The sequence below is a fragment of the Ruegeria sp. CDSA241 genome (assembly GCF_059611265.1).
The window spans coordinates 110,983-224,356 of sequence record NZ_JBXWPF010000002.1; the positions used below are offsets into that span (position 1 = coordinate 110,983).

Consider the following 113,374-nt stretch of genomic DNA (forward strand, 5'->3'; position numbering starts at 1 on the left):
CTGACCGGTCAGATCTCGGGCGGATCGATGCTGGCCATCGCCGCAGGTATCGTTGCACTTTGGGCAACATTCGTTCCCTGCTTTCTGTGGATATTCCTCACAGCCCCCTATCTTGACCACATCGCTGCGCGGCCCCGGTTATCGGCGGCCCTGCAAGGTATTACCTCTGCTGTGGTTGGGGTGATTCTCAACCTATCCGTGTGGTTTGCACTGAATGTGCTGTTTTCAGAACTGCCAAACAAAACCTTTGGACCAATCAGCCTGCCCTGGCCTGAATTGACCTCATTGGATGTGAAAGCCGCTGTGCTGACTGTCTTCGCCGGAGCGTTGATTTTTAAACTTAAATTCGGCATGGCGCTTACGCTAATGGTTATGCTAGCTGCTGGCACCGGCCTGTTTTTTCTCTGAACAGTCAGCGTGTAACCGGCCTTTCGTTTCCAAAGGAATCCCTTATGCTTAGGGAAGCCACTTTTGAGGATGACACATGTCGCAAGACATCGACTATGGGAACCTGATGCACACCGCCATGCGCGGGCTGATCAAGACGGTTCTGACCAGCGTTTCAGAAACTGGCCTGCCGGGTGCGCACCACTTTTTCATTACGTTTGACACCAGGTGTGACGGCGTGGAAATTGCCGACTGGCTGCATGATCGTTATCCGGAAGAGATGACTGTTGTGATGCAGCATTGGTTCGAAAATCTTGAGGTCGGCGAAAGCGGATTTGCCATCACGCTCAACTTTGGCGACGCGCCGGAACCTTTGTACATCCCCTATGCCTCGATCAAAACATTCGTCGACCCCTCTGTGGAATTTGGCCTGCGTTTTGAAAGCCCGGATGAAGAGGATGACTTTGATCCGATGGACGATGAGATAATCGAGGTCGAAGAAGAACCGCAACAGCATGACGCTGATGTCGTGTCGCTGGACAGCTTCAGAAAATAGTATATGCGCTGGAAAGCCTCGCGGTTTGCGGGGCTTACTCTTTCGTCAGGAACGTCTCTACGGAACGTGATTTGGTACCGTTGCGGAAACGGGAAAATGACAGGTTCAGACCGCCTTCTGCCAGCGTTCTGTCATATTGCTGCAGCTCATAGCCGCCATTTTCTGCAATGAACAACGAAAACACGGTCAGAGTTTGACCCTCAATCCGGCCCCAGACGAACGGTTCCCCCTGCATCGGGTCAAGCGGAACTTCATGGCCGAATACATTGCGCTTCATGGCCGCGGAAAAGATGTCCGATCTGTCCGAGGTCTGAAAATCAATCGAGAATGCCTGTTCCTTGACGCGGCCATTCAGTTTGTAAGTTGTCGTCTTCCAACTAACATTGAACCCGTTCTTCAATTCCTGGATTGACACACTCATATCACGAGGTGTTTCGGTCCCGTTTGCATCGACAACATTGGCAGACCCAACGTAGCTGCCAACAAAGGGCTCAATATCTGCCGCATGAAGCGGATTTACCACCAAGGAGGCCCACAGAACGGTGGCAAAGGAATAGATAATGAATTTCAGGCAAGTGGTCGGGTGATTCAGACGCATTGCGGCCTCCGGCGTGCTCTGACTCTATAGTAGCTCACCCACCGGCGCGTACAATGGCGGTGATGGCGATTGCGACGAGAAAAATGACGCAGCTCTGCGCCTATACCTTTGTCAGGCATAAGTTTATGATGCGCGCAACTGGCCGATTGCACCGCGACGCTGCTGACTGTAATTGGCATGCAATGGTATACATGACGGAGTGACCGATGTCTCAAACCCGCACCGAATCCGACAGCTTTGGCCCGCTGGAGGTTCCCGCAGACAAATACTGGGGTGCGCAGACCCAGCGTTCGATTATGAACTTCCCCATTGGATGGGAAAAACAGCCTGTGGCCATCGTGCGGGCCTTAGGTGTGATCAAAAAAGCCTGCGCCATGCAGAACAAGTCGACCGGGAAACTGGACGCGCGAATTGCGGATGCGGTGATTCAGGCCGCGGGTGAGGTTTTTGAAGGTAAGTTCGATGACAACTTTCCGCTGGTCGTCTGGCAAACAGGATCCGGCACCCAGTCGAACATGAACTCGAACGAGGTTATTGCGAACCGGGCTATCGAAATCCTGGGTGGTACAATCGGCACAAAAGACCCGGTTCATCCAAACGATCATTGCAACATGGGCCAGTCCTCGAACGACACGTTCCCGACAGCCATGCATATCGCCACAGGTATGAGCGTTCGGGACGTTCTGCTGCCGGGTCTGGAAAAGCTGGCCTCGGGGCTGGAGCAGAAGGCCGAAGAATTCAAAGACATCATCAAGATCGGCCGGACCCATACGCAGGATGCCACGCCGCTGACACTGGGTCAGGAATTTGGCGGCTACGCCCATCAAATTCGTCAGGGTATCGCACGGGTCAACGCCGCGATGCCTGGAATTTACGAGCTTGCCCAGGGCGGAACTGCTGTTGGTACTGGCCTAAACACTCAATCCGGGTGGAGCGAAGCGGTCGCTGCGAATATGGCAGATATCACCGGCCTGCCCTTTGTTACCGCTCCGAATAAGTTCGAGGCGCTCGCCGCCCATGATGCGATGGTTTTCCTATCGGGTGCTTTGGCGACCATTGCTGGCAGCTGTTATAAAATTGCAAATGATATCAGACTTTTGGGATCTGGACCGCGTTCCGGTCTGGGCGAATTGATCCTGCCTGAGAATGAGCCCGGATCGTCCATCATGCCAGGCAAGGTAAACCCAACACAAGCCGAAGCACTGACACAGGTCGCAGCACACGTCATGGGCAACGATGCCGCCATAAAATTCGCCGGCAGCCAGGGGCATTTCGAACTGAACGTCTATAACCCTATGATGTCCTACAATCTTTTGCAGTCGATCCAGTTGCTTGGTGATGCCACAGACAGCTTTACCGAGCGGATGTTGCTAGGCATTCAGGCCAACGAACCACGCATCGAAAAACTGATGAAGGAATCGCTGATGCTGGTCACCGCGCTGGCGCCAACCATTGGGTACGACAACGCAACGACTGTTGCCAAGACCGCGCATAAAAACGGCACCACCCTTAAGGAAGAGGCCATCGCGCTTGGCTTTGTCGACGCCGAAACCTTTGACGCGGTTGTGCGCCCCGAACAAATGATTGGACCCAAGGACTGATGGCAAAGCCGGTCAATCTGAACCGGTACAGAAAAGACAAGGCGCGGGCCGAGAAAAAGGCCCGCGCGGACCAAAACGCCGTGTCATTCGGGCGCAACAAAGCCGAGAAAGACGCCAGCAAAAAGCATCTGGATAAGTCGCGGCGCGATCTGGACGGACATGAGATCGACAAATGAGCGGACGTCCCATCAAACGCTCATTGACGCTTAAGGGCCATCGAACCTCGGTATCTCTTGAGGACGAGTTTTGGAAAGCCTTTCGTGCCATTGCAGCTGATAAGGATATGGCAATCAATGCCTTAGCTGCGGAAATTGATTTTAACCGTGACCCTGAGGTCGGATTGGCTTCGGCAATACGCGTTTATATTCTGAACTGGTATCGCGGCTGACTTTCCGTTCTTGATTTGGCCTCTGGAAAATGCCTATGCTCATACCAGAACAAAAAGGGAACTTAGTGATGAGCGAAACAGTTACCGGCCCAGACGGTCAACCGCGTTGTGCATGGTGTCAGTCTGCGCCAGAGTTTTTCGACTATCACGACAATGAATGGGGCTATCCGGTCAGCGACGATCAGCGTTTGTTTGAGAAGCTGTGCCTTGAAAGCTTTCAGTCCGGCCTCAGCTGGCGCACCATTCTTTCCAAACGCGAGAACTTTCGAAAAGCATTTAAACATTTTGATTACAACGCAATAGCGAAGTTTGATGAGGCAGATGTCACCCGTCTTTTGCTGGATGCAGGCATTGTCAGGCACCGCGGAAAGATCGAAGCAGTCATCAACAACGCCCGGCACGCCCAGGAGCTGGTGGCAGCTGAGGGGTCGATTGCAGCTTATGTCTGGCGCTATGAGGCCAGTTCACCGCCAGCGCCACAAACAGCCTCAACTTCGGCTGAATCTATTGCCATGTCCAAAGACCTTAAAAAGCGGGGATGGAAATTTGTGGGCCCGACCACGGTTTTTGCATTCATGCAAGCCATGGGTCTTGTAAACGATCATGCGACCGAGTGCTCTATGCGGGAAAAAGCGGCGCAGATGCGCCGCGATTTCACTAAACCGGAATAGCGCAGCTTAGGCAGAGGCGCGAGAAATCTTATCGATATTGCTGCCGAGGGCCGTATTGAATTCGGCATCTGACTGCTTTTTCGACAGTCCTTCGGTCAGCGCACGAGAGAAAGACGCAATCATCTTGCTATTCTGCGCCAGCAGAGCACAGGCTTGTTCGGTCGAATATCCGCCGGACAGGGCTACGACCCGCAAAACTCTGGGGTGGTCAGCCAGATCGTCATACAGATTAGCCTGGCTGGGGATGGTAAGCTTAAGCATGACATCCTGACCATCATCCAACTGATCTAGGTTCTGCAAGATTTCCGATTTTAGAATTGCTTCGGCTTCGGCTTTGGTGGTCGAGTTGATGTTCACCTCGGGCTCGACAATCGGAACCAACCCGGCGGCAACGACTTCACGCGCTACATCGAACTGCTGCGCGACAACGTTTGCGATGCCTTTGGCGTTGGCCTCATGGATCACGGAACGTTCCTTAGTGCCGAAAACGCCTTCGGCTTTAGCCAAAGTGTCGGCAAGACCGGGGATCGGTTTCATGACCTGAACGCCATCGGCCTCATCCTCGAGGCCCTTGTCGATCTTCAGAAACGGAACAATGCCTTTTACGTTCCAAAGAAAATCTGCGACTTTACGGCCATCAATCTCTTCGCCGAGCGTGCGTTCGAACAGGATCGCGCCGATGACTTTGTCGTTTGTGAAGCCATCCGCCAGAATGATACGCGCGCGCATCTTCTGGATTTCGCCGAACATCTCTGCGTCCGAGCCGTATTCTGACGCGTCTACCCCATAAAGCGCCAGCGCCTTGGGGGTCGAGCCGCCACTTTGGTCCAGTGCTGCAATAAAACCGGCACCGTTGGACATCTGCTCGCGCTGTAGTGTTTTGGACATATGACTTTCCCGTTCGAAATGATTCCGCGTTTTTCAACCGCATACAGCATGGAGCATGCCGATGGTAGTTTGTTAGCGCTCAACCAGGCGCAACCAAATTCCATCTTTGGATCTGACGGTCAGATGAGCCACCGGAACCGGCTCTGGCGTGTCCGAGATTTCGAACCTGAACTTCCGCAGTAGTGACGACAGCAATAGCGGACCTTCGACCATTGCAAATCCGGCACCGATGCAAATGCGCGACCCGGCCGAGAATGGGATGAAAGCCTCTCTGGGACAGCTTTCCTCATTGCCTTTGGCCCAGCGAGAGGGGTCGAACCCGTCGGGGTCTGCCCACAGACGTTCGTGCCGATGCAGGTGCCACGGGCTGATAACTATCTGCGAGCCCGGTTTAATCGCCCGGCCCCTGAAGGTTTCGCGGCATGTGGCCTCTCGCACCATCATCGGGACCGGGGGGTACAATCGCAGCGTTTCGCGAAACACGTCGCGGCTGAGCTTCAACAGCGATACGGAGGTAAAATCGGACAGGTCCAGCCCTTGCGCCTCGGCCGCCAGCTTGTCCTGCCAATCCGGGTGGGTCGCCAAAAGGTACAACGCCCAAGCCAACGCAGAAGCGCTGGTCTCGTGGCCTGCCAGAAAGAAGATCGCCACCTGATCAACCATCTCCTGCGTGTCAAAACACTTGCCGGTCTTGGGATCAGCCGTTGTCATGATCTTTGTCGCCAGATCATGCGGCGCCTGCCCGGCCTCAATCATCCTCGCGCGTTGAGCGGTCATTTCGGTGATCAGCGTCCTGATTTCACGCGCGGTCTTGCGAGTTTTTCTGGAATGTAGCCGCGGCATCCATTTGGGCAGAGGCAGAAACGCCGCCAAATTCAACAGCGGTTGCTCTCTTTGATAGGTTCGGAATTTCTCAAAAACCTGAGACGCAACGCGGTCTTCAATCGGTACAGAAAAAAGCGTTCGAAAGATCACATCCGCGGCGACGTGACTGGTGACCTCTTCGCACTCGATGACAGAACCGGCCTGTCCGAGCAGACGCGCGACGCAGGCCTCTGCCGCCTGAACCATGGCCGGATAGGTATCTTTCAGGCGCCCGCCCTCAAACGCCGGGTCGATAACCCGGCGCTGGCGTTTCCAGTTTTCACCATTGGTCAGAAAGACCGAATTCCCCAGCAACGGCCGCAGACCCTCGCCAATACGGTCTGATTTCGGAAAATCATCGGGGCGTTTTTTCAGAACGGTTTCAACAAGTTCTGGTTGGTTCGTCAGATATGATCGAAAGAACGGCGTCTTAAACTCGGCCATCCATGCGCGGTACAATCGCTGCGGCTGTGCCGAGAGGATGTCCTTGCGAAACAACCTGAAATAGCGCCACAGCGAAACCCTGTCTGACCGCGATGTGGGCTTTGGCGGGGTCATGCTTGCACCGAAACATACTTGGATACAGATCGCACAATCCGGGATCCCGAAGGTTTGCGATCGGCGAACCGATGCCCAAGCGACAGAGGCCCGGCAGTCACGCGGAAATAATCGTACCTGTCCGGGTGATCAAAGGCGCAGAGATATTGGAAATGCAGTCTGAAAAACCGCCACCTCAGGGCGCGCCACCGTTCTGCTGACAGCGTTTGCGTAAACGCGGCAGATAACACCAAAGGCCAGCGCTGATCGGCATCCGCGACCCCGCTTACAGCGACAGGATCACACAGAGCGAATGCGCAGCCGTCCCCGGGTGCAGAAATGTCGACCCAAGCCAAGTCCTCGCGTTTCGAAAGAAACCTCAGGTCCGCGCGCAGATCGTATGCGTTGGGCAGGAACGAGACCATGGGAACCACCTGCCCCAATGTCAGAAAGGACAGCTCTGGCCCGTCTGTGCCCACCCGTCCGGATCGGATCAGATCGGCCAGAACCGTGACACCCAGATGAGCGCCGGAACTGTGGCCGACGATCAGAACCTCATCCGTCTCATCGGTAAGAGCTGCGGCAATCGCATTTGTGAACTCCGATAGGCGTCCAGCCAATTCAGGAGGTGTTTTACCACCTGAAGCCGCTGAATAGGCGTAATCGTGCATCAGATAATAGACGAACAGCTTGTTGTCGATCTTCCGGAACCACAGCATCAGCACATAGGCAACACCAATAGACAGAACCAACGCCACCAAAGACAGGACCGGCGCAATCAGAACTGTCAGCCCGATGACCACAGCCATTGCGACCAAAAGCTGTGCGATCAGCATCACGATCGGATAAATCGCGGCAATCACCGGACCTTTGCGCAATCGCATCAGGCGCCATAACACGCCGGTCGAGATATAGATCCATGCCGTACGCAGCATCTGCAGATAGGTGGCCGCAATCGAGTTCGACATGCTGGAGCGTACGATGTCGGACCAGACCAGCACCTCGACATCTGTGTGAACTTCAGCCCCGTCCTGAACCGAATGGACGTGCCATCCATACAAGCCCTCTCCGGTTTTGGGCGAGACCGAGATTTCATACCCTGAAATAGCCGCCTGTCTTGCGCTTTCACTGCGGTAAAGCTCGCGATAGCGCCGTGGGGGGATCGGGTCATATCCGGGAATATAGAATACCCTACGCCGTTTCACCCGAGGTTGATTTGTCTGACTGCTCATGGTCTTACCTTCTGCGACGCAGGTTAGCGCAGCATTACAGCCAAAGTAAGTCAGATAAGAGGGTTACCCAAAGTTTGCCAGCGCCGGGAAGGCTTCCAACAGCCACCAACTGAACTCAGTGAACAGGCCGGTGATCAGCATGATACCAACAAACAGCAACAGGCCACCCATGATCCTCTCGATCAGTGCCATATGGGGCTTTATTCGGTTCATCACCGACATGGATCGGTTCAGGAACATCGCGGCGAGCAGGAAAGGTATGCCAAGACCCGCTGCATAGACGCCCAGCAACAATGTCCCACGTGCGACGGATGCCTCGGAGGCAGCCAACGACAGGATCGCACCCAGTTGCGGGCCGATACAGGGCGTCCAGCCAAAGGCGAAGGCCAGACCCAGAATATAGGCCCCAAAGACAGACCCGCCGCTGTCGCCGGCTTCGATCCGGGCCTCACGGTCAAGGAATGGGATGCGGAAGACGTTCAGGAAATGCAGGCCAAAAATGATGACCACCGCGCCTGAGATCTTGGCGAACAGCACTTGGTTCTGCAGCACGAACGCCCCAAACGCAGAGGCTGTGAAGCCAAGCAACAGAAACACCGTGGACAGCCCCATGACAAAGAACAGCGCCGAAAGTGTCGCTTTTCTGCGCGCGCGGACCTCATCCTGCATCTCGTTGATCGTGACGCCGCTCATATAGGCGAGATAGGGCGGCACAATCGGCAGCACGCAGGGCGATAAAAAGCTGATCAACCCACCGAGCAATGCGATGAACATGGCGGGCAACAGCCCTGCGTCAATGATATCAATTCCGAACATGTTTCAGCACATATGTCATGAAGTCGCCCGCGTCACGGGGCCATTCGGTCACATCCTCGTGGTTGCACGCTGGACACCGTCTGAAAGTGGAAATATCTCAGGTACATGTCAAACCAAACCGAGACACTGGACGCGTTGGGGCTGCTGTGCCCTCTGCCCGTCCTGAAGGCCCGTAAACGGCTTAAGTCAATGCCCGCGGGAGCGGTCTTGAAAGTGCTGGCGGATGATCCCGCTGCAGTCATTGATGTTCCACATTTCTGCATGGAAAGTGGACATCGCTTGCTGTCACAGGAAGAATCTGACGGGCATCAGGTCTACACCATCCAGAAGTCCGTTTGAGACCCGTCAAATAAAAAGGCGGGCTCTGAGGCCCGCCTTTTCAAGTTACTGGCCCAACGACCACCAACCGCGCCGTTTTGGCTTGGCAGGCTCCGATGGCGTTTCCGGTTCATCCGCAACCACTTCCAGCACAGGCTCTGTGACTTCTACTGTTGGTTCCTCAGTGGCTTCAACCGCAACAACCTCTTGAACAGGCTCTGCCGCTTCCGGCGTTTCTTCTGTCGGCACGGCAGTTTCCGAAACCGTTTCCTGTTTCGGTGCTGCTTCGGCTTCGACAGTTTCGATTTCTGCCGGAGCTTCCGTTTCAGCTTCGACCTTGGCCTCTGGTTCAGCTTCGACGACCTGTTCGGTTATCGTCTCGGCATCTTCGGCGTCCTTCTTCTTGCGACGCGGAGCCCGGCGGCGTTTAGGCTTGGCAGGCGCTTCTTCCTGCGTCTCTTCCACCGCTACTACGGCATCTGTTGCAGGTTCTTTCACAGCTTCCTCGGACGCTTCAGCTGTATCTTCATCAGCCTCTTGCCCGTTAGAATCCTGCCCCTCGGCACCACCATTGCCCTTCTTGCGACGACGCCGACGGCGCTTGCGCTTGGGTTTGGTTTCATCTTCAGCCTGCGGCGTTTCTTCTTCGACGGTCTCTTCTTCAGAGGCGTCGACCATTTCCATCAGCGTGGCATCAACCGATACAACCGGCGCACTGGCTTCGGGAACAATCCGGCTGGCGGTCTTGAACTTCTCCATCGAGAAATCAGGGCTTACCAGATGCACATCCCCTTCGATGCGAACCGACAGACCATAGCGCGCTTCAATCTGTGCGATATGCTCGCGCTTTTGGTTCATCAGGAAGTTGGCGATGCTGACCGGGCAGCGCACCAGCACCTCGCGTGAGCGACGGCGCGTGCCTTCTTCCTCGATCTGGCGCAGAATGCTCAGCGCCATGTTGTCATCCGAACGGATCAGGCCGGTGCCATGGCAGGCCGGACAAGGCTGTGTCGTTGCCTCCAACATACCGGGACGCAGGCGCTGTCGGCTCATTTCCATCAGACCAAAACCAGATATGCGACCAACCTGGATGCGCGCACGGTCTGTTTTCAGTTTTTCTTTCAGGCGTTTTTCGACAGCGGCGTTGTTCTTCCGCTCGTCCATATCGATAAAATCGATGACGATCAGGCCGGCCAAATCACGCAGACGCAACTGGCGGGCTACCTCTTCGGCGGCCTCAAGGTTGGTCTTCAGGGCCGTTTCCTCGATCGAGCCTTCTTTGGTTGCCCGACCCGAGTTCACGTCGACCGCCACAAGCGCTTCGGTCACACCGATCACGATATAGCCACCCGATCTCAGCTGTACCGTCGGGTTGAACATCCCCGCCAGATAGCTTTCCACCTGATAGCGCGCGAACAATGGCAGCGCGTCTTCGTACCGCTGCACATTCTTGGCGTGCGACGGCATGATCATTTTCATGAAGTCCTTGGCGATGCGATATCCGCCTTCGCCTTCGACCAGAACCTCGTCGATGTCGCGATTATAGAGATCGCGGATCGACCGTTTGATCAGGTCGCCTTCTTCATAGATCTTCGCAGGCGCGATGGATTTCAACGTCAGCTCGCGGATCTGTTCCCACATACGTTGCAGATATTCGTAATCGCGCTTTATTTCGGATTTGGTGCGTTTCGCCCCGGCGGTCCGAATGATAAGACCCGCCCCTGTCGGGACGTCAATCTCAGCCGCAATTTCCTTAAGCTTTTTGCGATCAGGCGCGTTGGTAATCTTACGGCTGATGCCGCCGCCCCGCGCGGTGTTCGGCATCAAAACACAATATCGGCCAGCAAGTGACAAATAAGTGGTCAGAGCTGCACCTTTGTTGCCACGCTCTTCCTTGACGACCTGCACAAGCAGAACCTGGCGTACTTTGACGACTTCTTGAATCTTGTACCGGCGCGCGCGCGGTTTGCGCGGTGGACGGATGTCTTCGCTGTCATCTTCGTCGGCAACCGACTCAATGGTCTCGTCTTTTGCAGTGGCGTCCGTACGGGTGTTTTCTTCTTCGTCTTCGCCAGCCTCGTCAGGGGCGTCCTCGGCGTTGGCTTCAGCGCTTGTCGCGTCATCCGCGTCCGTCTCAGTCGCGGTGCTTTCCTGCGCCTCGGCTTCTTTGTCCGTGCCGTCCTGATCAGCGCTAGCATCTGATTGGTCGACTTCTTCCGCAGGCGCGTCTTCAGTTTCTGCGGTTGCTTCTTCCGCCTCCGGTTCGTCCGTCGGCTCTTCTACAGGAGTTTCTGCCACATGATCGGCCGGAGATGTTCCTTCTTCTACAGAAGGATCATTGGCCTCATCGCTCTCATCCAGGTCAATCGTTTCCATGCCTGTGGGTTCGGACGAGACTTCGACCGATTCCACTGCATCATCCGATTTGATATCGGCAGCCTTGGCGCGCGAGCGCGAACGGCGTCTTTTGGGCTTGGTTTCCTCAGCCTCATCACGCGCACGCATTGCCTCGGCATAGGCGCGCTCTTCTTCCATCAGAGCTTCGCGATCAGCGACGGGAATCTGATAATAGTCGGGATGAATTTCCGAGAACGCCAGGAATCCGTGGCGATTTCCGCCATAGTCAACAAAAGCTGCCTGCAGCGAGGGTTCGACCCGTGTAACTTTTGCTAGATATATGTTGCCAGCAAGCTGACGTTTGTTTTCGGATTCAAAATCGAATTCCTCGACCTTGTTTCCGTCAACCACCACGACGCGGGTTTCTTCCGCGTGGGTGGCATCGATAAGCATTTTCTTAGCCATGTTTCCTTAGTGCACCGCGCCAAACGCGTTGTCCTAACCCGTCCAGGAGGATGGGTGCTTTTGGGGTGGTGTCTTGTCAGGGCGATTTCAGACGGCGCGCTGCAGGGTCTGGCACTATGGCCCCCTGCCCGTACACTCAGTCGTTGCGCGCGCGTCATCGCGGTTCTTCTCCGACAGGCGCGAACAACCGCTGCCTGCCCATTTATTCCTTTCGCCCGCTTTTCTGCGGGCTCAGGCGTTCAATCACCCCGTTAAGGGGCACAATCGGTCTGCTTGGCCAGTGTGGGACCTGGTCTCCACCAGTGGCGTAGCAGCGAATCTCAAAGATCGGGACTTTTCGGCGCCAAATCCGCCCAGCCCGTCTGGTTACAATAAAAGCAGTCCTGTGGAAAAGACAATGGGCAAACTGCATTGAAGACCCCGACCACCGGTCGGGATCTGGTTATCCAGCTAAAAACATTACTTGGTATCACCCAAAGGGCCACAAAGGCATCGCCTCAAGCCCGTCACAGGTAATCGGAACGTTGCAGGCCATATTTGGCCATCTTCTCATTCAATGTCCGACGCGGCAGGCATAGTTCATCCATAACCGAGGCAATCGATCCCTTATGTCGCCGCATGGTATTGTCGATCAGCATCCGCTCGAATGCCTCGACATATTCCTTGAGCGGCTTGCCTTCGGTCGTCATCACGGGCTGCATTTCTTCGTGATCAGACATCAACAGAGACGCGATCGTCCCCGATCCGCGACGGGATTGCAGCACGGCACGTTCCGCGATGTTTATCAGCTGCCGTACGTTTCCGGGCCACGGCGCTTGCAAAAGCTGAGCTGCCTCTTGCGCACTGACCTGAGGTGCATCGCAGCCGTATTCTTCAGCGAATTGCTCGCTCAGCCGTGTGAACAGGGTCAGAATGTCTTCACCGCGCTGACGCAGCGGCGGCATTGTGATCCGCAATGCTGCAAGCCTGTAGAACAGATCAGGGCGCAGAACGTCCTCGCTGGTTTTCCCAGCTTCCTGCAGGTTAGAAATGGCGACGATGCGGGTTTCGGCAGGTGTGCCCTGATCGTTCATGACACTCAGCAGTTTCGCCTGAAGCGTATCGCTGAGCGCCTCGACATCCTCCAGAACCAGAGTTCCACCCCGGGCTTCCTCAATCGCGGGCAACTGGCTGTCTTCTGGCATCATCGGGCCGAACAGACGCTTTCCCAAGGCCTCTTCTTCGAGGGCAGCACACGAAACCAGAACAAATTTTTTGCCTGCGCGACTGCCAACAGCGTGCAACGCATGTGCAACCAGGGTTTTCCCGGTGCCGGTTTCTCCGTCGATTAGAACATGACCGTCAGCCTGCCCCAGATCCAGAATATCCTCGCGCAGGCGCTCCATCACGGGGCTGGCACCGATGAGCTTGTTCATGATCTGAGTGCCACCGGACAGCTCGCGGCGCAGGGCCCGATTGTCCAGCGTCAACCGGCGGGCATTGCTGGCACGTTTGGCCAGTTCGGACATCCGATCCGGGTTAAACGGCTTTTCGAGGAAATCAAACGCACCCACGCGCATGGCCTCGACCGCCATTGGCACGTCACCGTGGCCTGTGATCATGATCACCGGCAAGGTGCTGTCCGCGCCCATCAGCTTTTTCAACAGCTGGATCCCGTCCATACCAGGCATCTTGATGTCCGATATGACGATACCCGGATAATCCGGACCCAGAACTTTCAGTGCATCCTCGGCGCTGGAAAAGGTTTCAGTGTCATATCCCGACAGTGCCAGCCATTGGCTGATCGACTGGCGCATGTCCTGTTCGTCATCAACAATGGCGATTTTCATGGCCTGTGCCATATTCATTCCTCGTTATTCAGCGGCCTCAAGGCCATCGCTTCCAAGTATCGGCAGTTGCATCTCAAACACCGCGCCACCGTGCTGGCTGTTGCGCGCGGTCAGCCGTCCCCCATGGTCGTTCACGATACCGGATGAGATGGCAAGCCCCAGACCGACTCCATCGCCGGGTTGTTTGGTCGTATAGAACGGCTCAAACAGGTTTTCGATGTCTTCAATCCCATAGCCATTATCGCGTACAGTCAGCACCGCCTGGTCACCCGCGGCCAGTATGATTTCAACATCCGGTTCCGATACAGACTTGGTGGCGTCCAAGGCATTACGCAAGAGGTTCACCATCACCTGTTCGATCCGCATGCGGTCGCCCATGACTAGTACGCTTTCTTCCGGCAGTATCTGCGTAATCTTGACGTGCCTCTGTCGCAGTTGCGGCTCCATCATGGAGAGGGACGAAGCGAGCGCTTCGCCAAGGTTAACTGGTGAAAACGCATCCGCACCCTTGCGGGCATAGGACTTGAGCTGGCGTGTTATTGCGCCCATTCGTTCAATCAGACCGTCGATGCGGCCAAAGCTGGCCAGCGCCTCTTCGGGGCGGTTCCGTCGCAGCAGCAAACGCGCGCCGGCAAGATAGGTCTTCATTGCAGCCAAAGGTTGATTCAGCTCGTGGCTGACGGCCGCAGACATCTCGCCCAGGGCTGCGAGTTTCGAGCTTTGGGCCAGCGTCTGCTCGGCTACTTCCAGCGTCTTTTCAACCCGTTCCCTCTCAGCGATTTCCCGCTGTAACCTTGCGTTCAATGCGCGAAGCTCTGCCGACTCGCGCTGGAACAAGGCCATTCTGAACGTGGCCCTACGGCTGAGCGCATAGAAGGCAAGCGCCAACAGAATCGCAAAACCCATGATTTCCAATGCAAGAACGCTGTTTACCTTCTCACGGATCGAGGCGTAGGTCGTGAACGAGGTCATCGTCCAGCCGCGGAATGGAATGCGTGTCTCCATGCGGATCACCGCCTCGCCCTGCAAATAGGCGTCGGGGGGCAGAGCCGTCCAATCGGTCGTGGCCCTGATAGCGCGCTGGATGGCACTTTGCGGCGGCTGCCGCAGCATGGCAGCCCCCTCCTCTACTCCGCGCCATTGCGGTTCGGTTGACAGAATAATGGTGCCCGTACTGTCAGCGACCAGAACAGCATCGGAGATACCTGCCCAGGCGCGCTCAAATTTTTGCAGATCAACCTCGACGACTATGACCCCAAGGATGTCCGACGAGGCCTCCATCCGGCGCGAATAGATAAAGCTGTAACCACCGGATTCCTTTTCAATCACGGTGAAGATGGTCGAGTTTGACCGAATGGAATCTACAAAATACGGCGCGTTCCGGTGCGTCTCGCCCAAACGATTGCGATCGGTTGCGGCCACAGACCGGCCATCCCGATCCAACAGCATCAATGACGCGGCGCCTATCTCTTCGACAAAAGAAATAAGTCGCTGCGTGGACAGTGTAAAATCGCTGGATTGCAACGCCGAGATCAGCGTCGGATCCCGTGCCAGCAGCTGCGGCACAATCGCATTTCTGCGCAGCTCGCTCAGCAGGTTCCCGGAATACAGAGCAAGGCGCAGCTCGGCCCGGTTTCGCGTGGATTCAGTAAACCGATCCGTCAGCAGACTGTTGGTTATCCATATCGTCGCAACCGTTACCAACAAAAGCACCAGAACAGCCGCGCGCAAAGGCCAGCCAAGAGGCGCAGCGCGGAGCGGTTTGAACAGTGCAGACCAGGTAGAGCGTGTGTCGGAACTCATCCCCGAAAGTTACGCGGGCTAAGATGCAAGCTCAAGTCACGCAGGTGCGACGATGCCCGACAATGCGCGAAACAATGCCGTTCCATCGGTGCCACCATGCCCTTCGTCTGCCGCTCGTTCGGGATGCGGCATCATACCAAGAACACGGCGGTTTTCAGACAGAATGCCCGCAATGTCGCCAACCGAGCCGTTCGGATTCTCGGTATAGGTGAATGCGATCCGGTCGTGATCCCTGAGCGTGGACAATGTAGCCTCATCCGCGAAATAGTTTCCATCATGATGCGCAATCGGAATGCCGATCACTTCGCCAGCGCTATAGCCTTGGGTAAAGGCACTGTCGCTGGTTGCGACCTTCAGGCCTACGGTACGACAGATATATTTCAGGTTCGCATTGCGCAGCAGAGCTCCGGGCAGAATTCCGGTCTCGGTCAGGATCTGAAACCCGTTACAGATACCAACGGCGTATCCGCCACGCTCGGTGTGGTCGACCACGGCCTTGCAGATCGGGGATTGTGCGGCAATCGCTCCGCAACGCAGGTAGTCTCCATAAGAAAACCCGCCGGGGACACCAACAATGTCCACGCCCTTGGGCAGAGCAGCATCTTTATGCCAGACCATGTCTACCTGAAATCCGGCCTGTTCAAAGGCAACGGCAAGATCCCGATCACAGTTGGAACCGGGGAAAACGATGACAGCTGCGCGCATGGCTAGCCCTCCTGCAAGCGGTTCAGACCAGTTCGATCTCGTAGCGTTCGATGACCGTGTTAGCCAGCAGTTTTTCGCACATCTCGGTGACGTCCGATTCCGTCGCACCCTCGGCGAGTTCAAGATCAATCACCTTGCCCTGACGGACGCCTTCGACCTGATCAAAACCCATGGCACCCAATGCGTGGCGCACCGCTTCACCCTGAGGGTCAAGTACCCCGGTTTTCAGCATCACATGCACACGTGCTTTCATTTACTGCAACTCCAGCTGAGGGCCGGTATTTGAGGCCCGTTCCGTTGTGCGCGGGGATAGCGCGACTGTCGGCGTTCGACAACCCTTGTCAGCACCTACTCGGAACCCTTTAGCGCGGGATAATGCGTATCTATTGCGTTGAAGGTCCCTGTCAGAACCATTTCAACCGCTACGGCAACCAAAATGATGGCCATAACACGGGTGATCACATTGATCATTGTCGGCCCAAAGAACCTGGAAATAGGGTCAGCGAATAACAATCCCAGCCCGACAATAGCGCAGGCAATCAAAACGGCCGCCCCCAAAGTTACTACCTCGGCGCCGTCGGGCAAACTATGCGCGAACACAATGGTTGTCGCGATAGTGCCGGGCCCAATCGTTAACGGGATAGCCAGGGGAACAACCGCAATGTTCTTCTTCTGCGCGCCATCTTTAACGGCTTTCTGATCGCTTTCTGACCGGTCGGACGCGTTCAGCATCGACATACCAACCCCAAGAATGATCAACCCACCAGCGATGCGAAAAGACGGAATGTCGATACCGAAAAGCGCCAGAATTTCTTCGCCGATCAGTACCGAAATCAGTGATACAATCACAACCGTGGCTGTCACAACCATTGCAACGCGTTTACGTTCTCGCGGGCTATACCCCTCGGTCATGCTGAGGAAAATCGGGATGCCGTATAGCGGGTTGAAAATCGCCAGCAGCGCAGCGAGGAACTTTAAAAATACTGCCTGATCAAATAGCTCGGCCATTTTTATTCACCCGATTACGCTTGTTCAACAAACAATGCCGGACAAGCTGCGGCCCTGTCAAATACCCGATCTCAAATAAAAACGCCGCCCAATATCGGCGGCGTTTTTGCGTTGTTCTTCGGCTTTCGATCAGTTGATCAGGGTCGGTTTGGACACATTGCTTTTCGGCAGAACGCCTAGGCGACGCGCAACTTCCGAGTAGGCGTCGGTCAGGCTGCCCAGGTCGCGGCGGAATACGTCCTTGTCTAGCTTCTGGCCGGTTTCGATATCCCAAAGACGGCAGCTGTCTGGGCTGATTTCATCCGCTATGATCAGGCGCTGGAAGTCACCTTCATAGACGCGACCGATTTCAATTTTGAAATCGACCAGACGAATGCCAACCGCCAGCATCACACCGCTCATGAAATCATTCACCCGCAATGCGAGGCTAAGAATGTCTTCCATGTCCTGCTGGCTGGCCCAGCCAAAGGCGGCGATATGTTCTTCGGTGACAAGGGGATCACCCAACGCGTCGTCCTTGTAGCAGTATTCCACTATCGGGCGCGGCAGCTGTGTCCCCTCGGCAATGCCAAGGCGTTTGGACATCGTGCCAGCCGCGAAATTGCGAACAATAACTTCAAGCGGTACGATTTCGCAGTTGCGGACCAACTGTTCGCGCATGTTCAGGCGACGGATGAAATGGGTCGGCACACCGATTTGATTCAACCCGTTCATAAAGTATTCGCTCAGGCGGTTGTTCAGCACACCTTTCCCGTCGATCACGTCCTTCTTTTCAGCGTTGAAGGCAGTGGCGTCATCCTTGAAATACTGCACGATTGTACCCGGTTCAGGGCCTTCATACAAAATCTTGGCCTTACCTTCGTAAATTTTCTTGCGACGCGCCATAAGCGACCTTTCCAGACTGTCGCGAGGGAAAAAGTTCCTTCGCCTTGGCGCTCTCTTAGTCCAACCCCCACCTTCCCGCAAGTTCCGAGGACCGAGAGGCTTTGACGCAGCGCAAATACCTTGCACCCGGATCGTCGTATCGTCATATCATTAAGGAAAGAACTACCAACCCAAGGGGTCCAACTGATGACTACGTTTGACGAGCGCGAAAACGCATTCGAAGCTAAATTCGCCCATGATGAAGAAATGCAGTTCAAAGCACAGGCGCGTTGCAACAAACTGCTTGGCCTTTGGGCGGCCGAAAAACTGGGCAAAACCGGTAATGAAGCCGATGAATACGCAAAATCCGTTGTGATTTCAGACCTGGAAGAAACCGGGCACGAGGATGTCGTGCGCAAAGTTTCCGGCGATCTCGGGGATCTGTCTTCGGATGACGATATCCGTGCAAAAATGGCCGAGTTTCTGGTCGAGGCCAAAGCACAGGTTCTCAACGAAACCAACTAAGGTCTCCCCGCAATATTCATGATCTTCATGAGATTTATGAATTTGATTTGACGCCCCGGTCATGAGACACGGGGCGTCTCGCATTTTAGCGCGGCTCGCCAGTTTCGGAATATTCTTATGACAAATGCGCTCAGCAAACTTCTGGACTCCAACACGACTCTTTTGGCGGATGGAGCAACAGGTACAAACCTATTCAACATGGGCCTGCAGTCGGGCGACGCGCCCGAGCTTTGGAACGTCGATGCACCGGATAAAATCCGCGCGCTGTATCAGGGTTCGGTGGACGCAGGCAGCGACCTTTTCCTGACCAACACATTCGGCGGGACATCTGCGCGTCTCAAACTGCACGAGGCTCAGAACCGGGTCGCTGAACTGAACCGCGCAGGCGCAGAACTTGGCCGTGAGGTTGCTGACAAAGCCAACCGTCCGGTTATCGTCGCGGGATCGGTCGGACCAACCGGCGAGATCATGCAGCCTGTTGGCGCCCTGTCCCATGCCGATGCCGTGGAAATGTTCCACGAACAGGCGCAGGCATTGAAGGACGGCGGTGTCGATGTTCTTTGGGTCGAAACCATCAGCGCCCCAGAAGAGTTCAGGGCCGCGGCAGAAGCCTTTGCGCTGGTCGATATGCCTTGGTGTGGCACGATGAGCTTTGACACGGCTGGCCGCACAATGATGGGTGTCACATCCGCCGACTTTGCTCAGTTGGTTGAAACGCTCCCTAACCCGCCGGTTGCCTTTGGCGCAAATTGCGGGACTGGCGCGTCTGATATTCTGCGCACTGTCCTTGGATTTGTCGCACAAGGTACGGAACGGCCGCTGATATCAAAAGGCAATGCCGGTATTCCGAAATATGTGGATGGACATATTCATTATGACGGCACGCCGGAACTGATGGGCCATTATGCGACCATGGCGCGAGAGGCTGGCGCAAGCATTATCGGCGGATGTTGCGGCACAATGCCCGAGCATCTGCGGCACATGAGAGCTGCGCTTGACGGTGCCCCGTCCGGTATACGCCCAACCCTTGATCAGATCACAGACGCGCTGGGCCCGTTCTCATCCGCAACTGACGGGACTGGCGAGTCCGCCCTTCCGGAACGGCGCGTGCGTAAACGCCGCCGCGCCTGACAACCTCAACGCCCTTCGAATTTCGGGGGGCGTTTTTGCATGAAGGCAACGACGCCTTCGGAAAAGTCTCGGCTGCGGCCACATTCACCTTGCAGATGCGCCTCTGCCTCGAGCTGTTGCGGCAGAGTGTTTTCATAGGTGCCGCGAATAGCCTTTTTGATGGCGCCAAACCCTGAGGTTGGACCTTTGGCCAGATACATGGCCCGCTTGCGCCAATGCGCTTCGAACTCCGCGTCGGGAACGGCTTCCCAGATCAGGCCCCAGTCGTCGGCCTGTCGAGCACTGATCTTATCGGCAAAAAGAGCAGCGCCCATGGCTTTGGCGAACCCCATCTGGCGCGGCATAAACCAGGTGCCTCCAGCGTCGGGCAACAGGCCGATACGGGCAAAAGCCTGCAGGAAATAAGCACTCTCCGTCGCGATTACGATATCCGCGCATAGCGCCAGATTGGCCCCTGCCCCCGCAGCAGCGCCATTTACTGCGGCGATTGTTGGAACCGGGCAATTATAGATTGCTTCAAGCATGGGCTCGTATTCGTCGCGCAGCGTGCGCTCAAGATCAATCTTCCCGGTGCTTGAGGCATCACCTAAATCCTGACCCGAGCAAAAAGCGTTTCCCTTACCGGTCAAAACAATCGCGCGGGCATGGGTGGCAGCGTGTTTCATCGCGTGCGTGACTTCGGCCCGCAACTGAGCGGTCATTGCGTTCAACTTCTCTGGGCGGTTCAGAGTTACCACTGCCAGATCATCCGCAATGTCCAACAGGATCGCTTCGTATTCCATCCACCCCTCCAAGGTTCGCTGCGCCTGCGACCCTGCCTCAATTTCCAATGAAGGAAAAGGTGAACCGAAGGTCAATCTTTGAGGATTTCGCGTAATCGTTCTTTCTCGGCGTCGCTAAGGAGGCCGTCACCTTCCCTTCGGTCCTGTTCCGCCGATCTTTTGCGTAAAAAGCTGAAACCAGTCGCCACAGCGATCAAAAGCATGATCGGACCGGCCAGCCACAAAAGGATGTTCGATCCTGACGTTGTTGGCCTTAGCAAAACATATTCGCCGTAGCGATCAACGATAAAGTCAATCGCCTGTCCATCTGTATCGCCGGCCACCAGGCGTTCGCGCAATAACAGGCGCAAGTCACGGGCCAATCCTGCATTGCTTTCGTCTATGCTTTCGTTGCGGCAAACCAGACAGCGCAAGCCGGAACTCAGATCCCGCGCCCTCTGTTCCAGGATCGGATCATCAAGCACCTCGTCAGGTTGGACAGCCATGCTTGGCGTTGCCAATAAAAGCAGTATCAGTAGAAACCGTTTCATTCCGCCGGAACCCCCTGCGTCGGCGTCTTGCGCGCGCCTGCCGCAACGCGAAAACGCCTGTCGCACAGGCTAAGAACGCCACCGAGCGCCATCAGTAGGCACCCGCCCCAAATCCAATTCGCTAAAGGCTTGATATAAGTCCGCACGACCCAGCCACCATTTGTCTGCTGATCTCCAATGACGACGTAAAGATCCCTGAGAAACCGATAGTCAATCGCAGCTTCAGTTGTTGGCATCCTTGAAACTGGGTAGTCGCGTTTTTCCGGATGCAGTGTTGCGATTGTTCGACCGGCCTGTTCGACCTTAACATCGGCTGTGGTTGAGAAATAGTTGGGCCCCTCGACATTCCGAACCTGTTCAAGTGTCAGGGTGAACTGGCCAACCTCGAAAGGCTGCCCCGTCTGCGCAACGCGGATATCCTCGACCTCCCATGCGGTCAGCCCGGCGATGGCAAAGATCGTAACCCCCAGTCCGGTATGGGCTGCAGCCTTGCCCCAATCGGCACCGGGTAGTCTGAACAGACGCTGCAGGTTGTTTTTTCTTCCAGTACGGCTCCAAAGGTCCACAATAGCGCCAAATGTGATCCAGGCCCCCAGAAACAGCCCCACGGGTCCCAATGCGCTGCGACCGGTCTGCATGACCCAAACGAGCAAGCCAAGCGCAACCGCCAGAAGGAATGCGAACCGCAACGAATGCGCCGCCTTGCCAAGCTTTCCACGTTTCCACGGAAGCATTGCACCAAGCGGTAATACAATCCCCAGCGCAACCATGAACGGTGTGAACGCCGCATTAAAGAACGGCGCGCCGACCGAGAGTTTGCGATCAAATGCCATCTCGGCCACCATCGGCCACAAGGTTCCGAAGAACACAACGAAACAGCTGACCGCCAATAGAATGTTGTTCAGCACCAGGGCGCTTTCGCGGCTGACCATACCAAACACGCCCTTGGCCTCCATCGCTTGCGCGCGTGCCGCATAGAGTGTCAACGCACCGCCAATGAAGACCACAAGAATGATCAGGATAAACACGCCGCGTTCAGGATCATTGGCAAAGGCATGTACCGAAGTCAAAAGCCCCGATCGCACAATGAACGTCCCGATCAGCGAAAAGCCAAAGGCGATAATCGCCAGAAGGATGGTCCAGCTCTTCAGCGCTTCACGCTTTTCGACCACGATAGCAGAATGTAACAGGGCTGCCGCCAATAGCCACGGCATGAAAGAAGCGTTTTCGACCGGATCCCAGAACCAGAACCCGCCCCAGCCCAGCTCGTAATAGGCCCACCAGGATCCAAGCGCGATCCCAATAGTCAGAAAAATCCATGCGGCCAGCGTCCAGGGACGCACCCACCTCCCCCAAGAGGCATCCACGCGCCCTTCGATCAGCGCGGCCACTGCAAAGCTGAATGCCATGCTCAGGCCGACATAGCCCAGATACAGAAACGGCGGGTGGAATGCCAAACCTGGATCTTGCAATAATGGGTTGAGATCCCGCCCATCGAACGGGGCGATAATCAGACGGTCAAATGGGTTCGAGGTGAGCAGGATAAAAGCGTAAAACGCCACCCCTACGGCCGCCTGAACCGCCAGCACGCGCGCTTTGAGAGTCGGAGGTAACCCTGCGCCAAAAAAAGCGGCCATGGCCCCGAAAACTGCGACGATCAGGACCCACAGTAACATTGACCCTTCGTGGTTGCCCCACGTGCCGCTGATTTTATACAGCATCGGTTTGGCGGAATGGCTGTTTTCAACCACTATCCGCAATGAGAAATCAGAGGTGGTAAAGGCCCAGACCAACGCCGCGAAAGAGAAGGCGACTAACAGAAACTGTGCAATAGCGGCGGTTTCTGCAAAGGACATCCAGCCAGTCCACCGTTTCGCCGCCCCTATCAGCGGAATGACCGTCTGAACGATGGCGACGAGAAAGGCGAGTATCAGCGCGAAGTGACCAAGTTCTGTAATCATGGTCCCGCATATATTCCTGTTGAGGGACAATCACCAATCACTTTCGCCTCTGCCGGACGCACATAGTGTCGCGGGTCAGGCGGACCGACCCCGCCGCCAATCCTCGAGCGCAGGGTTGAAATCGGGTTTTAGGACCTCATCGGCCAAGCCTGCATCTGTCCCAGTATCAGCGACCCCAATCAAAGGTTCCCGCATCTCTGCCAGTGTTTCGATGTTTTCCATAACTTTCGGAGTACGTGTCATCGTTGCCGAAATTTCACGCTGCAGATCTTGCACTTTGGTCTGGTGTCTTGCGCCGAAATAGAACGAGACGACCACGCCCAACAACCACCACAAGGGCTCAGGTACCAACGCAATCCCCTGCATCCGAGCGGCAAACCAAAGCGGATCGACCATAGCGGCGATAAACAGCCCCAATGTTCCCAAGGCCATGGCGGGGCGCGGCAGCCGGTTGAGCCCATCCATAAAACGGTCAAATGCACTTTTTTGAACCCGCTCGAACTCAGCCCTATACTGTTCCAGTACTCCCTGTTGTCGCGTCAGGTCGCGTTTAGCGCCCTGCTCAGCATTTTCACGAAAGACTTCGGTTGTTTCACGCACGACATTCCGACCCTCGCCAAACAAGAACGCAAATATTCCCGAGATCAGCCCCATTCAGAAACCCTCCTTTGAAACTCTGCGTCGCTAAGATGATAGGTCGGTGACAGGAATTCCTCGGCGCGTCGTATCCAGCCACCTTTTGCCCCAGACCGGGACCGAGCATATTTGCGAGAGGCTGGACGCCGTTCCGCTATCCGGAAATAATAGTTTCTCCTGGCAACGCCATAAGCATCCCGCAGCGCGACAGGGTCCGGTTCAGACGCAGCACTGCAAGCCTGCGCCGTCTGCGGGCCCACAACGCCATCTACGACGACATGATACCCCATTTCACGCAGCAAATATTGCATAATTTTAACAGCTTGAACGCCTGAATTCACGTACATGTCGAAAACAGATGGCTGCAGAATGTTAGGCAGTAGGTGTAATCGCGGTTTTGAGAAATAGTGGCGGATAAAGATTTCAACGGCCTGCGACCGGCTCAGCCGCCTTACATCGGATACATCAACCATCCCGTCCTGCGTCAGGTCCAGTTGCAATCTGCGCATGGTATGGATTGTTACGCCGAATTTTGTCGCTCCACCCGGATCGTCGGGGTCATCGACAAAACCACCTTCACGCGTAACTATCTGTTCCGCGATCTGCCGAACCGTCTGCATGTACTGTTCTCCAACTTGGGACAGACAGACGCTCGGACAATTCTGTTAATACAGCTAAAATAGAAAGGGCGCTGCATGTCGATCCACGCAACGCCCGAATTCCGATCTCAAAGCCTATGGCTCAGCTCTCGCCGGCCTCCTTGTAAATACCTTGTTCTTTCAACGCGTCCACAACCTCTTTTGGCATATAGGTCTCATCGTGTTTCGCAAGAATTTCTGAGGCTTCAAAGACTCCGTTTACGTAGCTTCCGGTACCAATCATACCCTGGTTTTCCGAGAACAAATCAGGCAAAACCCCAGTAAACGTGACCGGCACACTTTCGCCACCGTCCGTCACCACGAAACGCACGGTTTCCCCTTGCCCCCGCACGATCGAACCCTCTTCGACAAGACCACCGATCCGGAATATTTCAGTCGGTTTTGGTGGCTCTGCCATTACTTCACTGGGTGAGCGGAAGAAATTGATGCCGTCCTGCATAGCGTATCCGATCAACGCCGTAGACACTGCCAAAGCAACGATTGACAGAAGGATGATCTGAACGCGACGACGTTTCTTGAGCGTTTTCATTTGTTCCTCATGGGAAAAGTGGGGCCATCATCAGACCCGCAGTTTCAGCTTCACCTAACATCAGGTTAGCGTTCTGCAAGGCTTGGCCGCTGCTACCTTTTGTCAGGTTATCCAGTGCTCCGATCACAATGGCGCGCCTCTCGATCCGGTCGCTGGCCACGCCGATATGGCAGAAATTTGAGCCGCGCACATGGTGGGTCGAGGGTGTTTCGCCAAATGGCAGCATCTGGATAAATGGTTCGCTTTCATAGGTTTTCACAAGCGCTTCATAAACGCTCGTGGGGTCACCTTTGACATATGTAGTCGCTAGGATACCCCGGTTTGCCGGAACCAGATGCGGAGTGAACTGAACATGGACCGGGCGCCCTGCAAGGGCAGAAAATTCTTGATCGAATTCCCCCAAATGCCGATGCGTACCGCCAACAGCATATGCGTTATACCCTTCGCTAAGTTCGGCATGCAGCAGGTTTTCTTTCAGCGACCGCCCGGCACCAGACACCGCGCATTTGAGGTCCAGAATGATGTCATCCAGATCAATGACGCCGGCCGAAATCAAAGGGCGCAAAACATATTGTCCGGTGGCGGCGTTGCAGCCTGTTCCGGCAACCAAGCGGGCCGTGCGAATTTGATCGCGATAAAACTCGGTCAGGCCGTAAACGGCCTCCTCCTGCTGCTCCAAAGCCGCATGAGGGTTGCCATACCATTTTTCATATTCCTCAGGGTCGCGTAGCCTGAAATCGGCGGACAGGTCGATGATTTTAAGGTCCTTCGGCAGGTCGCGGATAACTTCCTGGCTGGTTTTATGTGGCAGCGCGCAAAAGCACAGGTCGATCCCTGAAAAGTCGATTTCTGAAATTTTGCAAAGAACCGGTAACTTCAGGTGCCGCAAATGTGGAAATACCTGCGCCATCGACTGTCCGGCTTTCCGCTCGGCAGAAAGTGCAGCGATTTCCATATTCGGATGCTCGTCGATCAACCGAACCAGTTCAGCGCCGGTATAACCCGAAGCGCCCAGAATTGCGATTTTGTGGGTCATCTTGGACCTCTTGAAACTGTATGCCACTGTTCATGCCCGCCACTGTGACGGTCATGGGATTACGGATTCTTTCAGGCCGCGTCTTTGACCAAAGTCAGACAGCCTCGAAAGTTATTTGTCGTCGGAGGAACTGGGTGGCGCGATCACTGACAACACCTGGCTTACCAGTGGTCAGATAACCGCCCTTCGCCGCACCCTGCATATTCGGATGCCGCTGCAAATAGTCTGCCAGACTTTCGGCAACCAGATCACCCTGGCTGAACACCTCAACGTCGGGTCCCAAGGCCTTCTGAAACGCCTCAGCCATTAAGGGATAGTGCGTACAGCCCAGAATTGCGGCCTGAGGCTCTGGCATCTTGCGTTTCAGGGCGTCCACATGGCTTCGAACCAGCGCTTCGGCCAGGATCATGTCGCCTTCCTCGATGGCATCAACGACCCCACCGCAGGCCTGCGCCTCAACATCTACGCCAATCGCACGAAAGGCCAACTCGCGTTGAAACGCGCGACTGGATACGGTGGCCGGGGTCGCAAACAAAGCGACGTGTTTGACCGCGACTTCACGCGGCGGGCTGTTGTCACCCCATTGCCGCTCAGTCAGCGCTTCGATCAATGGAACAAAAACGCCCAAGACGCGCTTGCCTTGAGGCACGCCCTCTTCCTGCATCCGCCGCAAAGCAGCAGCGCTGGCCGTATTGCAGGCCAGAATCACCAGATCACATCCCCGGTTCCAGAGGTCGTTCACCGCACCCCGGGTCAGCTCATAGATATTCTCCACATCACGCACCCCGTAAGGCGCATGTGCGCTGTCCGCGTAATACAGGAAATCAACGTCGGGAAGACGTTTCTGCGCGGCGTTCAGAACGGTCAGACCGCCCAAACCAGAATCAAAAATGCCTACTGCCATTTGCCCCTTTAGGCGCGATGCCGTTCCTCAAATTCATAGCCATAGTCATAAGACTTTAGTGGCTTTGGAGACAGCTCATACGTTGCTTTGCGCAAGAAATCCATCATCTTGCGCGTATCCTTGGCCAACGGGTCCAGAACGTCGCGGCCGATGGGCTCTCCGATCACCACCTGGACCGGGGTATCAACGCGTTTTTTGAATTCCTTGATCAGCAATCCCATGCGCAATGTATTGTGCAGATGGCTGGCGATCTGAAACAGGCGTGAGGTATGACCGTCAAAAAAGACCGGCACAACTGTCGCGTCTGATTTGGCAACCATCCGCGCCGTGAAGCCACGCCAGCCCGGGTCCATCGGGTACGAGAAAGGCTTTGCCCCTGTGCTGACAGTACCGCCGGGAAATATGCCAATCGCGCCGCCCTCGCCCAGATAGTTCAAAGCTTTCTTGCGGGTCTCGAGGTTCTGCTTCATCGCAGCTTTTGTATCGTCGAATGAAATCGGCAGAACGACCCGATTCAGATCCTCTGCCTTACGAAACACATGGTTAGCCAGAATGCGAAAATCCCCACGCGTACTGGACAACATGTGCCCCATCATCAACCCATCCAGAATTCCATATGGATGATTGGCAATCAGAATCAGAGGGCCATCACGGGGAATATTAGACAATGACCCGCCAACCACATCCAGAGACAAACCGTATCTCTCAACCATGACCGACCAGAAATCTCGCCCGTTGGCCACGTCTTTTTCGTACCCATCAGCACGCCTGATAAGGCGCAGGCGGCCTGTGGTGTTTTCCATAAGCTTGATGACCATCCGTCCGCTTTTGGTTTCGGCGGAATAGGCATAAGAAATGTCACGTGCAACATGGCGTCGCGAGGGCATGGAAATCTCCGGTTTTGTACCTGCATTTTAAATGCAAGTAACAATTTTGCCTAGCTGTCGTGACACGGTTGTGACGAATTACTCGGCGGCGGCCTGTAATTCAGGTCCTCCGTTCCGTATCGTGGTCAACAATTCCTCTCTGCGTTTGGCGGCGCTCGCCTCATTCGCCTTAAGGACGGGTCCAAAACCTTTGATATCCAAAGGCAACTTAGCGAGCGAAATTACGGCATCCTTTGTTTGGATGGAAATCAGCGGAGTGATCTCTTTGAGATCACGCTCATATTGCTTGATCAGCGCGCGCTCCATTCGACGTTCGACACTATAACCAAAGATGTCCAGCGGAGTACCTCGAAGAACTTTTAGCCGAGACATGAATTTCAGCGGCTTCAGCATCCATTCGCCGAAACTCCGTTTGCGGGGTCGGCCATCTGGTCCTTTGCCACCAAGCAGCGGTGGGGCAAGGTGGAAAGTCATTTTGAATTCGCCATCAAATTCGGCGGCGGCTTTCTCCCGACTGGACAGTAACAACCGGGCCACTTCGTATTCGTCCTTGTAAGACAACAGCTTATGATACCCTTTTGCGACAGCATCACGAATTTCTGCATCCTCAAACGAGTCAACGATTTTGCGGTAGCGTTTCGCCAGACGAGCGCTTTGATACTGGGTTAGATGATCGGCGCGGAACGCGATGACCTGCTCTGGTGATTTCGGGAGGTCGGAAACACTTGGTCGTAGAATCTCATCGACTTTTTCCGGGTGTAAAACCGCCCAACGACCGATCTCAAAGGCTCTTTTGTTGCGTTCTACCGCCGTTCCGTTCAGATCAATGGCTGCAATCACCGCATCGAGGCTGACGGGTATCAGCCCGCGCTGCCATGCTGCCCCAAAAACCATCATGTTCGAATAGATTGAATCTCCCATCACTGCGCGCGCAAGCTCAGTGGCATCAAACAGGGAAACATCTTCTTTCAATCGTGCTTGCAGTGCCAGTTCCAGCCTCTCACCAGGAATCCTAAACTTAGTGTCGCGCGTGAAATCACCGGTAACGGTTTCGTGGCTGTTGACCACCGCTCCGGTCTGACCCAAGCGTGTCAGGCCAAGTGTTTTGGCCCCGGCGGACACAACCAAATCACCACCGATCAATGTGTCGGCTTCACCCGTTGCCACACGTATTGCACTGATATCACCTGGCCGGTTGGCAATACGGCAATGAATATGAACCGCACCGCCTTTCTGAGCCAAGCCTGCCATCTCCATCATTCCGGCGCCTTTGCCGTCAATCTGGGCCGCCTGTGCCAGAATCGCCCCGAGCGTGACAACTCCGGTCCCACCGATGCCGGTGATGACAACATTATGTGTGCCCATGATTTCAGGCAGCTCGGGCATCGGAAGATCGGGCAGATCAAGTTCAGTCGTCGCTTCTTTGCGAATCTTCGCGCCTTCCAGCGTTACAAAGGAGGGGCAGAACCCACTCAGACACGAAAAATCCTTGTTACAGCTCGATTGGTCAATCGCGCGCTTCCGGCCAAGTTCGGTTTCCTTGGGAACAATCGAAACACAGTTCGATTGGATGCCGCAGTCACCGCAGCCCTCACAGACATCCGTATTGATAAAGACCCTTTTGTCCGGGTCGGGAAAGGTTCCGCGTTTACGGCGACGGCGTTTCTCAGCGGCACAGGTCTGGACATAGACGATGACCGAGACGCCCTCATAGGTGCGGAATTTCTCTTGCACAGTCATCAGTTCGGCACGCTCAAAGCTCTCTACCCCTGCGGGTAAGGCTTTGAAGTTTACATCTTCTTTTTCGTCATAGACCAGCGCGACATGTGTGACGCCCATAGCCTTGACCTCGGCCGCGATCCTTTCGGCGGTCAGATCACCCTCATTGCCCTGCCCGCCCGTCATTGCGACTGCATCGTTGAACAGAATCTTGAAGGTGATGTTCGTACCCGCCGACAAAGCTGCCCGGATCGCCTGAACACCGGAATGGTTATAGGTGCCGTCTCCGAGGTTCTGGAACACATGATTGGTGGTCGAGAACGGCTCTTCCCCGATCCAGTTTGCCCCTTCGCCACCCATCTGAGTAAAGCCAAATGTGCTTCGATCCATCCACTGAACCATGTAATGGCATCCGATGCCTGCATAGGCCCGGCTTCCGTCTGGTACCTTGGTCGAACTGTTATGCGGGCATCCAGAACAGAAATACGGAAGGCGCGAGGCTATTTCCTCGGCATTGTCCGCCCGGCGCGCTTCGGTCAGCTTGGTCAAACCTGCGCGGACCCCGTCGGTATCGCGGCCTTCTTCAATCAGAATACCGCCCAGTTTTTCAGCGATCATGTTCGGATCAAGGGCACCGCGGGTGGGAAACAGCTCTTCCCGGTGCAGCGTCCCAGCACCGCCCTTGTACCAGCCATAGACTCGTCGACCACGGCGGTCGTCAAAGATCGCTTCTTTGACCTGAACCTCGATTAGCTTGCGTTTTTCTTCAACGATTACGATCAGGTCCAGACCCTCTGCCCAGTCGTGAAATCCGGCCATGTCCAGTGGGAACGTCTGTCCGACCTTATAGGTCGTGATGCCAAGGCGCTCGGCCTCGGCCTCATCAATATTCAACAAGGAAAGCGCGTGGGTAAGGTCCAGCCAGTTCTTGCCAGCGGCCACCAGACCTATCTTTGCGCCGGGTTTGCCCCAGACACGTTTGTCCATCCGGTTGGTCCGTGAAAACGTTTCAGCCGCAAAACGCTTGTAATCAATAATGCGCTCTTCCTGCAGATGAGGCGTATCGCCAAGCCGGATGTTCAGCCCTCCTTCGGGCATATCAAACTCGGGCACCACGACTTTCATGCGATCAGGGTTGCCATCAACGACCGAGGTCACCTCGATCGTGTCCTTCATGGTCTTGAGGCCGACCCAGACACCGGCGAACCGACTGAGCGCGAATCCGTAAACGCCGTAGTCGAGTATCTCCTGTACTCCGGCCGGGCTGACCACTGGCATGTACATATCAACCAGCGACCACTCGGACTGATGCAGCACGGTCGAGCTTTCGCCCGTGTGATCATCCCCCATGGCCATCAGAACGCCACCATGTGCCGCCGTCCCTGCCATATTGGCATGGCGCATCACGTCGCCTGACCGATCTACACCAGGTCCTTTTCCGTACCACAGACCAAAGACGCCATCGAACTTGCCGTCTCCCCTTAACCCGGCCTGCTGACTGCCCCAAAGCGCGGTTGCCGCAAGATCCTCGTTCAGACCGTATTGAAAAGTGACATCGCTTTCTGTCAGCTGTTTCTGCGCGCGCATCATCTGCTGGTCGACCGCTCCAAGAGGCGATCCGCGGTATCCCGTCACCAATCCCGCAGTGTTCAGACCCGATTTCGTGTCGCGCGCCTTTTGCATCAGCATAAGGCGCACAAGCGCCTGAGTGCCGTTCAATAGAACCGTGTTTTTGCTTAAGTCGAAACGGTCGTTCAAAGAAGTTTGTGGCTTACTCATCAAACGCCTCCCCTCGTCAGATCAGTGTGCTTCATCTGCTTCCATATTAGGTCATAATAACTGACCTGCCTAGAGCTTATCCTCTGAAACGCAAGGATTTCGCCGTTTGAATGTGGAAGTTGTCACCTATTTCATATAGGCGTTCGGCAGGATAACGAAAGTTGCGGCGATGGATTGGGACAAGCTTAGGATATTTCACGCGGTTGCAGATGCGGGCAGCCTGACACATGCAGGCGATAAGCTGAACCTATCTCAATCGGCAGTCAGCAGACAAATTCGGGCATTGGAAGAGTCACTTGATTCGACGTTGTTCCATCGTCACGCCCGCGGTCTAATTCTGACCGAACAGGGTGAGCTGCTGTTCGACGCCACCTCGGCAATGTCCAAGCGACTGGACGCGGCAGCGGCGCGCATACGAGACAGCGAAGAAGAAGTCTTTGGTGTGCTGCGGGTCACAACCACATTTGGCTTTGGGACCCTATGGCTCGCTCCGAGGTTGCCAAAGCTGTATGAACAATACCCGGACCTAAATATCGACCTCATGCTTGAGGAACGCGTTCTTGACCTGCCAATGCGCGAGGCCGATGTCGCCATCCGTATGAAAGAGCCTAGCCAGGCTGATCTGGTGCGCAAGCGCCTGATGACAGTACAGATGCTGCTTTATGCTACCCCGGAATATCTAAAGGAAAGCGGTCAACCTGCCTCCCTCGAAGAAATCTCGAGCCATCGACTTATCTGTCAGACCCCCTCAGCCCCCCAAGTAGGGGCCAGTGCGGCAATGGTACGGCATCTGATGACCTATAACCCGGCGTCGTTGCTGACAGTGAACAACTATTTCGGTGTCTTGCAGGGCGTACTGCACAATCTGGGAATTGGCTTGCTGCCCGATTATGTCACGCATGATTTCCCGCATCTGCTGCCGGTACTTTCAGACATCGAAACGGCTGACGTTCCTGTTTATCTCGCCTACCCCGAAGAGTTACGCCATTCCAAACGCGTGGCAGCCTTCCGCGATTTTGTGCAGGACGAGATCATCGCGCAGCGTAAACACCTGAAGAAAATGGGGAAACTATAGCTATGCGTCAACGTCATAGCGGACATGACGGACTATCACACTGAAACGCCTTGATCGTTATCAAACTGATGCCTAAATGAGCACTCGAAGGCGGTGATGCTGTAACGCTCATCATCTTCATACCTCCCTGTTGGACTACGGCCGAGCTTAGTGCTCGGCCTTTTTTTTGGCCCTGACTTAATCGGTGACACCGAACAGCCGAAAATTGCTGGGAAATTTCCACCTCCGCGCCTATGATCCCGTAAAAGATCAAAAATTCGTGTTCGAGGGAAAATTCATGCACCATCCACTCCGCCTATTACTGGCGTTGATTTCCGCCATTCTTCTTGCGGTACCAGTACACGCACAAGACAGTGGGGCCGCGTCGTCTACGGTCACAATTCCAGAGGACCTGACGCCCGATCAGGTTGATGGCTTGGTGGCACGTATGTCCGACGATCAGGTTCGCGCCATTTTGCTGGAACGGCTCGATGCGGTTGCAGAAAAGCAGGCGGCAGCAAACGAAAACCATGAAGATCCGCTTACCGAAATCAGTGAAATCTGGGCCGAGATGGTTACCTCTTGGACGCAGGTTTTGACCACATTGCCAAATATCGTCGGCGCCCAGGTTGAGGCGTTCAGCAATTTCTCAGCGAAATTCGGATCTACCGGGGTGTTTGGCCTGTTTGGGTTGATCCTAGCAGTTCTGGTGGCCGGATACGCTGCTGAGAAATTGTTTGGGTTTCTCACCCGCAAATGGCACGAAGAGCCCGATGGGAATTCTGATGCCGATCTTTGGAGCGCGGTACGTTACTTGTTCCGCCGATTCTGCCGGGAAATCGCAGGACTTGTTGTGTTCTATGTTGTTATCCGGGCGATTGGACGGGGCTTGCTGACGACAGAACAGCTTACCTATGCCGCCCCATTCGTTTTCTACCTGATTTGGATTCCGCGTCTGGGCGCAGCCGCCTCACGCTTTGTGCTGGCGCCCAAAAAGCCACATTACCGGTTGGTCAACATAGACGATCATTGGGCCAAATATCTGCATCGCAACCTGATTGGCCTTCTTCTATTGATCGGCCTCACGCTCTTTATCGTACGGTTCAACTTGCTTAACGGTATCACCCCGGCCGATACGCGTATCGGTTTCTGGCTGAACGCTGGCATCCATATATACATTGGGATCATCGCTTGGACCGCGCGCGAAGGGTTGTCTCAGATGATGTTGGGCACGGATCCGGACCACACCAAATTCGATGAAAAGGTCGCTCATTACTATCCCTACTTCGCTATCGGCGTTTCGGTGGTGATATGGTTCCTGGTCGAATTCCTGATCGCACAGCGTGATCCCAGAACACTTGCCCTGCTTGGCAAAGGGCCACATTTCACGACGATGTTCTGGCTGCTGATCGCACCAGCGCTTGATACGCTGATCCGTGGCCTAGTGCGCCATCTTCAACCCCCAATGTTGGGCGACGGACCATTGGCCGAACGCGCCTATAAATCAGCCAAGCGCAGCTATATCCGGATTGGTCGCGTGCTGGCCGGCCTGTTTGTGGTCTTTATGATCGCGCGGGTCTGGCAGCTTGATCTTCGACATGTCGCCTCTGCCGGGATCGGAACCGACGTTGGCGGTACGGTAATCGAATTCCTGATGATCATCGCTGTCGGATACATCTTGAACGAGGTCGTCTCACTATGGATCAACCGTCGTCTTGCCAAGGAACAGACAACGGCAGAAGAGCTGGATGAAGAGGCCGGTGGCGAGGGTGGCGGCGCAGGCGGTTCACGTCTGGCGACGGTTCTTCCCTTGCTGCGGATCACGGCGCAAGTCACGATTGCGGTCATCTTCGGCCTGCTCGCATTGGGCGCGCTGGGCATCAACATCACCCCACTTCTGGCAGGTGCTGGTGTCCTTGGTCTTGCGATCGGTTTCGGCGCTCAGAAGCTGGTGGCAGATATCGTCGGCGGTGTCTTCTTCCTTATCGACGATGCGTTTCGCGTGGGTGAATATGTCGATGTCGGCGGCACCATGGGCACCGTCGAGAAAATCTCGATCCGTTCGATGCAGCTCCGCCATCACCGTGGGCCCGTTCACACGATCCCCTATGGCGAGATTCAAAAGCTGACCAATTTCAGCCGTGACTGGGTGATCATGAAGCTAAAGTTCACCGTGCCGTTTGACACTGATCCCAACAAGGTCAAGAAGATCTTCAAGAAGATCGGCGCCGAGATGATGGCGGACGAAACCCACAAAGAAGGCTTCTTGCAGCCCTTCAAATCGCAAGGTGTTTTCGACTTTGACGATGTTGGCATGATCATCCGCGGCAAGTTCATGGCCAAGCCGGGCAAGCAGTTCACGCTTCGCAAGGAAATCTTCAACCGGGTGAAGGCCGAGTTCAATGCCAATGGCATCGACTTTGCCCGCCGCGAAGTTCGCGTAGCAATTCCTGGTCTGGAAGAGGCCGAGAACCTTACCGAACAACAAAAAGCTGCTGTTGGGGCCGCTGCGGCGGACTCGATCAACAAGGGAGAAACCCCAGCTTAAAGACCAGATACAGACGCCACGCGGCTTTTGGGCCGTCTGGCAGGAAATACTATAGACGGAACCGGCCACTAGCGCGGTTCCGTTTTTTTTTCTGGGTACACAAAGCGCAGAAAAGCTCGAAATTGGCATATGCCGGTTACGTTATTCGACCCTGCGCTGACTTGGCCCTTCCCACAGACGCGCCCTTGCCCTACAAGGCCCGCAATCTCGGCCACCATGGATACAGGACAAACGATGCAAGAGCCCGCCATCACACCGGATCTGATTGCCGCGCACGGGTTGAAACCCGAAGAATACGAGATGATCCTGGAGATTATCGGGCGCGAGCCAACCTTTACCGAGTTGGGCATTTTCTCGGCCATGTGGAACGAGCATTGTTCCTACAAATCTTCTAAGAAATGGCTGCGCACCCTGCCCACCTCTGGACCCCAGGTGATCTGCGGACCGGGTGAAAATGCAGGTGTGGTCGATATCGGCGATGGTCAGGCCGTGGTCTTCAAGATGGAAAGCCACAACCATCCGTCTTACATCGAACCCTATCAAGGTGCAGCCACAGGTGTTGGAGGTATCCTGCGCGACGTTTTCACCATGGGTGCGCGCCCAATTGCCTCGATGAACGCGCTGTCTTTTGGTGAACCCGGCCACCACAAGACCCGTCAGCTGGTCAATGGCGTGGTCGAAGGTATCGGCGGCTATGGCAACTGTTTCGGCGTCCCTTGCGTTGGCGGCGAAGTGCGCTTTCACCCGGCCTATAATGGCAACTGCCTTGTGAATGCCTTCGCAGCCGGGCTGGCAGACAGTGACAAGATTTTCTACTCAGCCGCGTCGGGCGTCGGCATGCCCGTTGTCTATCTCGGTGCGAAAACCGGGCGCGACGGCGTCGGCGGTGCCACCATGGCCAGCGCCGAGTTTGACGACACCATCGAAGAAAAGCGCCCCACCGTTCAGGTCGGCGACCCCTTCACCGAAAAACGCCTGATGGAAGCGACGCTGGAGCTGATGCAGACCGGCGCGGTGATCTCGATCCAAGACATGGGTGCGGCGGGCCTGACCTGTTCCGCAGTTGAGATGGGTGACAAAGGCGGTCTGGGCGTTCGGCTTGATCTGGAAAACGTCCCCCAGCGCGAAGAGAACATGACAGCCTATGAGATGATGCTGTCGGAATCCCAAGAACGCATGTTGATGGTTCTCAAACCCGAGCTTGAGGCCGAGGCTCGCGCCGTTTTCGATAAATGGGACCTAGATTTCGCCATCGTGGGTGAAACCGTCGCCGAAGATCGCTTTCTAATCATGCATAATGGTGAGGTCAAAGCCGATCTGGTTCTGTCCAAACTCTCCTCAACCGCGCCCGAATATGATCGCCCGTGGGAGCCTACACCGCAAGCAGAAGATCTGGCCGACGTGCCTCAGATCGACCCAATCGACGGTCTGCGCGCCCTGCTCGCTTCGCCAAACTATGCGGGCAAGCAATGGGTTTACGAGCAGTATGACACCATGGTTATGGCCGATTCCGTACGTACACCTGGTCTGGGCGCCGGCATGGTTCGTGTACACGGCACCGACAAGGTTCTTGCTTTCACCAGTGACGTGACCCCGCGCTATGTGCGAGCCAACCCTGTTGAAGGCGGCAAGCAAGCTGTTGCCGAAGCCTACCGCAACCTGACCGCCGTCGGGGCATTGCCGCTGGCGACCACTGACAACCTGAATTTTGGCAACCCAGAAAAGCCCGAGATCATGGGCCAGTTCGTCGGCGCGATCCAAGGCATTGGTAAGGCCGTCGCAGCGTTGGATATGCCCATCGTGTCCGGCAACGTGTCGCTTTACAACGAAACCGACGGTCAGGCGATCCTGCCGACCCCGACAATTGGAGCGGTCGGCCTTCTGGCGCACACGGACGAGATCATAGGTAATGAGGTCCGCGACGGCCACGTGGCTCTGGTCATCGGCGAAACGCAGGGGCATCTGGGCCAATCCGCGCTTCTGGCCGAAGTGTTCAACCGCGAAGATGGCGACGCGCCGCATGTCGATCTGGACGCCGAAAAGCGCAACGGAGAGTTCATCCGCGCAAACCGAGAGATGATCAAGGCTTGCACCGATCTTGGCGATGGTGGTCTGGCATTGGCAGCCTTCGAACTGGCCGAAGCAACCGGCGTCGGCATAACGCTTGACGACGCCTCGACCGAATTCCTGTTTGGCGAGGATCAGGCCCGTTATCTGGTCGCCTGCAACTTTGACCAGGCCGAAGCCCTGATGATTGCCGCAGGTCAGGCTGGCGTTCCACTGGTATCGGTCGGGCGGTTCACGGGCGACAGCGTCCGCATCGGCTCTTCTGAGGCCTTGCTTGATGAACTGACTGCCACTTTCCGCAACAGCTTCGCCGAAGCCGTCGCCTGATTTTGGCACCTGCGCTTCTGAAAACCTGCACTTTGACAAGTGCAGGTTTTTGTCATTTCGGGGCGTCTATCTGACCCTTGCGCGCCCCGCCCCGGCGCACTACATCTTGGGAAAGACTTTCAGGAGAAACCTACATGCCGATGAGCGCCCACGAGATTGAGAACCTGCTGCGCGACGCGTTTCCCGATGCGGACATTCAGGTCGGCGGCAGCGACGGCGTACATATGTCGGCCATGGTCGTGGATGAGAGCTTTCGTGGCAAAAACCGGGTGCAACAACAGCGAGCAGTCTATGCAGCCCTCAAAGGCAAGATGGACGGCCCGGATGGCGACTTGCACGCGCTGGCGCTGACGACGAAAGTGCCTGAGTGAGCACGACTTTTGGGGCATATGCTATTTGGGGTGTCGTGCTGATTGCCATCCTTGGTATTTATGTAGTGGTTATTGTCAGACGTAGCCGCTCTGACCGAAAACCAGTTACGCGCGATCCCAAGGGGGCAACCTCCAGCCAGAATGCGACTCTAGTCGCGTCAACGACAGACGGAGGCAGAGGCGGTGGTGTTAGTGCAATCGTTATTCCTCGGGACCCACAGGCATACGCAAAAACCATGGCCCCCAAGAAATGAACCTTTGGCTCGTCAGCATTTGCGCAATCGCAGCATTGATAGTTGTCGCCGCGCTGATCGAGGCCTATGTAAAACGCAACAGAAAGCGTAAATTTGCTGACATGCGCCCGGACCCCGACAAAATCAGCAAGGTTGGCGGCATTGAACGGTACGGGCTTGATCCGGTGACGCTGGCACAGGCCGAGCACCAACGATTGGAAAAAGAAGGCTGGGCTCCTGGCCAAGCAGAGAACGAAACGACCGCCGAAGATGCGGGCGAAAAGGATGACCAAGATGACCGACGTGAAAACCCAGATCGACGAGACCGTCAAAGCCAATGATGTGGTGCTATATATGAAAGGCACCAAGGAAATGCCGCAATGCGGATTCTCCTCGCGCGTGGCAGGCGTGCTGAACTACATGGGCGTAGAATTTGCTGACGTGAATGTACTAGCCGACGAAGGCTTGCGTCAGGGGATCAAGGACTATTCTGACTGGCCGACTGTTCCGCAACTCTATGTCAAAGGCGAGTTCGTAGGTGGATGCGACATCATCACCGAGATGACCCTGTCAGGTGAGCTGGACACCTTGTTTGATGACAACGGTGTCGGCTACAACAAGGAAGCCGCTGATAAAATCAGGGAAGCAAACGCCTGATCAGCGGCTGACGCAATTTCCCAATAAGACCTGCTCGCTGGCGGCATCTGCACCTGTCGCCAGAAAGCTCACCGTGGCGTCCCAGCCTTTGGAGCGCAGGATGTAAGTGCCAGTTGTTCCGTCGGATTCATAGCGAATACCAGAGCCGCTCTGAGCTTGGCGCAAAGTCACCAGCTTATTGTCGACCATCATGGCTGCCGCGCTGGATCCATCCTCGGCATTGAAATAGGCAACCTCAAGAGGCACGCCGTTATCACAAGTAAATGTGACGGGCAGAATATCGATCCCAGCCCAGGAAACCTGCGCTGACACAGACATGAAAGTTGCAATAGCAATAGTACGCATATTTATCATTTCGTTGACTTTTCTTCTATGAATGCCGCCATTGCCTCGGCCCGAGCAGCCAATTCTGCCAAGGTGTCGGTGACCGAAGGTGGAACCACGGCAACTTCAATTCTTTCCGGCTCGGGCTGTGGCATGCTGCGCAGGTTCCGAAGCTCGGCTTCGGCCTCCGCTAGCTTATTTTCCAGCGAGTTGATCTTGTCACCCGTGGCGGCGGCTTTGTCTGCCAACATCAATCCAGCCATCAAAAGCATCCGGGATTCAGGCATCCGACCGATCTGATCCGACAATACCTGCGCTTCATCATCCAGCAATTTAGCAGCAGCTTGCAGGAAAACCTCTTCGCCTTCCTGGCATGAAACCTCAAAGCCGCGCCCCCCGATTTGAATGGTCAATTCAGGCATTATTCCACCTCTCCTTCGGCCAGTTTCGCCTGAGACAGCAACGGTTCCAACCGGGCCAGCACGGCATGTGCTTCGGCCGCATCGGTGGCCTGCGCTGCGCGCGTTGCCTCAAGCTCGGCAGCTGTGGCACGGTTCAATAGATCCGCATCGGTCATTCCGTCTTCTGCAGCTGCGCGCAGCTCTTCGATCGACATTCGTAGTTGTTCGTTGGCTTTGCGCATGCGCTGGAGATCATCATCCAGACGCGACATCGCCGCGCCATGGCTACTGCGTTCGGCGCGCAGCATTTCTAACTCGGCGCTGAGTTCCGCCACGCGTTCACTATCCGCCAATTCCGAACGAAGACGGGCATTTTCGGCTTTCAGTTCTTCGACAACATCCTGATCTTCCAATGCAGCCTTTGCGCTTGCCAACTCGGCCCGTGCGGCTTCGACCGAGGCAAGCTGTGCCCTGGCATCGTCGAGTTGCTCGCGCAGCGCTGCACTTTCCTGATTATCGGACGGGGTATTACGCAAGCCTTCGATTTCTAGGCGCATGGCATCGGCTTCGGAATCGTGCCTTTCTTTTAATGATCTGAGACGCTCTTCAAGTTGAGCATTCGCAACCCTCTCATCATCCAGAGCTACACGCAGAGTGTCATCTTCTCCACTGTTGCCTGCGCCAACTTCCGCCATTGTCGCAATGCCGGATCCAATCCGATCCATCGCGGCCACAATACGGCGTTGTAGTTCTTCGATCTGGCTCATGCCCCTGCCACCTTTTTTATCAAGGTTCCTTTGTTTCGCGAGGTTATCCGAATCAACCTTGTACGCGTCTTGGCCTAGTCTAACCCAATGGCATCGAAAATACCCACTGTTTGCTTTCAACGACTTGGGTCACATTCTTGATCCAGCAAAACCCTGCAGCACCCAGTTCTACTTGCACTTTGAGGGCTGAATGGTATTGAGCGGCCATCTGCCTGTAATCCAAAGGAACAACACCCGTGGACCTGACTGCGCTGCGCAATGCCAACCCCGAACACTGGGACAAAGCTGCGGCCATCCGCACATTGACCCTCGACGCCGTCGCCGCCGCCAATTCCGGCCATTCCGGTATGCCAATGGGCATGGCCGATGTCGCGACTGTACTGTTCGAAAAGCACCTGAAATTCGATGCCTCGGCCCCAAACTGGCCCGACCGCGACCGGTTCATCCTGTCCGCCGGTCACGGCTCGATGCTGATCTATTCGCTGTTGTATCTCACTGGGAACGCTGACGTTACGCTGGAACAGATCAAGAATTTCCGTCAGCTGGGCGCAAAAACTGCAGGTCACCCCGAGAACTTCCTTGTCAACGGGATCGAAACAACAACCGGCCCGCTGGGTCAGGGGATCTCGAACGCCGTTGGTTTTGCCATGGCCGAGGAAATTCAGCGCGCTCATTACGGCAAGAAGATCGTAGATCACTATACCTATGTCATCGCGGGCGACGGCTGCCTTATGGAAGGCGTTAGCCAAGAGGCCATCACGCTGGCCGGCCGTCACGAGCTGGGTAAGCTGATCGTGTTCTGGGACAACAACAACATCACCATCGACGGCACGGTCGACATCGCTGACCGGACCGATCAGGTGAAACGTTTTGCCGCCTCGGGCTGGCAGGTCATCGAGATTGATGGTCATGATCCGCAGGCCATCGACGAGGCCATCACCAAGGCGAAATCGTCAAACAAGCCGACCATGATCGCCTGTGAAAGCCATATTGCTTTGGGTCACGCCGCGCAGGATACCTCGAAAGGCCACGGCGCCCTGACCGATCAGGAACAGCTGAAAGCGGCCAAAGAGGCCTATGCCGCCCCGCATGGCGCCTTCGAAATTCCGCCAAATGTCAAAACCGCCTGGGAAGCAATCGGTTCCCGCGGCGCGGCCGAGCGGTCTGCGTGGGAGGAGCGTTTCGCGCAAATCTCTGAACGCAAACAGGCCGAGTTCAACCGCTCTTATGCGTTCGAGGCACCCAAAAAACTGGCCGGTGCCATCCGCTCGTTCAAAAAGCAGATGTCGGAAGATCAGCCCAAGTTGGCCACCCGTGCCTCGTCCGAAAAAGTTCTGAACGTGGTCAATCCGATCATGCCGGAAACTATTGGCGGGTCTGCTGACCTGACCGGTTCGAACAACACGAAATCGGCCGATATGGGCGTGTTCCTGCCGGAAAACCGCAAGGGTCGGTACATCCATTACGGTATCCGCGAACACGGCATGGCCGCCGCGATGAACGGTATGGCGCTGCATGGCGGCATCCGTCCCTATGGCGGTACCTTCATGGCGTTCACCGACTATGCGCGGCCCTCGATGCGGCTTGCAGCGCTGATGAAGATACCCACGGTCTTTGTGATGACCCATGACTCGATCGGTCTGGGCGAAGACGGCCCGACCCACCAGCCGGTCGAGCATCTGGCAATCTCACGCGCGACACCGAATACCTATGTGTTCCGCCCGGCGGATGCCGTTGAAACAGCGGAATCCTGGGAACTGGCGCTGACCTTCAAGGACAGCCCTTCGGTCTTGTCTCTGACCCGCCAGGGCGTGCCGACCGTACGCAAGGATCACAAAACCAAAAACCTGACTGCACAAGGCGGCTATGTTCTAGCCGAAGCCGAAGGCAAGCGTCAGGCAATCCTGATCGCAACCGGTTCGGAAGTGTCGCTGGCGATGGAAGCCAAGGCGATGCTCGAGGCCGAGGGCATTGGCACGCGCGTCGTGTCGATGCCATGCATGGAACTGTTCGCCGAGCAGGATGAAGCGTATCGCAAGCGGGTTCTGCCCGGTGGAGCCGTCCGTGTCGGCATCGAGGCCGCCGTCCGCGCCGGAGGCTGGGACCGCTGGCTGCTGGGTGAACGCGGCCGTGACGCCAAGGCAGGCTTCATCGGCATGTCGGGCTTTGGCGCGTCTGCCCCCGCTGATGAACTGTACAAACATTTCGGCATCACTGCCGAGGCCACAGTTGCAAAGGTCAAGGAATTACTGGAGCTGTAATTCCCAATTTCAAACATCAAGCGAAGGGCGGCCATGCGCCGCCCTTTTCGTTTTCTGATTAATGCGTTTCAGATTTCCGAGACAAAATCGGCGCGACCACCTTGGTTGCAATCGGGATCAGCACGAACCCCCAGGCCAGCCCGAAAATGCCATCCATCGTGGCTTTGGAAATCCACTCCACGGCACCTTCCCATTGCGCCGAAACCGCATGCCCGGCTGCATAGGCCATGTCATGGATCTGATGTCCCAACCAGCCAAAACCCAGAACCTCAAGCCCGTGAATGATGATCGAGCCGCCAACCCACAGCATCGCAGCTGTGCCGACAATCGACAGCACTTTCATGACAACCGGCATCGCCTTAACCAATCCACGCCCCAATCCGCGCCCGATCGGCGTTGGTGCGTTCCGCGCCAGGAAAAGGCCCACATCGTCCATCTTCACGATCAAGGCGACCGAGCCATAAACGGCCAGGGTCACACCTAGTCCAACAACGGCCAGCGTTGCCGCCTGCATCCAGATATTCGGTGCTTCGATGGCGGCAAGGGCGATTGTCATGATCTCGGCGGACAAGATGAAATCGGTTTTGATCGCCCCCTTGACCTTCTGCTCTTCCAGATGGCCCGGGTCTTTGACCTTCATATCTTCGTCTATAACGTGGCTGCCATGAGGGAAAAGCAGGTGAAATATCTTTTCTGCCCCTTCGAAGCACAAATAGGACCCGCCAAGCATCAACAAGGGCGTTATCAACCAGGGTGCAAAATTGGCCAGCAACAAGGCGACTGGCAACAGCAGGATAATCTTGTTGAAAATCGAGCCGCGCGCAATGCGCCAGATGATCGGCAATTCCCGCGCCGGGGCAAAGCCCTGCACATATTTCGGAGTAACTGCTGCATCATCGATGATCACGCCCGCAGTCTTGGCCCCGGCCTTGCCGGCGGCAGCGACCACATCGTCCACTGACGCTGCAGCAACCTTTGCTATGCCAGCAACATCATCCAACAGTGCCAACAAACCACTCATGCGTGTTTCCTCTCATCTCACCTGTCGCCAGGGGACCCTACCCGATCCGACGGCTAGCGCAAGCGTTAGCGCAACCGGCGAAGGTTTGCGCTAACACGTTAAGAATATGTCACTTTTGCCCTTTTGAGAAAGCGTCTGTGCCGCTATATGCCCCGCAGAGCAAGCGCATTTTTGGAGACGTCAGATGACCATCAAGGTCGGCATCAATGGATTTGGCCGTATCGGCCGCTGCACCCTGTCGCATATTGCGGCATCGGCCCGCAACGACATCGAAGTGATCAAGGTCAACGCGACCGGCCCATTGGAAACTACCGCCCACCTGCTGAAATACGACAGCATCCACGGCCGCTTTCCCCGCGATGTTTCGATCGAAGGCAACACCATGGATTTGGGCCGCGGCCCAATGGAGGTGTTCTCGACTTACGATATGAACGAGCTTGATTGGGAAGGTTGTGACGTCGTTTTGGAATGCACCGGAAAATTCAACGATGGCCTGAAAGCCAAAACGCATCTGGAACGCGGTGCTCAGAAGGTTCTTTTGTCTGCGCCAGGCAAGAATGTTGATAAAACCATTGTCTATGGCGTGAACCACAACAGCCTGGTTACTGAAGATAGAATGGTTTCGAATGGCTCTTGCACTACGAACTGCCTTGCTCCGCTTGCCAAGGTGCTGGACGAAGGTATCGGGATCGAACACGGTATCATGACTACGATCCATGCCTATACCGGCGACCAGCCGACACTGGATCGCCGTCATAGTGACCTGTATCGCGCGCGCGCTGCGGCAATGTCCATGATCCCAACTTCAACAGGTGCAGCCAAAGCTCTGGGCGAAGTTCTGCCGAACCTGAAGGGTCGTTTGGACGGCTCGGCTATCCGTGTACCAACACCAAACGTTTCTGCTGTCGACCTGACTTTCCATGCGGCGCGTGACGTGACTGTCGAAGATGTTAATGCCATCGTTCGTGAAGCATCACGGGGATCAATGCAGCGCGTCGTGGGCTATGAGCCTGCGCCGCTGGTCTCGACCGATTTCAATCATACCGAAGAAAGCTCGATTTTCGCACCAGACCAGACACGGGTTGTTAACAACCGCATGGTTCGTGTTCTGGCTTGGTATGACAACGAATGGGCCTTCTCGGTCCGTATGGCAGACGTCGCCGTGGCCATGGGACGGCTTAACTAAAACGCCGTAGAAATGTTGTACCTTTACACCCGCTCAGTTTATCTGGGCGGGTGTTTTCATTCGGGGCCAACATGACCAATCAAATTGCTATCTGGCTTGGCTTTCTAATACTTGGCTGTCTGCTAGTCGATTACGCAATGTTCGACTCTGAGAACCTGATCTTCCTGGGAAAGAAACTTTACACCTTCCTGGACTGGCTCGCCTTCTGGCGCTGACAGAGGTTTTTCTTGACTTTTTCCTTGATCTAGCTTTGTTAGCGCTAACTTTGCAATAACAGACACCCAGACGGAGCAGACCATGACACTCAAGTTGGCAATCAATGGATTTGGACGGATCGGGCGCGGTGTTTTGCGGGCCTTGATGGAATCTGGGCGGACCGACGTTCAGATCGTGGCCATAAACGATTTGGCCAAGCCCGAAATTAACGCGCATCTCTTTGAATTCGACAGTGTGCATGGACGTTATACAAAGCCCGTTTCCCTGACCGACGCCGGTTTGGATGTCGGTGCAGGCCCAATCCGCCTAACCAGCGAACGCGAGCCTGAGAAACTCGTTTGGTCCGATATTGACGTTGTTCTCGAATGCACAGGCGTGTTCCGCACGCGCGAAGCCGCGGCGCGCCATTTTGACAACGGCGCCAAAAAAGTTCTGATTTCTGCTCCTGCCCGCGGGGATGGTGCGGTCAAAACTATCGTCTTCGGGGTAAATAACCATGAACTGACCGTCGAGGATACGATCGTTTCGAACGCATCCTGCACGACCAACTGTTTGTCGCCCGTTGCTGCGGCGCTGGACGAGGGTTTGGGCATTGTCCACGGAAACATGACAACCGTTCATGCCTATACAGCCAGCCAACCAGTTCACGATACCGCCGGAAAAGACCCGTATCTGTCACGCGCGGCTGCATTGTCGATGATTCCCACCACTACGGGGGCAGCCTCAGCCGTAGGTCTCGTATTGCCCCAGTTGGCAGGTAAATTGACTGGACAGGCAATCCGTGTTCCCACTCCGAACGTCTCGGTTGTGGATCTGGTGGCCGAGGTGTCGCGCCCAACAACCGAAGAAGAGGTCAACCAGTTGTTCATTGATGCCGCGGCCAATATTCGCGGTGTCCTGGCTGCGGAAAGCCGCCCACTAGTGTCGATCGACTTCAATCACGACGCACACAGTTCGACCGTCTCTTTGGCTGAAACCAAGGTGACAGACGGCACGTTGGTCCGGGTGCTGGCCTGGTACGACAATGAATGGGGCTTTTCTAACCGGATGCTGGACACGGCGGCCGCGATGGGCGCGCTATCCTAAGCGCGCACGCAGCGCGTCATTTACGCGGGGCGTGACGAAATTCGACACGTCCCCGTTCAATCGCGCGATCTCTTTCACCAGTTTCGAGGCAATCGCCTGATGGCGGGCCTCAGCCATAAGGAACACCGTCTCGATCGAGTCGTCCAAAGCGCGGTTCATACCGACCATCTGGAACTCATACTCGAAATCCGCAACAGCACGCAGGCCTCTGACAATGACCTGAGCACCTACGTCGCGGGCACAGTTGATAAGCAGGTTTTCAAAAGGATGGGCGACAATTTCAGTTCCGGTCTGTTCGGAAAGAAAGGAACATTCGGCTTCGATCATCTCGACCCGTTCTTCCAACGAAAATAACGGCCCCTTTTCCCGATTGATCGCCACCCCAATCACGAGCTTGTCAACCAGAGCGGCCGCGCGACGGATGATATCAATATGACCCAGGGTGATCGGATCAAATGTTCCGGGATACAATCCAACCCTCATTGCCGCCTCCTGCGCAACGAAATTTCTGCGCAAGCAAACATAACTTGGCTATGGGTGCAAGTAGTTGCGTCGCGTTTCTATGGGCTTAATGGCCCATGATCATGCCTTCCAATGCGTCTTTTTCCATTGCCAGTTCGGAAAGCTGTGCTTTGACAACGTCGCCTAGGGTAACAATGCCAACGAGGTTACCGTCCTCAACAACCGGCATATGGCGAAAGCGCCCTTCGGTCATCCGCGACATTATATCCTGGACAGTATCCTGTTGCGTCGCTGTCACCAGCTCGCGGGTCATATACGCGCTTACGGGTTTTGATAGGCATCCGCTGCCGCTTGCGGCCAGTTCGCGCACAATGTCACGCTCTGATAAGATGCCCGATGCGGTCTTGCCGCCGTCTTCTGATACAACCACCGTTCCGATGCGCTTTTCTGCAAGGATTCCTGCAACCTCTGAAACTGTGCGCGAAGGAGCAACTGTCACCACGCCTCCGGTGGCTTTGGATTTCAGAATGGCCTGAACAAGCATTGACGTAACCTCCGAAATAACATCGTGTTTTCCAAAGCGTTGCCGGAATGAAATAGCCTGTCAAGGTGAAGCTTCAGCCTCAAGCCGCTCAACTTCATCGCGAATCCCTTGGGACAGGGCCTGCGCGAACCGATTCAGCCGCTCGTTTCGTTGGTCACCTTGATGTCGAACCAGATGAAAACTGCGTGTCAAACTCACTTGATCAACCAATATTTTCTTCAACTTCGGGTGAAATGGCAGTGTGAAATCATGCGCAATGCAGATCCCTGATCCCTGCGAAACCTGCCGCAGTTGGACAGAGACCGAATTCGAGGCCAGCGCGACACGGTCAACACCCAGATCGACCAGATAGTCCAGTTCGCGGTCGAATATCATATCAGGTATGTATCCGATCATACGATGCCCCCCTAACGTGCTGATGGAATGAACCGCAGGGTGATCGGCAAGGTATTCCTGCGTTGCGACAAGATGAAGTTTGTAATCGGTAATTTTCTGTACAAGCAGTTTTCCAGCGGTCGGTGCGCTGACGGTCACGGCCATATCGGCTTCACGGCGTGAAAGGTTGATGACGCGCGGCAAGGCCAGAATTTGTATGTCCAGATTGGGATTGGCGTCACAGATCTTGCCACACACCTGCGGCAACAAGTAGTTCGCACACCCGTCCGGTGCGCCGATCCGGATTTGCCCGCTCAACCTCTCAGATGGTTCTGCCATGGCGCCTGCTGCAGCTCGCATCGCCTCTTCGGCTTTTAGACCGTGGTCCATCAAACGCTCACCAGCTGAGGTCAGCACATATCCCTGCTGCGATTTGGTGAACAGCGGCGCATCCAGAGACGCTTCCAACCGCGCTACACGGCGTCCGACCGTAGCCGGGTCAATCCGAAGTAATCGCCCCGCCGCCGAAAGGCTTTCTTCGCGGGCTACGGCCAGAAAGACCCTCATATCATCCCAATTAGGTGTCACGCTTCACCTTTGCAATTTTGCAAAACACCTTTGGGACATTGCCTCTGTTCAAGCCATTTATGCAAGCCTATTCTGCGCGCAGACCTTCGGAGGAATTCGCAATGAACGAACTGTCCCATTTCATCAACGGTGAGAATGTCGCCGGCACGTCCGGCCGATATGATGACGTGTTCAACCCCGCTACCGGCGAGGTACAGTACAAATGCCCGATGGCAAGTGGTGCCGAGACCACAGCAGCCATTGCTAGCGCCGCAGCCGCACAACCGGCCTGGGGTGCAACGAACCCGCAAAAACGCGGGCGCGTGATGATGGCGATGGTTCACCTGATGAACCGCGACATGGACAAGCTGGCCGAAGCGCTGAGCCGCGAGCACGGCAAGACGATCCCTGACGCGAAAGGCGATCTGCAGCGCGGTCTAGAAGTGATCGAATACTGCATCGGTGCTCCGCAGATGTTGAAAGGCGAATTCACCGACAGTGCGGGCCCAGGCATCGACATGTATTCTATGCGCCAGCCTTTAGGGGTCGTGGCCTCGATCATGCCGTTCAACTTCCCGGCCATGATGCCTCTGTGGCATGTGGGCCCTGCCCTGGCCTGTGGCAACGCTGTTGTTCTGAAACCGTCCGAGCGCGATCCTTCAGTACCTTTGATGCTGGCGGAACTTTTCGTTGAGGCAGGTTTGCCCAAAGGTGTGTTCCAAGTGGTCAATGGCGACAAAGAGGCCGTGGACACCCTGTTGGACAGCGAGATCATTCAGGGCGTTTCCTTTGTGGGCTCGACCCCTATCGCGCAGTACATCTATTCGCGCGCCACGGCCAACGGCAAACGCGCGCAGTGTTTCGGCGGCGCCAAGAACCACATGATCGTCATGCCCGACGCCGATCTTGACCAGGCAGCAGATGCCCTGGTTGGCGCCGGTTTCGGCGCGGCTGGCGAACGCTGCATGGCCGTATCGGTTGCCGTCCCGGTCGGAGAGGATACCGCCGACGCGCTGATCGAAAAGCTTATTCCTCGTATCGAGAAACTGAAGGTCGGCCCCTACACTGCCGGCGATGATGTTGACATGGGACCGGTCGTGACCGGTGCTGCCAAAGAGCGCATTTTGGGACTGATCAGCTCGGGCGTTGAACAGGGTGCCAAACTGGTTGTTGATAATCGCGACTTTAGCCTGCAGGGCTATGAAGACGGCTTCTTCGTCGGCCCTCACCTGTTTGACCACGTGACGCCCGACATGGACATCTATAAGCAAGAGATCTTTGGTCCGGTTTTGTCGACCGTCCGCGCAGGATCGTACGAAGAAGCGATTGGCTTGGCTATGGACCACGAATACGGCAATGGCACGGCGATCTTCACCCGCGATGGAGATACCGCGCGTGACTTTGCCAGCCGGATCAATATCGGCATGGTCGGTATCAACGTTCCGATCCCGGTTCCGTTGGCCTATCACACCTTTGGCGGTTGGAAGAAATCCATGTTCGGTGACCTGAACCAGCATGGTGCGGATAGCTTCAAATTCTATACACGCACAAAAACGGTCACCGCGCGTTGGCCTTCAGGCATCAAAGAAGGCGGCGAGTTCAACTTCAAAGCCATGGACTGATCCAAACGAAAGCTGTGGATCCACAGAGCCCGGCCACCACTGGCCGGGCTTTTTCAATACACGGCCAAGTTTCGCTTGTGATGTTCGCTTCACAATAAATTCACTCAACACTCCCTAGGAAATCTGATCAGAAAAACATAAGTTACACGCAGTTCCGCGCGAGCAGTTCCTGAACCGGAGGCCAATTTGTCAGATCCCCGCATGACCCGTCGCTCTGCATTGTTAGGTGCAGCGTCTCTGTTGATGACACCTGCACTGGTGCGCGCACAAAGCAGCGCCGATGCTTTCCCACTCGACGAAGAAGCGATCAGCACACAGCTAGCTGTGCGGCGGAATGTCTCCTCATTCTCGCACCAAAATTGGCAGGATCACTTCGATCAGTTAGGTGTCGGCTGCCTGCTGGCAGATATCACAAGCCGCGCTGTACACTATTGGGGGGCTGACGGGACGTACAAACTGTACCCCAGCTCAGTCCCTATGAGCGAAGAACTCACAAGGCGTGGTTATACCGAAGTAGTACGCAAGCGCGAAAACCCAAGCTGGACCCCGACCGCCTCAATGCGCGAGCGCGACCCGAACCTGCCCATCCGAATTGAAGGTGGCGAGTCCGGAAATCCGCTGGGTACGCGGGCGATGTATCTGGGCTGGCCAGCATATCTGGTGCACGGCACGCACGATACACGCAAGATTGGACGCCAAAGTTCTTCTGGATGTATTGGCCTTTATAATCAGCATGTTGAAGAGTTATATCCGCTGGTTCAGGTTGGCACCAAGGTCAGATTGGTCTGACAGAATGCCCCGGCCATAACGGCCGGGGTTTTTGCTTGATCACGGTGGTTGCCAATTATTCCGGCAGGATCACCGCATCGACGACGTGGATCACGCCATTGCTGGCCTCGATATCGGCCTGCACAACCTTGGCGCCATTCACTTTGACGCCGTTTTTACCATTCACACTCAGGCGATCACCCTGCACGGTCAGAACTTTGGTGCGCTTGCCAGCGATGTCCCCAGACATGACTTTGGCCGGAACCACATGGTAAGTCAGGATTGCGACCAGTTGGTCTTTGTTCTCGGGCAGTAGCAGCGTTTCCACCGTCCCTTCGGGCAGTGCGGCAAAGGCCTCATCCGTGGGGGCAAAAACGGTGAACGGACCGTCCCCTTTCAGCGTATCGACCAGACCCGCCGTTTGAACCGCTGCAACCAGTGTGGTGAATGATCCAGCAGATACGGCGGTATCCACGATATCGGCGGCCTTCGCTTGTACCGGCAAGGTAAGTGCGATTGCGGCGGCGGCGCTCAGGAAAGTACGGCGAAACATATTTGAGATCTCCTATCCAGGTTGTTATGGAAAGGGGTACGGGCGTTTCGCTGCACCGGATCAATTTGGTGTCAGATTTATTTGACCTGAACCCAAATACTTTGCGCGCGCCCATCTTTCAAAAACGGCAGCGCCTCGACCGCATCCTGGCGATCCTGTTGCAAGAAGTATCCAGGCCAAAGCATTGAATATGCACTAGATTGCAACAATGCATGCAACATATATTGCTCGCCCCATCCCGGGCAGTCATAGAAGAACCGCTTGGGGTATTCGTAGGGTAGAAAAACATCGTGCACATGGATCACAACGCCTGGTTTTAAGGCCGGTATGATGCGACAGAACAGATGCGCGACATCATTGCTCATCCGGACAACATGGCTGGAATCGATGAACAGGATGTCACCCGCTTCAAGCTGTTCGAAGAGGGCTGGATCGACCTCTTCCAACCGTTTCTGTTCGAATTGATCGACAACATGCGCGATGTCCGCGCGCGGATAAGGATCAATCGCGGTGATTTGCGTCTGCAGCCCGCCATCCAATACAGCCTGCCGTGTCACGCGCGTTGAATTACCGCAGCCAACCTCAATCACCCGCTTGGGTTTGAAACGTCGGACCATAAGATACAACGCATCCGCATCTGGGCTGTCATAATACCCGTTGCCGATCCTATACCCGGTTTGATTGCGGGACGGATCTTTCAATGCAGCCAAAGCGGCGGCATGTTCACCATATTCGGCTACCAGCTGCGAGATGTCGAAATCGGCCATTCCCGGTGACAACGAATAAGCCGAACGGGTCAGCCCGCCTGCCCTTTCGAACGCCTCCAGCCGGGCACGCTCGTCCCGTTCCGTGACTTTGTCAATCAGCCTGACACCAAATCGGTCGAGAACGGCATTCAGCCGCGGGAATTTCCTGGGTTTCACACAATGGCTCCGGGGTTCTTCTGAACTTTGACCCGTTCCTTACCGTTGCTAGCCCGATGACCGCAAGGACTCTGCCGGTAAACACTTGGCAAAAAGCGTATTTCCGTATTCACTGTTTCGCATAAAGCTAGAAAGAGGGCCGCCATGCAGCAGGAATACACGCTGGGCATTGAGGAAGAGTATCTTCTGGTCGACCGCGACAGCCTTGAACTTGCCCAAGCACCCGCTGCACTGATGGAAGCCTGCCAGGCTGATTTTCAGGGCCAGGTCAGCCCCGAGTTTCTGCAGTGCCAGATCGAGGTTGGCACCCGCCCCCATGCAACGATCCGCACGGCCCGAGAAGATTTGAAACGCCTGAGGGCGGGTGTGGCGGATCGGTCCGCCGAATACAATCTGGCCCCGATTGCTGTGTCCTGCCACCCCTTTGCGGACTGGAAGAAACAGCACCACACGCGCCGAGAGCGCTATGACGCCTTGCAGCATGCCCTGGGCGGTGTCGCGCGACGGATGCTGATCTGCGGGATGCACGTGCATGTCGGTGTTGAAGAACCGTCATTGCGGGCCGACCTGATGCCGCAGCTTTCCTATTTCCTGCCGCATCTGTTGGCGCTCTCCACATCCTCGCCCTATTGGAACGGAGAGGATACCGGCCTGTCTTCCTATCGCCTGACCGTATTCGACAACCTGCCCCGCACCGGATTACCACCAGTTCTGGCAAGTTGGTCGGAATATGAACGTACGACAGGCATTCTGGTCGAACTTGGCGTGATCGAGGATACCTCGAAAATCTGGTGGGATTTGCGACCGTCTCATCGCTTTCCAACGCTCGAAACACGCATAATGGACGTGCAGCCGAGGTTGGAGCACACTTTGTCACTGGCTGCAATGGTACAGGCGCTGGTCCGAATGTTGTGCCGTCTGAAAGACCGCAACTTGCGTTGGCGGCAATATGACAGGTTCCTGATTGGTGAAAACCGGTGGCGGGCGCAGCGTTACGGTGTCGGCGAAGGCATGATTGATTTCGGGGATCGATCCATCAAGCCCATGCCGGAACTTATGGGTGAACTGATGGGTATGCTGGCCGAAGATGCCGAAGCACTGGGCACCATGACTGAACTTGCCCGGCTACAGCAAATCGCACAAAACGGCACATCTGCCACGCGGCAACGACGTGTTCACGCCGAAGCGACGGCCAAAGGTGCGGATGCAGGCAGGGCTGTGGTTCAGCATCTGATCGAAGAATTCCATCAGGATTTATGACCTGCCTCAAAGTATGATCTAATCGTTTTCGCAATATCCCTGTCAGGAATTGCTGGGCGTGCAAAATTTCTGTAAGAATCAGGAAATAAACACTCGTTCAATTCATCCGGCGACGTGGGAGGAAACCAATGGATTTTGCACCAACCGAAGAGCAAACTGCTATCTTCGATATGGCCTATGAGTTCGGGCAGGAGCATATCGCACCCTTCGCCCGGCAATGGGAGGCAGATGGCACTATTCCCAAAGACCTTTGGCCCCGTGTAGGAGAGCTTGGCTTTGGCGGTCTCTATGTGTCCGAAGATAGTGGCGGTTCCGGTCTTAGCAGGCTGGATGCGACGATGGTGTTCGAGGCCCTTTCGATGGCTTGCCCTTCAGTCGCGGCCTTCCTGACGATCCACAACATGTGCGCCAAGATGTTAGACACATTTGCCGCGGATGAGCTGAAATCGCGGATCATGCCGGATATTCTTAGCCTGAACACAGTCCTCAGCTACTGCCTGACCGAACCCGGATCAGGCTCGGACGCAGCCGCGCTGAAAACCCGCGCCGAACGCACGAACGAAGGTTATACGCTGAACGGAACCAAGGCCTTCATCTCGGGCGGCGGATACTCAGATGCTTATGTCTGTATGGTGCGCACCGGACAGGATGGTCCCAAAGGGATTTCAACCCTGTATGTCGAAGATGGCACTCCAGGTCTTAGCTTTGGCGCGCTTGAACAAAAGATGGGCTGGAAAAGCCAACCAACGGCGCAGGTTCAGTTTGACGACTGCAAAGTTCCGGCGGGCAATCTGGTGGGTACAGAAGGTGACGGATTCAAATATGCGATGATGGGCCTGGATGGCGGTCGCTTGAATATTGCCTCATGTTCTTTGGGGGCGGCACAAGCAGGTCTGAACATGACGCTTCAGTATATGTCCGAGCGTCAGGCATTCGGGAAGTCGATTGATCAGTTTCAAGCGCTGCAGTTCAGGCTTGCGGATATGGAAATAGAATTGCAGGCGGCCCGGACGTTCTTGCGTCAGGCGGCCTGGAAACTGGACACGGGCGCACCGGACGCCACCAAGTTCTGTGCAATGGCCAAGAAATTCGTGACTGAAACCGGATCAAAAGTGGTCGACCAATGCCTGCAACTGCACGGCGGTTATGGGTATCTCGCCGATTACGGTATCGAAAAGCTTGTCCGCGACTTGCGCGTTCATCAAATTCTGGAAGGCACAAACGAGATCATGCGCGTCATTGTTTCTCGTCAGATGCTTGCCCAACGCTGAGACCCCGATGTCAGATATTGAAATTCACACTACCGGCCGCGCTGGACGCATCACTCTGACACGCCCCAAAGCTTTGAACGCGCTGAGTTATGACATGTGCATGGCGATAGATACGGCCATGCGCAACTGGCGCGAGGACGAGTCAGTTGACCTGATCATACTGGACGCCGTTGGCGATAAAGCATTTTGCGCCGGGGGAGATATCGCAGAGCTTTATGATACCGGGTGCAAAGGCGACTTTGCCTATGGGCAGACTTTCTGGCGCGATGAATACAGGCTGAATGCACTGATTTTCGAATACCCCAAGCCCGTGGTCAGTTTCCTACAAGGGTTTACTATGGGTGGTGGCGTCGGAATTGGGTGCCATGGAAGCCACCGCATAGTCGGTGAAACATCTCAGATTGCCCTGCCCGAGTGCTCTATCGGTTTGGTGCCGGATGTTGGTGGCTCTCTGATGCTCGCGCTGGCTCCGGGTCGACTGGGAGAATACTTGGGCACAACAGGTCACCGAATGGGCCCTGCGGACGCCATTTATGCGGGCTTTGCCGACCATTTTATCCCCATTGAAGAATGGCCCGGCTTGATCGAACTGCTCGAAGCTTCCGGGAGCACAGACCTGTTGGTCGAGCATTCCCAGACGCCACTCACAGGTAAACTTGAAAAGGTCCAGGCGGAAATCGACGTGCTTTTCAATGGCGAGGGGTTGAACGACATCCTCAACGCGTTGCGCTTTTCCGAGACCCCGTTCTCTGACGCGGCGCAAAAGTTGATGGGCCGCAACTCTCCACTATCCGTGGCTTGTACCATTGAAATGATCCATCGGCTTAAGGCGCTGGATCTGTCGATCCGAAAAGCCCTGGAGATGGAATACCGCTTTACGGCGCGCGCCATGGAACACGGAGACTTTCTGGAAGGTATCCGCGCGCAGATCATAGACAAGGATCGCTCTCCTAATTGGCGTCACCATGGCAAACCTGTTCCCGCCGTGGATATTTCCGCAATGCTGCGGCCCCTGGGCAGCGTCGCCCTGACATTCGAGGAGGATTAAAGAATGAAAATCGGGTTTATCGGCCTTGGAAACATGGGCAATCCAATGGCAGTCAATCTTGCCAATGCCGGGCATGAAGTCGCTGGGTTTGATATGGCCGAGGTGTCGGTTTCCGGTGTTACTTTGACTGGGTCAGGGGCCGACGCTGCAAAAGACACAGACATCGTCATCACCATGCTTCCGAATGGCCAGATACTTCGATCCGTCGCAAATGAGATCATTCCAGCGATGAATGAAGGGGCCGTCTGGGTCGATTGTTCGACAGTGGATGTCGACAGCGCTCGAGCTGTTGCCGATATGGCTTTGGCTGCGGGAGTTTTGGCCGTCGACGCGCCCGTATCGGGCGGTATCGGAGGCGCCTCGGCTGGGACGCTGACATTCATGGCAGGTGGAAGCGCCGAGGCATTCGAAAAAGCCCGGCCCTTGTTCGACATCATGGGGCAAAAGGCAGTGCATTGCGGAGATGCGGGCGCGGGTCAGGCGGCCAAGATCTGCAACAACATGATTTTGGGCGTCACCATGATTGCAACCTGCGAGGCCTTCGCGCTGGCCGACAAATTGGGGTTGGACCGGCAGAAAATGTTCGACGTTGTCAGCACCTCCTCGGGCTATAGCTGGACGATGAACGCATACTGCCCTGCCCCAGGCATCGGCCCGCAAAGCCCGGCCGACAATGGTTATCAACCCGGCTTTGCCGCCGAACTGATGTTGAAAGACCTGCGTCTCAGTCAGCAGGCGGCGGAAAGCTCGGATGCCGACACCCCAATGGGGATGATGGCGACCGAGCTGTATCAGCAATTCGTCGAAAGCGAAGATGGGCTGGGGCTGGACTTCTCGGCCATGCTTCCGCGATTTGAAAAGCGCGGTCGGAACTAGGATGCCCTTGGGCGGCTTCCTGCCCATAGGGTTGACCCCTTTCCTGCCGATGTCCATCTAATGGAGAGGTTCAGCATCGATTCTTGGGGCTACGATGACGCATAATTTGGTCAAAGCGCTTACTGTTCTTGCTCTGGTCGTGACCCCGGTGGCGGCCATGGCCGGTAACGGGAAGGGAAACGGCAAGAACAAGAATAGCAATAAGGTCATCCGCATTGCGCCTCAGGGCGGTATTGTTGCAACTGGAAACGCCGGCCACTGCCCGCCGGGCCTGGCCAAGAAAAACGTACCCTGTGTCCCTCCGGGACAGGCCAAAAAGCTGTATAGAAATGGCGAGTTTATCAATGGCGACTATCGCTGGATTGATGATCCGTTTCGGTATGGCCTGAATAGGGGAAGCTATGTCCGCGCAGGCGACTACGTGTATCGTGTCGACCCGGATACACGCAAAGTTCTGAACCTGATCGGCGCGGTTGCAGACATCCTGAACTGACAATCGCGGCCTGAATTCAAGCGGTCGAAAAGCAACCTCTGTCGATTTGAGAAAGTAAGCAGGCTCGGGCATTTTTCAGCCTGTTTTCAAAATTTTGACGCAATCTAACATCATCATAAACCTCACTATTTCGAGGTTTTATTATGAATACTGAAAAGGTGCTATTTGAGCTCCGCGGCCCATGGAACGTACCGATACATTTCAGCCAAAGCCTTATTTTTCTGGTTTTGATCGTTGTCGGATTTAACGCCGATCCGGTCAACCTGCCCTATGCGCTCGCCTTCGTGGCGATTTAATTGATTTCGATTCTCCTGCACGAGTTGGGCCACCTATGGGGCTGTCTTGTGCAGGGCGTGCCCGTCAATCGAGTCGTCCTTTATGGGGGCGGCGGATTCTGCGAACATCGCCGGTCAACCTCGGCATATGAAGACGAATTGATTGTGGCCATGGGGCCGATTGTGAACCTGACCCTGTGGACCGTGTGTTCATTGCTGGAACCGTTTCCAACTCGCCCGAAATTGGCTGGGTTCTGGTGGTGACGGCAGAGCTAAACCTGTGGCTGGCGCTGTTTAACATGCTGCCCCTGACGCCGCTGGATGGGGGGCAGTTGCTCTTTGCTTTGCTCACGCGCATCATGTCGGCGAACTCAGCCGCGCGTGTTTCCGGGTTTACTGGGCTGGTTGGCGTTCTGCTATGGATCCCGATGATGATTTTTGCCTATGTCAGCTTCGGCTTCGTGTTCCTGTTCTTTCCGCCAATACTGCGCCACTGGCAGACGCTGCGATACGCCAGATACTGAAGTTGCCGCGACGGAGGTTATTCCGCCGCGACCCGCTCGGGGTTCAGCAACTGTTTCAAATACCTGCCCGTATGGCTGCGTTCCACAACAACAACATCTTCGGGCGTTCCCGTGGCGACAATTTCACCACCACCATCACCGCCTTCGGGTCCGATATCAATGATGTGGTCGGCCGTTTTGACAACATCCAGATTGTGTTCGATCACAACAACCGTGTTACCCTGATCAACCAATTCATGCAGCACTTCCAACAGCTTGCGGACGTCTTCGAAATGAAGACCGGTCGTCGGCTCATCCAGAATGTAAAGCGTCCGACCAGTTGAGCGTTTGGAGAGTTCTTTTGACAGCTTCACCCGCTGCGCTTCACCGCCCGACAGGGTCGTCGCCTGTTGCCCGACCTTGATATACCCCAGACCGACCCGCGCCAGCGCGTCCATCTTATCGCGGATCGACGGCACGGCTTTGAAGAACTCTTGTGCATCTTCCACTGTCATATCAAGGACATCCGCGATGGACTTGCCTTTGAATTTGATCTCAAGGGTTTCCCGATTGTACCGCGCGCCTTTGCAGGTTTCGCAGGTTACATAGACATCGGGCAGAAAGTGCATTTCGATCTTGATGACGCCGTCGCCCTGACAAGCCTCGCACCGACCGCCTTTGACGTTAAAGCTGAACCGGCCAGGCTTGTACCCGCGCGCCTTGGACTCGGGCAGACCGGCGAACCAGTCACGGATCGGCGTGAACGCCCCCGTATACGTGGCCGGGTTCGAGCGTGGTGTACGCCCGATGGGCCGCTGGTCGATGTCGATCACCTTATCCAGATGCTCGAGCCCCTTGATCGTCTCGCACGGCGCGGGTGTCTGCCGCGCGCCGTTCAGCCGCATGGAGGCTGTCTTGAATAGGGTTTCAATCGTCAGGGTCGATTTGCCACCGCCGGATACGCCGGTCACACAGACGAACTTGCCCAGAGGAAAATCAGCGGTCACTTTCTTCAGATTGTTCCCGGTGGCCTTAACCACAGTCACTTTCTTTTTGTTCCCCTTCCGCCGCTCGGACGGCACCGGGATTTCGCGTGTGCCTGACAGGTATTGGCCGGTGATCGAGGCTGCATCGGTCGCGATCTCGGACGGGGTACCCTGGCTGACGACCTGTCCGCCATGCACGCCTGCGCCCGGTCCGATGTCAAAGACATAGTCGGCTTCGCGGATGGCTTCCTCGTCATGTTCTACGACGATGACCGTGTTCCCCTGATCCCTCAGGTTTTTGAGAGTACCCAGCAAGCGGTCATTGTCGCGCTGATGCAACCCGATCGAAGGTTCGTCCAGTACATACAAAACCCCGGTCAGACCCGAACCGATCTGGCTGGCCAGACGGATACGCTGACTTTCCCCGCCCGAAAGCGTTCCACTTGAACGTGACAACGTAAGGTATTCCAAACCAACGTTATTTAGGAACCCAAGCCGCTCACGAATCTCCTTGAGTATCACCCGCGCGATTTCATTTTTCTGAGCACTCAGATGGTTTGGTGCATCCTCAACCCACGCCAGCGCCTCGCGGATCGACATCTGCACAACCTGCCCGACATGCAATCCGGCGATCTTGACGGCCAGCGCCTCGGCCCGCAGTCGATAGCCTTCGCAACTGCCGCAGGACCGGTTGTTTTGGTAGCGTTCGAATTCTTCGCGTATCCAGGCGCTGTCAGTCTCGCGATAGCGGCGCTCCATATTCGGGATAACGCCTTCGAAACTGCGGGTTACCTGATATACCCGGCCACCCTCGTCATAGCGGAACTGGATTTCTTCCTCGCCCGATCCGCGCAGAAACACCTGCTGCACCTTGGCGGGCAGATCTTTCCACGGCGTATTCTTGTCGAACTCATAATGTCGCGCGATGGCTTCGATAGTCTGCAGGAAATAGGGCGACTTGCCCTTGCGCCAGGGCGCCAAGGCGCCGTCATACAGTTTCAGCGTCTGATCCGGCACTACGAGGCGTTCGTCAAAGAACAGCTCGACCCCCAGCCCGTCACAGGCCTGACAGGCCCCGAAGGGCGCATTAAAGGAAAATAGGCGCGGTTCGATCTCGGGGATGGTGAAGCCACTGACAGGACAGGCGAAATTTTCACTGAAGGTGATCCGCTCCGGGTCGCCTTCAGGCGGTGCGGTTTCCAAAATCGCAATGCCATCGGCCAAATCAAGCGCTGTGCGCAGGCTGTCCGCCAGCCGCGTTTCCATACCCTCGCGCACGACCAACCGGTCGACCACAACGTCGATGTCATGGCGGAATTTCTTGTCCAGTGTCGGCGGCTCGTCCAGCTCGTGAAACGCGCCATCAACCTTGACGCGCTGAAAGCCCTGTTTGCGCAGTTCCAGGAACTCTTTTTTGTACTCGCCCTTCCGGTCTCGCACGATCGGGGCAAGCAGATACCCGCGCGTGCCCTCCTCCATCGTCATGATCCGGTCGACCATATCCTGCACCTGCTGGGCTTCGATCGGCTTGCCCGTGGCAGGGCTGAACGGTGTACCAGCGCGGGCAAACAGCAGACGCAGATAGTCGTAAATCTCGGTCACGGTTCCCACGGTAGACCGTGGGTTCTTTGAGGTCGTCTTCTGTTCGATGGAAATAGCCGGAGATAGACCACTGATATGGTCCACATCTGGCTTTTCCATCATATCCAGAAATTGCCGGGCATAGGCCGACAGGCTTTCGACATACCGGCGCTGCCCTTCCGCATAGATCGTGTCAAAGGCAAGCGACGACTTGCCCGAGCCTGACAGACCAGTGATGACCACAAGCTGGTCACGCGGAATATCCACGTCAATGCCTTTGAGGTTATGTTCGCGCGCGCCGCGCACCTCGATATTCTTCAGCTCAGCCATGTTTGGCCCCCAACACATAAGTGTCCTAGAGATAAGCGAGCCACACTGAGTCTCCAACAGAAAAGTTAGAACAAAATGTGAACGAGAGAGATGTTGCCGCCACCTACTGACAACAAAACCAATAGAGTCACCCGGTAAACGGTATGATTTCTGAAAACTAGTGGAAAATGGCGCGGTTGACGGGGCTCGAACCCGCGACCCCCGGCGTGACAGGCCGGTACTCTAACCAGCTGAGCTACAACCGCGCATCTATTTCGTGGCCTTTACCCTGGACCAAGGATGGCAGCGATGGCGCGGTTGACGGGGCTCGAACCCGCGACCCCCGGCGTGACAGGCCGGTACTCTAACCAACTGAGCTACAACCGCCCGCTGCCCGTTCGTTGCTGAACGTTGGGGTGTATTATGGCCACGCCCGGACATCGTCAAGCGGCGAATTGAAGTTTTTTCTCAGAACGTAATTTTTGTTAGAGATGTTTTCTCGTCACACGACGAATGGCCAAACAGAAACCAGCCGATAATTCACGACCCACTGCCTTTGGCCAGACAAAAATATTCTGAAACCTTGAGCAGCACATCACCTGGCATGGGTCCGCTAGATCCAGATCTTAGGACAGCCCCCAAGCTCATCCCCAAGCTCATCCCCAAGCTCATCCCCAAGCTCATCCCCAAGCTTATTCTGGCATAAACCCAAAGCGAACAGTCATATCAAATTGCTGGCAGAGAGTTACTCAAAGCTTGCCGCGTTCTGCCTCATTTCAACCACAAATGGTCTGCAAGACGATTACAAACACCTCTGCCAAAAGAGACTTCATACGCTCGGTTGATCCTCGGGCCAAAACGTTGGAAATTTCTGATGCCAAAGGAAGAATTACCGATTCTAGAACCGGTCAAAATATACGGCGCTAATTTTGTATTCCGGAAAAACCGGGAACAAACGGCGTGTTAGACAAGGAAGAAATTTAAGATGTCAGTTGCCAGCACAACTTCTCCGGGTGCAAATGTTACCGGTCATGTTTATGTAGACAGCCTGATTTGGGGCACGTCTTGGGACACCAGCGCCGGAGGCGTCAGTGCTCCGGGCACAATCACATACTCCTTCGATGATGGATCGTTAGGTCGCCGTGGCTTTGCCTCCTACATGAAGGAAGCAATCCGCAAAGCATTTGCAATTATCGAAACGATCATTCCGATCGAGTTCAACGAAGTCGGCTTTCTGACACCAGCAGGCGAGATTAATGACGTTAACATCACCTACGCTTTGCTGACCCAAAACGATCTTGGCGGACCCGGATCTCTTGGTGTCCATCAAGTTCCGGGTGACGACCCCCTGCTGCAGGATTCTGGCATCGACGCCCTGTTCGGCATCTTTGCCTATGATACGCCTCTGTTTAGCAAAGAGGCGCTACGCAAAGGCGGTGAAGGCTTCGCGACAATCATTCACGAGATTCTTCACGGCCTTGGTCTAGCCCACCCACATGATGAAGGCGGCAGCTCGACAATTTTTCCGGGGGTTACGCAGCCCTTCGACGACTACGGGACAGATGGGCAGAACCAGGGTGTTTATACCATCATGTCCTACAACTCGGGCTATCCCGAAGTTGTTCCTCTGAAGACATATAAGGCTGGCGGCACGGCCTCGCCCATGGCCCTTGATATAGCTGCGCTGCAGGCGATCTACGGAACGACGGACCACAACACCGACGACAGCGTCTATAAAATCAAAGGCAAGAATGGCGCCGGAACATTCTGGACATCCATCTGGGATACAGATGGGATCGATACAATTTCGGCAAAGGGTGTTGATCGTAGCGTCACGATCAACCTCAATGACGCGGATCTTGATGGCAGCGATGCAGGTGGCACTCCTTCCCATGCCAAAGGCGTAACCGGTGGATTTACGATCGCAAATGGGGTCGTCATTGAGAATGCGCAGGGCGGCAACAAGGGCGACATCATCGTCGGGAATGAAGTTGATAACCGGTTGGAAGGATTTGGCGGTAGCGATGTTATTTCTGCTGGCGAGGGTAATGACATTGTTCTTGGGGGTGGCGGCAATGACACCCTGACCGGAGGTCTTGGAAACGACGAACTGTACGGCCACAAGGGCACGGACAACTTTGTGGCCGAGGACAGCGACGGCGACGATATTATTGACGGCGGAGAGGGCCTGGATTGGTTGCGTTATATCGGCACAAGCGCCGTAACCGTTGATTTGTCTGACACCAATTCACAGGCAACCGGATACGGAACCGATACCATTACGGGTGTCGAAAACGTCGATGGGTCCGAGCAAAATGACGACATTACAGGTACGGACGGTCGAAACATCCTGCAGGGTAATGGAGGGTCTGACCGCCTGGACGGGGGCCTTGGCAAAGATACCCTGAATGGTGGCGCAGGCAGCGATACTTTGATCGGTGGTGCCGGAAGGGACACCATGACCGGCGGCGAAGGGGCCGATGAGTTTGTGTTCACGTCAACAACCGAAAGTTCGCGCAAAGCAAAATATGCCGACCGGATTACCGATTTCACTCAGGGTGAAGACAAGATCGACCTAAGTGCGATCGACGCAAGCACCGTAATTGACGGCGATGATTCATTTGTCTTCAACGGTACAACACCGGCCCAGACGTCGGACGAAGGCGAAATCTATTACGTCAAGAAAAACAACGCAGGCACCAAGAACGACTTCACACTTGTTCTTGTGGATACTGACGGCGACAAAAATCCTGAGATGGTTATCAAGATCTCTGGCTTGCACGATCTGACCCAGGACGATTTCATTCTTTGACATCAAAAAGTGAAAGGGCGGCCCCACAAGGCCGCCCGTTTATGGGCACCTCGACTGGGCATTTGCGGGGTAATCCCCGGGGCCCAAAAGGCGCAAAGACCTCTTGCGGCTTTGCTGAACTCCTTATAAGACCCCTGCTCACGGGTGATTAGCTCAGTGGTAGAGCGCTTCGTTCACATCGAAGATGTCAGGAGTTCAAATCTCTTATCACCCACCATTTCTCTACTCTGCGATCCGATATGCAAAGCCAGTAATTGGCTGACTATTTGGTCTGACCAAAGAAAAAGGGCGAGGTGCTAACCCCGCCCCTAATTGCCATATTCTGACCTTTAGTGCGCCCTGGCGGACGGGGACGTGTTCTCAGCCGTTTTGGCTGCAGCCGCGGCGGCCTCTTCTGCGGCTTCGTCCCATTCGACAGGTTCAGGATCCCGAACCAGAGCGTGTTTCAGAACTTCCGAAACATGCGTGACCGGGATGATTTTCAGCCCTTCCTTCACGTTGTCAGGAATTTCGGCCAGGTCTTTCTCATTCTCTTCCGGAATCAGAACAGTCTTGATCCCGCCGCGCAGAGCCGCCAGCAGCTTTTCCTTCAAACCACCGATGGGCATCGCATTGCCGCGCAGGGAAACCTCTCCTGTCATGGCAATATCCTTGTGCACCGGGATACCCGTCAGAACCGATACGATTGAGGTCACCATTGCCAAACCGGCCGAAGGACCATCCTTGGGCGTTGCCCCGTCCGGTACGTGGACGTGGATGTCCAGGTTGTCGAATTTGGGCGGCTTCACCCCGATCTTAGGTGAGATTGACCGCACATAAGATGAGGCTGCATCGATGGATTCCTTCATCACATCGCCCAGCTTACCCGTGGTCTTCATCCGCCCCTTACCGGGCAGTTTCAGCGCCTCGATATGCAGCAGATCGCCGCCAACGGAGGTCCAGGCCAGACCGGTTACAACCCCAACCTGATCGTGCTGTTCAGCCAAACCATAGCGGAACTTGGGCACGCCCAAGAATTCATCCAGATTGTCCGGCGTCACCGTGACCGACTCCGCCTCTTTCTTGATGATCTTAGTCAGCGACTTCCGCGCCACCTTGGCGATTTCGCGTTCAAGGTTCCGCACGCCAGCTTCTCGGGTGTAGGTGCGGATAATCGATTGCAGCGCCTCATCGGATAGTTCGAACTCTTTGGCTTTCAGACCGTGGTTCTTGATCTGCTTACCGATCAGGTGCTGCTTGGCGATCTCGCTCTTTTCATCTTCGGTATAGCCCGCCAGAGGTATGATCTCCATCCGGTCGAGCAAAGGCCCGGGCATGTTATAGCTGTTGGAGGTGGTCAGGAACATCACGTTGGATAGGTCATATTCAACCTCAAGGTAGTGATCCATGAACGTGCTGTTCTGTTCCGGGTCCAACACTTCCAGCATGGCCGAGGCCGGATCGCCACGGAAATCCTGACCCATCTTGTCGATCTCGTCGAGCAGGATGAGCGGGTTTGTGGTCTTCGCCTTTTTCAGCGCCTGGATGATCTTACCAGGCATCGAACCGATATAGGTCCGACGGTGGCCACGGATCTCGGACTCGTCACGCACTCCGCCCAGCGAGATGCGAATGAATTCGCGCCCCGTCGCACGTGCAACCGACTTACCAAGCGAGGTTTTACCCACACCCGGAGGGCCAACAAGGCACATAATCGGGCCCTTCAGCTTCTTCGACCGCTGCTGAACAGCCAGATATTCGACGATCCGTTCCTTGACCTTCTCAAGCCCATAGTGATCGTCGTCCAGAATTTCCTGCGCGCGGCCCAGATCTTTTTTAACGCGGGACTTGGTGCCCCAAGGCAGAGCCAAAATCCAGTCGAGGTAATTGCGCACGACAGTAGCTTCAGCCGACATCGGGCTCATGTTGCGCAGCTTCTTCAGCTCGCCCTCTGCTTTTTCGCGCGCCTCTTTCGACAGTTTGGTTTCGGCGATTTTCTCTTCCAGCTCAGCCACTTCATTCGAGCCGTCATCGCCATCGCCAAGTTCCTTCTGAATGGCCTTCATCTGCTCATTCAGATAATATTCACGCTGTGTCTTCTCCATCTGGGTTTTGACGCGGGTCTTGATCTTTTTCTCGACCTGCAGAACCGACATCTCGCCCTGCATCAGGCCGTAGACCTTTTCAAGCCGTTCGCTGACCGACAGTGTTTCCAGCAGTTCCTGCTTTTGCTCGACCTCGATACCAAGATGCCCCGACACAAGGTCGGCCAACTTGGCGGGTTCGGCGGTTTCGCCAACAGCGGTCAGTGCTTCTTCGGGAATGTTCTTGCGGACTTTGGCATAGCGCTCGAACTCGTCGGCAACGGTGCGAAGCAACGCTTGTGTAGTGGTCACATCACCCGGAATCTCGGTCAGATATTCTGCACGAGCCTCAAAAAACTCTTCGTTATCAAGGTATTCTGTAATCTGTACGCGCGCTTGCCCCTCGACCAGAACTTTCACGGTTCCATCTGGAAGCTTCAGCAGCTGCAGCACATTTGCCAGCACGCCCGAGCGATAGATTCCGTCGATTTCCGGATCGTCATCACCTGGATCAATCTGGCTAGACAGCAGAATTTGCTTATCGTCTTGCATCACTTCCTCAAGTGCGCGGACAGACCTTTCCCGACCCACGAACAAAGGCACGATCATATGAGGAAAAACCACAATGTCGCGCAGCGGAAGTACTGGGTATGAGGAATTCAGGGGCTCTTGCATGCTCAATCCTTATCTTTGGCAAGACGGCACTGGTCCCTCATCTAGGCAACCCCCGGCCGTCTCCTGTCTGGAAGGTAAAGGTGGTGCGCCAAGCGTCCTATTTCAACCTTACCTGTAGTGGACCTAACAATGACCGGAAGGTTGCGCCTCCGCAAGACGATAACATGATCGGTCTTGTCAAATTCTCAATTTGACCCCGCTTGGTTTCTTCGGCGATTGCCTGCCTGGAAATTCAGAAACCAACAGCAAAAGTACAACACTATCTAACAGGCAACTGCCCAAAGCCTGCCATCATTGCAAACAATATGATTGCATACCCCAACTTCTGATCGATTACTGTGAGTCGTAGAGATGACAAATCCAAAAAATACCAATGCTGCGGAATCCGACCATCAACGGTACTTATCTGCCCGCGACTCCGATCATGCGACTCTTTTAGCGCATGCCGCCAAAAGCTCTGGGCGCTCTGTTTTACAAGTCCAACGGAGCTTCAATCAAATGGCAAAGCCTCCCAGCCGTTTGAATATGGTCGAGTATGTGCGCAATGGCCTTCATCACGAAGACCGCTTTACCGACGCCGAACGCGCGGCATACATCTCCAATGATCTCCATTGGCCCATCGCCCACAAGTGTAACCATCATGGTTGGAACAGTGCCGCAGAAGACAAGATACTGGCTTCTACTTTGCTTGAAACAGCGGGTGTACCTGTCCCGGAAACCGTTGGCGTCATCGACCGTTCGAACCGACACTACCCCGGGGTTACGAAAATCAACACTCCTGAGGCGTTGCGCGATCTCGTTTGCAACCATCTGGAAGGTGGGCTTTTTGGAAAGATCGTCGAGGGGATGGTAAGCTTTGGGGCCTTTTTGATCGAGGACGCGGATCAATCCACTATCACTTGTGCAGGCCAACCGCCGATCACCTATGAGGCATTCCTAGACGAGTTCGTTGGGCAGAATTCATATGTCGTGCAACCTTTGCTCAAAAATCACTCTGCAATCCAAGACTACGCTTCAGCCCTTGCAACGGTGCGAATGGTTACGCTGGTAAGAGAAAACGACGTCTTTTGCCCAGTTGCCGTTATTAAACTTCCGCAGGGCCCCAATATTGCGGACGCCTTCTGGAGACCGGGGAACCTTGCTTGTTCGATCAATATCAAAACCGGCGTTATCGAAACCGTCGCGCGCCGCGCCAAGATGGAAACAGAATTCCTGGATGACCATCCTGACAACCCCGGTTTAATGGGCTTGAAACTGCCTTTTTGGGACGAATTGATCGAAATAAATGACCGTGCTGCAAGAACGTTTCAGCCAATTCGATATCAGTCGACCGACATCGCTATAACCGAGTCTGGTCCGGTCGTTGTCGAGCTGAACTATGGCGGTGGCTTCGATCTGCCTCAATATGCAAGTGGCCGTGGGATGTTGACCCCAGAAGTTCGTAGCTTTTTCGAAGGGTTTGGCTACGACCTTGATGCAAAACCACAAAAGAAGCGCTGGCTGTTCGGTAAACGCAGATAAAGCGCCCTCAATCTAGAGTCTTGTTAGGTTGACTGAAAAGGCGCTGAACCTAAATCTGTTCAATATCCCCTTGCGCGCGCTGCGCATGGAAGGTCGCTTGCCAGGCATCGAATGTACCAGCAGCAATGGCATCGCGCATACCCTGCATTATTTCCTGAAAATAGTGCAGATTATGCCAGGTCAGCAGCATGCCCGAGATCATCTCGTTCGAGCGGAACACATGGTGTAGATAGGCGCGAGAATAGTTCGAACAAGCCGGGCATGAGCAGGCCTCATCCAGCGGGCGCGGGTCATCGGCGTGGCGGGCATTCTTTATGTTGACCACGCCGTAACGAGTGAACACCTGTCCTGTGCGACCGGACCGTGAGGGTAAGACACAATCCATCATGTCGATCCCGCGGGCGACAGCTCCGACAATGTCGTCAGGCTTTCCAACGCCCATCAAATAGCGCGGTCTGTCGGCTGGCAGAAAGTCAGGAGCGTAGTCGAGGCAACCAAACATAGCCTCCTGACCTTCGCCCACGGCCAGACCGCCAACCGCGTAGCCTTCGAATCCGATCGCTTTCAGCGCCTCGGCGCTTTCTTCGCGTAAATCCTGTTCCAGCCCGCCTTGCATGATCCCAAACAACGCATGTCCAGGACGGTCGCCGAAAGCCTGTCGCGATCGATCGGCCCATCGCATCGACAGGCGCATTGATTCAGCAATTCGATCTCGATCTGCGGGTAGGGCCGGACATTCGTCAAAACACATCACGATGTCTGAACCCAGCAAGCGCTGTATCTCCATCGAGCGTTCCGGGGTCAGCTCGTGCTTGGACCCATCGACATGAGATTTGAAGGTCACGCCCTTTTCGGTCAGCTTGCGCAGACCAGCCAGGGACATGACCTGAAATCCACCGGAATCCGTCAGGATCGGGCGATCCCAGTTCATAAATTTATGCAACCCACCCAAACGGTCAATGCGCTCGGCCGTAGGGCGCAGCATCAGGTGATAGGTGTTCCCCAACAAGATATCGGCACCGGTTGCACGAACACTTTCCGGCATCATCGCTTTGACCGTCGCAGCAGTGCCTACGGGCATGAACGCCGGAGTACGCACTTCACCGCGCGGTGTGTGGATCACTCCGGCGCGGGCCTTGCCGTCCGTGGCCTTCAGGTCAAATGAGAAACGGTCTGTCATTGGGCATCCTCGGGTCGCTGAACCGGGCAGGATTTGCCCGATCTGTTCAGCCATTGCAAGTTGTCAGGGTAAAGAGGCAACCTGCCGGGTAAACAGATCAACAACCCCTGCCCCGTCAACATCCCGACATACCAGCACAGCCGGTCGCGTTGAGACCGGACGCGTAGCGCCGGATTCCGTACCACCCACAATTACCTCAACCCCGGTTTCGACCATCTCGAACATCGTGCCATGGGTGCAGGCGATCACAGCAGTCGAGTCATGCAGGCCGCAGCCCTCCAACCCGCCGATATCCTTGTAGAATTTCAGGTAAAATACCGAGATGTCACGCAGGAAAGCCCCCATATCGGGCGAGCGTTGGGCCAGACCGTCAAAATCCGCACTTTTGTACAGCGTTTTCAAGGTGACATCCAAACCAACCACAACGGTCGCCGGGGGTGCTGCAAACACTTCATTTGCGGCAAGGGCATCGTGATAGATGTTTGCTTCGGCATGTTCCGTGATGTTTCCTGGGCAGAAAACCGCCCCACCCATGATCACCAACTGTTTGATGTTCTGCGAAAACTCAGGGTCCAAACGCATCGCCGCAGCAATATTAGTCAAGGGGCCGATTGCACAAACCGTCAGCTCTCCCTTGTGGCGGCGCGCCATTTCCACCAGGAATTCCGTGGCATTCAAATCATGGTTCGCCCCGATTTCCGGGATATCGGTAATATCCCCAAAACCTTCGGGACCGTGAACATGTTCGGACGGTGCGTGGTGCCCTGTTCCCTGTGGGTAGGCCGCGCCTTGGGCCACGGGAATGTCCAACCCAAGTTTATCCACCAAAAACCGTGCATTGCGGCTGGATTGATGAACGTGGGTGTTGCCAAAAACGGTCGTCAGGCCGATCAAGTCAATCTCGGGGGCTGCAGCGGCATATGCAATGGCCATCGCATCGTCGATGCCGGGGTCTGTATCAATAATCAGTTTCATCCCAGCCCGATAGCGCAAACGCGAGGGGATGCAAAGCGGTCACAATAGCAAAAACTAACCAAAATCCATGGATCAGCGTTTTGAATCCAAGCACAATCCCTCCATACCAGAGTTGAAAAAGGGCGATTCAACCCCCAAATGTATACTATCGTACACAATAAAAGAGGACGGATATGACCGAAGACCAAATCATTGGATTGCTTTCTTCGAACCTAATTTACCTGCTCGCGGCGGCATTGATCGTCATCATCACGCTAAAAGGCATTAAAATCGTGCCGCAATCGGAAAAGTATGTGGTCGAACGGTTCGGGCGTTTGCATTCGGTGCTCGGCCCTGGGATCAACTTTATCGTTCCTTTACTGGATGTTGCGCGGCACAAGATATCCATTCTGGAACGCCAGCTTCCCAATGCAACGCAGGACGCAATCACCAAAGATAACGTTCTGGTCCAAATCGACACTTCGGTCTTTTACCGCATCCTAGAGCCGGAAAAGACAGTCTACCGCATCCGCGATGTAGATGGTGCTATCGCGACGACCGTTGCCGGTATCGTCCGGGCGGAAATCGGCAAGATGGACCTGGACGAAGTTCAGTCGAACCGTGCTCAACTGATCACTCAGATTCAAGGAAGCGTCGAAACCGCAGTGGATGACTGGGGGATCGAAGTGACGCGCGCCGAGATTTTGGACGTTAACCTCGATCAGGCGACCCGTGACGCGATGCTGCAACAGTTGAATGCCGAACGCGCACGCCGCGCGCAGGTTACCGAGGCCGAGGGCAAGAAACGCTCTGTTGAGCTTCAGGCCGACGCCGAACTCTATGCGGCAGAACAAACGGCCAAAGCGCGCCGCATTCAAGCCGAAGCCGAAGCCTATGCAACCAGTGTTGTTGCCCAGGCGATTAAGGAAAACGGTATCGAGGCGGCTCAGTACCAGGTTGCATTGAAACAGGTTGAGGCATTGAACACGCTGGGCACCGGCAATGGCTCGCAGACTATCGTTGTACCTGCCAATGCGCTTGAAGCTTTCGGAAACGCCTTCAACATGTTGAAAGGACGTACATAATGGCTGATCCCTTTTGGTTAACATGGTGGCTATGGCTGGCTGGCGCGTTGGCTTTGGGCATCCTCGAAATAGTCCTACCTGGGTTCATCTTTCTGGGTTTCGCCATCGGGGCCGGGCTGACGGGTATTCTGCTGGCAATCCCTGGCATAGTACCGTCACTGCCGATCCTGCTTATGATCTTTGCGACTTTGTCGCTGATTGCCTGGCTGATCCTGCGCCGCGTCTTTGCTCTGCCCCATGGCCAGGTGAAGAAGTTCAGGCATGACATAAACGACTAAACTCTTATGGCACCCCTTAAGGGGGTGTCATTGTGCCTCTGGACGCTGCCCGAGGCTTTCCCTATATAATTCGTCAGGTAACAAACCCGAGGCACGAATGACTCACCCGAGCGAACAGTTTGAAGGCACACCTCTTATTGCCCCTTCAACGATTGAACACCCTCTTTATGAGCCGGTGGTCGACGCCTGCCGAACGGTTTATGACCCCGAAATCCCTGTAAACATCTATGATCTAGGTCTGATCTATACGATCGACATCACCCAGGAAAACGCGGTCAAGGTCATCATGACACTGACCGCGCCCGGCTGCCCGGTTGCCGGCGAAATGCCTGGGTGGATCGTCGAGGCAATCGAACCCGTGGCCGGCGTAAAAGAAGTTGACGTGGAACTGACCTGGGAGCCCCCCTGGGGCATGGAAATGATGTCAGACGAAGCGCGCCTGGAACTTGGATTTATGTAAGGTCAAGTGCGAAAGCCTTCTGTTATTGAATTCCGCAGGTCGATTTGATTTCGTCCGACCTCTGGTTAAGCTTCTCTATGTAATCTCCTGATAACATAGTTAGTCTTTTCTTTTCGGTTCCAGTCACAAGGCCTAGAAGCGCCCCAGCAGGTGTAATGGCAATTACACTTTTGGCCTGCTCCTCCTCTGCATGTTTTCGTTCGGTTGCAATCGCGCGCAAATCACCTTCTGCCGTTGCACAGTTTACCGGATGTTGCTTTTCTTCTGCGATCGCCGTCTGAGCCAAAAACACAGACAGCATCAGAGAAGGAATTGTTAGAATATCTTTTTTTCTAAACCAAAGTCTTTTCATGCTATTCAGCCTCAAATATTTTCCAAAAGTGGATCATGGGTCAGGCTATGACGAGTGTAATTTGCAAAGCAAGCCTTGCTTACCGACTGGGGCGGGAAATCTAATCCGACAGTAAAAGTTAGGTAAGAAATCCTGCTATGTCTTGAGCCTGATGCCTCGCGGCACTACATTAGCAACAACGAACAACGACGGAGATCATGATGTTCGGCATCCCCGGCAAACAGGCCGTAACAATGACACCAAAGGCTGCAGAGCAGATTGCCCGCCTGATGACTTCGGGCGGTCATGCTGGTTTGCGTATTGGCGTCAAGAAAGGCGGATGTGCCGGGATGGAATACACCATGGACTATGTCGACCAGCCTGACACCAATGATGAAGTGGTCGAGCAGGACGGCGCGCGGATCATGATCGCCCCGATGGCACAGATGTTCCTGTTTGGAACAGAGATCGACTATGAGGTCTCGCTGCTTGAATCCGGTTTCAAGTTCCGCAACCCGAATGTTGTAGATGCCTGCGGTTGCGGAGAATCCATCAAGTTCGACGAAAGCATTGCAACTCAGCCTTAAGACGCTGCCTGCAAGTGCACATAGGTCTCGTTGAAACGACGCGTCAAGTGCTCTCCTGCCTGGATGACATTCTCTGAATGTGGCGGGGCAACATTGGTGTCATAAGACGGGTTGAAGAACAAAGGAACCGACAGCCTTTCAGCAGATCCACCGATCACACGGTGCAGAGTTGCCTTGACCGCCCCTGCCGTCCAGAACTCCAGCATCTCCCCAAAATTGATAATGAATGTTCCGGGCTGCGCTTGGACCTGAGCCCAACTCTGGTCCGGCATCTGTACCTCTAACCCGGCTCGACCATCGGTGGCCAGCAGGGTCAGACAGCCATAATCAGTGTGCGCTCCGATACCGAAATCCTTTTCGCCTGCCCAGACTGGCCTTTGCGGGTAATAATTGCCGCGCAACAGGGCCATGGGCGTGTCGAAGGCAGTGTCAAAGCTGTTGGCATCCTTGCCCAATGCCACCGAAATGGCGCGCAACACCCGCATGGCAACCGAACAGGCGTCACCATAATAGGCCTCGATGATTGATCGAAACTCGGGCACAGTCTCCGGCCATTGGTTCGGGGCATAAACCGAGAGGTTCTTGCCAAAGTACCTATTGGTCTCAGCTAGCTCGTATCCGCAATCGAACACCTCTTTGAAGTCAGGATTTGCAGCTGGATCTACCTGTTCCGAGCGCGCGGCGCCCCACCCACGGTTGGACCCGGTCACAGCCATATCAACACACCGTTTCTCGACCTCTGGCAGCCGGAAGAATGCGTGATATGCCGAGATGACCCGTTCCACCCGACAGGCAGAGATACCAGTATTGGAGACGGTCAGAAACCCAACTTCACCGACGGCGCGGGTCAATTTGGCCAATTCCGCCGTGTCGCACCGATCCAGTTTTTCAAGATCAAGATGTTCGATCATATTGCTCATTCCTCATCGCGGCGGAAACTGCCGTTTTGCAACGGGCTCTGCAACCGGAATTGTCAGACCTGACTGGCAATGATATCCGGTCACCAGAAAACCGATTTATTTCAAGGGGACGCGATATGCGGCGCAAACTGGCGGCTGGAAACTGGAAGATGAATGGTAATGCTGCCGACTTGAGCGAGCTTCAGGCCCTTTCTCACATGCATGCTGCCCCGGCAGTTGATATTCTGATCTGCCCACCTGCCACCTTGATCCATCGGGCCAAAGAGAAGGTCCCGGGCGGAAACATCCAGATAGGCGGTCAGGATTGCCACGCGGCAAACTCGGGCGCGCATACAGGTGACATTAGCGCCCAGATGCTGGTCGACGCCGGAGCGTCAGCCGTCATTCTTGGCCATTCTGAACGCCGCGAAGATCATGGTGAACAGAATGAAGATGTTCGTGCTAAGTCTATTGCCGCTATGAATGGTGGGCTAAGGGCAATCATCTGCGTCGGTGAAAGCCTGGAACAGCGCGAGGCCGCCAATACCCTGGATATAATCGGCGGTCAGATGTCCGGCTCGATCCCGGATCAGGCAACGGGCGAAAACCTAATAGTCGCCTACGAACCGATTTGGGCCATTGGCACGGGCAAAGTGCCCACCCTGGATGAGATCGGACAGGTTCATGACTTTATCCGCGCGCGGCTGGAACGGCGCTTTGGCGAAGGCGTTGGGCGTTCGGTCCGGCTGCTTTATGGCGGCTCGGTAAAGCCATCAAACGCCGCCGAGATTTTCGCCGTATCGAACGTGGATGGCGCTCTGGTCGGCGGGGCGAGCCTGAAGGCTGACGATTTCTCGGGCATCATTCAGGCTCTGGAACAAGCTTGATCAGGCCATTTTCATCGTCACCATCCCGGCTATGATCAAGACTGCCGCGCAGATGCGCGTGGCGGTCAGGGCTTCGCCCAGAAAAAGAATACCAAAGGTAAACGCGCCAACCGCTCCTATTCCCGTCCAGATGACATAGGCTGTTCCCAAAGGCAGCGTCCGCATGGCCAGTGCCAGCAATGTGAACGAACCAAGCATCGAAACCGCCATCAGGGCGGTCGGCCAGAACCGGGTGAACCCGGCAGATTGTTTCATCGCCACGGCCCAGACAATTTCAAGCAGGCCGGCAAACAACAGGATAATCCAGGGCATAGAAGAGACCTCTGATCAGTCCGGGTCGTCCCGGATACTGTCTCGTGATGGAGAGGTCGTCCTCTGCCCTTTAGATAATCCCCTTGGCGCCCCGTTCAAGACGCAAAAACCGGGCAGAGATCCCCTGCCCGGTCTTATTCTCAGCGGCTGGACCCGCTAGTTTGTTATGATCTCCGGCCCCATGAAAGTGTTGGGCAGAAAGGTGGATATCCACGGGATATAGGTCACCATGATCAGGAAGACGAACAGGACCGCCAGGAATGGCAGGGCCGCCCGGACAACGCCCATCATCGGCATGCCCGCCACGCCCGAGGTCACGAACAGGTTCAAGCCGACCGGCGGGGTAATCATCCCGATCTCCATGTTCACAACCATGATGATGCCCAGGTGAATCGGGTCGATGCCTAGCTCGATTGCAATCGGGAACACCAGTGGTGCTACGATAACCAGCAGGCCCGAAGGCTCCATGAACTGGCCGCCGATCAGCAAGATCACATTAACCACGATCAGGAAAGCCACCGGCCCCAGACCTGCCGACAGCATGGCAGTTGCTATGTGCTGCGGTACCTGTTCATCGGTTAGAACATGTTTCAGGATCAAGGCGTTGGCGATAACGAACAGCAGGGTAACGGTCAGTTTCCCAGCTTCGAACAACGTCTGCTTGGTGTCGGGGTGAAAAATTGCCGTGATCAGCGCATAAGGCTTTCTGAGCAAAGAGATATTCTTTTCCTCACCCTCGGTGCTGAGGGGGCCCATGTCCTTGTAGACGAAGCTGGCAATCAAAAAGGCATAGACTGCGGCCACCGCAGCGGCCTCGGTCGGGGTAAAGATACCGCCGTAGATGCCGCCCAGAATGATCACGATCAGGAACAGACCCCACCCGGCCTCGCGTGCCGAGACAAGGATTTCGCCCCAGCCTTTCCATTCACCTTTGGGTAGGTTCTTGACTTTGGCCATCACATAAATGGTGATCATCAACATCAGCCCAGCCAACAGGCCGGGGATCACACCGGCGAGGAACATGCGCCCGACAGAAACTTCGACAGCGGCGGCATAGACCACCATCACGATCGACGGCGGAATCAGAATACCCAGCGTCCCTGCGTTACAGATAACGCCGGCGGCGAATTCCTTGGAATAGCCAACCTGCCGCATGCCAGCGATCACAATCGAACCAATGGCCACCACCGTAGCCGGAGACGACCCCGACAGGGCCGCAAACAGCATACAGGCGAACACGCCCGCAATCGCCAGACCTCCGGGCAAGTGCCCCACGCAGGCAATCGAGAAACGGATGATGCGCCGGGCCACGCCGCCCGTGGTCATGAAGGACGAGGCCAGAATGAAGAAAGGGATCGCCAGCAGGGTAAAATGCCCTTCGAAAGCCTCAAACAAGGTACCTGCGACCGAGGCGAGCGAACTGTCGGAATAAATCAGCAGAAACAGGGTCGAACTGAGCCCCAACGCCACCGCAATCGGTACACCGATCAGCAGCAGGCCGATCACCATCGAGAACAGAAGAATGACATCCATCAGTTGTGCTCTCCTTGCTGAGCGCGGACTTCTTCAATCTCGTCCTCGACTTCGTGGCTAGCGACCATCCGGTCGGCTTCGCCGCGCCAAATCTGTACCGCAACCTGCGCAAAGCGGATCACCAAAAGCAGCATCGACACGGGCAGAACCAGATACGGCACCACCTTGGGCAGTTTTTCATAGCCCTCGCCATAGTTGATCAGATCCTCAAGAAACCGCAGCGGGGCGACCATCGGAATGTCGTCGACCTCATAAAAGCTCTGACTGCGCGCATCGAAGTTGAACCCGGTAGGGAACCATCGCCCCGATGTGGGCGGCAGATCCGCGAACACGGCCCAATAGTCATATGCGCCTTTTAGCATCAGCAGAGAAAACACCAGACAGCAGGCTACTGCGATCAGAGCCAAAATCCGTCGAGGCGCCGGGCTGAGCATGTTCAGGATGGCGTCCACTCCCAGATGGGCGTGTTTCTTGACGGCATAAGACGCCCCAAGCAGCACCAACCAGCCGAAGGCGAATACCGTCAGCTCCAGTGCCCATAGGATATTGGAATTAAAGAAATACCTTGCGATCACATTGGCAAATGTCACAGCCGTCATCAGGCCCAGCAACGATGCGATCAAGGTTTCTTCGATATGGTCGACCAGCCCGCCTTGGCCGGATTGCGCACCAGACATCTATCTGTCCCCACATTTTTTTGAGATAAGTGCTGTTTGGGCGGGCCAAATCGGCCCACCCTGCCTGCGCGTCGAATACTCCCCAGTCCCCGGACGCGCGGCGTATACCAGGATCAGAACCCGGCGTTGATAGCCTGCGCGGCGTCGATCTTTTCTTGACCCACGTCACCGGCGAACTGTTCCCAAACAGGTTTCATGGCGTCGATCCAGGCCTGACGCTGTTCAGGGTTAAGTTCACGGATGATACCGCCCGCATTTGTGATCGAGACCTTGGCTTCCTCGTTCACCGAGAAGGATTCTTTGTTCCGCTGTTCTGTCACTTCGCCCAGGATGGTCAGGAACTGTTCGCGCACCGCAGGATCCAGGCTGTCCAGCCAGTCAACCGATGTCACGACCAGATAGTCGATGACACCGTGGTTGGTTTCAGTGATACCGTCCTGAACCTCAAAGAACTTCTTGCCGTAGATGTTGGACCAAGTGTTTTCCTGTCCGTCGACGACACCTTGCTGCAACGCGCCATAAACCTCTGAGAAAGCCATTTTCTGCGGGCTTCCGCCAATCGCCTCCATCTGCGCGACCAGCACGTCAGAGGATTGGACGCGGAATTTCAGGCCATCGGCATCCGACGGATCGACCAGCGGTTTGTTGGCCGACATCTGTTTCATGCCATTGTGCCAGAATGCCAGCCCCTGCAGGCCACGGCGCTGCATGCTGTCTTTCATCGCCTGACCGTCAGCCGAAGCCTGAAATGCGTCTACCGCATCAATGTTCTTGAACATGAACGGCAGGTCGAACAGGCGGAATTGCTTGGTGAACTTCTCGAACTTGGACAATGACGGGGCCGCCAGTTGCACATCGCCCTGCAACATCGCCTCAAGGACTTTATCGTCGTTATAAAGCGTGGAGTTCGGATAGACCTCCATGCACATCACGCCGTTCATCTCATCATTAACGCGCTGTTCCAGCAACGAGGCTGCAATACCCTTGGGATGTTTATCGGTATTGGTCACATGCGCGAATTTCACGACGATTTCGCCGTCTTCACAAGCGGCCATGCCTGCGGTTGCTGTTACGGTTAGAGCGACGGCCGTCGCTGCCGTTGTCAAAAATTTCATCAGTCGAGTTCTCCCAGATACTTCACTACGTCTCCGGACGTGCCGAAGTCGTCCCATGGCGGCGAGTGAACCGAATCGGGCTCACGCTCTCAACTTTTTGTGGGAATCGCCGCCGGTTGACATTTTGTCATTTATTTACTTGATGTTACACGCATTCAACCAAGTCTCTGTTTGAGCCTGCAAGAAAGCCGTGCGAGAAACCGCACATATATCTGCGCCGTTGTGTGGATTTCCGCACAAATAACGATTCGCCGAATCCGAATCGATTGCCGGGCATTTGGTTCGCCCCGCAGTCCGCGTCAGCGGACTGCCACGCCCAACAGCTTAACCGCATGACAATGCGGAAAAAGCTGGCGGGAGCCTTTACCTCCGGTAGTCTTCAGGACGAATGTGGTATCGCGCCAGCTTGTCGTAGAAGGTCTTGCGCGGCAGCTTTAACGCCTTTGCCGCGTCCGATGCCTTGCCGTTATGCCGCCCAAGGGCAGCGATCAGCAGAGATCTTTCAACCCGTGCCATCTGCTCACTCAACCCCAGTTCTGCGGCTTGCGAGACATCCTCGGGCATGCCCAGAACAAACCTCATTGCCGCTGACATCAGCGAGCGCGCATTGCCCGGCCAGTCTCCGGTCATCAACGAAGCCAGATGGTCCGAGGTAATTTCCGGTTCGTTGATCCCAGCCTGTTCAGCCGCCTGCGCGACATAGTGACGGAAAATCACCGGAATATCCTCGGGGCGCTCGGCAAGCGACGGAATGCGAACGCGCATCACATCCAAACGATAGAACAAATCCGCAAGAAACCGTCCATCCGAAGACAATTCGGCCAAGTCAGTGGTCGTGCCCGCCAGAATTCGGGCGCCTACACCCTGTTCAACCATCTCCAGTGCTGCATATTGCGTGGCCTCGGGCATGGCCGAGATTTCATCCAGAAAAAGGGAACCACCGGCTGCATCTTCGCAGACATGAACCAGATCGCTGGTCGACAAACCGGCGGATGGACGTTTGACAAATGGACCCTGACTTTGCGGCGACATTAGGTGAACGACCTCGGCAACTTTGGACACCCCGCTGCCAGCCGGTCCGGTGACCAAAACTTCGGCCCCTGTCTGGGCTACCGTACGAACCCTTTCCCTCAGGGCTTCGGCCTTTGATGAGAGACCGAACAGCAGGCGTGCCGCTGGATCGCCGCGCTCAAGCTCGCTTTTCATCGCCCGTTGTTGCAGGACATGCTCTCGCGCCTCAGAGGCCTTGCCCAATACCTTTAGCAGATCTGCCGCGGCGCAGGGCTTTTCCAAAAAGTCGAATGCACCCTGCCCCATGGCCTGCACTGCCATTGGTATGTCGCCTTCTCCAGTCAACAGGATGACAGGCAGATCAGCATCCATATCGCGGGTGTAGGTCAACAGGTGAAACCCGTCCCGACCAGGCATCCGGATATCCGACACGATCACTCCTGCGAAATCCGCCCGGATATGATCCTTCGCCGCCACAAAGGACCCGGCTGTTACGGGTTCATAATCGGCAAGCTCCAGCGTTTGGGCCAGCGCTTCGCGCACTGCCGAGTCGTCATCGACCAAAAGCACTTTGCGGGTCATGCTGCCCCTACTTCCCTGAAATGTTCCAGTTCCACAGTGAATACCGCACCTGTCGGAGCGTTGGTGCCCCGAATATTACCACCAAAGCTTTGAACCAGACCATAAGAGATCGACAGCCCCAGCCCCATACCCTCGGACGAACCGACGGCTTTGGTGGTGTAAAACGGCTCGAACAGCTTTTCCGAGTTTTCGATCCCCGGACCGGTGTCACTGACCGTGACCGTCAGGGTTTGGCCGCTGTTTATCGCGATCTTGATCATGCGTTGGTTTTGCTCACTCATGGCATCGGCGGCATTGTTAATCAGATTTACGAACACCTGTACCAATCTCACTTCGCCACCCCAAGCATAGATAGGGACATCTGGAGCCTGCCATTCCATACGAACGTTTTCCGAATTCAGCCGGGCCTCGGTCAGTTCCAACGCCGTTTCTATTACCTGAACCAGATCAACTCTGCCCATGGGCTCGTTTTCATTGCGGGCAAAAGCCCTGAGGTTCTTGATAATTCGCGCCATTCGCGCGGCCAAATCGGAAATTCTGGTGAGGTTCTCGGCGGCTTTTGACTCGTCACCTCTGGTCAGAAAAGCCGTTCCGTTCTCGGCGAATTGGCGAATGGCCATCAGCGGCTGGTTCAACTCATGGCTGATGCCCGCCGACATCTGCCCGAGCGCACTCAACTTCCCGGCCTGTATAAGCTCTTCCTGCGCATGTTTCAGCGCGACCTCGGCCTCTTCCCGTTCATGAACCTCGCGCCGCAGGGCCGTGTTCGCGGCGGTAAGCGCATGGGTTCTGCGCGTCACGCGGCTTTCCAGCACCGCATTGGCCTCAGCAAGCGCGCGCCGGCGTTCGGTTGCCATGTACAAAAGCGCCCCGAAGGCCAGACAGATCGCAGCGACCGCCGCTGCTTGCAAATTCGCCAGACGGCGCGCCGGGGCCACATCCACCAGCACCTCTGCTGTCATGTCTATCACCGGTAGATCGAGCGTAAGGTGTAACGCATGCCGTGGCAGATACCGGCCCCAATTCAAGGTCCAAAGCTCGTGTCGTCCGATCAGATTCGACGAGAAATCAACCGCCTGCCCCTCGGGCGGCACCAGCCCCGGTTGACCTTCGGTCCGACGCCAGAACAACAGGTCGGATCGGTTCGAGATGAACACCACACCTTCCCCATCAATAAAGAAAATGGCCTCGGTACTGCCCCGCCAAGTCTGTTCGACATCCTGCACATCGGCTATAACCATCAATGCGCCTTCGACTATACCGGTGGGACCAAAGGCAGGAGCTGCATAGGAATAGGTTCGATCGCCGCTTGTGGACTCGACCCCGTGGGCACTGCCCATAGCTCCCTGCATGGCGCGCCTGAATGCGGGATGGTCTGCCATCGTCAATTCAGGCACCGGGTGGGCGGCTGCAAGTACCCTGCCCAGACGGTCCAGATAGACAATGTTAACGGCGGCAGTTTTGTCTGCCACGTCCAGCAACACAGCCTGCGCGATGGCGCGATCGCTCGGCGTGACAAGCGTTCGAACAGCCGGGTGGCTGGCCATCAAGACAGCCAGTTCCTGATAGACCTGCATTTGTGTGCTAAGGCGGTCGGCGGCCAATTCCAGATCGGCCTCAGCCTTATCGCTCAGCGGCGACAATGCCTGACGAAAGCCGTATGACCACACCCCAACAGAGAGCAGCCCAACAGCAATCAGAAATGTCGAAATCAACCATACCCTTTGCATGACATTGGGTCTTGCATTCAACGCGCCTCATGGCAAGTGTGCCCGCCATGAAGACTTTGCATCAATCCCCTGTTGACCCGAATTTTGTCCAGAACCCTTATCCGTTTTATGATGCGGCCCGCGCGCATGGCGACCTTGTGTATTGGGCCGACTACCGGATGCACGCTGCTGTATCCCACCGGGCGGTTCAGGCCTTGCTGAAGGACCGTCGTTTCGGTCGCGAAGTGCCGCCGGAAATGCAGCGTCCAGGTCCTGCGCATCTAGCCCCCTGGCTGATGGTCGAATCTCATTCGTTGTTAGAAGCAGAGCCGCCGCGCCACACCCGGCTTCGACGCCTGGTCATGCGCGCCTTTACGTCACGTGCCATTGCGGCACTGGAACCAACGATCCATGACCTCAGCCACAAGCTGATCGACGCCTTTACGGATGCGCCGTTCGATCTGCTGGACACCTATTGCACGCAAGTTCCGGTCGTTACGATCTGCCGCCTTCTAGGCGTTCCCGAAGAGATGTCGCCCGAGCTTTTGCGCTGGTCCCATGACATGGTGGCGATGTATCAGGCCAGCCGCACACGCCAGACCGAGGATGCGGCGGCGGCCTCGGCAAAAGAGTTCACCGACTTTCTCTCGTCTTACGTCGAAAAGCGCCGGTCTGACCCTCAGGGTGACCTGATTACCCGGTTGATCGCCGCTGAAGAAGATGGTGAAAAACTGTCGCGTGACGAGTTGGTTGCAACTTGCATTCTGCTGTTGAATGCCGGTCATGAGGCCACGGTTCATTCTCTGGGAAATGGGCTTAGGACCGTATTGCGAAAAGGTGTAAAAGCCGATGCCTTTCAGCCTGAAACGATTGACGCCTCCGTCGAAGAAATCCTGCGCTTTGATCCCCCGCTGCATATGTTCACGCGCTATGCCTATGAAGAGATCGAACTGTTCGGGCACAGTTTTAAACGCGGTGACGAAGTCGCTTTGTTGCTTGGAGCCGCGAACCGTGATCCCCAAGTCTGGGCCGAACCTCATAAGTTCGATCCAACCCGCCCCATCCTGACCAACAGCAGCTTTGGCGCGGGTCTGCATTTCTGCGTAGGAGCACCGTTGGCCCGACTCGAAATGCGAATAGCGCTGGCGGCACTGTTCGAACGCTGTCCCAACCTAGCGCTCAGCGAGGAACCGGAATATTCCAACAGCTACCATTTCCACGGGCTAAAGCGGTTGATGGTTCAGGTCTGATCGCTATTTCTCGATCAGGGCATTCAGCGGCAGCATGGTCGTCGACTTGATCTCTTCCATCGACAGCAACGCAGTCACATTGTGGACGCGCACCTCGGAAATCAGTGTCTGGTAGAACACGTCATAGGCGCGCGCGTTTTTGACGCGCACCTTGAGTATATAGTCGATATCGCCTGCCAGCCGGTGCGCCTCTTGCACTTCGGGGCGGTCCCGCAGGGCTTTGAGGAACTTTCGCTGCCAATCCGCCTCGTGTTCAGAGGTGCGGATCAGCACGAAGAACGTCGCCTCAAAACCAAGCGCCTCGGCATCCAATAATACCGTCTGCTGACCGATCACCCCGGCCCCTTTCAGCTTGCGGATACGATTCCAGACAGGCGTCTTGGAACTGCCGACGCGGGCTGCTATTTCGTCCAGCGATTGGCTGGCGTCGCGCTGCAGCTCAACCAGAATTTTCCGATCCGTGTCATCAATCCGCACTGACATTCCAATTTCTTCCTCGTTTCGAAACTTTCGTATCGCTTAACCAATACAGCGAAACGTTTGTTCTTATTTATGCGCACATATGGCGTAATACCGGGAATATTTCCTATATTGAGGGTCAAGTCAAACCAACCCGGACCGAAACATGCAAGTGACGCAAACATATCAGGACGCAGGCCATGTCGACTTTGTCGGCGCAGGCCCCGGTGATCCCGAATTGCTGACGCTCAAGGCCCTGCGCGCATTCGAGCGCGCGGAAGTTGTCCTGCATGACCGGTTGATCAGCGCCGAGGTGCTGGCCCTAGCCGGGCAAACGGCCGTTCTGGTCGATGTTGGCAAAGCCGGGTTCGGCCCCTCGTGGAAACAGGAAGACATCGACGCGCTGCTGGTAGAGTACGCCCTGAAGGGTCTACGCGTTGTACGCCTGAAATCCGGTGACCCCACCGTATTTGGTCGTTTGGACGAAGAAATCGACGCCGTCGAAGCAGCTGGCATCTCGTGGCAGATTATCCCCGGCATCACCGCAGCCTCGGCCGCAGTTGCGGGCATCGGGCAAAGCCAGACGCGCCGCGGGCGCAATTCTTCGATCCGTTTCCTGACTGGGCACGACATGAAGGGGTTCGCCGATCACGATTGGAGCGCCCTGGCGCAGCCCGGTTCGGTGGCGGCGATCTATATGGGCAAAAAGTCTGCCCGGTTTATTCAGGGCCGCCTGATCATGCACGGCGCCGACCGGGCCACACCTGTGACGCTGATCGAAAACGCGTCGCGTCCCGATCAGCGCATATTGACCACGACGCTGGATCACATGTCCGCCGATCTGAACGCCTCGGACATGGACGGCCCCACCCTTACTTTTTACGGCCTTGCCCCCCGCCAGGCAGCCAAGGCCCTGACTGAATTCAAAAAGGAGCACGCCTGATGGCCCGCGCTTTTACCCCCAAAGTGGTAACCGCCAACGATCTGTTGGTAGGTGACGTCATCTATCTGACCGAGGACGACCGCTGGTCGCGTGAATTATCCGAGGCAGAGCTGATCACAGACGAAGCCCACGCACAGATCCGCCTTCTGGATGCTGAACGTCAGGCAGGCAAGATTGTCGGTGCCTATCTGGCGGATGCCATAGCTGGCGACGAAGGCCCAGAACCAACTCATTTTCGGGAAGACTTCCGCCGGACTGGTCCGTCCAACTATGCCCACGGCAAACAGGAAACTTCCCCGCAGCCCCGGGCCTGATCCCTGGCCCTCTCTCTCCCCTACATTGGCCCCAGGATCGGGGCTGCACTTAAGGACAGCTAATCATGTATCGCTACTCCGAGTTCGACACAGCATTTTTGGCAGAACGCAACAGACAGTTCCGCGCCCAGGTCGAGCGCCGCATTGACGGTTCGCTGACCGAGGATGAGTTCAAGCCGCTCCGCCTCATGAACGGCCTGTATCTGCAGCTGCACGCCTATATGCTGCGGGTCGCCATTCCTTACGGCACGCTGAACAGCGCGCAGATGCGCCAACTGGCCCTGCTGGCTGAAAAGTGGGACAAGGGCTATGGCCATTTTACCACCCGTCAGAACATCCAGTACAACTGGCCCAAGTTGCAGGACGTCCCGGATATGCTGGACGCGCTGGCCGAGGTTGGCATGCACGCCATCCAGACCAGCGGCAACACCATCCGCAACGTAACCGCCGACCATTTCGCCGGTGCCGCCGCGGATGAGGTCGCCGATCCGCGCCCCTATGCGGAACTCCTGCGCCAGTGGTCGACCGACCACCCGGAATTTCAGTTCATGCCGCGTAAGTTCAAGATCGCCATCACCGGGTCCGAAAATGACCGCGCCGTTATCAAGGCGCATGACATCGGCCTGCAACTGGTCGAGCGTGACGGCGTACTGGGTGCTCGCGTCATCGTAGGCGGCGGTCTGGGCCGTACGCCCATGATAGGCAAGGAACTGTCTGACTTCGTCGCGTTTGACGACCTGCTGGCTTACCTAGAAGCCACTGTTTCGGTCTGGAATCAAATCGGCCGCCGCGACAACAAGTACAAGGCGCGCATCAAGATCACCGTGCATGAACACGGCATCGACGCCATCCGCGCCAAGGTGAACGAGCGTTTCCTGCAGGTCCGCCCGCAGTTCAAAGGCGCGGATATGAACCTGCTGGAAGAGATCAAGGGCCACTTCGCTGCACCCACCTTCCGCGAAGCGTCGGTTGCGTCGTTTGAAGGTGCATACACCAACGACCCGGTCTTCCGCTCGTGGGTCGATACTAACATCGCGCCGCACAAGAATGCGGACCACGCGATTGTCACCATCTCAATCAAGAAGCACGGCGCGACGCCGGGTGATGCAACTGCCGAGCAGATGCGCGTGATGGCCGATCTGGCCGAAGAATTCGCCTATGACGAGCTGCGCATCAGTCATGAGCAGAACGTGATCCTGCCGCATGTCCATAAATCGGACCTGCCCGCGATCCATGCCAAACTGAAAGAATACGAGCTGGCCACCGCCAATATCGGCCTGATCAGCGACATCATCGCCTGCCCTGGCATGGACTATTGCGCGCTCGCAACGGCGCGTTCGATCCCGGTTGCACAGGAAATCGCCACCCGGTTCGAAGACCTCAAACTGGAGCATGATATCGGCCACCTGAAGATCAAGATCTCGGGCTGCATCAACGCCTGTGGTCACCACCATGTCGGCCATATCGGCATTCTTGGTCTGGATCGTGCAGGCGTCGAAAACTACCAGATCACTCTGGGTGGTGACGGCACGGAAAACGCCGCAATCGGTGATCGTACGGGTCCGGGCTTTGCCTATGATGAGATCGTTCCGGCCGTTGAGCGCATCGTCGAAACCTATCTGGAGCAGCGTGAGGGTGCCGAAGAAACCTTCCTCGAGACCTATCGCCGTGTCGGAATGACTCCGTTCAAGGCGGCCCTCTACCCCGAGGCGCGAGCGAATGCCGCTTGATCTGATCCAGACTGAACTGGGCCGGGATAGACGTGAACTGACCGAACGGGTCAGTGAGTTGAACGCCCGGTTCCGCCACCACAGTGCGCATGACGTGATGCACGGAGCAATGGAAGAGATCGATGATCTCGCTCTGGTCTCAAGTTTCGGTGCGGAATCGGTGGTGTTGCTGCATATGGCGGCCGTGGTCGACAAGATGACCCCGGTGCTGTTCATCGACACGCAGATGCTGTTCACCGAAACGCTGGAGTATCAGCAGGAGGTGAGCGAGCGGTTGGGGTTGCGAAACGTCAAGATCATCCGCGCGGATGACGAGGATGTTCAACGCGACGACCCCTATGGCGCGCTGCGTCTGCGGGACATGGATGCGTGCTGTAACCTGCGCAAGACCTTCCCGCTGCAACAGGCATTGTTGGGATATGATGGCTGGATCACCGGGCGCAAACGGTTTCAGGCAGGGTCCCGCGCCACGCTTGATTTCTTTGAGGTCGAGGACGGCACAGGCCGGATCAAGGTCAACCCGCTGGCCCATTGGGCGCCCGAAGATGTGCGCGCCTATATGGAAGAGAACAACTTGCCCAGGCACCCGCTGGTGGCCAAAGGATACCCTTCGATCGGCTGTGCGCCCTGTACTTCGCCGGTCAAACAGGGCGAAGACCCCCGCGCCGGACGCTGGCGCGATCAGAACAAGGAAGAATGCGGCATTCATTTTGTAGATGGCAAGATGATGCGCGCCGGAGAGAACACATGAACGTTATCGTAACCGATGAGGGGTTCGCCCCCGATGATTGGACTGATGGCTATGTCACGCTGGAAGACGCGGCCAATGATGTGGTCGCGCTGGATGTCAGCTCGGACACGGATCCCGATGAGCTTGCCGAACGGCTGGGCTGCGCCAAGATGGTGCGCATCGATTTCCCGTCCTTTGCGGATGGGCGCGGCTTTACCATCGCGCGGACCCTGCGCCTGAAAGGCTATACCGGTCGCTTGCGCGCCAAAGGCCATGTCTTGGCCGACCAGTATGCCATGGCGCGGCGCAGCGGCTTTGATGAGGTCGAGATTGAAGACACTCTGGCCGATCGCCAGCCCGAAGATCAGTGGGTGGCTCGCGCCAACTGGCAGGACAACAACTATCAGGCCCGCCTGCGCGGCTAAAACCGCCTTTCGCAGCCTCAAATAGGAACGTAGGGGCAAGAGCCCCCTTTTCCTGACTTGGATCAAAGATTAAACGGAGATGTCGGTTTACTCCACCGGCAGTGAAACGATGACAGAGATGAAACCCGTGACCGAAGCAACCGCCGTGAAGGCCCCCGTTCTGCCGGACGCCCAGACTGTGACAGACGTCAAGCATTGGACTGACAGCCTGTTCTCATTCAAAGTGTCGCGCCCCGCGTCCTTGCGGTTCCGCTCGGGCGAGTTTGTGATGATCGGCCTGCTGGGCGACAACGGCAAACCCTTGCTGCGCGCCTATTCCATCGCCTCGCCGTCCTGGGATGAAGAGCTTGAGTTCTATTCGATCAAGGTACAGGACGGCCCGCTGACTTCGAAACTTCAGCACATCAAACCAGGCGATCAGATCATCCTGCGGCCCAAGCCGGTTGGCACGCTGGTCCATGACGCCCTGCTGCCTGGTAAGCGCCTGTGGTTCTTTGCCACCGGCACCGGCTTTGCACCCTTCGCCTCTCTGCTGCGCGAACCACAGACCTATGAGGATTATGATGAGGTCATAATCACCCATACCTGCCGCGAAATGGCCGAGCTGGAATATGGTCGCCAACTGATTGAAGACATCCGTAAGGACGAAATGCTGGCTGAGCTGATGGGCGAAGGTTTTGCGGACAAGATTCGTTACTACCCGACCACCACACGCGAACAGAGCCCCAAAATGGGCCGCATTACCGAGCTGTTGAAAGACGGCACAGTATTTGCCGATCTGGGGATTGAGGGCGGCATCCAGCCGGATACGGACCGCGCGATGGTTTGCGGATCATTGGCTTTCAACCTGGATATCAAAAAAATCCTCGAGGATTTCGGACTGCGCGAAGGCGCAAATTCCGACCCCAAGGAATTCGTCATTGAAAAGGCCTTTGTTGGCTAATCCGGTTTGCCGGTCTGATATGCGACATCAGATCGGCAAAAACGCGGGAATATCATGGGAAATTCACGCTGGTGGTCACTTATGCCGCTTGAAACGTCCCGCAGCCCAGTCTAAATTCCGGGCTTGAAATTCTGCAATCATCAAAGGAATGAACCCATAGCTCGCAGACCTCACAACGCGCCGCCTCAGAGAGACACCGGCCCGCGCGTCAATGATAAGATCCGTGCCCCCGAAATTCGCCTTATCGGCGCCGAAGGTGAAAATGTCGGGGTGGTTCATCCCGCCAAAGCCATGCAACTCGCGGACGAAGCCGGCCTGGATCTGGTCGAGATTTCGCCGAATGCAAACCCTCCGGTTTGCAAAATCATGGACTTTGGTAAATTCAAGTACGAAACGCAGAAACGCGAGGCCGAAGCGCGCAAAAAGCAAAAAGTCATTGAGGTGAAAGAGGTCAAGTTCCGGCCCAACACCGATACTCATGACTATGAAGTCAAAATGCGCAACGTGTTCAAATTCCTTGAAAACGGCGACAAGGTAAAGGTGACTCTACGCTTCCGTGGTCGTGAGATGGCACACCAGAATCTGGGCCGTGAGCTGCTGGAACGTGTTGCCGTGGACACCAAGGAAATCGGCAAGGTTGAGAACATGCCCAAGATGGAAGGCCGTCAGATGATCATGATGATCGGCCCGCTGCCGCAGAAGTAAGCCTTGCGACAACTGAGTTATTCGAAACCCCCTCGGATTGAGGGGGTTTTATTTTGCGCTTCGGCTTTTAAACCAGACCCTTGCGTCATTCACATCAAATGCCAGCGAAATCAGGTCAATAACCAGTAGAAACACCAGAAATTTCGCATATCCAGTCGCCAGTTCGGCTTCGCTTGCAAATACTGCAATCACGACGAAAACCATTGGCACCCAACATATTAGATGCGGAAATGCCATCGCTTTGCTCATCCCTCGTGTCGCCAGCATGATCGGAAGATTCAATGCCATCCCACCGATTGAGAGTGCTGCGATTAGAATACCATTTGGCTGATCCAGATACGCCAGAGGTGCCAGATTGGTCGGGATGAGCAGCACCACCAACCAGATCTGTACCCAGGCGGGCAAGTCCCGAAAACTCTTCCAGATGTCGACAATCATCATCGCTCCTTCAGGATTTGACCTTTTGTCGATACCCTATTGAGTAAAAAGAGAAAGTCAGATCAAAAGAGCGTCAGATCGCGGCTTTGAGTGCGGCCTCCAGCTTTTCAACCAATTCCTCAATCTGTGCGTCGTCGATAATGAAAGGCGGTGCCAACAGAATATGGTCGCCACTTCGACCATCGCGCGTGCCAGACATGGGGTAACAGATCAGACCAGCGTTCAATGCCGCCTTCTTGATCTTGCCCGCGAGACCAAGTGCGGGATCAAACGGTGTTTTTCCGGCCCGATCCGAGACCAGCTCAATACCGCGGAACAGCCCGCGGCCCCGAATATCGCCGACATTAGGGTGCTCGCTGAACGCAGTTTCCAGCGCAGATTGCAGTCTCTGTCCCATAAACTCGGCGCGCTGGGGCAGTTGTTGGCTCGTCAATTCCTTCAGCACCGCCAATGCCGCTGCAGTTGCCACCGGATGGCCGACATAGGTATGCCCGTGCTGGAAAAACCCTGACCCATTTTGGATCGCTTTATATATCCGGCTCGTACACAACATTGCGCCGATGGGTTGATAACCCGCCCCCAAACCCTTGGCGATGCACAGAATATCCGGGGCAATTCCATCGTGATCGCAGGCAAACAAATGCCCGGTGCGCCCCATTCCGCACATGACCTCATCCAGGATCAGCAAAACGCCATATTGATCACAGATTTCACGTATGCGCCTAAAATACCCTTCGACCGCCGGGACCGCCCCCAGCGTTGCCCCCACGACTGGCTCGGCCATAAACGCCATGACGGTTTCAGGGCCAAGACGCAAAATTTCGGCCTCCAACTCATCGGCCACCCGTTGACCATAGGCGTGGCTGCTCTCACCATCTTTCTTTTCGGCATATTCGTAGCAGGGCGCGATATGGGTCATTTCGATCAGCATCGGTGCGAATTGCGCACGGCGCCAGGCATTTCCCCCCGCTGACAAGGCCCCCAGAGTATTTCCATGATAGCTTTGGCGGCGCGCGATGACATGGCGGCGCTCGGGCTGACCGATCTCAAGAAAATACTGCCGTGCCAGTTTGATGGCGGCCTCTGTTGCTTCGGACCCTCCGGATACGAAATAAACGCGATCCAAATCCCCGGGCGCATGATCAATCAGAAGGTCCGCAAGGGCTTCGGCAGGTTCGGACGTCATAAACCCGGTATGCGCAAAGGCGATCTTTTCAACCTGGCTTTGAACCGCCTCGATCACCGCCCGGTTTGAGTGGCCAAGACAGGACACAGCAGCATCACCGCAATCCAGATACCGCTTACCGTCAGCATCGATCAGATAGCAGCCTTCGCCGCCAACCGCGACCGGCAGCTGAGATTTCGTATGGCGTGGGAAAACGTGGCTCATGATCTATCCTCTTTCAATCTGGCGACAAGGGCCGCGACTGAGGCGGCGTTATTGTCCCAAGTGTCTCCGTTCCGGTCTGCGATGCTGTTTTCAAATCCGACCCGGACATCACCGCCCAAGGACGCCGCATGTATTAAACAGTCATGCTCTCGTTTTCCAAAGGCACAGATCATCCAAGGCGAATCCCCGTCCGGAAACGCATCCAGATCCGAGGGCTTTGATTCCTGATCAGTCCGATAGCGCCCCAGAACAAGCAAACGGTCGGATTGTTGTTTGCGGACAACCCCACGATATTGCCACCGTGTTAATAGGGCCGCATCTTCAGCGTCGTAAAGAATATGCTGAACCCGCGTCCCCTGATCCGCGCAAAGACCATAGATCCGGTCAGCCAGATCGTTATCGCGCGCGATTTCGCGAACCGAGATCGACGCCCAAGCCGGTCTAACCTTCTTCAGACATTCGAACTGGCTGCTTACATCAAAAATCCCTGCCGCCTCGGTTGTGATCTGGATGTCCAGAGCCGGAACCCGCCGCCGAAGTTCGGCAAGTGTTTCCAGATACTGTCCCGCGTCCAAAGAGTGACGGCCTTCTGTGTCCCGAATGTGCAGATGAAGACCGGCCGCACCGGCCTCATGGCATGCTCTGGCCGCTTCAAGAATTTGCGAGGTTGTGACAGGCAGGGCTGGGTGATCTGCCGCACCTCGGCGCGCACCATTGGGCGCCGCCAGAATGTAGGGTTCAGATTTCGACCGATGCTGTGACATTCCCTGCCCCCGATTACCTGTTGCCGCATCTATGCAAGCGGCCTATGTTTTACACCTTCTTCTTTCATAACATATGTTTTTTCATGACAGAGACCCAACGCCAGCTGACAGATAACTTGAGGAAAAACATCGACCAGATGCCGCCCAGACTTCAGGCGGCAGCCAAATACATCGTAGATCACCCCGCGGATTTCGGCCTCGACCCGATACGGGTAACTGCCGAGAAGATCGGTGTCAGTGCAAATGTCCTTGTCCGACTGGCCCAGCATATGGGTTTTGGCGGGTTTCAAGCCTTTCGCGCACCGTTCCGGCAAAACCTGGCGACGGATACCGAAGAATTCCTTGGCGCGTCCTGGCAAACCCACATGCAAGCGGACGGCGCCCATGGTCAGCTTCAAGCCAGACTTGCCCGCAACGAACAGAATGTCGTCGTCAGGTCCCTGCGATTGATGAGGCCCGAGACAGCGCATCTAGCCGTTGACCATATCTTCAGGTCCCGCCGTTGCTTCGTGACCGCCACCCGCGCCAGTTACGCGCTGGCCTATTACTTTTCCTATACCGGGCGCATGGCGCACCCCGGTATTCAACTAATACCGCGCCACATCGGCTCGGCCACGGATGACCTTCTGGATGCCGATGACAAGGACTGTCTGCTGGCAATCACGGTCAGCCCCTATTCTGCGGAGACGATTAAATCCATAAGGTTCGCCCGGGAAAAGGGGCTTCGGGTCATCCTGATCTCGGACAGCGAAGTCATTGCGCCGGGTGTCGAGCCGGATGTCGCCTTTAACGTCAGCACAAGGTCACAACATCACACCTCGAGCTTTACCGGTGTCATGGCTGTGTTGGAATGTCTCATCGGCCATTTATTTGACGCCGGTGGCAAAACAGCAGCGCACCGCGTTGAGGCCTATCAAAAGGCGCGCGAAGATACCGGAGCCTATTGGCAGCCAAACAAGCTTCCGAAAATTCGCCGAAAATAGAAAAAGCCCCGAGGGACACACCCCGAGGCTTTGCGACTAAAAGCCGATTTACTTACATGCAGGCCAGCACAGCCCGCTTGGTCATCACACTGACCAGATGCGCGCGATACGCTTTGCTGCCATGAAGATCGCCGATCATGTTGGCCGGGTTGATGTTCAGCCCCATCAACGCGTCCGGTCGGAATTCAGTATTCAGCGCCTGTTCTGCTTCGGACCAGCGGAACACCCCATCCTCGCTGGCGCCCGTGACCGCCACACGCACACCGTCGGCGAACCGGGCCAGATAGACACCCACCAACGCAAAGCGCGAGGCTGGCTGCAAGAACTTCTGATAACTCGCGGCCTGTGGCACCGGAAAGCGGATGGATGTGATGATCTCACCCTCATCCAGTGCGGTCGAGAACATGCCATCAAAAAACGCATCCGCCGCAATCTGACGGGCGTTGGTCACGATCGTGGCCCCGGATCCGAGCACACCCGCCGGGTAACAGGCCGCCGGATCGTTATTCGCAACCGAGCCGCCAATCGTGCCGCGGTTGCGCACCGCCGGATCACCGATCTGACCGGCCAATGCGGCCAGCGCCGGGTATGATCCCGCCGCCTCTTGCGCAACAACTGCATGCGGCGTTGCGCCACCGATAGAAACCGACCCGTCATCCCCAACACAGACGCCCTGCATTTCGGGAATTCCGCTGAGCGAGACGAGTGCCGATGGCGCAGCCAATCGTTGTTTCAGCGTCGGGATCAGGGTTTGCCCACCACCCAACGCCTGCGCATCCTCAGCCCCTAAAGCGGCAACCGCGTCGGCTATGGTCGAGGGTTTCTCAAATTCGAAATTGTACATTTCGTCTTCCTTTCCGAAAGGCGCTGATCCGCCCTTCATCTGGCTATAAATATCTCGGGGAGCGCGAGGGGTTGACCCCTCGCACCCCAACCTCTCACCCGTGCATCGCGGTCCAGACACGCGATGGACTCACCGGCATATCGATATGATCGATGGCTTTGCCGCCTGAATTCAACGCATCCAGCACCGCGTTGACCACCGCAGGTGGTGAACCGATTGCCCCGGCCTCACCACAGCCCTTCACACCCAACGGGTTATGCGTACAGGGCGTCTGGCTGGAATGGTCCACCGCATAGAACGGCACATCATCGGCACGCGGCATGGCATAGTCCATGAAGGATGCGCTCAGCAGCTGACCGTTTTCGTCATAGGCACAGTTTTCAAGCAATGCCTGACCGATGCCCTGACCGATGCCGCCATGCACCTGACCATCCACGATCATCGGGTTGACGATATTGCCAAAGTCATCAGCGGCAGTGAAGGCTTCGATGGTGACCCGGCCGGTTTCGGGGTCTACCTCGACCTCACAGGCATAGGCGCCAGCCGGGAAGGTAAAGTTGGCCGGGTCATAAAAGGCGGTCTCCTCCAGCCCGGGCTCGACCTCCAGCGGAAAGTTATGCGGCACATAGGCCGTCAGGGTGACATCACCCCAGGCCACCGACTTGTCGGTCCCTGCCACGCTGAACTGACCGTCCTTCAGCTCGATATCAGCCTCGGACGCCTCCAACAGATGCGCCGCGATCTTCTTGGCCTTGTCGATCACTTTCTCGGTTGCCTTGACCATCGCCGATCCACAGACCGCCAAAGACCGCGAGCCATAGGTGCCCATGCCAAACGGAATCTTCGACGTGTCGCCATGCACGATCTCGATCATCGACTCGTCGATACCGATCATGTCCGCCACAACCTGCGGGAAGGCCGTTTCATGCCCCTGCCCGTGGCTATGGGCACCTACCATGACGCTGATCGAGCCGGTGGCATTCACCCGCACAGTCGCCGCATCATACAGACCCGCACGGGCCCCCAGCATGCCAACGATGTTCGACGGCGCGATACCGCAAGCCTCGATATAACAGTTGACGCCCAGACCCCGCAGCTTGCCCTTGGCTTCGCTTTCAGCGCGACGCGCGGCAAAGCCTGCCAGATCAGCAGCGGACTCAAGCTTGTCCATCGTCCCATTATAATCGCCTGTGTCATAGGTCAGCGCCACCGGTGTGTCATAGGGGAACTGGGTGATGAAGTTCTGCCGGCGCAGGGCGATCGGATCGACACCCAGTTCACGCGCTGCCTTATCCACGACCCGCTCCAACTGGAACGTCGCCTCCGGACGGCCCGCGCCGCGATAGGCATCCACCGGGACCGTATTGGTGAACATCGCCTTGACGTTGACCTGAATGACCGGCGTCTTGTAGTTGCCCGCCATCAGCGTCCCGTGCAGCCATGTCGGCACCGAGCTGGAGAAGGTCGACAGATACGCACCCATATTTGCATAGGTGTTGGTGCGCAGACCGATAAAGTTATTGTCCGCATCCAGCGCCAGTTCGATCTGTCCGACATGGTCGCGCCCATGCGCGTCTGACATGAACGCCTCGGACCGGCTCGAGGTCCATTTGACCGGGCGGTTACAAGCCTTCGCGGCGAAGGTGCAGAACGCCTCTTCGGCATAGTGAAAGATCTTGGTGCCAAAGCCGCCACCCACATCCGGCGCGACCACGCGCACCTTGTGTTCGGGCAGACCCAGAACAAAGGCACACATCAACAGGCGGATCACATGCGGGTTCTGCGACGTGGTATAAAGCGTGTATTCTTCGGTGCCGCGGCTGTACTCGCCCACCGCCACACGCGGCTCCATCGGATTGGCAACCAGACGGTTGTTCACCAGATCCAGCGTGGTGACATGGGCCGCATTGGCAAAGACCTCATTGACCTTGGCATCATCGGTTTCGCCCAACTGCCAATCATAGCAGATGTTGTTCTTCAGATCGTCATGGACCAGCGTTGCGCCTTCTTGCGCGGCGGCCTTCATGTCGATCACGGCGGGCAGCTCCTCGATATCAAGCTCGATCGCCTCAGCCGCGTCGCGGGCCTGTTCCAGGCTATCGGCGACCACAGCAGCAATCGGATCGCCCACATGGCGCACTTTACCCTGTGCCAAAATGGGATGCGGAGGTTCCTGCATCGGTGCGCCGTGCTTGTCGGTCACTTCCCAGCCACAGGGCATGCCGCCCACGCCTTCGAAATCCTTGCCGGTAAACACTTTGACCACGCCCGGCATGGCCTCGGCAGACGAGGTGTCGATACTGTTGATCCGGCCATGCGCGATGTCGGACCGCAGAAAATGCACATAGGCCTGGCCATGCACGTTGATATCGTCGGTGTAATTGCCTGCTCCGGTTAAAAAGCGCACGTCCTCGCGCCGTTTGGAACTGGCTCCGATGCCACTGTCTTTGGGCATTGCTTGTTCTCCTCCCTGAAAAAGAATTTTCGTCGAAAATTCTTTACGTCGGTATTACTCGGCAGCGATGCCGCTTACGTCCTGGCCCGATGCGGCCATGATCGCTTTGACAATGTTGTGATAGCCTGTGCAGCGGCACAGGTTGCCTTCCAGATACTTTCGAATCTCGGCTTCGCTCGGGCGCGGGTTCTCTTTCAGCAAGGCGGCGGCGCTCATCACCATGCCCGGCGTACAAAACCCGCATTGCAACCCGTGATGATCCTGAAACGCCTGCTGAATCACGTTCAAAGACCCATCCTCAGCGGCCTGGCCCTCAATCGTGGCGACCTCAGACCCGTCTGCTTCCAGCGCAAGCATGTTGCACGACTTCACCGCCGCGCCATTCACATGAACAACACACGCCCCACATTGCGCAGTGTCACATCCAACATGCGTTCCGGTCAGCGACAGATGATCACGTAAAAATCCAGACAACAACGTCCGACCCTCAACCTCACCGCTAACAGACCTCCCGTTCACGGTCATGGTGACCTGTGTCATAAGTTCCTCCCATGTCATATTTTTCTCTGTCGAGTTAAACACGGGACTTATTGTTTGAGAACAAAAATTTCGCAGGGCGCCGTTTATGACAGATCACAATGCCGAACAAAGCGGTCTGATCTGGGCCTTAAATTGATGTCAAACGCCTTACCGCTTGATAGATGCGCGTGGCTGTGGCCGGGTCGGGATTTCCTTGAGCAATCCACCGACCCCCATGCCTGCAATATGCGCCGCTGTCGTTTCAATCCCGCAAGCCACGCGCGACAAAACCCAATCCGCACCGTTCAGTGCGGGAGAACGTGCACACCCCGGCAAACCGATTACGGGTCTGGCGTCCAGCAGACCGGTGAACAACAGGTTGCCCGGATCTACTGGCATTCCAAACCGATCCACCTGACCGCCTGCAACACGAACAGCCTGCGGCGCAACATCATGCGCATCCGAAGTTGCTGAGCCCGTCAAGATCAGGACAATATCCCCTTTAACACCCGTCAATGCAGCAGACAGCGCCTGAATCTCATGTGGCACCACCCGAATGTCATCCAAACCCATACCCAGGGCTTCGACACGCCCTCGGATTGCAGCTATTCCCTTGTCGTTCGAAACACCTCCGGGGATGTCTGTGACGATCAGGCCGGCACTGCGAAACACCGGGCCAGACAGGCGCACCGCTCCTTGTGTCAGCGCCGAGGCACGCGCCACATCTTCGCCGGGGACGGCATAAGAAATGACTTTGATCGTCGCCACCATCCCGCCTGATCCCATCTGTTGATATTGGGGAACTGTGGCCACAGTAATCATTGGGTTAACCAAGTTGAACGCTTCCAGCGCCTGTACGTCCAGAACAGCGACTCCGGGGCCTCTCGCCAAGAGGTTAACGCGCCCTGTGAACGGCTCGGTGACGCGCAATCCCACGGTTGTCGGGTCCGGGGCCAAAGCCTCTGCCAACATCCGGGCAGCGTCGTTTTCGTGACAATCACCGGATTCCAGTTGCGCAACAGTGACCGAGGTCAGCCCGGCGGCAGCCATTTCATCCAGATGTGTCTGCGTGAGCAAGAGGCCCTTACGCAGCTTTGTGTCTTGGGCTTTCACTGAATGCGCCAGAATTGCACCAGCGGCCTCGCGCAAAGGAACCGAGCCAAACTTCATGCTTTGCCCCGCAACACCGCAGTCATTTCGGCCAATATGGAAACCGCAATTTCCGCAGGATCGGCGGCACCGATATCCAAGCCTACGGGACCGTGAATCTGTGAAATCTGCCCTTCAGTAAATCCGGCTTCTTTCATCCGGGTGACGCGTTTCGCATGCGTTCGATTAGACCCCAGCGCCCCAATATAGAACACCCCGGCTCTCAGGGCGGCCTCTAACGCGGGATCATCCAGTTTTGGATCATGGGTCAGCAAGACAACAGCCGTTCGCGCATCCATTCCAAGCTTTGCAACGGCCTCATCCGGCCAATCCGTCAGCACGGTTTCCTCAGGGAATCTTGCGGCGGTTGCAAACGCATCTCGTGGATCCACAATCGCAGGGTCGTACCCCGCAATTCGCGCCATCGGGACCAGGGCCTGAGCAATATGAACGGCCCCGACCACTATCAACCGCAAGGGCGGATTGTGGACCGAAACAAATGTCTTCGCATCCTCTTCGAAACCGGACCGGTCCATGCGCATGCGTTCGGGATAACGATCGCGCTGCAACGCACGATGGCCGGATTCGATATTCACTTCATAAGCCACAGGCTCGCGCTGCGCGCGTGCAGCGACCAGATCGCGCAATATGCTTTCAGGAAGGACCGATCCAATAGGCTCGACCAGTACCCGAATTGTTCCGCCACAGGCCAGCCCGACCGCAAAAGCATCTTCGTCACTGACCCCGAATTCAAGTAGGCGCGCTTCACCCTCTTCGATCGCTTCCAACGCCTCGACGACAACCGCACCTTCGACACAACCACCCGATACCGACCCCTCAAAGCGGCCATCACCTGCTATCACAAGCTGAGCGCCAACACGTCTGGGGGCACTGCCCCAGGTCTGAACAACCGTAGCCAGCGCAACTGGCTTTCCCGTTTCATACCAATCCAGAGCAGTCTCGGGGCTGTTGTCGAATCTGTCCATATCGCTCTCCTGGCGTTTCCCGCACCAACATAGGCAGGTTTGGCAGGATGAAAAGTAAGCCATCAGGCTAACTCATGGGCCTTGAAAGAAATTCCAAATGCTATGCAAAGCCCCGCGGGTTTCAGCCGAACATCCAATGCATTGATTGCCAGCCCTCCCGATTCTGACCTAAACGCGGATCATGCGCAGCTGTGACGCAGATAATTTTCAAAAGGAGACAGAGACTTGAAACACATTATTACACTCGGATCGGTATTGGGAATGCTAGCGGCGACAGTGGCCAGCGCAGATACCTTCCTGCGCTATGGCGAAGTGGACGGATGGAAAATCTTCATCGACGAAGACAAGAAATCCTGCCTGATCGAAGCTGTTGATAACGCGGAAAACGTGGTTCAAATGGGCCTGACCGAAGACCGCGGCGTGGGATATGTTGGCGTATTCACCAAAGCTGAAACCAACATCAAGCGTGGCGAAACCGAGGCTGTGGCGATCCTGCTGGGCGAAAACCTGTATCTTGGAGAAGCCACCGGCATGAAGGGCAACATCACCAAAGGCTATTCGGGTGGCTATGTGCTGTCGGATGACCCCAAGTTTGCCGAAGACCTTGCCAAACAGAAAGTTATGGTTGTGTTCCCCGAAAAGGAATTCGCCTTCACCGTTGATCTGACCGGTACGTACAAAGCGATGGAAATGGCGCGTAAGTGCAACGAAGAACAGCTTGGTTGAGACCTACTTCGAAAGCGCGGCCATCAACCGCGCTTTCTCACCCATGTCATCCGGTTTTGAGATGACTTTGGCCAGATCTTCCAGCGACGCAATGGAATGGCCGGCCCGAAAGCTGTCAACATGGGGAAGCATCGCCGCCACCCCCTGCGCTTTTGGCGCAAAGCCATCCCAGCGCAACAAAGGGTTTAGCCAGATCAAACGGCGGGCTGACAGATGCAGGCGCTGGATTTCTTTTCCAAGCACCTCGGGTTCGCCCCGATCCAGACCATCCGTAATCAACAACACCACCGCACCCTGCCCCAGAACCCGGCGCGACCAGTCACGGTTAAAAGCGTGCAGGCATTCCCCGATCCGCGTGCCACCCTCCCAATCTTGCGCCTCGGCCCCTGCCGCCGACAGGGCAGCATCCACATCGCGTTGGCGCAGGTGCCGGGTGATATTCGTCAACCTCGTACCGAATGTAAACGCATGAACCTTGGCCCATCCCGCGCCTTTGACGTTTGAAACCGCATGCAGGAAATGCAGGATGATACGAGAGTACTGGCTCATAGATCCTGAAATATCGCAGAGAACGACAAGGTTCGGCCACCGTTGTTTCGGCTTCAAATACGCGATGTCCCGCAGTTCACCACCCTGCCGCATGGATGCGCGCAGCGTGCGGGCGCGGTCGATCCGATGCCCAAAGTGGCTGGCTTGGCCTCGGCGCGACTCGATTGGTTTTACCGGCAATTTGAGCTGTGCCAGAATGCGCTTGGCCAAGGCAATTTCTTCGGTGCTCATTTGCTCAAAGTCTAGATTGCGCAACCGTTCTTCCGAGGACGCGGTTCGCGACGCATCTATCTCCAGCTCAGTTTCTTCCTCGATGTCAGAGCTGTCAGGCAAGTCCCGTTCGACGCCGTCCAGCAGAGCCTCGGCCGCGCGTTTCTCTGCAGCGTCGGCCTTGCGCTCTTCCTGAACGCCGCGGATCGCGGGCAGCATCATGGACATCATGTGTTCCATGTAACGTGGGTCGCGCCAATACATGCGGAAAATCTGCGCAAATACTGCCCGATGCTCGGGTCGGGTCACGAAACAAGCGTGCAACGTCCAGTAAAAATCCCGCTTTTCCGAAAACCCCGCAGCCTGAACCGCCCGGATCGCATCCACGACCCGCCCGGTGCCGATGGGCAACCCGGCCTTGCGCAAAGCCCGCGCGAAATGAGTGATGTTCTGCGCCAGTTTTGGGTTGTCGGGGATGTCGAGAGGGAGCTGTTCAGCCATCAGGCAGGTTCCAGCGACGCCTTGGCTTCATCCAGAATACGTTTCGCCTCGGACCCTTGCAGTTGCTGGATATCGTCCTGATATTTCAGGATCGCCCCCAGCGTGTCGCCGATCACTTCGGGGCTAAGGTTGATGACGTCCAGCGCCAGCAGGCATTTGGCCCAGTCGATGGTCTCGGCCACGCCTGGTTTCTTGAACAGATCCTCTGTGCGCAGGTGTTGGACAAAGGCGACGACCTCTCGGCTTAGCGCCTCGGCGACCTCGGGGGCGCGGGCGTTCAGAATTTCAATTTCACGGTCAAAATCCGGGTAATCGACCCAATGGTACAGGCAACGGCGTTTCAGGGCGTCATGCACTTCTCGCGTTCGGTTCGATGTAACGATGACAATCGGTGGCTCCGGCGCTTTGACAGTGCCCAATTCGGGAATGGTGACCTGAAAATCGCTGAGCGCTTCCAGCAGGAAGGCCTCGAACGGTTCATCCGTGCGGTCAAGTTCGTCAATCAACAGGACGGGTGCCCCGTTTTCATCCGGGCGCATGGCCTGCAGCAACGGACGCTCGATCAGGTAGTCGTCAGAAAACAATTCGGTCTGCAACGAACCCCGGTCAGCGCCGCCCGAGGCTTCGGCAGTTCGGATCGCCACCATTTGCGCCGGGAAATTCCATTCGTAAACCGCCGAGGATGCGTCCAACCCTTCATAACACTGCAGGCGGATCAGGCGACGGTTCAGACCAGCGGCCAGCGCTTTGGCAATCTCGGTTTTCCCGACACCTGCCTCACCCTCAAGAAATAGCGGGCGGCCCAGTTTAAGCGACAAAAACACCACTGTCGCCAAGGCCCGACCGCAAACGTAACCTTGCGAGCCCAGCATTTGCTGCACGGTATCAATGGAATCTTGCTGCGTCATGGAACCCTCTTTCTTTCGTTGCTTAACAGGTCATGCAAGCGCGGGGGCGTCAAGGCCCCGGCCCCGCCACCCAGACGCCATCGCGGCAGAGAGGTGAAGTTTTTGCACCAGATCCTCACGGTTTGGTTGGTCTTTGGCCGAGGCTGTGCTAGCGGATGCGCATGACTGATACCCTCACCATTCGCCGCCCCGATGACTGGCATCTGCATTTGCGCGATGGCGCCATGTTGCAGGCCGTTCTGCCCGAAACCGCACGCCATTTTGCCCGTGCGATAATAATGCCGAACCTCGTTCCGCCAGTCGTGCGCGGCGATCAGGCCGCCGCATATCGCGACCGCATTCTGGCCGCCCTACCAGAAGGCATGCCGTTCGAGCCGCTGATGACCTTGTACCTGACCGAAGACACCGACGCCGAGGATGTCGCCGCAGCCCATGCAAGTGGGCTGATCAAGGCCGTAAAGCTGTATCCCGCAGGCGCAACCACCAATTCCGCCTCGGGCGTGCGTGATTTCGACAAGGTCCGCCCGGTGCTTGAGAGAATGGCTGAGATCGGTCTGCCGATGTGTGTCCATGGTGAAGTCACCGATGCCGAGGTCGACATTTTCGACCGCGAAGAGGTTTTCATCGATACGATACTTGATCCACTGCGCCAGGCGACTCCTGGTTTGCGAGTCGTGATGGAACACATCACGACGGCTCAGGGTGCAAATTATGCGCAATCCGGTGGAGATGATCTGGCCGCAACAATCACGGCCCATCACCTGATCATCAACCGCAATCACATCCTGGTGGGCGGGATCAAACCGCATTACTACTGCTTGCCCGTGGCCAAGCGCGAGACCCATCGCCAGGCTTTGATGAGCGCCGCAACTTCTGGGATGTCTTGCTACTTCCTTGGCACCGACAGCGCGCCACACACAGATGCAAACAAGGAAATGGCCTGTGGCTGTGCGGGATGCTTCACCGCTACAAACACAATGTCCCTTGTGGCCGAGATGTTTGACAAAGCCAGTGCGCTGGACAAGCTGGAAGGGTTCACATCATTGAACGGACCTGCGTTTTATGGCCTGCCAGTTAATAAAGAAACCATCACCCTTACCAAGGGCGATCCCGTTGAATATCCCGACAAGATCGAAACTGACGACGGCCCGGTAACAGTATTCGAACCCGGGTTCCCATTGCACTGGCGCGTTGTCTAACGCGCCAGCATTTTCGCCAGATCGCGAGTCCGGCCACCGGTACGCAGCATCGACCAGATCGCGTCTGCGTCCTCGGCACCGATCAGCTTGGCCGCCTTGCTTCTGACCCGGTCTTCCCGGTCGGCCAATGTCATAGGGCCAAGCAAATCGTGGCTGGCCTGTTTTCGTGCCCCATCGCGGCGCAGCAAAGACAGATCCGCTTGAGTTTCAGACAGCGTCTCATCGGCTTCGACTGAAATCCGGTCCCGCAGCGATTGCAGGCGCCTATCCGCACATACCTTATCCGAAAAACTGTCTGGCAAGGCTGTGTCATATCCCAGCGCTTGCATAGCAATAACCGTCCGGTAGGAAAACTTGGCCCCCAACCCGGTGGTCGGAGAGGTTTGATTACACACTGTCATCCAACGTGGGTGGGTCTTGATCCTGATCTCGGCTACTTCGGGCTCTGCAATATCCAGGTCACGTGCGGCCTCTAATGCGGCGTGCAACCCATGACAGCAGGCATGAAACTTATGGCTTACATCTTTGAACAGCCACGTTTCTCCTATTCCATCCAGAGCAGCGGCCTTTTCGGACTGACCCATATGGGTTGCACCAAAACCATAGGGCCCCTCAAGCGCATCCGAGTTGGGATCAAACCCCTTGGACACCAACAGCGCAGCCTCAACCCCTGCAGCGGCAGCTAGCCCGGCATTATAGGGCTTTCCCATCGTGCCGAAATGAGCTTTCAGCCCTGCGGCGCGGGTGGCAGCCAGACCAAGAACCCGGCGCATCTTTTCCGTATCGAACCGCAGCACCCGGCCAGCGGCGACCGCCGCACCAAAGGCACCTGATGTCGCGGTCTGATGGAACCCGCCCTGGTAATGCGCGCGCCCCAGCCAAAGCCCCACGCGGATCGAAACCTCCATCCCGACAAGAGCGGCCTCAAGGACATCGACAAGAATCCGGTCGTCCCAATCACAAAGAGCAAAGGCCGCAGGCATAACCGCGACCGAAGGGTGCCCGATATGCGCAAAATGCGTGTCATCATAATCCAAAGCGTGGGAAATGGTTCCGTTAACCAAACCTGCTGCCCTGACGGGAGCCAGCCCCCCGCCAAACAGATGGGCCTGCGGGTTGCCTCCTTCATCCAGAACCAGTGCGCGCACGGTCTGAGATACGGGTTCGCTAACACCGACGCGGCCAACAACCACCCAATCCAGCGCAGACAGAGAGGTTACGAGACGGGCCTCTGACGAGGTCGCAACAGGCCCCGAGGCAAAATCGGCCAATGCTGTGGTAAAATCAGTCATGTGGCGCAGTCTAGCAAGCGCCGCTTTCGGGTAAAGACTTAGCTGTACAATTCCTCTGCCCGGCCCTCGAACGCCCTCACGATCCTGTGCATCGCCTCATTGAAGACCACTCCGATGATACCCTGAAGAATGGCATTCTTGAATTCGAAATCAACATGGAACGAAACGTTGCACCCGCCTTCTGCTGCGTCCTCGAAATGCCAGTCCGACTTCATGTATTTGAAGGGCCCATCCAGATATTCCGTGTCGATCCGGCGTTGTTCGGCAAACAGGGTAACCCGGCTGCCAAAGCGTTCGCGGAACACTTTGAACGAAATGATCAGGTCCGCTTCCATCACCTGTGCCTCTCCTGCTGCATATGAGCGTCGGATACGTGCAGCCGCACACCAGGGCAAAAACTCGGGATACTTTGCTACATCGGCAACCAGATCGTACATCTGTTGCGCAGTGTAAGGCAGGTGTCGCGTTTCCGAATGTATAGGCATGGCGTCCGGTTTTTGCAGGTGACAATGGCGCGTCATGTCGTATGTTGCGCGCCAAAGATCAAGGGGGCAGCGATGAGCCAGCGCGGATATGTGATTGATGAGATGATCTCGGCAAAGGCCATTGCCGCCAGGATCGAAGAACTTTGCCGCGAAATCACTGCCGAATTCGACGGGACCGACAAGCTGGTCGTTGTCGGCCTGCTGCGTGGCAGCTTTGTCTTTATCGCCGATCTGGTGCGCGAATTGGACTTGCCCATCGAAGTGGATTTCCTTGAGGCGTCATCCTACGGGGATGCGATGGAAAGCAGCCGGGAAGTCCGCATTCTAAAAGACCTGCGCGGCGCTATTGAGGGTCGCGACGTTCTTGTGGTCGAGGATATCGTCGACACCGGGCACACGCTGAACCACGTTACTCATCTGCTGCAAAGCCGCGATCCTGGAAAACTTCGCTCGATCGCACTACTGGACAAGCCCAGCCGGCGCGAAGTCGATTTCCGTTCGGACTGGATCGGGTTTGAAATTCCTGATGAGTTTGTTGTGGGTTACGGGATCGATTACGCACAGCGCAATCGCAACTTGCCGTTTATTGGTAAGGTTCGTTTTATCGAAGACTGAGAAGGATAAAAAAAACCCAGATTCCAATAGTCAAAGTTGCTGCGCACATTTGCATTCACTTAATTGAATACCATTGGACAACGCCCTCAACAACAGATTACCCTCCGATCATCTTAGGAGGATTCTGCTTATGAAAGTAATGTCTATTGGGCTTCTGGCGACTTGCGCAGTCGCCGCAACGGTTGGTCTTGCGGACGCAAAAGACAACAAGGGCAAAGGGAAAGGCCCAGACAAGTCGAAAATCGAAAAGTCGATAAAGACCAATAATGGCGTTGGTGTACCGCCCGGACAGATCAAGCGTTATACGCGAGGTCAGAAACTCCCTAACGATCTGAATTTTGATTATCTTGATGACCTGGACGGCTGGAAGTTGAAGCCCCTACCCGCCGGTCAGCGATATATCCGCGTGGATGACGAAATCCTGTCGATATCAGATGACACTAAGACAGTCATTGATGCCGTTGGAATAGTCAGCGATCTCGTAAACTGAAGTTTCAGCCATTAAGTGATCGAATTGCGGCAACAAATACGTCTACTCCTACCGGGATAAGTGCGTCTGGAAAATCATAGTCAGGGTTATGCAATTGCGGATGATCCTGCCCCGACCCCAGCCAGAACATGGCCGTTTTCGCGCCTTTCCCAAATTGCCCGAAATCTTCTGAGAACTTTTGCGGCGTCTCTGTTGAATGGAACGGTACTCCACGCTCGGCGCAGGCCATTGCGATGATGCTCACCGCGTCGCTGTGATTGACGCAGGCCTCGAAGACATCGTCATAGGTGATCTCAACCTCCAGACTGTCGGCGGATGCGGCGCGGCGCGCCAGTGCCTCGGCCTCTGTCATCAGCGTCCGCATCCGGGCATCTGAAACGGTGCGCAAGGTCACCCAGATCTCGGCCTTTCCCGGAGCCACGCCGAAAGTCGGCTCTCCCAAACGGGCATGCGTCACAGTTGTCAGCGCAAAATCGGCATCCAACGCGCCGCCTGCGCCTAAACTCGCCAGCTTCGAAACCAGTTCGGACATCGCCTCAGCCGGGGAAATCCCATCCTGAGGCGCAGCCGCATGGGACGTCTTGCCGGTCAGGATGATTTTCATCCCGCGCGAGGCGCAGTTAGCCGAACTCTGACACAACTCAACAGCGCCAAGTTCCAACCCCGGCAGGTTGTGCAGAGAGAACACGTAGTCCGGCGCGATCTTCGCGAATTGAGGGTCCGCGCGAAAGGCGATGGCGCCCTGCCCGGTTTCTTCAGCCGGTTGAAAGATCAAAACCACCCGACCCTTTTGGGGTCGGTGACGCGCCAGGTCGTCGGCAACGCCAAGCACCATCGCCATGTGCCCATCATGGCCACACAGATGTCCTTTGCCCGGAACCTTCGACACATATAGGTGCGTTCCAAGTTCTTGAATCGGCAGCCCATCCAATTCGCACCGGATACCAACGGTTGGCCCAGCCTGCCCACTGTCAAAAACCGCGGCAACACCGTGCCGTCCCAGTCCGGTAAGCACATGGTCCGCACCGAACCCCCGCAAAAGATCTGTTATGAGGGCAGCGGTCTCACGCTCGTGCCCGGATAGTTCGGGATATTGATGCAGTTCGTGGCGCAGGCGTGTCAGCCGCGCATGCGCTTCGGGTGTCACCCCTGTTCCAGCTTTTTCCGGCGTGCCTCACGCAGCCGGGCAAAATCGTCTCCGGCGTGATAAGACGACCGGGTCAAAGGTGTGGCCGATACCATCAGGAACCCTTTGCCATAAGCTGCCTTTTCATAGGATGCGAATTCTTCCGGCGTTACGAACCGATCGACTCCGTGGTGTTTGGGCGTGGGCTGCAGATACTGACCGATGGTCAGGAAATCAATTTCAGCGGCGCGCATATCATCCATGACCTGCCGGACCTGCTGACCATCCTCACCCAAACCGACCATGATCCCGGATTTGGTAAAGACCGACGGGTCCAGCTCTTTCACGCGCTGCAATAGACGCAAAGAGTGGAAATACCGCGCGCCCGGTCGCACTTCGGGATAGAGGCCAGGCACCGTTTCAAGATTATGGTTAAAGACGTCTGGCTTTGCCTCAACGACAACTTCTAGAACGGACGGATCGCATTTCAGAAAGTCGGGCGTCAGAATTTCGATCGTCGTACCCGGAGACCGGTGACGCACGGCGCGAATGGTCTGCGCAAAATGCTCTGCCCCGCCATCTGCAAGGTCATCGCGGTCGACAGAGGTGATGACCACATGGTTCAACCCCAGCTTTTCAACCGCATGAGCAACGCGACCAGGTTCAAACGCATCCAGCGAATCCGGGCGACCGGTGGCGATGTTGCAAAAGGTACAGCCGCGCGTACAAATCTCGCCCATGATCATCATGGTCGCGTGGCCCTGGCTCCAACATTCACCGACATTGGGGCATCCGGCTTCTTCACAGACCGTAACCAGATTGTTGTCACGCATGATCTTGCGCGTGTCGGCATAACCCTGACCACCGGGCGCTTTAACGCGAATCCAACTGGGCTTTTTCGGCTGCGAATTGTCGGGCCGATGAGCCTTTTCTGGGTGTCTTTGTTCGGGAATGTTCAGATCGCGCACGGCCTGTCTTTCTGACTTTGGGTCAATTCGGTTTACCCATAACATAAACTGACCTCTGCTATTACACCACCCATGCATAGCCGCTATGCATCAGGGTGAAAGACTTTGACGTCTCAGGGCCAAAATTCTAAATAATTTCCTATTATTAACTGCAACTTACGCGTTGTCAGGTAAATTCTGACGCACCTGGAACATCCGCCATTGAAGCGGATTTGGAATCCTTTTAAGTCCACGAAAACCGTACGTGATTCACAGGAGTTCGATCATGAAGTCTGGCACCAAACTGCCCGAAGTGACCTTTCACACCCGCGTCCGAGACGCTTCTGTCGAAGGACCAAACCCCTTCCGTTGGGAAGACAAGACCACGGCGGACTATTTCGCAGGAAAGCGCGTGATTCTGTTCTCACTGCCTGGCGCATTCACCCCGACATGTTCGACCTATCAGTTGCCCGGTTTTGAAAACGGCCACGCAGATTTCAAAGCCGCAGGTGTGGACGAGATCTATTGCATGTCCGTGAATGACAGCTTTGTCATGAACAAATGGGCACAGGATCAAGGCCTGAAAAACGTCAAGGTCATCCCTGATGGCTCAGGCGAATTCACACGTAAAATGGGCATGTTGGTCGACAAAGATAATCTAGGCTTTGGCATGCGGTCCTGGCGCTATGCGGCCATCATCAATGACGGCATCGTAGAAGCCTGGTTTGAAGAGCCCGGACTGATGGATAACTGCCCCGAGGACCCCTATGGCGTTTCTTCACCGGAAAACCTGATGAAACATCTAAACGAAGTCAAAGAGCCGGAACTGGCCTGAGTTCGTCCTCAACAGAAAAGCCCGCTTCAGGCGGGCTTTTTTGTGAATAGCGCGTTTGCGTGACAATGCTCTCGCCGACGGTGCGAATGGTATCCGCCAGGCTTTCGAACCAATCTTCCTGCGAGGTAGAAGATCGACGAACTAGCCCCACTGTCCTTGCCGGCTGCGGCGAGGCAAATCGCATCAGCTCAAGACCCGGTACCGCGTCGGATTCGGAACGGGCGGCAAGCTCTGGCATGAGCGTCAATCCAAACCCTTCGGCAACCAAACGGGATAATGTCGCCAAAGACGAGGCACCCATGTTAATCAGACCGCTGCTGCGGTCCTGACCACAAACCTCCAGGGCCTGATCCGTCAGGCAGTGCCCATCATCCAGTAGCATAAGCTGTGCATTTTGAAGGTCCAAAGGGCGCAAACGCTCTGTATCGCTGGAAAAATTGCGCAACCGTGCCGAACTTCCGGCCAATAAGAACCGATCCTCGAACAAGGGAAATTCGAACAATTCGCTTCCCCCGGAGGGCAGCGCGACCACACCTGCGTCGATCTCACCAGCGCGCAGCATCGTCAACAGGCGCTCTGTCCGCGCTTCGCGTATCTGCACTCTCAAAGAAACATCGGCCGCCCTTAACCCCGCCAGAACACCTGGCAGAACATAGGGCGCAATCGTCGGGATTATTCCGATCGACAAAGACCGATGCCCGCTTGAGTGATCCTTGGCAAATTGGTCGAGCCTGTCCGAGGCACCAAGTATCTGACGCGCATATTCGAGCACATCCCGCCCCAAAGGGGTAAGCAATATGTCACGGGCCTTACGCTCGAACAGGGCACCACCGAGGGTTTCTTCTAACGCCTTGATCTGAACCGATAATGCCGGTTGCGAAACGTTACACATCTGTGCCGCCCGCCCAAAGTTGCGCTGTTGCGCAACAGCGTTAAAGTATAGAAGCTGTCGAAGGGTAAAGTTCATAACCCCTAGCTATCACTCCACCCTGAAACCGCAACCAAAACCGATCAAAGCGTTATCCGATCATACGGCTGCGCTCTTCCTGATCCTGGTAATGACGTTTCAGGCGCTGTAATGCGATACGCAAAACGATTTTGCCGGACCGCGCTGACCACCCCATTCGCTTTTCCGCCAATTCCAACCCTTCCAGATAGCAACAGCAGCGCAAAGCCACGTCGCTCAGCCCCGGTCCAAGGTCAGACAATGCACGCTCTACGCGGTCGCGCGCTTCTGAAGAACCCCGGTTGCCAGTGTCGCCGCTTCCAAAACTTCCGCGCCCACCGGCAGTCAGGAAATGGTCCCAGTTCTGTGCAACCTGAGGTCCGATCTGAGCCAGTTCAAAATCCTCGCGCAGGCGCTCTCCTGCCCCGACAAGTGCTTCATCTAAAAACGGCTTTCCATCCCGATCCCGACGCCTTGCCAGGGCGATCAGCGGGCTTTCTGCGGCGCTATAGCGCATTCTTCTGGGACGTTCTGGATGGGCGCGGTTTGTCGTCGCGTGAGAGGGCGCCCCATGAAACGAAGAAGGCGCTTCTGCCATTCCATGTTCGTTGCGAGACCTTGCCTGGTTCTCGAAATCGGCCATTAACTGGCTCAGTGCCGTGCGGCCCGCGCTGGTAATCCGGTAGCGCGATATCCGGCCTGGGTTGTCGCAGGAAATCCAATCCTTCAACGCCAACGCCTGTGCGATCCTGCAATCAACCACTGCAGTTCTGGTCGCAGCGGCTTCGCCGGTATCGCGCACCACCACTGCTTTGTTCATTTCTTCAGCGACAGCCAGGACCGAACCGGTCTCACACAGTCTGCGCAGTACCCTTAGGGCCTCGTGGTTGAATTCTTCTTTTTCGACGTGTGAATTATGACTGAACGCTGAAACCGTGCGATCAGAAGCATCATTGACCGAAAAATGTTCTTCGGCCAACGACTGCAAAGCCGCATCCACCAATGGATCGTCACGACGCATCTCAATTCGGCGGATTTGTCTAAGAATGGTCGAAGCATGGCACCCCGCAGATCGCGCAATATCGCGGATCGACTGGCCGGTTTCTGTGTGGGCCAGGTATCGCTGTGCCCCCTCAGGTACCCAAGCCGGAATGGTGAAAGCCATGTTGTTTTCCATAGTTCTGTGCCCTCATCGACGAAACAATCTGTTCTCTATCGCCCCCGGTGACTTTGTTAACCAATTCTAACTAGAGTCGCTTTCGTTACTCGTTCGTTAACTGCCGGAGGTGATGACCAGATTTCATTCAAATTCATAAACACTCATGAAGCGAGAGTTCGGGGAGAACCCGATTAAGGCAACACCCGCTTAGGTTGTGTAACAAATTGGGCAACATTAATCCGACAAGTGGAGCCCAATGATGCAGGACCTGATGACCATGATTTCCGCCCTCCGCCGCCCCCGCCTATTGGCGCGGGCAGCCAAACACGGCGCACAGGACTATGATCGGGACCGCCACCTGCAACGCATACTTGGGTACGGATCGCTACCTGGGTCGGGTGCGGCGCTGATGCGTTTGATGGATATTGAACGAGAGGTTAACGCGCAGAGACTGGCAGAAGATGCAGGCTATTCGCTGGTCCGTCATTTGGACCTTCTGATCGCGCTATTGGGTGAGGCGCAGCTGTACAAAGCCAGCCGCGCCTCACAGTTTTCAGTTATCAGCTGAAAGCGTCCGGCATGGAGGTCTTTTTCTTTTCAACATATTCGGTCAAAGCGCTGTGAATTCCCGGGTCGAGTTCCGGTTGCTTGTAGTTGGCAATCAAATGCTCGACCCGAGACGAGGCCAACTGCCGCGTATCGCGCGCGCCCTCGTCTTCCCAGGTTTCGTAAGGTTTGTAGTCCAGCAGGTCGGACTTCCAGAACGCCTCTTTGAAGTTTGCCTGCGTATGGGCACATCCCAGATAGTGGCCACCCGGGCCGACCTCGCGGATTGCGTCCATGGCCTGAGCGTTCTCATCATAGGCCACACCCTTGGCCAGACCGTGCAGAACGCCAAGTTGATCTGCGTCCATGACGAACTTTTCAAAGTCCGCAACCAGGCCGCCTTCAAGCCAGCCGCAGGAATGCAGCATGAAGTTCACACCCGCCATCAGCCCCATGTTCAGCGAGTTCGCGGTCTCATAAGCGGCCTGCGCATCGGGCAGTTTCGAGCCACAGAACGACCCGGCTGAGCGGAACGGCAGACCCAGACGCCGCGCCAGCTGTCCCGCGCCATAGGTAACCATTGACGCCTCGGGTGTGCCAAAGGTTGGCGCGCCTGAGTTCATGTCGATCGACGAAACGAAAGCACCAAAGATAGCAGGCGCTCCCGGGCGGATGATCTGACTGTACGCGACACCGGCCAAAACTTCGGCCAGAACCTGTGTCAATGTCCCCGCTATCGAAACCGGCGCCATCGCACCACCGACGATGAACGGCGAGATGATGCAGGCCTGATTATTCCTGGCGTAGACTTCCAGCGACCCCATCATCACATCGTCGAAGGTCATCGGCGAGTTGATGTTGGTCAGCGAAGTCATGACCGTGTTTTCCTGAACAAACTCTTTGCCGAACAGGATCTCACACATTTCCACCGAATCCTGAGCGCGGCTGGGATCGGTGACCGAGCCCATGAATGGCTTGTCCGATAAGGTCATATGCGCCATCAGCATGTCCAGGTGACGCTTGTTCACCGGAACGTCTGTGGGTTCGCACACAGTACCGCCCGAGTGGTGCAGCCACTTTGACATGTAAGCCAGTTTCACGAACTTGTTGAAATCGTCCATGGTCGCATAGCGACGGCCACCTTGCGCATCACGCACGAACGGAGGGCCATAGACCGGCGCCAGAACCAGATTGCGACCGCCGATGACCACGGACTTTTCCGGGTTTCTTGCGTGCTGCGTGAACTCGCTTGGCGCAGTTTTGATCAACTCGCGCGCAAGGCCGCGTGGGATGCGCACCCGTTCGCCATCCACATCGGCGCCCGCGTCTTTCCAACGTTCCAGCGCCGCAGGGTTGTCGACAAAATTGACGCCGACTTCGGCCAGAAGCGTTTCCGCATTTGTTTCGATGATCTGCAACGCTTCTTCGTTGAGAACCTCGAAATTCGGAATATTGCGTTCGATGTACTTTGCGGTCTCGATACGAACCGCTGTACGTTCGGCCCGGCGGGCAGCGCCACCGCCACCTCTCGCCCTGCGCCGGGTGTTTGCCTCTGTCATGAGAAAATCCCGTATCAGTTGTTGAATTTACATGTGTGTTACAGGAACCCGCCGCAATGGCAGTCGTGGATAACGGCGCTATAGGGGAAAAAGCGACAAAATGTCGGGGACAACCGCCACAAATGACCCAGCACATGTTTTTAAAGTCGCGCGGGTCTTCGTCATTCGTTTCGGGACCGTCCACCAGACTAGCGGGCCCTAACCGCGACCAACTGGCGTGTCTATACCACTTGAAATCCCTTGCGCTTATCATCTTCGCAACCTAGTAGCAGACCCATGACCCAAGACACCCATGACCGCCTTCTGATCATCGACTTCGGCAGCCAGGTAACGCAACTGATTGCGCGCCGCCTGCGTGAGCTGAATGTCTATTGTGAAATCCATCCTTATCAGAATGTTACGACGGACTTTGTTCGGAAAATGGCCCCAAAGGCCGTTATTTTCTCGGGCGGTCCCGATAGCGTGACACGAGAAGGGTCTCCGCGGGTCCCGCAGGAAATCTTTGACATTGGCGTTCCTATCCTTGGTATCTGCTATGGGCAGCAAGTGATGATGCACCAGTTGGGCGGCAAGGTTGAAAGCGGCCATGGCACCGCAGAGTTCGGCCGCGCCTTTGTGACCCCCAAAGGCCAACTGGATATTCTCGATGGCTGGTTCACCGACGGCGATGAACAGGTCTGGATGAGTCACGGCGACCATGTCAGTGAAATCGCGCCGGGGTTTCAGGTTTATGGCACCTCGCCCAACGCACCGTTTGCGATCACCGCAGACACGTCCCGCCATTTTTATGCTGTTCAATTCCATCCCGAGGTGCACCACACACCAAAGGGCGCCAAGCTTTATGAGAATTTTGTAAAGCTCGCCGGGTTCAGCGGCGATTGGACCATGGGTGCCTATCGCGAGCAGATGATCGCGACAATCCGCGAACAAGTGGGCGACAAACAAGTGATCTGCGGTCTGTCCGGAGGTGTCGATAGTTCGGTCGCGGCGATCCTGATCCACGAGGCGATTGGCGACCAGCTGACCTGTGTGTTCGTTGATCACGGCCTGTTGCGCAAGAACGAGGCTGACGAAGTCGTCGGCATGTTCCGCGACAACTATAATATTCGGCTGATCCACGCGGATGAAAGCGATCTGTTCCTAGGTGAGCTTGAGGGGCAAAGCGACCCGGAAACCAAGCGCAAGATAATTGGCAAGCTGTTCATCGACGTGTTCCAGAAACATGCCGACACGATCGACGGGGCGGAATTCCTGGCCCAAGGTACCCTCTACCCTGATGTGATCGAATCCGTTTCGTTCTCAGGCGGGCCTTCGGTCACGATCAAAAGCCACCACAATGTTGGTGGTCTGCCAGAGAAAATGGGTCTGAAACTGGTCGAACCGCTGCGCGAACTGTTCAAGGACGAAGTGCGCGCATTGGGACGCGAGCTGGGCCTGCCCCAAAGCTTTATCGGCCGCCACCCCTTCCCCGGCCCTGGTCTGGCAATCCGTTGCCCCGGTGAAATCACCCGCGAAAAACTAGATATCCTGCGAGAAGCCGATGCGATCTATATCGACCAGATTCGCAAACATGGGCTTTATGATGATATCTGGCAGGCCTTCGTGGCGATCCTGCCGGTTCGAACCGTCGGCGTCATGGGCGATGGCCGCACGTACGACTATGCCTGCGCCCTGCGGGCAGTTACCTCAGTCGACGGGATGAC

113 protein-coding genes and 3 tRNA genes (2 of these 116 running past the window's edge) are annotated in these 113,374 nt (G+C 55.9%); 53 read left to right on the forward strand and 63 right to left on the reverse strand.

The features are described 5' to 3' along the window. Together chrA and AC2FJV_RS02650 are read left to right on the forward strand one after the other, a co-directional pair. Positions 1–408 carry the 3' portion of a chromate efflux transporter gene (gene chrA / locus AC2FJV_RS02645; protein WP_496693195.1) on the forward strand. Its footprint begins 849 nt before the window's first position, so only the last 408 of its 1,257 coding nucleotides appear in the window; the start codon falls outside the window, past its left edge; it ends in the stop codon at positions 406–408. Between the two features lie 76 nt (positions 409–484). Beyond that, positions 485–943, forward strand: a complete 459-nt coding sequence (locus AC2FJV_RS02650; RefSeq protein ID WP_271947008.1) for an SspB family protein — start codon at positions 485–487, stop codon at positions 941–943. Between the two features lie 34 nt (positions 944–977). Here AC2FJV_RS02650 and AC2FJV_RS02655 read toward each other — a convergent pair whose 3' ends face one another. Continuing rightward, on the reverse strand, positions 978–1,541 hold the full coding sequence (locus tag AC2FJV_RS02655; protein ID WP_271947005.1) for a hypothetical protein: 564 nt from the start codon (positions 1,539–1,541) through the stop codon (positions 978–980). Positions 1,542–1,747: 206 nt separating this feature from the next. On the opposite strand from AC2FJV_RS02655, the gene fumC reads away from it, so the two are divergent. The 4 genes from fumC (at position 1,748) to AC2FJV_RS02675 (ending at position 4,201) form a co-directional block, all read left to right on the forward strand. Then, a complete protein-coding gene (fumC, locus tag AC2FJV_RS02660) occupies positions 1,748–3,142 on the forward strand; it encodes a class II fumarate hydratase (protein WP_142633942.1) in 1,395 nt (464 codons plus the stop codon). Continuing rightward, complete coding sequence (locus AC2FJV_RS02665) at positions 3,142–3,318, forward strand: DUF4169 family protein (protein WP_281972139.1); 177 nt, start codon at positions 3,142–3,144, stop codon at positions 3,316–3,318. Before fumC ends, AC2FJV_RS02665 begins: the two co-directional genes overlap by 1 nt. Continuing rightward, positions 3,315–3,530 (forward strand): ribbon-helix-helix domain-containing protein, encoded by a 216-nt coding sequence (locus tag AC2FJV_RS02670; protein WP_271947000.1) that lies wholly within the window; start codon positions 3,315–3,317, stop codon positions 3,528–3,530. The genes AC2FJV_RS02665 and AC2FJV_RS02670 overlap by 4 nt, the downstream gene beginning before the upstream one ends. Positions 3,531–3,598: 68 nt before the next feature. Then, entirely contained in the window at positions 3,599–4,201 is a 603-nt protein-coding gene (locus AC2FJV_RS02675) for a DNA-3-methyladenine glycosylase I (protein WP_496712522.1), read from the forward strand. Between the two features lie 6 nt (positions 4,202–4,207). On the opposite strand, the gene AC2FJV_RS02680 is transcribed toward AC2FJV_RS02675, so the two are convergent. The 4 genes from AC2FJV_RS02680 to AC2FJV_RS02695 form a co-directional block, all read right to left on the reverse strand. Continuing rightward, complete coding sequence (locus AC2FJV_RS02680; protein ID WP_496712524.1) at positions 4,208–5,089, reverse strand: fructose bisphosphate aldolase; 882 nt, start codon at positions 5,087–5,089, stop codon at positions 4,208–4,210. Positions 5,090–5,161: 72 nt separating this feature from the next. Continuing rightward, positions 5,162–6,511: a cytochrome P450 gene (locus AC2FJV_RS02685; protein ID WP_496712529.1), complete on the reverse strand. Its 1,350-nt coding sequence runs from the start codon at positions 6,509–6,511 to the stop codon at positions 5,162–5,164. Then, positions 6,508–7,722: a hypothetical protein gene (locus tag AC2FJV_RS02690; protein WP_496687983.1), complete on the reverse strand. Its 1,215-nt coding sequence runs from the start codon at positions 7,720–7,722 to the stop codon at positions 6,508–6,510. Before AC2FJV_RS02690 ends, AC2FJV_RS02685 begins: the two co-directional genes overlap by 4 nt. A 63-nt stretch (positions 7,723–7,785) precedes the next feature. Beyond that, positions 7,786–8,538, reverse strand: a complete 753-nt coding sequence (locus AC2FJV_RS02695) for a cytochrome c biogenesis CcdA family protein (RefSeq protein ID WP_281994656.1) — start codon at positions 8,536–8,538, stop codon at positions 7,786–7,788. A gap of 105 nt (positions 8,539–8,643) precedes the next feature. Between AC2FJV_RS02695 and AC2FJV_RS02700 the strand changes: the two genes are divergently transcribed. Then, a complete protein-coding gene (locus AC2FJV_RS02700; protein ID WP_271946987.1) occupies positions 8,644–8,877 on the forward strand; it encodes a sulfurtransferase TusA family protein in 234 nt (77 codons plus the stop codon). A gap of 45 nt (positions 8,878–8,922) precedes the next feature. Here AC2FJV_RS02700 and AC2FJV_RS02705 read toward each other — a convergent pair whose 3' ends face one another. The 7 genes from AC2FJV_RS02705 to purC form a co-directional block, all read right to left on the reverse strand. Next, entirely contained in the window at positions 8,923–11,658 is a 2,736-nt protein-coding gene (locus AC2FJV_RS02705; protein WP_496712532.1) for a ribonuclease E/G, read from the reverse strand. A gap of 506 nt (positions 11,659–12,164) precedes the next feature. Next, positions 12,165–13,499, reverse strand: coding sequence for a sigma-54-dependent transcriptional regulator (locus tag AC2FJV_RS02710; RefSeq protein WP_142633961.1), 1,335 nt, complete (start codon positions 13,497–13,499; stop codon positions 12,165–12,167). 12 nt (positions 13,500–13,511) lie between these two features. Next, positions 13,512–15,290, reverse strand: a complete 1,779-nt coding sequence (locus AC2FJV_RS02715) for a sensor histidine kinase (protein WP_281994657.1) — start codon at positions 15,288–15,290, stop codon at positions 13,512–13,514. A 36-nt stretch (positions 15,291–15,326) separates the two neighbouring features. After that, a complete protein-coding gene (gene purQ / locus AC2FJV_RS02720) occupies positions 15,327–15,995 on the reverse strand; it encodes a phosphoribosylformylglycinamidine synthase subunit PurQ (RefSeq protein WP_496693201.1) in 669 nt (222 codons plus the stop codon). A gap of 22 nt (positions 15,996–16,017) precedes the next feature. Then, positions 16,018–16,248, reverse strand: coding sequence for a phosphoribosylformylglycinamidine synthase subunit PurS (gene purS, locus AC2FJV_RS02725; protein ID WP_142633967.1), 231 nt, complete (start codon positions 16,246–16,248; stop codon positions 16,018–16,020). A gap of 95 nt (positions 16,249–16,343) precedes the next feature. Further along, complete coding sequence (locus AC2FJV_RS02730) at positions 16,344–17,003, reverse strand: MarC family protein (RefSeq protein WP_496712534.1); 660 nt, start codon at positions 17,001–17,003, stop codon at positions 16,344–16,346. Positions 17,004–17,132: 129 nt separating this feature from the next. Further along, positions 17,133–17,888: a phosphoribosylaminoimidazolesuccinocarboxamide synthase gene (gene purC, locus AC2FJV_RS02735; protein ID WP_271946969.1), complete on the reverse strand. Its 756-nt coding sequence runs from the start codon at positions 17,886–17,888 to the stop codon at positions 17,133–17,135. Between the two features lie 186 nt (positions 17,889–18,074). Between purC and AC2FJV_RS02740 the strand changes: the two genes are divergently transcribed. Beyond that, the gene (locus AC2FJV_RS02740; protein ID WP_142633973.1) at positions 18,075–18,392 is read left to right on the forward strand and encodes a DUF1476 domain-containing protein; all 318 of its coding nucleotides are present in this window, start codon (positions 18,075–18,077) and stop codon (positions 18,390–18,392) included. A 117-nt stretch (positions 18,393–18,509) separates the two neighbouring features. Further along, positions 18,510–19,523 carry a betaine--homocysteine S-methyltransferase gene (bmt, locus tag AC2FJV_RS02745; RefSeq protein WP_271946964.1) on the forward strand — a complete coding sequence of 338 codons (1,014 nt, stop codon included), beginning with the start codon at positions 18,510–18,512 and terminating at the stop codon, positions 19,521–19,523. A 5-nt stretch (positions 19,524–19,528) separates the two neighbouring features. Here bmt and AC2FJV_RS02750 read toward each other — a convergent pair whose 3' ends face one another. The 10 genes from AC2FJV_RS02750 to AC2FJV_RS02795 all read right to left on the reverse strand — a co-directional run bounded on the left by AC2FJV_RS02750 (position 19,529) and on the right by AC2FJV_RS02795 (position 30,945). After that, positions 19,529–20,305 (reverse strand): enoyl-CoA hydratase-related protein, encoded by a 777-nt coding sequence (locus AC2FJV_RS02750; RefSeq protein WP_142633977.1) that lies wholly within the window; start codon positions 20,303–20,305, stop codon positions 19,529–19,531. Positions 20,306–20,376: 71 nt separating this feature from the next. After that, positions 20,377–20,835: a cytochrome c-type biogenesis protein gene (locus tag AC2FJV_RS02755; protein WP_142633979.1), complete on the reverse strand. Its 459-nt coding sequence runs from the start codon at positions 20,833–20,835 to the stop codon at positions 20,377–20,379. Then, a complete protein-coding gene (locus AC2FJV_RS02760; protein ID WP_496693202.1) occupies positions 20,832–22,796 on the reverse strand; it encodes a heme lyase CcmF/NrfE family subunit in 1,965 nt (654 codons plus the stop codon). Before AC2FJV_RS02760 ends, AC2FJV_RS02755 begins: the two co-directional genes overlap by 4 nt. Before the next feature lie 75 nt (positions 22,797–22,871). Continuing rightward, positions 22,872–23,450, reverse strand: coding sequence for a holin family protein (locus tag AC2FJV_RS02765; RefSeq protein ID WP_496712538.1), 579 nt, complete (start codon positions 23,448–23,450; stop codon positions 22,872–22,874). Next, positions 23,441–24,052 (reverse strand): holin-associated N-acetylmuramidase, encoded by a 612-nt coding sequence (locus AC2FJV_RS02770; protein ID WP_496712543.1) that lies wholly within the window; start codon positions 24,050–24,052, stop codon positions 23,441–23,443. The genes AC2FJV_RS02765 and AC2FJV_RS02770 overlap by 10 nt, the downstream gene beginning before the upstream one ends. A 121-nt stretch (positions 24,053–24,173) precedes the next feature. Beyond that, the gene (gene ccmE, locus AC2FJV_RS02775) at positions 24,174–24,620 is read right to left on the reverse strand and encodes a cytochrome c maturation protein CcmE (RefSeq protein WP_281972148.1); all 447 of its coding nucleotides are present in this window, start codon (positions 24,618–24,620) and stop codon (positions 24,174–24,176) included. A 7-nt stretch (positions 24,621–24,627) separates the two neighbouring features. Then, positions 24,628–25,656, reverse strand: coding sequence for an N-acetyl-gamma-glutamyl-phosphate reductase (argC, locus tag AC2FJV_RS02780; RefSeq protein WP_281994660.1), 1,029 nt, complete (start codon positions 25,654–25,656; stop codon positions 24,628–24,630). Between the two features lie 94 nt (positions 25,657–25,750). After that, positions 25,751–26,560 carry a glutamate racemase gene (gene murI / locus AC2FJV_RS02785; RefSeq protein WP_271946944.1) on the reverse strand — a complete coding sequence of 270 codons (810 nt, stop codon included), beginning with the start codon at positions 26,558–26,560 and terminating at the stop codon, positions 25,751–25,753. A gap of 8 nt (positions 26,561–26,568) precedes the next feature. Beyond that, positions 26,569–27,447, reverse strand: a complete 879-nt coding sequence (locus tag AC2FJV_RS02790) for a lysophospholipid acyltransferase family protein (RefSeq protein ID WP_271946941.1) — start codon at positions 27,445–27,447, stop codon at positions 26,569–26,571. A 78-nt stretch (positions 27,448–27,525) separates the two neighbouring features. Then, on the reverse strand, positions 27,526–30,945 hold the full coding sequence (locus tag AC2FJV_RS02795) for an indolepyruvate ferredoxin oxidoreductase family protein (RefSeq protein WP_496712548.1): 3,420 nt from the start codon (positions 30,943–30,945) through the stop codon (positions 27,526–27,528). A 169-nt stretch (positions 30,946–31,114) separates the two neighbouring features. On the opposite strand from AC2FJV_RS02795, the gene AC2FJV_RS02800 reads away from it, so the two are divergent. The 6 genes from AC2FJV_RS02800 to grxD all read left to right on the forward strand — a co-directional run bounded on the left by AC2FJV_RS02800 (position 31,115) and on the right by grxD (position 38,202). Continuing rightward, positions 31,115–32,020, forward strand: coding sequence for a LysR family transcriptional regulator (locus tag AC2FJV_RS02800; protein WP_142633997.1), 906 nt, complete (start codon positions 31,115–31,117; stop codon positions 32,018–32,020). 277 nt (positions 32,021–32,297) lie between these two features. Then, a complete protein-coding gene (locus AC2FJV_RS02805; RefSeq protein ID WP_496712550.1) occupies positions 32,298–34,547 on the forward strand; it encodes a mechanosensitive ion channel family protein in 2,250 nt (749 codons plus the stop codon). Positions 34,548–34,781: 234 nt separating this feature from the next. Further along, positions 34,782–36,941 carry a phosphoribosylformylglycinamidine synthase subunit PurL gene (gene purL, locus AC2FJV_RS02810; RefSeq protein ID WP_142635129.1) on the forward strand — a complete coding sequence of 720 codons (2,160 nt, stop codon included), beginning with the start codon at positions 34,782–34,784 and terminating at the stop codon, positions 36,939–36,941. 134 nt (positions 36,942–37,075) lie between these two features. Further along, positions 37,076–37,312, forward strand: a complete 237-nt coding sequence (locus AC2FJV_RS02815) for a BolA/IbaG family iron-sulfur metabolism protein (protein WP_142634001.1) — start codon at positions 37,076–37,078, stop codon at positions 37,310–37,312. 250 nt (positions 37,313–37,562) lie between these two features. Beyond that, positions 37,563–37,886 (forward strand): hypothetical protein, encoded by a 324-nt coding sequence (locus AC2FJV_RS02820; RefSeq protein WP_496693207.1) that lies wholly within the window; start codon positions 37,563–37,565, stop codon positions 37,884–37,886. After that, complete coding sequence (gene grxD / locus AC2FJV_RS02825) at positions 37,840–38,202, forward strand: Grx4 family monothiol glutaredoxin (protein ID WP_281972151.1); 363 nt, start codon at positions 37,840–37,842, stop codon at positions 38,200–38,202. The genes AC2FJV_RS02820 and grxD overlap by 47 nt, the downstream gene beginning before the upstream one ends. Here grxD and AC2FJV_RS02830 read toward each other — a convergent pair whose 3' ends face one another. The 3 genes from AC2FJV_RS02830 to AC2FJV_RS02840 are packed head-to-tail and all read right to left on the reverse strand — an operon-like array spanning position 38,203 to position 39,694. Next, the gene (locus AC2FJV_RS02830; RefSeq protein WP_271946931.1) at positions 38,203–38,520 is read right to left on the reverse strand and encodes an MliC family protein; all 318 of its coding nucleotides are present in this window, start codon (positions 38,518–38,520) and stop codon (positions 38,203–38,205) included. A 32-nt stretch (positions 38,521–38,552) separates the two neighbouring features. Then, on the reverse strand, positions 38,553–38,948 hold the full coding sequence (locus tag AC2FJV_RS02835; protein ID WP_281994664.1) for a cell division protein ZapA: 396 nt from the start codon (positions 38,946–38,948) through the stop codon (positions 38,553–38,555). Beyond that, a complete protein-coding gene (locus tag AC2FJV_RS02840) occupies positions 38,948–39,694 on the reverse strand; it encodes a hypothetical protein (RefSeq protein WP_496712554.1) in 747 nt (248 codons plus the stop codon). Before AC2FJV_RS02840 ends, AC2FJV_RS02835 begins: the two co-directional genes overlap by 1 nt. Positions 39,695–39,930: 236 nt before the next feature. Between AC2FJV_RS02840 and tkt the strand changes: the two genes are divergently transcribed. Continuing rightward, positions 39,931–41,955: a transketolase gene (gene tkt, locus AC2FJV_RS02845; protein ID WP_496712559.1), complete on the forward strand. Its 2,025-nt coding sequence runs from the start codon at positions 39,931–39,933 to the stop codon at positions 41,953–41,955. 58 nt (positions 41,956–42,013) lie between these two features. Here the strand turns inward: tkt and AC2FJV_RS02850 are convergent, their stop codons facing one another. Continuing rightward, entirely contained in the window at positions 42,014–42,976 is a 963-nt protein-coding gene (locus AC2FJV_RS02850; RefSeq protein ID WP_142634015.1) for a DUF808 domain-containing protein, read from the reverse strand. 184 nt (positions 42,977–43,160) lie between these two features. On the opposite strand from AC2FJV_RS02850, the gene gap (AC2FJV_RS02855) reads away from it, so the two are divergent. The 3 genes from gap (AC2FJV_RS02855) (at position 43,161) to gap (AC2FJV_RS02865) (ending at position 45,464) form a co-directional block, all read left to right on the forward strand. Continuing rightward, positions 43,161–44,162, forward strand: a complete 1,002-nt coding sequence (gene gap / locus AC2FJV_RS02855) for a type I glyceraldehyde-3-phosphate dehydrogenase (protein ID WP_142634017.1) — start codon at positions 43,161–43,163, stop codon at positions 44,160–44,162. Between the two features lie 71 nt (positions 44,163–44,233). Beyond that, complete coding sequence (locus AC2FJV_RS02860; protein WP_496687942.1) at positions 44,234–44,377, forward strand: hypothetical protein; 144 nt, start codon at positions 44,234–44,236, stop codon at positions 44,375–44,377. Positions 44,378–44,459: 82 nt separating this feature from the next. Beyond that, complete coding sequence (gene gap / locus AC2FJV_RS02865; protein ID WP_496687940.1) at positions 44,460–45,464, forward strand: type I glyceraldehyde-3-phosphate dehydrogenase; 1,005 nt, start codon at positions 44,460–44,462, stop codon at positions 45,462–45,464. On the opposite strand, the gene coaD is transcribed toward gap (AC2FJV_RS02865), so the two are convergent. The 3 genes from coaD to AC2FJV_RS02880 all read right to left on the reverse strand — a co-directional run bounded on the left by coaD (position 45,456) and on the right by AC2FJV_RS02880 (position 47,433). Further along, on the reverse strand, positions 45,456–45,947 hold the full coding sequence (gene coaD, locus AC2FJV_RS02870; RefSeq protein WP_142634021.1) for a pantetheine-phosphate adenylyltransferase: 492 nt from the start codon (positions 45,945–45,947) through the stop codon (positions 45,456–45,458). The genes gap (AC2FJV_RS02865) and coaD overlap by 9 nt on opposite strands. 85 nt (positions 45,948–46,032) lie before the next feature. Next, positions 46,033–46,470 (reverse strand): CBS domain-containing protein, encoded by a 438-nt coding sequence (locus tag AC2FJV_RS02875; RefSeq protein WP_142634023.1) that lies wholly within the window; start codon positions 46,468–46,470, stop codon positions 46,033–46,035. Positions 46,471–46,530: 60 nt separating this feature from the next. Next, complete coding sequence (locus AC2FJV_RS02880) at positions 46,531–47,433, reverse strand: LysR family transcriptional regulator (protein ID WP_281972156.1); 903 nt, start codon at positions 47,431–47,433, stop codon at positions 46,531–46,533. A gap of 101 nt (positions 47,434–47,534) precedes the next feature. On the opposite strand from AC2FJV_RS02880, the gene AC2FJV_RS02885 reads away from it, so the two are divergent. Together AC2FJV_RS02885 and AC2FJV_RS02890 are read left to right on the forward strand one after the other, a co-directional pair. Beyond that, positions 47,535–49,034, forward strand: a complete 1,500-nt coding sequence (locus AC2FJV_RS02885; protein WP_496712563.1) for a CoA-acylating methylmalonate-semialdehyde dehydrogenase — start codon at positions 47,535–47,537, stop codon at positions 49,032–49,034. A 201-nt stretch (positions 49,035–49,235) separates the two neighbouring features. Next, positions 49,236–49,823 carry a L,D-transpeptidase gene (locus AC2FJV_RS02890; RefSeq protein ID WP_271946907.1) on the forward strand — a complete coding sequence of 196 codons (588 nt, stop codon included), beginning with the start codon at positions 49,236–49,238 and terminating at the stop codon, positions 49,821–49,823. Positions 49,824–49,878: 55 nt separating this feature from the next. On the opposite strand, the gene AC2FJV_RS02895 is transcribed toward AC2FJV_RS02890, so the two are convergent. Together AC2FJV_RS02895 and AC2FJV_RS02900 are read right to left on the reverse strand one after the other, a co-directional pair. Further along, positions 49,879–50,355 (reverse strand): fasciclin domain-containing protein, encoded by a 477-nt coding sequence (locus AC2FJV_RS02895; RefSeq protein ID WP_496712567.1) that lies wholly within the window; start codon positions 50,353–50,355, stop codon positions 49,879–49,881. Positions 50,356–50,432: 77 nt separating this feature from the next. Next, positions 50,433–51,278 (reverse strand): class I SAM-dependent methyltransferase, encoded by an 846-nt coding sequence (locus AC2FJV_RS02900; RefSeq protein ID WP_271946902.1) that lies wholly within the window; start codon positions 51,276–51,278, stop codon positions 50,433–50,435. A 144-nt stretch (positions 51,279–51,422) separates the two neighbouring features. Between AC2FJV_RS02900 and AC2FJV_RS02905 the strand changes: the two genes are divergently transcribed. From AC2FJV_RS02905 to AC2FJV_RS02940, 8 genes are all read left to right on the forward strand, one after another. Then, on the forward strand, positions 51,423–52,538 hold the full coding sequence (locus AC2FJV_RS02905; protein ID WP_142634035.1) for a carboxylate-amine ligase: 1,116 nt from the start codon (positions 51,423–51,425) through the stop codon (positions 52,536–52,538). 128 nt (positions 52,539–52,666) lie between these two features. After that, complete coding sequence (locus AC2FJV_RS02910) at positions 52,667–53,809, forward strand: acyl-CoA dehydrogenase family protein (RefSeq protein WP_496687930.1); 1,143 nt, start codon at positions 52,667–52,669, stop codon at positions 53,807–53,809. Positions 53,810–53,816: 7 nt separating this feature from the next. After that, positions 53,817–54,857 carry an enoyl-CoA hydratase/isomerase family protein gene (locus AC2FJV_RS02915; RefSeq protein WP_496687927.1) on the forward strand — a complete coding sequence of 347 codons (1,041 nt, stop codon included), beginning with the start codon at positions 53,817–53,819 and terminating at the stop codon, positions 54,855–54,857. Positions 54,858–54,860: 3 nt separating this feature from the next. Further along, on the forward strand, positions 54,861–55,733 hold the full coding sequence (mmsB, locus tag AC2FJV_RS02920) for a 3-hydroxyisobutyrate dehydrogenase (protein WP_281972160.1): 873 nt from the start codon (positions 54,861–54,863) through the stop codon (positions 55,731–55,733). Between the two features lie 94 nt (positions 55,734–55,827). Next, entirely contained in the window at positions 55,828–56,226 is a 399-nt protein-coding gene (locus AC2FJV_RS02925) for a hypothetical protein (protein ID WP_281994673.1), read from the forward strand. 143 nt (positions 56,227–56,369) lie between these two features. Further along, the gene (locus AC2FJV_RS02930; protein ID WP_496687921.1) at positions 56,370–56,522 is read left to right on the forward strand and encodes a hypothetical protein; all 153 of its coding nucleotides are present in this window, start codon (positions 56,370–56,372) and stop codon (positions 56,520–56,522) included. Positions 56,523–56,579: 57 nt separating this feature from the next. Then, on the forward strand, positions 56,580–56,765 hold the full coding sequence (locus tag AC2FJV_RS02935) for a hypothetical protein (RefSeq protein WP_496693334.1): 186 nt from the start codon (positions 56,580–56,582) through the stop codon (positions 56,763–56,765). Then, positions 56,699–57,025, forward strand: coding sequence for a site-2 protease family protein (locus AC2FJV_RS02940; protein ID WP_496712571.1), 327 nt, complete (start codon positions 56,699–56,701; stop codon positions 57,023–57,025). The genes AC2FJV_RS02935 and AC2FJV_RS02940 overlap by 67 nt, the downstream gene beginning before the upstream one ends. A gap of 17 nt (positions 57,026–57,042) precedes the next feature. Here AC2FJV_RS02940 and uvrA read toward each other — a convergent pair whose 3' ends face one another. The 3 genes from uvrA to AC2FJV_RS02955 all read right to left on the reverse strand — a co-directional run bounded on the left by uvrA (position 57,043) and on the right by AC2FJV_RS02955 (position 60,267). Beyond that, a complete protein-coding gene (gene uvrA / locus AC2FJV_RS02945; RefSeq protein ID WP_496693218.1) occupies positions 57,043–59,901 on the reverse strand; it encodes an excinuclease ABC subunit UvrA in 2,859 nt (952 codons plus the stop codon). A gap of 168 nt (positions 59,902–60,069) precedes the next feature. Then, positions 60,070–60,146, reverse strand: a tRNA-Asp gene (locus tag AC2FJV_RS02950). A gap of 44 nt (positions 60,147–60,190) precedes the next feature. Further along, positions 60,191–60,267: transfer RNA gene (locus AC2FJV_RS02955), tRNA-Asp, on the reverse strand. Positions 60,268–60,865: 598 nt separating this feature from the next. On the opposite strand from AC2FJV_RS02955, the gene AC2FJV_RS02960 reads away from it, so the two are divergent. Together AC2FJV_RS02960 and AC2FJV_RS02965 are read left to right on the forward strand one after the other, a co-directional pair. Further along, on the forward strand, positions 60,866–62,692 hold the full coding sequence (locus AC2FJV_RS02960) for a M10 family metallopeptidase C-terminal domain-containing protein (protein ID WP_496693219.1): 1,827 nt from the start codon (positions 60,866–60,868) through the stop codon (positions 62,690–62,692). A 142-nt stretch (positions 62,693–62,834) separates the two neighbouring features. Beyond that, positions 62,835–62,909 (forward strand) — tRNA-Val (locus AC2FJV_RS02965). Between the two features lie 112 nt (positions 62,910–63,021). Here AC2FJV_RS02965 and lon read toward each other — a convergent pair. Further along, entirely contained in the window at positions 63,022–65,430 is a 2,409-nt protein-coding gene (gene lon / locus AC2FJV_RS02970) for an endopeptidase La (protein ID WP_142634051.1), read from the reverse strand. Positions 65,431–65,781: 351 nt separating this feature from the next. Here lon and AC2FJV_RS02975 point away from each other — a divergent pair, with 351 nt between their 5' ends. Next, positions 65,782–66,951: a sugar-transfer associated ATP-grasp domain-containing protein gene (locus AC2FJV_RS02975; protein WP_281994678.1), complete on the forward strand. Its 1,170-nt coding sequence runs from the start codon at positions 65,782–65,784 to the stop codon at positions 66,949–66,951. A 49-nt stretch (positions 66,952–67,000) separates the two neighbouring features. Here the strand turns inward: AC2FJV_RS02975 and tgt are convergent, their stop codons facing one another. Next, a complete protein-coding gene (gene tgt / locus AC2FJV_RS02980; RefSeq protein ID WP_142634055.1) occupies positions 67,001–68,131 on the reverse strand; it encodes a tRNA guanosine(34) transglycosylase Tgt in 1,131 nt (376 codons plus the stop codon). Between the two features lie 63 nt (positions 68,132–68,194). Then, on the reverse strand, positions 68,195–69,106 hold the full coding sequence (locus AC2FJV_RS02985) for a nucleoside hydrolase (protein ID WP_142634057.1): 912 nt from the start codon (positions 69,104–69,106) through the stop codon (positions 68,195–68,197). Positions 69,107–69,279: 173 nt separating this feature from the next. On the opposite strand from AC2FJV_RS02985, the gene AC2FJV_RS02990 reads away from it, so the two are divergent. From AC2FJV_RS02990 to AC2FJV_RS03000, 3 genes are all read left to right on the forward strand, one after another. Then, entirely contained in the window at positions 69,280–70,170 is an 891-nt protein-coding gene (locus tag AC2FJV_RS02990) for an SPFH domain-containing protein (protein WP_496687906.1), read from the forward strand. Next, positions 70,170–70,448 carry an NfeD family protein gene (locus tag AC2FJV_RS02995; protein ID WP_142634061.1) on the forward strand — a complete coding sequence of 93 codons (279 nt, stop codon included), beginning with the start codon at positions 70,170–70,172 and terminating at the stop codon, positions 70,446–70,448. Before AC2FJV_RS02990 ends, AC2FJV_RS02995 begins: the two co-directional genes overlap by 1 nt. Positions 70,449–70,545: 97 nt before the next feature. After that, complete coding sequence (locus AC2FJV_RS03000) at positions 70,546–70,908, forward strand: SUF system Fe-S cluster assembly protein (protein ID WP_142634063.1); 363 nt, start codon at positions 70,546–70,548, stop codon at positions 70,906–70,908. 22 nt (positions 70,909–70,930) lie between these two features. Here AC2FJV_RS03000 and AC2FJV_RS03005 read toward each other — a convergent pair whose 3' ends face one another. Beyond that, positions 70,931–71,260 carry a hypothetical protein gene (locus tag AC2FJV_RS03005; RefSeq protein ID WP_142634065.1) on the reverse strand — a complete coding sequence of 110 codons (330 nt, stop codon included), beginning with the start codon at positions 71,258–71,260 and terminating at the stop codon, positions 70,931–70,933. Positions 71,261–71,460: 200 nt separating this feature from the next. Here AC2FJV_RS03005 and AC2FJV_RS03010 point away from each other — a divergent pair, with 200 nt between their 5' ends. Beyond that, positions 71,461–71,826, forward strand: coding sequence for a HesB/IscA family protein (locus AC2FJV_RS03010; RefSeq protein WP_142634067.1), 366 nt, complete (start codon positions 71,461–71,463; stop codon positions 71,824–71,826). Here AC2FJV_RS03010 and AC2FJV_RS03015 read toward each other — a convergent pair. After that, positions 71,823–72,746, reverse strand: coding sequence for an isopenicillin N synthase family dioxygenase (locus tag AC2FJV_RS03015; RefSeq protein WP_496712574.1), 924 nt, complete (start codon positions 72,744–72,746; stop codon positions 71,823–71,825). The two genes, AC2FJV_RS03010 and AC2FJV_RS03015, sit on opposite strands and share 4 nt — an antisense overlap. Positions 72,747–72,862: 116 nt before the next feature. Here AC2FJV_RS03015 and tpiA point away from each other — a divergent pair, with 116 nt between their 5' ends. Continuing rightward, complete coding sequence (gene tpiA / locus AC2FJV_RS03020) at positions 72,863–73,612, forward strand: triose-phosphate isomerase (protein WP_496712576.1); 750 nt, start codon at positions 72,863–72,865, stop codon at positions 73,610–73,612. Here the strand turns inward: tpiA and AC2FJV_RS03025 are convergent, their stop codons facing one another. From AC2FJV_RS03025 to AC2FJV_RS03050, 6 genes are all read right to left on the reverse strand, one after another. Beyond that, positions 73,613–73,924, reverse strand: a complete 312-nt coding sequence (locus AC2FJV_RS03025) for a DMT family transporter (protein WP_142634071.1) — start codon at positions 73,922–73,924, stop codon at positions 73,613–73,615. It lies immediately after the preceding gene. A 156-nt stretch (positions 73,925–74,080) separates the two neighbouring features. Then, positions 74,081–75,457 carry a TRAP transporter large permease gene (locus tag AC2FJV_RS03030; protein ID WP_496687898.1) on the reverse strand — a complete coding sequence of 459 codons (1,377 nt, stop codon included), beginning with the start codon at positions 75,455–75,457 and terminating at the stop codon, positions 74,081–74,083. Then, complete coding sequence (locus tag AC2FJV_RS03035) at positions 75,457–76,134, reverse strand: TRAP transporter small permease (protein WP_142634075.1); 678 nt, start codon at positions 76,132–76,134, stop codon at positions 75,457–75,459. Before AC2FJV_RS03035 ends, AC2FJV_RS03030 begins: the two co-directional genes overlap by 1 nt. Before the next feature lie 113 nt (positions 76,135–76,247). Beyond that, positions 76,248–77,249 carry a DctP family TRAP transporter solute-binding subunit gene (locus AC2FJV_RS03040; protein ID WP_496679567.1) on the reverse strand — a complete coding sequence of 334 codons (1,002 nt, stop codon included), beginning with the start codon at positions 77,247–77,249 and terminating at the stop codon, positions 76,248–76,250. Between the two features lie 363 nt (positions 77,250–77,612). Beyond that, positions 77,613–78,842 carry a sigma-54-dependent transcriptional regulator gene (locus AC2FJV_RS03045; RefSeq protein WP_142634080.1) on the reverse strand — a complete coding sequence of 410 codons (1,230 nt, stop codon included), beginning with the start codon at positions 78,840–78,842 and terminating at the stop codon, positions 77,613–77,615. Continuing rightward, a complete protein-coding gene (locus tag AC2FJV_RS03050) occupies positions 78,839–80,572 on the reverse strand; it encodes a sensor histidine kinase (RefSeq protein ID WP_281994684.1) in 1,734 nt (577 codons plus the stop codon). Before AC2FJV_RS03050 ends, AC2FJV_RS03045 begins: the two co-directional genes overlap by 4 nt. Before the next feature lie 47 nt (positions 80,573–80,619). Here AC2FJV_RS03050 and AC2FJV_RS03055 point away from each other — a divergent pair, with 47 nt between their 5' ends. Continuing rightward, entirely contained in the window at positions 80,620–81,801 is a 1,182-nt protein-coding gene (locus AC2FJV_RS03055; RefSeq protein WP_496712639.1) for a cytochrome P450, read from the forward strand. Positions 81,802–81,804: 3 nt separating this feature from the next. Here the strand turns inward: AC2FJV_RS03055 and AC2FJV_RS03060 are convergent, their stop codons facing one another. Next, positions 81,805–82,284 carry an Lrp/AsnC family transcriptional regulator gene (locus AC2FJV_RS03060; RefSeq protein ID WP_281994686.1) on the reverse strand — a complete coding sequence of 160 codons (480 nt, stop codon included), beginning with the start codon at positions 82,282–82,284 and terminating at the stop codon, positions 81,805–81,807. 142 nt (positions 82,285–82,426) lie between these two features. On the opposite strand from AC2FJV_RS03060, the gene cobA reads away from it, so the two are divergent. From cobA to infC, 7 genes are all read left to right on the forward strand, one after another. Beyond that, positions 82,427–83,203 carry a uroporphyrinogen-III C-methyltransferase gene (cobA, locus tag AC2FJV_RS03065; RefSeq protein WP_142634087.1) on the forward strand — a complete coding sequence of 259 codons (777 nt, stop codon included), beginning with the start codon at positions 82,427–82,429 and terminating at the stop codon, positions 83,201–83,203. After that, positions 83,203–83,517, forward strand: coding sequence for a DUF2849 domain-containing protein (locus AC2FJV_RS03070; RefSeq protein WP_496712580.1), 315 nt, complete (start codon positions 83,203–83,205; stop codon positions 83,515–83,517). Before cobA ends, AC2FJV_RS03070 begins: the two co-directional genes overlap by 1 nt. Positions 83,518–83,582: 65 nt before the next feature. Next, positions 83,583–85,247 (forward strand): nitrite/sulfite reductase, encoded by a 1,665-nt coding sequence (locus AC2FJV_RS03075; protein WP_496712582.1) that lies wholly within the window; start codon positions 83,583–83,585, stop codon positions 85,245–85,247. After that, positions 85,237–85,998: a phosphoadenylyl-sulfate reductase gene (locus AC2FJV_RS03080; RefSeq protein WP_271946855.1), complete on the forward strand. Its 762-nt coding sequence runs from the start codon at positions 85,237–85,239 to the stop codon at positions 85,996–85,998. Before AC2FJV_RS03075 ends, AC2FJV_RS03080 begins: the two co-directional genes overlap by 11 nt. Then, entirely contained in the window at positions 85,995–86,402 is a 408-nt protein-coding gene (locus tag AC2FJV_RS03085; RefSeq protein WP_142634095.1) for a DUF934 domain-containing protein, read from the forward strand. The genes AC2FJV_RS03080 and AC2FJV_RS03085 overlap by 4 nt, the downstream gene beginning before the upstream one ends. A gap of 109 nt (positions 86,403–86,511) precedes the next feature. Beyond that, complete coding sequence (locus AC2FJV_RS03090; protein WP_496712641.1) at positions 86,512–87,345, forward strand: ferredoxin--NADP reductase; 834 nt, start codon at positions 86,512–86,514, stop codon at positions 87,343–87,345. Between the two features lie 123 nt (positions 87,346–87,468). Continuing rightward, positions 87,469–88,050, forward strand: coding sequence for a translation initiation factor IF-3 (gene infC / locus AC2FJV_RS03095; protein ID WP_246097134.1), 582 nt, complete (start codon positions 87,469–87,471; stop codon positions 88,048–88,050). A 48-nt stretch (positions 88,051–88,098) separates the two neighbouring features. On the opposite strand, the gene AC2FJV_RS03100 is transcribed toward infC, so the two are convergent. The 3 genes from AC2FJV_RS03100 to AC2FJV_RS03110 all read right to left on the reverse strand — a co-directional run bounded on the left by AC2FJV_RS03100 (position 88,099) and on the right by AC2FJV_RS03110 (position 90,642). Beyond that, positions 88,099–88,488 carry a hypothetical protein gene (locus AC2FJV_RS03100; RefSeq protein WP_281972176.1) on the reverse strand — a complete coding sequence of 130 codons (390 nt, stop codon included), beginning with the start codon at positions 88,486–88,488 and terminating at the stop codon, positions 88,099–88,101. A gap of 73 nt (positions 88,489–88,561) precedes the next feature. Then, positions 88,562–89,878, reverse strand: coding sequence for an aspartate aminotransferase family protein (locus AC2FJV_RS03105; RefSeq protein WP_496712585.1), 1,317 nt, complete (start codon positions 89,876–89,878; stop codon positions 88,562–88,564). Next, complete coding sequence (locus tag AC2FJV_RS03110; protein WP_281972178.1) at positions 89,875–90,642, reverse strand: beta-keto acid cleavage family enzyme; 768 nt, start codon at positions 90,640–90,642, stop codon at positions 89,875–89,877. Before AC2FJV_RS03110 ends, AC2FJV_RS03105 begins: the two co-directional genes overlap by 4 nt. Positions 90,643–90,725: 83 nt before the next feature. On the opposite strand from AC2FJV_RS03110, the gene AC2FJV_RS03115 reads away from it, so the two are divergent. Next, complete coding sequence (locus AC2FJV_RS03115; RefSeq protein WP_496712587.1) at positions 90,726–91,625, forward strand: MurR/RpiR family transcriptional regulator; 900 nt, start codon at positions 90,726–90,728, stop codon at positions 91,623–91,625. A gap of 52 nt (positions 91,626–91,677) precedes the next feature. Here the strand turns inward: AC2FJV_RS03115 and AC2FJV_RS03120 are convergent, their stop codons facing one another. The 5 genes from AC2FJV_RS03120 to AC2FJV_RS03140 all read right to left on the reverse strand — a co-directional run bounded on the left by AC2FJV_RS03120 (position 91,678) and on the right by AC2FJV_RS03140 (position 97,578). Further along, complete coding sequence (locus AC2FJV_RS03120) at positions 91,678–92,469, reverse strand: FAD binding domain-containing protein (protein ID WP_142634105.1); 792 nt, start codon at positions 92,467–92,469, stop codon at positions 91,678–91,680. A gap of 94 nt (positions 92,470–92,563) precedes the next feature. Further along, complete coding sequence (locus tag AC2FJV_RS03125) at positions 92,564–94,924, reverse strand: xanthine dehydrogenase family protein molybdopterin-binding subunit (RefSeq protein WP_142634107.1); 2,361 nt, start codon at positions 94,922–94,924, stop codon at positions 92,564–92,566. Between the two features lie 54 nt (positions 94,925–94,978). Further along, entirely contained in the window at positions 94,979–95,464 is a 486-nt protein-coding gene (locus tag AC2FJV_RS03130; RefSeq protein ID WP_142634109.1) for a (2Fe-2S)-binding protein, read from the reverse strand. A gap of 147 nt (positions 95,465–95,611) precedes the next feature. After that, positions 95,612–96,613 (reverse strand): molybdopterin-binding protein, encoded by a 1,002-nt coding sequence (locus AC2FJV_RS03135; protein WP_496712590.1) that lies wholly within the window; start codon positions 96,611–96,613, stop codon positions 95,612–95,614. Further along, the gene (locus AC2FJV_RS03140) at positions 96,610–97,578 is read right to left on the reverse strand and encodes an XdhC family protein (RefSeq protein ID WP_496712592.1); all 969 of its coding nucleotides are present in this window, start codon (positions 97,576–97,578) and stop codon (positions 96,610–96,612) included. The genes AC2FJV_RS03135 and AC2FJV_RS03140 overlap by 4 nt, the downstream gene beginning before the upstream one ends. 225 nt (positions 97,579–97,803) lie before the next feature. Between AC2FJV_RS03140 and AC2FJV_RS03145 the strand changes: the two genes are divergently transcribed. Continuing rightward, complete coding sequence (locus tag AC2FJV_RS03145) at positions 97,804–98,304, forward strand: hypothetical protein (RefSeq protein WP_496687864.1); 501 nt, start codon at positions 97,804–97,806, stop codon at positions 98,302–98,304. Positions 98,305–98,307: 3 nt separating this feature from the next. On the opposite strand, the gene AC2FJV_RS03150 is transcribed toward AC2FJV_RS03145, so the two are convergent. Next, on the reverse strand, positions 98,308–99,564 hold the full coding sequence (locus tag AC2FJV_RS03150) for a vWA domain-containing protein (protein ID WP_496712596.1): 1,257 nt from the start codon (positions 99,562–99,564) through the stop codon (positions 98,308–98,310). Then, positions 99,564–100,472: an AAA family ATPase gene (locus tag AC2FJV_RS03155; protein ID WP_271946832.1), complete on the reverse strand. Its 909-nt coding sequence runs from the start codon at positions 100,470–100,472 to the stop codon at positions 99,564–99,566. The genes AC2FJV_RS03150 and AC2FJV_RS03155 overlap by 1 nt, the downstream gene beginning before the upstream one ends. Positions 100,473–100,633: 161 nt before the next feature. Here AC2FJV_RS03155 and pyrC point away from each other — a divergent pair, with 161 nt between their 5' ends. Next, positions 100,634–101,671, forward strand: a complete 1,038-nt coding sequence (pyrC, locus tag AC2FJV_RS03160; RefSeq protein ID WP_281994693.1) for a dihydroorotase — start codon at positions 100,634–100,636, stop codon at positions 101,669–101,671. Here pyrC and AC2FJV_RS03165 read toward each other — a convergent pair. Together AC2FJV_RS03165 and AC2FJV_RS03170 are read right to left on the reverse strand one after the other, a co-directional pair. Further along, on the reverse strand, positions 101,668–102,963 hold the full coding sequence (locus tag AC2FJV_RS03165; RefSeq protein ID WP_496693235.1) for an MmgE/PrpD family protein: 1,296 nt from the start codon (positions 102,961–102,963) through the stop codon (positions 101,668–101,670). The genes pyrC and AC2FJV_RS03165 overlap by 4 nt on opposite strands. A 38-nt stretch (positions 102,964–103,001) precedes the next feature. Next, positions 103,002–103,448 carry a type II toxin-antitoxin system RatA family toxin gene (locus AC2FJV_RS03170; protein ID WP_142634123.1) on the reverse strand — a complete coding sequence of 149 codons (447 nt, stop codon included), beginning with the start codon at positions 103,446–103,448 and terminating at the stop codon, positions 103,002–103,004. Positions 103,449–103,520: 72 nt separating this feature from the next. Between AC2FJV_RS03170 and hpt the strand changes: the two genes are divergently transcribed. Beyond that, complete coding sequence (hpt, locus tag AC2FJV_RS03175; protein WP_142634125.1) at positions 103,521–104,063, forward strand: hypoxanthine phosphoribosyltransferase; 543 nt, start codon at positions 103,521–103,523, stop codon at positions 104,061–104,063. 130 nt (positions 104,064–104,193) lie between these two features. Next, the gene (locus tag AC2FJV_RS03180; protein ID WP_282118568.1) at positions 104,194–104,553 is read left to right on the forward strand and encodes a hypothetical protein; all 360 of its coding nucleotides are present in this window, start codon (positions 104,194–104,196) and stop codon (positions 104,551–104,553) included. Positions 104,554–104,557: 4 nt separating this feature from the next. Here the strand turns inward: AC2FJV_RS03180 and AC2FJV_RS03185 are convergent, their stop codons facing one another. Next, positions 104,558–105,700, reverse strand: a complete 1,143-nt coding sequence (locus AC2FJV_RS03185) for an amidohydrolase (RefSeq protein WP_496712599.1) — start codon at positions 105,698–105,700, stop codon at positions 104,558–104,560. Next, positions 105,697–106,647, reverse strand: coding sequence for a lipoyl synthase (gene lipA / locus AC2FJV_RS03190; RefSeq protein WP_142634131.1), 951 nt, complete (start codon positions 106,645–106,647; stop codon positions 105,697–105,699). The genes AC2FJV_RS03185 and lipA overlap by 4 nt, the downstream gene beginning before the upstream one ends. Positions 106,648–106,912: 265 nt before the next feature. On the opposite strand from lipA, the gene AC2FJV_RS03195 reads away from it, so the two are divergent. Next, entirely contained in the window at positions 106,913–107,461 is a 549-nt protein-coding gene (locus tag AC2FJV_RS03195; RefSeq protein WP_496687851.1) for a peroxiredoxin, read from the forward strand. Here AC2FJV_RS03195 and AC2FJV_RS03200 read toward each other — a convergent pair. Next, the gene (locus AC2FJV_RS03200) at positions 107,439–108,428 is read right to left on the reverse strand and encodes a hydrogen peroxide-inducible genes activator (RefSeq protein ID WP_496712601.1); all 990 of its coding nucleotides are present in this window, start codon (positions 108,426–108,428) and stop codon (positions 107,439–107,441) included. The two genes, AC2FJV_RS03195 and AC2FJV_RS03200, sit on opposite strands and share 23 nt — an antisense overlap. A gap of 52 nt (positions 108,429–108,480) precedes the next feature. After that, positions 108,481–109,584, reverse strand: a complete 1,104-nt coding sequence (locus AC2FJV_RS03205; protein ID WP_271946820.1) for a DUF6456 domain-containing protein — start codon at positions 109,582–109,584, stop codon at positions 108,481–108,483. A 241-nt stretch (positions 109,585–109,825) separates the two neighbouring features. Between AC2FJV_RS03205 and AC2FJV_RS03210 the strand changes: the two genes are divergently transcribed. Continuing rightward, on the forward strand, positions 109,826–110,134 hold the full coding sequence (locus tag AC2FJV_RS03210; RefSeq protein WP_142634139.1) for a DUF6477 family protein: 309 nt from the start codon (positions 109,826–109,828) through the stop codon (positions 110,132–110,134). Here AC2FJV_RS03210 and AC2FJV_RS03215 read toward each other — a convergent pair. Then, the gene (locus AC2FJV_RS03215) at positions 110,127–111,671 is read right to left on the reverse strand and encodes a trimethylamine methyltransferase family protein (RefSeq protein WP_281972186.1); all 1,545 of its coding nucleotides are present in this window, start codon (positions 111,669–111,671) and stop codon (positions 110,127–110,129) included. The two genes, AC2FJV_RS03210 and AC2FJV_RS03215, sit on opposite strands and share 8 nt — an antisense overlap. A 276-nt stretch (positions 111,672–111,947) precedes the next feature. Between AC2FJV_RS03215 and guaA the strand changes: the two genes are divergently transcribed. Continuing rightward, positions 111,948–113,374 carry the 5' portion of a glutamine-hydrolyzing GMP synthase gene (gene guaA, locus AC2FJV_RS03220; protein ID WP_142634143.1) on the forward strand. 133 nt of this gene lie beyond the right edge of the window, so 1,427 of the gene's 1,560 nt are visible here — the first part of the coding sequence; the start codon lies at positions 111,948–111,950; its stop codon lies off the right edge, out of view.

Coding starts and splice junctions, on each gene's coding strand:
- AC2FJV_RS02650 (WP_271947008.1), top strand. CDS start 485: ATGTCGCAAGACATCGACTATGGGAACCTGATGCACACCGCCATGCGC.
- AC2FJV_RS02655 (WP_271947005.1), bottom strand. CDS start 1,541: ATGCGTCTGAATCACCCGACCACTTGCCTGAAATTCATTATCTATTCC.
- fumC (WP_142633942.1), top strand. CDS start 1,748: ATGTCTCAAACCCGCACCGAATCCGACAGCTTTGGCCCGCTGGAGGTT.
- AC2FJV_RS02665 (WP_281972139.1), top strand. CDS start 3,142: ATGGCAAAGCCGGTCAATCTGAACCGGTACAGAAAAGACAAGGCGCGG.
- AC2FJV_RS02670 (WP_271947000.1), top strand. CDS start 3,315: ATGAGCGGACGTCCCATCAAACGCTCATTGACGCTTAAGGGCCATCGA.
- AC2FJV_RS02675 (WP_496712522.1), top strand. CDS start 3,599: ATGAGCGAAACAGTTACCGGCCCAGACGGTCAACCGCGTTGTGCATGG.
- AC2FJV_RS02680 (WP_496712524.1), bottom strand. CDS start 5,089: ATGTCCAAAACACTACAGCGCGAGCAGATGTCCAACGGTGCCGGTTTT.
- AC2FJV_RS02685 (WP_496712529.1), bottom strand. CDS start 6,511: ATGACCCCGCCAAAGCCCACATCGCGGTCAGACAGGGTTTCGCTGTGG.
- AC2FJV_RS02690 (WP_496687983.1), bottom strand. CDS start 7,722: ATGAGCAGTCAGACAAATCAACCTCGGGTGAAACGGCGTAGGGTATTC.
- AC2FJV_RS02695 (WP_281994656.1), bottom strand. CDS start 8,538: ATGTTCGGAATTGATATCATTGACGCAGGGCTGTTGCCCGCCATGTTC.
- AC2FJV_RS02700 (WP_271946987.1), top strand. CDS start 8,644: ATGTCAAACCAAACCGAGACACTGGACGCGTTGGGGCTGCTGTGCCCT.
- AC2FJV_RS02705 (WP_496712532.1), bottom strand. CDS start 11,658: ATGGCTAAGAAAATGCTTATCGATGCCACCCACGCGGAAGAAACCCGC.
- AC2FJV_RS02710 (WP_142633961.1), bottom strand. CDS start 13,499: ATGGCACAGGCCATGAAAATCGCCATTGTTGATGACGAACAGGACATG.
- AC2FJV_RS02715 (WP_281994657.1), bottom strand. CDS start 15,290: ATGAGTTCCGACACACGCTCTACCTGGTCTGCACTGTTCAAACCGCTC.
- purQ (WP_496693201.1), bottom strand. CDS start 15,995: ATGCGCGCAGCTGTCATCGTTTTCCCCGGTTCCAACTGTGATCGGGAT.
- purS (WP_142633967.1), bottom strand. CDS start 16,248: ATGAAAGCACGTGTGCATGTGATGCTGAAAACCGGGGTACTTGACCCT.
- AC2FJV_RS02730 (WP_496712534.1), bottom strand. CDS start 17,003: ATGGCCGAGCTATTTGATCAGGCAGTATTTTTAAAGTTCCTCGCTGCG.
- purC (WP_271946969.1), bottom strand. CDS start 17,888: ATGGCGCGTCGCAAGAAAATTTACGAAGGTAAGGCCAAGATTTTGTAT.
- AC2FJV_RS02740 (WP_142633973.1), top strand. CDS start 18,075: ATGACTACGTTTGACGAGCGCGAAAACGCATTCGAAGCTAAATTCGCC.
- bmt (WP_271946964.1), top strand. CDS start 18,510: ATGACAAATGCGCTCAGCAAACTTCTGGACTCCAACACGACTCTTTTG.
- AC2FJV_RS02750 (WP_142633977.1), bottom strand. CDS start 20,305: ATGGAATACGAAGCGATCCTGTTGGACATTGCGGATGATCTGGCAGTG.
- AC2FJV_RS02755 (WP_142633979.1), bottom strand. CDS start 20,835: ATGAAACGGTTTCTACTGATACTGCTTTTATTGGCAACGCCAAGCATG.
- AC2FJV_RS02760 (WP_496693202.1), bottom strand. CDS start 22,796: ATGATTACAGAACTTGGTCACTTCGCGCTGATACTCGCCTTTCTCGTC.
- AC2FJV_RS02765 (WP_496712538.1), bottom strand. CDS start 23,450: ATGGGGCTGATCTCGGGAATATTTGCGTTCTTGTTTGGCGAGGGTCGG.
- AC2FJV_RS02770 (WP_496712543.1), bottom strand. CDS start 24,052: ATGCAGACGGTTCGGCAGATCGCGGAACAGATAGTTACGCGTGAAGGT.
- ccmE (WP_281972148.1), bottom strand. CDS start 24,620: ATGAAAACGCTCAAGAAACGTCGTCGCGTTCAGATCATCCTTCTGTCA.
- argC (WP_281994660.1), bottom strand. CDS start 25,656: ATGACCCACAAAATCGCAATTCTGGGCGCTTCGGGTTATACCGGCGCT.
- murI (WP_271946944.1), bottom strand. CDS start 26,560: ATGGCAGTAGGCATTTTTGATTCTGGTTTGGGCGGTCTGACCGTTCTG.
- AC2FJV_RS02790 (WP_271946941.1), bottom strand. CDS start 27,447: ATGCCCTCGCGACGCCATGTTGCACGTGACATTTCTTATGCCTATTCC.
- AC2FJV_RS02795 (WP_496712548.1), bottom strand. CDS start 30,945: ATGAGTAAGCCACAAACTTCTTTGAACGACCGTTTCGACTTAAGCAAA.
- AC2FJV_RS02800 (WP_142633997.1), top strand. CDS start 31,115: ATGGATTGGGACAAGCTTAGGATATTTCACGCGGTTGCAGATGCGGGC.
- AC2FJV_RS02805 (WP_496712550.1), top strand. CDS start 32,298: ATGCACCATCCACTCCGCCTATTACTGGCGTTGATTTCCGCCATTCTT.
- purL (WP_142635129.1), top strand. CDS start 34,782: ATGCAAGAGCCCGCCATCACACCGGATCTGATTGCCGCGCACGGGTTG.
- AC2FJV_RS02815 (WP_142634001.1), top strand. CDS start 37,076: ATGCCGATGAGCGCCCACGAGATTGAGAACCTGCTGCGCGACGCGTTT.
- AC2FJV_RS02820 (WP_496693207.1), top strand. CDS start 37,563: ATGAACCTTTGGCTCGTCAGCATTTGCGCAATCGCAGCATTGATAGTT.
- grxD (WP_281972151.1), top strand. CDS start 37,840: ATGACCGACGTGAAAACCCAGATCGACGAGACCGTCAAAGCCAATGAT.
- AC2FJV_RS02830 (WP_271946931.1), bottom strand. CDS start 38,520: ATGTCTGTGTCAGCGCAGGTTTCCTGGGCTGGGATCGATATTCTGCCC.
- AC2FJV_RS02835 (WP_281994664.1), bottom strand. CDS start 38,948: ATGCCTGAATTGACCATTCAAATCGGGGGGCGCGGCTTTGAGGTTTCA.
- AC2FJV_RS02840 (WP_496712554.1), bottom strand. CDS start 39,694: ATGAGCCAGATCGAAGAACTACAACGCCGTATTGTGGCCGCGATGGAT.
- AC2FJV_RS02850 (WP_142634015.1), bottom strand. CDS start 42,976: ATGAGTGGTTTGTTGGCACTGTTGGATGATGTTGCTGGCATAGCAAAG.
- gap (WP_142634017.1), top strand. CDS start 43,161: ATGACCATCAAGGTCGGCATCAATGGATTTGGCCGTATCGGCCGCTGC.
- AC2FJV_RS02860 (WP_496687942.1), top strand. CDS start 44,234: ATGACCAATCAAATTGCTATCTGGCTTGGCTTTCTAATACTTGGCTGT.
- gap (WP_496687940.1), top strand. CDS start 44,460: ATGACACTCAAGTTGGCAATCAATGGATTTGGACGGATCGGGCGCGGT.
- coaD (WP_142634021.1), bottom strand. CDS start 45,947: ATGAGGGTTGGATTGTATCCCGGAACATTTGATCCGATCACCCTGGGT.
- AC2FJV_RS02875 (WP_142634023.1), bottom strand. CDS start 46,470: ATGCTTGTTCAGGCCATTCTGAAATCCAAAGCCACCGGAGGCGTGGTG.
- AC2FJV_RS02885 (WP_496712563.1), top strand. CDS start 47,535: ATGAACGAACTGTCCCATTTCATCAACGGTGAGAATGTCGCCGGCACG.
- AC2FJV_RS02890 (WP_271946907.1), top strand. CDS start 49,236: ATGACCCGTCGCTCTGCATTGTTAGGTGCAGCGTCTCTGTTGATGACA.
- AC2FJV_RS02895 (WP_496712567.1), bottom strand. CDS start 50,355: ATGTTTCGCCGTACTTTCCTGAGCGCCGCCGCCGCAATCGCACTTACC.
- AC2FJV_RS02905 (WP_142634035.1), top strand. CDS start 51,423: ATGCAGCAGGAATACACGCTGGGCATTGAGGAAGAGTATCTTCTGGTC.
- AC2FJV_RS02910 (WP_496687930.1), top strand. CDS start 52,667: ATGGATTTTGCACCAACCGAAGAGCAAACTGCTATCTTCGATATGGCC.
- AC2FJV_RS02915 (WP_496687927.1), top strand. CDS start 53,817: ATGTCAGATATTGAAATTCACACTACCGGCCGCGCTGGACGCATCACT.
- mmsB (WP_281972160.1), top strand. CDS start 54,861: ATGAAAATCGGGTTTATCGGCCTTGGAAACATGGGCAATCCAATGGCA.
- AC2FJV_RS02925 (WP_281994673.1), top strand. CDS start 55,828: ATGACGCATAATTTGGTCAAAGCGCTTACTGTTCTTGCTCTGGTCGTG.
- AC2FJV_RS02930 (WP_496687921.1), top strand. CDS start 56,370: ATGAATACTGAAAAGGTGCTATTTGAGCTCCGCGGCCCATGGAACGTA.
- uvrA (WP_496693218.1), bottom strand. CDS start 59,901: ATGGCTGAGCTGAAGAATATCGAGGTGCGCGGCGCGCGCGAACATAAC.
- AC2FJV_RS02960 (WP_496693219.1), top strand. CDS start 60,866: ATGTCAGTTGCCAGCACAACTTCTCCGGGTGCAAATGTTACCGGTCAT.
- lon (WP_142634051.1), bottom strand. CDS start 65,430: ATGCAAGAGCCCCTGAATTCCTCATACCCAGTACTTCCGCTGCGCGAC.
- AC2FJV_RS02975 (WP_281994678.1), top strand. CDS start 65,782: ATGACAAATCCAAAAAATACCAATGCTGCGGAATCCGACCATCAACGG.
- tgt (WP_142634055.1), bottom strand. CDS start 68,131: ATGACAGACCGTTTCTCATTTGACCTGAAGGCCACGGACGGCAAGGCC.
- AC2FJV_RS02985 (WP_142634057.1), bottom strand. CDS start 69,106: ATGAAACTGATTATTGATACAGACCCCGGCATCGACGATGCGATGGCC.
- AC2FJV_RS02990 (WP_496687906.1), top strand. CDS start 69,280: ATGACCGAAGACCAAATCATTGGATTGCTTTCTTCGAACCTAATTTAC.
- AC2FJV_RS02995 (WP_142634061.1), top strand. CDS start 70,170: ATGGCTGATCCCTTTTGGTTAACATGGTGGCTATGGCTGGCTGGCGCG.
- AC2FJV_RS03000 (WP_142634063.1), top strand. CDS start 70,546: ATGACTCACCCGAGCGAACAGTTTGAAGGCACACCTCTTATTGCCCCT.
- AC2FJV_RS03005 (WP_142634065.1), bottom strand. CDS start 71,260: ATGAAAAGACTTTGGTTTAGAAAAAAAGATATTCTAACAATTCCTTCT.
- AC2FJV_RS03010 (WP_142634067.1), top strand. CDS start 71,461: ATGTTCGGCATCCCCGGCAAACAGGCCGTAACAATGACACCAAAGGCT.
- AC2FJV_RS03015 (WP_496712574.1), bottom strand. CDS start 72,746: ATGAGCAATATGATCGAACATCTTGATCTTGAAAAACTGGATCGGTGC.
- tpiA (WP_496712576.1), top strand. CDS start 72,863: ATGCGGCGCAAACTGGCGGCTGGAAACTGGAAGATGAATGGTAATGCT.
- AC2FJV_RS03025 (WP_142634071.1), bottom strand. CDS start 73,924: ATGCCCTGGATTATCCTGTTGTTTGCCGGCCTGCTTGAAATTGTCTGG.
- AC2FJV_RS03030 (WP_496687898.1), bottom strand. CDS start 75,457: ATGGATGTCATTCTTCTGTTCTCGATGGTGATCGGCCTGCTGCTGATC.
- AC2FJV_RS03035 (WP_142634075.1), bottom strand. CDS start 76,134: ATGTCTGGTGCGCAATCCGGCCAAGGCGGGCTGGTCGACCATATCGAA.
- AC2FJV_RS03040 (WP_496679567.1), bottom strand. CDS start 77,249: ATGAAATTTTTGACAACGGCAGCGACGGCCGTCGCTCTAACCGTAACA.
- AC2FJV_RS03045 (WP_142634080.1), bottom strand. CDS start 78,842: ATGACCCGCAAAGTGCTTTTGGTCGATGACGACTCGGCAGTGCGCGAA.
- AC2FJV_RS03050 (WP_281994684.1), bottom strand. CDS start 80,572: ATGCAAAGGGTATGGTTGATTTCGACATTTCTGATTGCTGTTGGGCTG.
- AC2FJV_RS03055 (WP_496712639.1), top strand. CDS start 80,620: ATGAAGACTTTGCATCAATCCCCTGTTGACCCGAATTTTGTCCAGAAC.
- AC2FJV_RS03060 (WP_281994686.1), bottom strand. CDS start 82,284: ATGTCAGTGCGGATTGATGACACGGATCGGAAAATTCTGGTTGAGCTG.
- cobA (WP_142634087.1), top strand. CDS start 82,427: ATGCAAGTGACGCAAACATATCAGGACGCAGGCCATGTCGACTTTGTC.
- AC2FJV_RS03070 (WP_496712580.1), top strand. CDS start 83,203: ATGGCCCGCGCTTTTACCCCCAAAGTGGTAACCGCCAACGATCTGTTG.
- AC2FJV_RS03075 (WP_496712582.1), top strand. CDS start 83,583: ATGTATCGCTACTCCGAGTTCGACACAGCATTTTTGGCAGAACGCAAC.
- AC2FJV_RS03080 (WP_271946855.1), top strand. CDS start 85,237: ATGCCGCTTGATCTGATCCAGACTGAACTGGGCCGGGATAGACGTGAA.
- AC2FJV_RS03085 (WP_142634095.1), top strand. CDS start 85,995: ATGAACGTTATCGTAACCGATGAGGGGTTCGCCCCCGATGATTGGACT.
- AC2FJV_RS03090 (WP_496712641.1), top strand. CDS start 86,512: ATGACAGAGATGAAACCCGTGACCGAAGCAACCGCCGTGAAGGCCCCC.
- AC2FJV_RS03100 (WP_281972176.1), bottom strand. CDS start 88,488: ATGATTGTCGACATCTGGAAGAGTTTTCGGGACTTGCCCGCCTGGGTA.
- AC2FJV_RS03105 (WP_496712585.1), bottom strand. CDS start 89,878: ATGAGCCACGTTTTCCCACGCCATACGAAATCTCAGCTGCCGGTCGCG.
- AC2FJV_RS03110 (WP_281972178.1), bottom strand. CDS start 90,642: ATGTCACAGCATCGGTCGAAATCTGAACCCTACATTCTGGCGGCGCCC.
- AC2FJV_RS03115 (WP_496712587.1), top strand. CDS start 90,726: ATGACAGAGACCCAACGCCAGCTGACAGATAACTTGAGGAAAAACATC.
- AC2FJV_RS03120 (WP_142634105.1), bottom strand. CDS start 92,469: ATGTACAATTTCGAATTTGAGAAACCCTCGACCATAGCCGACGCGGTT.
- AC2FJV_RS03125 (WP_142634107.1), bottom strand. CDS start 94,924: ATGCCCAAAGACAGTGGCATCGGAGCCAGTTCCAAACGGCGCGAGGAC.
- AC2FJV_RS03130 (WP_142634109.1), bottom strand. CDS start 95,464: ATGACACAGGTCACCATGACCGTGAACGGGAGGTCTGTTAGCGGTGAG.
- AC2FJV_RS03135 (WP_496712590.1), bottom strand. CDS start 96,613: ATGAAGTTTGGCTCGGTTCCTTTGCGCGAGGCCGCTGGTGCAATTCTG.
- AC2FJV_RS03140 (WP_496712592.1), bottom strand. CDS start 97,578: ATGGACAGATTCGACAACAGCCCCGAGACTGCTCTGGATTGGTATGAA.
- AC2FJV_RS03150 (WP_496712596.1), bottom strand. CDS start 99,564: ATGGCTGAACAGCTCCCTCTCGACATCCCCGACAACCCAAAACTGGCG.
- AC2FJV_RS03155 (WP_271946832.1), bottom strand. CDS start 100,472: ATGACGCAGCAAGATTCCATTGATACCGTGCAGCAAATGCTGGGCTCG.
- pyrC (WP_281994693.1), top strand. CDS start 100,634: ATGACTGATACCCTCACCATTCGCCGCCCCGATGACTGGCATCTGCAT.
- AC2FJV_RS03165 (WP_496693235.1), bottom strand. CDS start 102,963: ATGACTGATTTTACCACAGCATTGGCCGATTTTGCCTCGGGGCCTGTT.
- AC2FJV_RS03170 (WP_142634123.1), bottom strand. CDS start 103,448: ATGCCTATACATTCGGAAACGCGACACCTGCCTTACACTGCGCAACAG.
- hpt (WP_142634125.1), top strand. CDS start 103,521: ATGAGCCAGCGCGGATATGTGATTGATGAGATGATCTCGGCAAAGGCC.
- AC2FJV_RS03180 (WP_282118568.1), top strand. CDS start 104,194: ATGAAAGTAATGTCTATTGGGCTTCTGGCGACTTGCGCAGTCGCCGCA.
- AC2FJV_RS03195 (WP_496687851.1), top strand. CDS start 106,913: ATGAAGTCTGGCACCAAACTGCCCGAAGTGACCTTTCACACCCGCGTC.
- AC2FJV_RS03200 (WP_496712601.1), bottom strand. CDS start 108,428: ATGAACTTTACCCTTCGACAGCTTCTATACTTTAACGCTGTTGCGCAA.
- AC2FJV_RS03205 (WP_271946820.1), bottom strand. CDS start 109,584: ATGGAAAACAACATGGCTTTCACCATTCCGGCTTGGGTACCTGAGGGG.
- AC2FJV_RS03210 (WP_142634139.1), top strand. CDS start 109,826: ATGCAGGACCTGATGACCATGATTTCCGCCCTCCGCCGCCCCCGCCTA.
- AC2FJV_RS03215 (WP_281972186.1), bottom strand. CDS start 111,671: ATGACAGAGGCAAACACCCGGCGCAGGGCGAGAGGTGGCGGTGGCGCT.